This window comes from Streptomyces sp. NPDC051976 (genome assembly GCF_040680795.1).
Classification (GTDB): domain Bacteria; phylum Actinomycetota; class Actinomycetes; order Streptomycetales; family Streptomycetaceae; genus Actinacidiphila.
In genome coordinates this window covers 57672-170163 of the sequence record NZ_JBFAXL010000003.1, presented here as the reverse complement: position 1 = coordinate 170163, position 112492 = coordinate 57672, and the positions used below count along the sequence as shown (strand labels likewise).

General features: G+C 71.8%; 104 protein-coding genes and 2 pseudogenes (2 of these 106 only partly in view). 54 read left to right on the top strand and 52 right to left on the bottom strand.

Annotation, left to right across the window (positions count from 1 at the left end):
- A protein-coding gene (locus AB0M29_RS04970; RefSeq protein ID WP_365379018.1) for a zinc-binding dehydrogenase crosses the window boundary here: on the bottom strand, positions 1 to 241 show its start. Its footprint begins 761 nt before the window's first position; only the first 241 of its 1002 coding nucleotides appear in the window; its start codon is at positions 239 to 241; the stop codon falls past the left edge of the window.
- A 173-nt stretch (positions 242 to 414) separates the two neighbouring features.
- Here AB0M29_RS04970 and AB0M29_RS04965 point away from each other — a divergent pair, with 173 nt between their 5' ends.
- From AB0M29_RS04965 to AB0M29_RS04955, 3 genes are all read left to right on the top strand, one after another.
- Positions 415 to 1119 carry an SDR family oxidoreductase gene (locus AB0M29_RS04965; protein WP_365379015.1) on the top strand — a complete coding sequence of 235 codons (705 nt, stop codon included), beginning with the start codon at positions 415 to 417 and terminating at the stop codon, positions 1117 to 1119.
- A 242-nt stretch (positions 1120 to 1361) separates the two neighbouring features.
- Positions 1362 to 1787 (top strand): VOC family protein, encoded by a 426-nt coding sequence (locus AB0M29_RS04960; RefSeq protein ID WP_365379423.1) that lies wholly within the window; start codon positions 1362 to 1364, stop codon positions 1785 to 1787.
- A gap of 117 nt (positions 1788 to 1904) precedes the next feature.
- On the top strand, positions 1905 to 2345 hold the full coding sequence (locus AB0M29_RS04955) for a VOC family protein (RefSeq protein WP_365379012.1): 441 nt from the start codon (positions 1905 to 1907) through the stop codon (positions 2343 to 2345).
- Positions 2346 to 2376: 31 nt separating this feature from the next.
- Here AB0M29_RS04955 and AB0M29_RS04950 read toward each other — a convergent pair whose 3' ends face one another.
- Positions 2377 to 3981 (bottom strand): phospholipase D family protein, encoded by a 1605-nt coding sequence (locus AB0M29_RS04950; RefSeq protein WP_365379009.1) that lies wholly within the window; start codon positions 3979 to 3981, stop codon positions 2377 to 2379.
- Between the two features lie 240 nt (positions 3982 to 4221).
- Between AB0M29_RS04950 and AB0M29_RS04945 the strand changes: the two genes are divergently transcribed.
- From AB0M29_RS04945 to AB0M29_RS04935, 3 genes are read left to right on the top strand one after another with little or no spacing between them, the layout of a single operon-like run.
- Positions 4222 to 4725 (top strand): 2Fe-2S iron-sulfur cluster-binding protein, encoded by a 504-nt coding sequence (locus tag AB0M29_RS04945; protein ID WP_365379006.1) that lies wholly within the window; start codon positions 4222 to 4224, stop codon positions 4723 to 4725.
- On the top strand, positions 4722 to 5723 hold the full coding sequence (locus AB0M29_RS04940) for a xanthine dehydrogenase family protein subunit M (RefSeq protein ID WP_365379004.1): 1002 nt from the start codon (positions 4722 to 4724) through the stop codon (positions 5721 to 5723). Before AB0M29_RS04945 ends, AB0M29_RS04940 begins: the two co-directional genes overlap by 4 nt.
- The gene (locus tag AB0M29_RS04935) at positions 5720 to 7816 is read left to right on the top strand and encodes a xanthine dehydrogenase family protein molybdopterin-binding subunit (protein WP_365379001.1); all 2097 of its coding nucleotides are present in this window, start codon (positions 5720 to 5722) and stop codon (positions 7814 to 7816) included. Before AB0M29_RS04940 ends, AB0M29_RS04935 begins: the two co-directional genes overlap by 4 nt.
- Before the next feature lie 103 nt (positions 7817 to 7919).
- Here AB0M29_RS04935 and AB0M29_RS04930 read toward each other — a convergent pair whose 3' ends face one another.
- The 5 genes from AB0M29_RS04930 to AB0M29_RS04910 form a co-directional block, all read right to left on the bottom strand.
- Complete coding sequence (locus tag AB0M29_RS04930) at positions 7920 to 8750, bottom strand: alpha/beta hydrolase (protein WP_365378999.1); 831 nt, start codon at positions 8748 to 8750, stop codon at positions 7920 to 7922.
- Positions 8751 to 8810: 60 nt separating this feature from the next.
- Positions 8811 to 9215, bottom strand: coding sequence for a hypothetical protein (locus AB0M29_RS04925; RefSeq protein WP_365378996.1), 405 nt, complete (start codon positions 9213 to 9215; stop codon positions 8811 to 8813).
- A gap of 341 nt (positions 9216 to 9556) precedes the next feature.
- Positions 9557 to 11554 (bottom strand): hypothetical protein, encoded by a 1998-nt coding sequence (locus AB0M29_RS04920; RefSeq protein ID WP_365378993.1) that lies wholly within the window; start codon positions 11552 to 11554, stop codon positions 9557 to 9559.
- Positions 11555 to 11576: 22 nt separating this feature from the next.
- Complete coding sequence (locus AB0M29_RS04915; protein ID WP_365378991.1) at positions 11577 to 13202, bottom strand: hypothetical protein; 1626 nt, start codon at positions 13200 to 13202, stop codon at positions 11577 to 11579.
- A 170-nt stretch (positions 13203 to 13372) separates the two neighbouring features.
- The gene (locus tag AB0M29_RS04910; protein WP_365378989.1) at positions 13373 to 14113 is read right to left on the bottom strand and encodes a TioE family transcriptional regulator; all 741 of its coding nucleotides are present in this window, start codon (positions 14111 to 14113) and stop codon (positions 13373 to 13375) included.
- A 58-nt stretch (positions 14114 to 14171) separates the two neighbouring features.
- Here AB0M29_RS04910 and AB0M29_RS04905 point away from each other — a divergent pair, with 58 nt between their 5' ends.
- A complete protein-coding gene (locus tag AB0M29_RS04905; protein WP_365378986.1) occupies positions 14172 to 15386 on the top strand; it encodes an erythromycin esterase family protein in 1215 nt (404 codons plus the stop codon).
- Positions 15387 to 15581: 195 nt separating this feature from the next.
- Positions 15582 to 18182 (top strand): TIM-barrel domain-containing protein, encoded by a 2601-nt coding sequence (locus tag AB0M29_RS04900; RefSeq protein WP_365378983.1) that lies wholly within the window; start codon positions 15582 to 15584, stop codon positions 18180 to 18182.
- A 92-nt stretch (positions 18183 to 18274) separates the two neighbouring features.
- Here AB0M29_RS04900 and AB0M29_RS04895 read toward each other — a convergent pair whose 3' ends face one another.
- Positions 18275 to 19111 carry a hypothetical protein gene (locus tag AB0M29_RS04895; protein WP_365378980.1) on the bottom strand — a complete coding sequence of 279 codons (837 nt, stop codon included), beginning with the start codon at positions 19109 to 19111 and terminating at the stop codon, positions 18275 to 18277.
- A gap of 409 nt (positions 19112 to 19520) precedes the next feature.
- On the opposite strand from AB0M29_RS04895, the gene AB0M29_RS04890 reads away from it, so the two are divergent.
- On the top strand, positions 19521 to 20105 hold the full coding sequence (locus tag AB0M29_RS04890; RefSeq protein ID WP_365378978.1) for a hypothetical protein: 585 nt from the start codon (positions 19521 to 19523) through the stop codon (positions 20103 to 20105).
- Between the two features lie 21 nt (positions 20106 to 20126).
- On the opposite strand, the gene AB0M29_RS04885 is transcribed toward AB0M29_RS04890, so the two are convergent.
- Positions 20127 to 21242, bottom strand: coding sequence for an epoxide hydrolase family protein (locus tag AB0M29_RS04885; protein ID WP_365378975.1), 1116 nt, complete (start codon positions 21240 to 21242; stop codon positions 20127 to 20129).
- A 208-nt stretch (positions 21243 to 21450) separates the two neighbouring features.
- Here AB0M29_RS04885 and AB0M29_RS04880 point away from each other — a divergent pair, with 208 nt between their 5' ends.
- Positions 21451 to 22701 carry a SpoIIE family protein phosphatase gene (locus tag AB0M29_RS04880; RefSeq protein WP_365378973.1) on the top strand — a complete coding sequence of 417 codons (1251 nt, stop codon included), beginning with the start codon at positions 21451 to 21453 and terminating at the stop codon, positions 22699 to 22701.
- Here the strand turns inward: AB0M29_RS04880 and AB0M29_RS04875 are convergent.
- A complete protein-coding gene (locus tag AB0M29_RS04875) occupies positions 22688 to 25066 on the bottom strand; it encodes a beta-galactosidase (protein ID WP_365378969.1) in 2379 nt (792 codons plus the stop codon). The genes AB0M29_RS04880 and AB0M29_RS04875 overlap by 14 nt on opposite strands.
- A 152-nt stretch (positions 25067 to 25218) precedes the next feature.
- On the opposite strand from AB0M29_RS04875, the gene AB0M29_RS04870 reads away from it, so the two are divergent.
- A complete protein-coding gene (locus AB0M29_RS04870; RefSeq protein WP_365378966.1) occupies positions 25219 to 27825 on the top strand; it encodes an alpha-N-acetylglucosaminidase TIM-barrel domain-containing protein in 2607 nt (868 codons plus the stop codon).
- 74 nt (positions 27826 to 27899) lie between these two features.
- Positions 27900 to 28574, top strand: a pseudogene (locus AB0M29_RS04865) (alpha/beta fold hydrolase); the annotation flags it as partial.
- Here the strand turns inward: AB0M29_RS04865 and AB0M29_RS04860 are convergent.
- Positions 28557 to 29858, bottom strand: coding sequence for an MFS transporter (locus tag AB0M29_RS04860; RefSeq protein WP_365378964.1), 1302 nt, complete (start codon positions 29856 to 29858; stop codon positions 28557 to 28559). The pseudogene AB0M29_RS04865 and the gene AB0M29_RS04860 overlap by 18 nt on opposite strands.
- A gap of 74 nt (positions 29859 to 29932) precedes the next feature.
- On the opposite strand from AB0M29_RS04860, the gene AB0M29_RS04855 reads away from it, so the two are divergent.
- Complete coding sequence (locus tag AB0M29_RS04855; protein ID WP_365378961.1) at positions 29933 to 30496, top strand: CGNR zinc finger domain-containing protein; 564 nt, start codon at positions 29933 to 29935, stop codon at positions 30494 to 30496.
- A gap of 119 nt (positions 30497 to 30615) precedes the next feature.
- Here AB0M29_RS04855 and AB0M29_RS04850 read toward each other — a convergent pair whose 3' ends face one another.
- The 5 genes from AB0M29_RS04850 to AB0M29_RS04830 form a co-directional block, all read right to left on the bottom strand.
- Positions 30616 to 30969, bottom strand: coding sequence for an antibiotic biosynthesis monooxygenase (locus AB0M29_RS04850; protein ID WP_365378958.1), 354 nt, complete (start codon positions 30967 to 30969; stop codon positions 30616 to 30618).
- A gap of 86 nt (positions 30970 to 31055) precedes the next feature.
- Positions 31056 to 31544, bottom strand: coding sequence for a DUF6193 family natural product biosynthesis protein (locus AB0M29_RS04845; RefSeq protein WP_365378955.1), 489 nt, complete (start codon positions 31542 to 31544; stop codon positions 31056 to 31058).
- A 113-nt stretch (positions 31545 to 31657) separates the two neighbouring features.
- The gene (locus tag AB0M29_RS04840; protein ID WP_365378952.1) at positions 31658 to 32323 is read right to left on the bottom strand and encodes a hypothetical protein; all 666 of its coding nucleotides are present in this window, start codon (positions 32321 to 32323) and stop codon (positions 31658 to 31660) included.
- Positions 32320 to 32832: a SigE family RNA polymerase sigma factor gene (locus AB0M29_RS04835; protein WP_365378949.1), complete on the bottom strand. Its 513-nt coding sequence runs from the start codon at positions 32830 to 32832 to the stop codon at positions 32320 to 32322. The genes AB0M29_RS04840 and AB0M29_RS04835 overlap by 4 nt, the downstream gene beginning before the upstream one ends.
- Positions 32833 to 33139: 307 nt before the next feature.
- Complete coding sequence (locus AB0M29_RS04830) at positions 33140 to 33613, bottom strand: hypothetical protein (RefSeq protein ID WP_365378947.1); 474 nt, start codon at positions 33611 to 33613, stop codon at positions 33140 to 33142.
- A gap of 103 nt (positions 33614 to 33716) precedes the next feature.
- Here AB0M29_RS04830 and AB0M29_RS04825 point away from each other — a divergent pair, with 103 nt between their 5' ends.
- A complete protein-coding gene (locus tag AB0M29_RS04825; protein ID WP_365378944.1) occupies positions 33717 to 35600 on the top strand; it encodes a sigma-70 family RNA polymerase sigma factor in 1884 nt (627 codons plus the stop codon).
- Positions 35601 to 35614: 14 nt separating this feature from the next.
- Here the strand turns inward: AB0M29_RS04825 and AB0M29_RS04820 are convergent, their stop codons facing one another.
- Positions 35615 to 36637 carry an N-acetylmuramoyl-L-alanine amidase gene (locus AB0M29_RS04820; RefSeq protein ID WP_365379420.1) on the bottom strand — a complete coding sequence of 341 codons (1023 nt, stop codon included), beginning with the start codon at positions 36635 to 36637 and terminating at the stop codon, positions 35615 to 35617.
- 222 nt (positions 36638 to 36859) lie between these two features.
- Between AB0M29_RS04820 and AB0M29_RS04815 the strand changes: the two genes are divergently transcribed.
- Positions 36860 to 37210 carry an MmcQ/YjbR family DNA-binding protein gene (locus tag AB0M29_RS04815; protein ID WP_365378942.1) on the top strand — a complete coding sequence of 117 codons (351 nt, stop codon included), beginning with the start codon at positions 36860 to 36862 and terminating at the stop codon, positions 37208 to 37210.
- A gap of 98 nt (positions 37211 to 37308) precedes the next feature.
- A complete protein-coding gene (gene sulP, locus AB0M29_RS04810) occupies positions 37309 to 39039 on the top strand; it encodes a sulfate permease (RefSeq protein ID WP_365378940.1) in 1731 nt (576 codons plus the stop codon).
- A gap of 14 nt (positions 39040 to 39053) precedes the next feature.
- Here the strand turns inward: sulP and AB0M29_RS04805 are convergent, their stop codons facing one another.
- The 4 genes from AB0M29_RS04805 to AB0M29_RS04790 all read right to left on the bottom strand — a co-directional run bounded on the left by AB0M29_RS04805 (position 39054) and on the right by AB0M29_RS04790 (position 42612).
- A complete protein-coding gene (locus AB0M29_RS04805; protein ID WP_365378937.1) occupies positions 39054 to 40058 on the bottom strand; it encodes an IPT/TIG domain-containing protein in 1005 nt (334 codons plus the stop codon).
- Between the two features lie 140 nt (positions 40059 to 40198).
- Complete coding sequence (locus tag AB0M29_RS04800; protein WP_365378935.1) at positions 40199 to 40942, bottom strand: IPT/TIG domain-containing protein; 744 nt, start codon at positions 40940 to 40942, stop codon at positions 40199 to 40201.
- A gap of 419 nt (positions 40943 to 41361) precedes the next feature.
- The gene (locus tag AB0M29_RS04795) at positions 41362 to 42051 is read right to left on the bottom strand and encodes a DUF4232 domain-containing protein (protein ID WP_365378932.1); all 690 of its coding nucleotides are present in this window, start codon (positions 42049 to 42051) and stop codon (positions 41362 to 41364) included.
- A gap of 138 nt (positions 42052 to 42189) precedes the next feature.
- Positions 42190 to 42612, bottom strand: a complete 423-nt coding sequence (locus AB0M29_RS04790) for a MarR family transcriptional regulator (protein WP_365378929.1) — start codon at positions 42610 to 42612, stop codon at positions 42190 to 42192.
- Between the two features lie 74 nt (positions 42613 to 42686).
- Here AB0M29_RS04790 and AB0M29_RS04785 point away from each other — a divergent pair, with 74 nt between their 5' ends.
- Positions 42687 to 43463 (top strand): alpha/beta hydrolase, encoded by a 777-nt coding sequence (locus AB0M29_RS04785; RefSeq protein ID WP_365378927.1) that lies wholly within the window; start codon positions 42687 to 42689, stop codon positions 43461 to 43463.
- Here AB0M29_RS04785 and AB0M29_RS04780 read toward each other — a convergent pair.
- The 3 genes from AB0M29_RS04780 to AB0M29_RS04770 all read right to left on the bottom strand — a co-directional run bounded on the left by AB0M29_RS04780 (position 43457) and on the right by AB0M29_RS04770 (position 47083).
- Positions 43457 to 44518, bottom strand: a complete 1062-nt coding sequence (locus AB0M29_RS04780) for an SCO0930 family lipoprotein (protein WP_365378924.1) — start codon at positions 44516 to 44518, stop codon at positions 43457 to 43459. The two genes, AB0M29_RS04785 and AB0M29_RS04780, sit on opposite strands and share 7 nt — an antisense overlap.
- Before the next feature lie 163 nt (positions 44519 to 44681).
- Complete coding sequence (locus AB0M29_RS04775; protein ID WP_365378921.1) at positions 44682 to 46328, bottom strand: NADH-ubiquinone oxidoreductase-F iron-sulfur binding region domain-containing protein; 1647 nt, start codon at positions 46326 to 46328, stop codon at positions 44682 to 44684.
- A complete protein-coding gene (locus tag AB0M29_RS04770; protein WP_365378919.1) occupies positions 46325 to 47083 on the bottom strand; it encodes a hypothetical protein in 759 nt (252 codons plus the stop codon). Before AB0M29_RS04770 ends, AB0M29_RS04775 begins: the two co-directional genes overlap by 4 nt.
- 332 nt (positions 47084 to 47415) lie before the next feature.
- On the opposite strand from AB0M29_RS04770, the gene AB0M29_RS04765 reads away from it, so the two are divergent.
- The gene (locus tag AB0M29_RS04765) at positions 47416 to 48504 is read left to right on the top strand and encodes a helix-turn-helix domain-containing protein (RefSeq protein WP_365378916.1); all 1089 of its coding nucleotides are present in this window, start codon (positions 47416 to 47418) and stop codon (positions 48502 to 48504) included.
- Between the two features lie 450 nt (positions 48505 to 48954).
- Here the strand turns inward: AB0M29_RS04765 and AB0M29_RS04760 are convergent, their stop codons facing one another.
- The 8 genes from AB0M29_RS04760 to AB0M29_RS04725 all read right to left on the bottom strand — a co-directional run bounded on the left by AB0M29_RS04760 (position 48955) and on the right by AB0M29_RS04725 (position 56659).
- Positions 48955 to 50535 (bottom strand): DUF1996 domain-containing protein, encoded by a 1581-nt coding sequence (locus tag AB0M29_RS04760; RefSeq protein WP_365378914.1) that lies wholly within the window; start codon positions 50533 to 50535, stop codon positions 48955 to 48957.
- 57 nt (positions 50536 to 50592) lie between these two features.
- Positions 50593 to 51258 carry a DUF4142 domain-containing protein gene (locus tag AB0M29_RS04755; protein ID WP_365378912.1) on the bottom strand — a complete coding sequence of 222 codons (666 nt, stop codon included), beginning with the start codon at positions 51256 to 51258 and terminating at the stop codon, positions 50593 to 50595.
- Between the two features lie 170 nt (positions 51259 to 51428).
- A complete protein-coding gene (locus tag AB0M29_RS04750; protein ID WP_365378909.1) occupies positions 51429 to 52460 on the bottom strand; it encodes a branched-chain amino acid ABC transporter permease in 1032 nt (343 codons plus the stop codon).
- Complete coding sequence (locus AB0M29_RS04745; RefSeq protein WP_365378907.1) at positions 52457 to 53323, bottom strand: branched-chain amino acid ABC transporter permease; 867 nt, start codon at positions 53321 to 53323, stop codon at positions 52457 to 52459. The genes AB0M29_RS04750 and AB0M29_RS04745 overlap by 4 nt, the downstream gene beginning before the upstream one ends.
- A gap of 45 nt (positions 53324 to 53368) precedes the next feature.
- Entirely contained in the window at positions 53369 to 54616 is a 1248-nt protein-coding gene (locus AB0M29_RS04740; RefSeq protein ID WP_365378904.1) for an ABC transporter substrate-binding protein, read from the bottom strand.
- Between the two features lie 46 nt (positions 54617 to 54662).
- The gene (locus AB0M29_RS04735) at positions 54663 to 55361 is read right to left on the bottom strand and encodes an ABC transporter ATP-binding protein (RefSeq protein WP_365378901.1); all 699 of its coding nucleotides are present in this window, start codon (positions 55359 to 55361) and stop codon (positions 54663 to 54665) included.
- Entirely contained in the window at positions 55354 to 56112 is a 759-nt protein-coding gene (locus tag AB0M29_RS04730) for an ABC transporter ATP-binding protein (RefSeq protein WP_365378898.1), read from the bottom strand. The genes AB0M29_RS04735 and AB0M29_RS04730 overlap by 8 nt, the downstream gene beginning before the upstream one ends.
- Before the next feature lie 376 nt (positions 56113 to 56488).
- Entirely contained in the window at positions 56489 to 56659 is a 171-nt protein-coding gene (locus tag AB0M29_RS04725) for a hydrophobic protein (RefSeq protein WP_365378896.1), read from the bottom strand.
- A gap of 115 nt (positions 56660 to 56774) precedes the next feature.
- Here AB0M29_RS04725 and glgX point away from each other — a divergent pair, with 115 nt between their 5' ends.
- From glgX to AB0M29_RS04705, 4 genes are all read left to right on the top strand, one after another.
- A complete protein-coding gene (glgX, locus tag AB0M29_RS04720) occupies positions 56775 to 58895 on the top strand; it encodes a glycogen debranching protein GlgX (RefSeq protein WP_365378894.1) in 2121 nt (706 codons plus the stop codon).
- A 191-nt stretch (positions 58896 to 59086) separates the two neighbouring features.
- Positions 59087 to 59521, top strand: a complete 435-nt coding sequence (locus tag AB0M29_RS04715) for an ATP-binding protein (protein ID WP_365378891.1) — start codon at positions 59087 to 59089, stop codon at positions 59519 to 59521.
- Between the two features lie 10 nt (positions 59522 to 59531).
- Positions 59532 to 59888, top strand: coding sequence for an STAS domain-containing protein (locus tag AB0M29_RS04710; RefSeq protein ID WP_365378888.1), 357 nt, complete (start codon positions 59532 to 59534; stop codon positions 59886 to 59888).
- A gap of 106 nt (positions 59889 to 59994) precedes the next feature.
- On the top strand, positions 59995 to 61809 hold the full coding sequence (locus AB0M29_RS04705; protein WP_365378886.1) for a serine/threonine-protein kinase: 1815 nt from the start codon (positions 59995 to 59997) through the stop codon (positions 61807 to 61809).
- A 16-nt stretch (positions 61810 to 61825) separates the two neighbouring features.
- Here AB0M29_RS04705 and AB0M29_RS04700 read toward each other — a convergent pair whose 3' ends face one another.
- A complete protein-coding gene (locus AB0M29_RS04700; RefSeq protein ID WP_365378884.1) occupies positions 61826 to 64738 on the bottom strand; it encodes a BTAD domain-containing putative transcriptional regulator in 2913 nt (970 codons plus the stop codon).
- 383 nt (positions 64739 to 65121) lie between these two features.
- Here AB0M29_RS04700 and AB0M29_RS04695 point away from each other — a divergent pair, with 383 nt between their 5' ends.
- From AB0M29_RS04695 to AB0M29_RS04685, 3 genes are all read left to right on the top strand, one after another.
- Positions 65122 to 66063 carry a hypothetical protein gene (locus tag AB0M29_RS04695; RefSeq protein ID WP_365378882.1) on the top strand — a complete coding sequence of 314 codons (942 nt, stop codon included), beginning with the start codon at positions 65122 to 65124 and terminating at the stop codon, positions 66061 to 66063.
- Between the two features lie 76 nt (positions 66064 to 66139).
- Positions 66140 to 66577: a hypothetical protein gene (locus tag AB0M29_RS04690; RefSeq protein WP_365378879.1), complete on the top strand. Its 438-nt coding sequence runs from the start codon at positions 66140 to 66142 to the stop codon at positions 66575 to 66577.
- A gap of 101 nt (positions 66578 to 66678) precedes the next feature.
- Positions 66679 to 67008 carry a putative quinol monooxygenase gene (locus tag AB0M29_RS04685; protein WP_365378876.1) on the top strand — a complete coding sequence of 110 codons (330 nt, stop codon included), beginning with the start codon at positions 66679 to 66681 and terminating at the stop codon, positions 67006 to 67008.
- A 20-nt stretch (positions 67009 to 67028) separates the two neighbouring features.
- On the opposite strand, the gene AB0M29_RS04680 is transcribed toward AB0M29_RS04685, so the two are convergent.
- Both AB0M29_RS04680 and AB0M29_RS04675 read right to left on the bottom strand, forming a co-directional pair.
- Positions 67029 to 68639, bottom strand: coding sequence for a cation acetate symporter (locus AB0M29_RS04680; protein ID WP_365378874.1), 1611 nt, complete (start codon positions 68637 to 68639; stop codon positions 67029 to 67031).
- Positions 68636 to 69121 (bottom strand): DUF485 domain-containing protein, encoded by a 486-nt coding sequence (locus AB0M29_RS04675; protein ID WP_365378871.1) that lies wholly within the window; start codon positions 69119 to 69121, stop codon positions 68636 to 68638. The genes AB0M29_RS04680 and AB0M29_RS04675 overlap by 4 nt, the downstream gene beginning before the upstream one ends.
- 236 nt (positions 69122 to 69357) lie before the next feature.
- Between AB0M29_RS04675 and AB0M29_RS04670 the strand changes: the two genes are divergently transcribed.
- A complete protein-coding gene (locus AB0M29_RS04670; RefSeq protein WP_365378868.1) occupies positions 69358 to 70035 on the top strand; it encodes a GntR family transcriptional regulator in 678 nt (225 codons plus the stop codon).
- A 28-nt stretch (positions 70036 to 70063) separates the two neighbouring features.
- Here AB0M29_RS04670 and AB0M29_RS04665 read toward each other — a convergent pair whose 3' ends face one another.
- On the bottom strand, positions 70064 to 71056 hold the full coding sequence (locus AB0M29_RS04665; RefSeq protein ID WP_365378866.1) for a zinc-binding alcohol dehydrogenase family protein: 993 nt from the start codon (positions 71054 to 71056) through the stop codon (positions 70064 to 70066).
- 183 nt (positions 71057 to 71239) lie between these two features.
- On the opposite strand from AB0M29_RS04665, the gene AB0M29_RS04660 reads away from it, so the two are divergent.
- Positions 71240 to 73318, top strand: coding sequence for a SpoIIE family protein phosphatase (locus tag AB0M29_RS04660; protein WP_365378864.1), 2079 nt, complete (start codon positions 71240 to 71242; stop codon positions 73316 to 73318).
- Between the two features lie 16 nt (positions 73319 to 73334).
- Here the strand turns inward: AB0M29_RS04660 and AB0M29_RS04655 are convergent, their stop codons facing one another.
- A complete protein-coding gene (locus tag AB0M29_RS04655; protein ID WP_365378861.1) occupies positions 73335 to 73940 on the bottom strand; it encodes a TetR/AcrR family transcriptional regulator in 606 nt (201 codons plus the stop codon).
- Positions 73941 to 73988: 48 nt separating this feature from the next.
- On the opposite strand from AB0M29_RS04655, the gene AB0M29_RS04650 reads away from it, so the two are divergent.
- A complete protein-coding gene (locus AB0M29_RS04650) occupies positions 73989 to 74315 on the top strand; it encodes a hypothetical protein (RefSeq protein ID WP_365378858.1) in 327 nt (108 codons plus the stop codon).
- A gap of 103 nt (positions 74316 to 74418) precedes the next feature.
- On the opposite strand, the gene AB0M29_RS04645 is transcribed toward AB0M29_RS04650, so the two are convergent.
- The gene (locus AB0M29_RS04645; RefSeq protein ID WP_365378855.1) at positions 74419 to 75207 is read right to left on the bottom strand and encodes an SDR family oxidoreductase; all 789 of its coding nucleotides are present in this window, start codon (positions 75205 to 75207) and stop codon (positions 74419 to 74421) included.
- A 178-nt stretch (positions 75208 to 75385) separates the two neighbouring features.
- Between AB0M29_RS04645 and AB0M29_RS04640 the strand changes: the two genes are divergently transcribed.
- Positions 75386 to 76303, top strand: coding sequence for a helix-turn-helix transcriptional regulator (locus AB0M29_RS04640; protein ID WP_365378852.1), 918 nt, complete (start codon positions 75386 to 75388; stop codon positions 76301 to 76303).
- A gap of 104 nt (positions 76304 to 76407) precedes the next feature.
- Positions 76408 to 76770, top strand: coding sequence for an STAS domain-containing protein (locus AB0M29_RS04635; protein ID WP_365378849.1), 363 nt, complete (start codon positions 76408 to 76410; stop codon positions 76768 to 76770).
- A gap of 95 nt (positions 76771 to 76865) precedes the next feature.
- On the opposite strand, the pseudogene AB0M29_RS04630 reads toward AB0M29_RS04635, so the two are convergent.
- Positions 76866 to 77096, bottom strand: a pseudogene (locus AB0M29_RS04630) (ATP-binding protein); the annotation flags it as partial.
- 299 nt (positions 77097 to 77395) lie between these two features.
- On the opposite strand from AB0M29_RS04630, the gene AB0M29_RS04625 reads away from it, so the two are divergent.
- The 3 genes from AB0M29_RS04625 to AB0M29_RS04615 are packed head-to-tail and all read left to right on the top strand — an operon-like array spanning position 77396 to position 79659.
- Positions 77396 to 78208: an MEDS domain-containing protein gene (locus AB0M29_RS04625; RefSeq protein WP_365378846.1), complete on the top strand. Its 813-nt coding sequence runs from the start codon at positions 77396 to 77398 to the stop codon at positions 78206 to 78208.
- Positions 78205 to 79170, top strand: coding sequence for a sensor histidine kinase (locus tag AB0M29_RS04620; RefSeq protein ID WP_365378844.1), 966 nt, complete (start codon positions 78205 to 78207; stop codon positions 79168 to 79170). Before AB0M29_RS04625 ends, AB0M29_RS04620 begins: the two co-directional genes overlap by 4 nt.
- 57 nt (positions 79171 to 79227) lie before the next feature.
- Positions 79228 to 79659, top strand: a complete 432-nt coding sequence (locus AB0M29_RS04615; RefSeq protein WP_365378842.1) for an STAS domain-containing protein — start codon at positions 79228 to 79230, stop codon at positions 79657 to 79659.
- Positions 79660 to 79708: 49 nt separating this feature from the next.
- Here the strand turns inward: AB0M29_RS04615 and AB0M29_RS04610 are convergent, their stop codons facing one another.
- Positions 79709 to 80206, bottom strand: a complete 498-nt coding sequence (locus AB0M29_RS04610) for a pyridoxamine 5'-phosphate oxidase family protein (protein WP_365378839.1) — start codon at positions 80204 to 80206, stop codon at positions 79709 to 79711.
- 208 nt (positions 80207 to 80414) lie between these two features.
- Between AB0M29_RS04610 and AB0M29_RS04605 the strand changes: the two genes are divergently transcribed.
- Complete coding sequence (locus AB0M29_RS04605) at positions 80415 to 80732, top strand: hypothetical protein (RefSeq protein WP_365378836.1); 318 nt, start codon at positions 80415 to 80417, stop codon at positions 80730 to 80732.
- A 45-nt stretch (positions 80733 to 80777) separates the two neighbouring features.
- Here the strand turns inward: AB0M29_RS04605 and AB0M29_RS04600 are convergent, their stop codons facing one another.
- Complete coding sequence (locus AB0M29_RS04600; RefSeq protein WP_365378834.1) at positions 80778 to 81440, bottom strand: HNH endonuclease family protein; 663 nt, start codon at positions 81438 to 81440, stop codon at positions 80778 to 80780.
- Between the two features lie 355 nt (positions 81441 to 81795).
- Between AB0M29_RS04600 and AB0M29_RS04595 the strand changes: the two genes are divergently transcribed.
- A complete protein-coding gene (locus tag AB0M29_RS04595) occupies positions 81796 to 82515 on the top strand; it encodes an alpha/beta hydrolase (RefSeq protein ID WP_365378831.1) in 720 nt (239 codons plus the stop codon).
- 89 nt (positions 82516 to 82604) lie between these two features.
- Positions 82605 to 82952, top strand: coding sequence for a VOC family protein (locus tag AB0M29_RS04590; RefSeq protein WP_365378828.1), 348 nt, complete (start codon positions 82605 to 82607; stop codon positions 82950 to 82952).
- Between the two features lie 69 nt (positions 82953 to 83021).
- On the opposite strand, the gene AB0M29_RS04585 is transcribed toward AB0M29_RS04590, so the two are convergent.
- Together AB0M29_RS04585 and AB0M29_RS04580 are read right to left on the bottom strand one after the other, a co-directional pair.
- A complete protein-coding gene (locus AB0M29_RS04585; RefSeq protein ID WP_365378826.1) occupies positions 83022 to 85283 on the bottom strand; it encodes a putative Ig domain-containing protein in 2262 nt (753 codons plus the stop codon).
- Positions 85284 to 85494: 211 nt separating this feature from the next.
- On the bottom strand, positions 85495 to 85842 hold the full coding sequence (locus tag AB0M29_RS04580) for a hypothetical protein (RefSeq protein WP_365378823.1): 348 nt from the start codon (positions 85840 to 85842) through the stop codon (positions 85495 to 85497).
- 186 nt (positions 85843 to 86028) lie between these two features.
- On the opposite strand from AB0M29_RS04580, the gene AB0M29_RS04575 reads away from it, so the two are divergent.
- The 6 genes from AB0M29_RS04575 to AB0M29_RS04550 all read left to right on the top strand — a co-directional run bounded on the left by AB0M29_RS04575 (position 86029) and on the right by AB0M29_RS04550 (position 91092).
- On the top strand, positions 86029 to 86511 hold the full coding sequence (locus tag AB0M29_RS04575; protein WP_365378821.1) for a hypothetical protein: 483 nt from the start codon (positions 86029 to 86031) through the stop codon (positions 86509 to 86511).
- Positions 86454 to 88595: a hypothetical protein gene (locus AB0M29_RS04570; protein ID WP_365378818.1), complete on the top strand. Its 2142-nt coding sequence runs from the start codon at positions 86454 to 86456 to the stop codon at positions 88593 to 88595. The genes AB0M29_RS04575 and AB0M29_RS04570 overlap by 58 nt, the downstream gene beginning before the upstream one ends.
- Before the next feature lie 207 nt (positions 88596 to 88802).
- Positions 88803 to 89603, top strand: a complete 801-nt coding sequence (locus AB0M29_RS04565; RefSeq protein ID WP_365378816.1) for a GNAT family N-acetyltransferase — start codon at positions 88803 to 88805, stop codon at positions 89601 to 89603.
- On the top strand, positions 89600 to 89824 hold the full coding sequence (infA, locus tag AB0M29_RS04560; protein ID WP_365378813.1) for a translation initiation factor IF-1: 225 nt from the start codon (positions 89600 to 89602) through the stop codon (positions 89822 to 89824). Before AB0M29_RS04565 ends, infA begins: the two co-directional genes overlap by 4 nt.
- A gap of 181 nt (positions 89825 to 90005) precedes the next feature.
- A complete protein-coding gene (locus AB0M29_RS04555) occupies positions 90006 to 90659 on the top strand; it encodes a class I SAM-dependent methyltransferase (RefSeq protein WP_365378810.1) in 654 nt (217 codons plus the stop codon).
- The gene (locus AB0M29_RS04550) at positions 90592 to 91092 is read left to right on the top strand and encodes a hypothetical protein (protein ID WP_365378807.1); all 501 of its coding nucleotides are present in this window, start codon (positions 90592 to 90594) and stop codon (positions 91090 to 91092) included. Before AB0M29_RS04555 ends, AB0M29_RS04550 begins: the two co-directional genes overlap by 68 nt.
- A 73-nt stretch (positions 91093 to 91165) precedes the next feature.
- On the opposite strand, the gene pntB is transcribed toward AB0M29_RS04550, so the two are convergent.
- From pntB to AB0M29_RS04535, 3 genes are all read right to left on the bottom strand, one after another.
- Complete coding sequence (gene pntB, locus AB0M29_RS04545) at positions 91166 to 92632, bottom strand: Re/Si-specific NAD(P)(+) transhydrogenase subunit beta (protein WP_365378805.1); 1467 nt, start codon at positions 92630 to 92632, stop codon at positions 91166 to 91168.
- A gap of 6 nt (positions 92633 to 92638) precedes the next feature.
- Positions 92639 to 94195: a Re/Si-specific NAD(P)(+) transhydrogenase subunit alpha gene (locus AB0M29_RS04540; protein WP_365378802.1), complete on the bottom strand. Its 1557-nt coding sequence runs from the start codon at positions 94193 to 94195 to the stop codon at positions 92639 to 92641.
- A 297-nt stretch (positions 94196 to 94492) separates the two neighbouring features.
- Positions 94493 to 94750, bottom strand: coding sequence for a WhiB family transcriptional regulator (locus AB0M29_RS04535; RefSeq protein WP_365378800.1), 258 nt, complete (start codon positions 94748 to 94750; stop codon positions 94493 to 94495).
- A gap of 208 nt (positions 94751 to 94958) precedes the next feature.
- Here AB0M29_RS04535 and AB0M29_RS04530 point away from each other — a divergent pair, with 208 nt between their 5' ends.
- On the top strand, positions 94959 to 95684 hold the full coding sequence (locus AB0M29_RS04530; protein ID WP_365378797.1) for a carbon-nitrogen hydrolase family protein: 726 nt from the start codon (positions 94959 to 94961) through the stop codon (positions 95682 to 95684).
- Positions 95685 to 95717: 33 nt separating this feature from the next.
- Here the strand turns inward: AB0M29_RS04530 and AB0M29_RS04525 are convergent, their stop codons facing one another.
- Entirely contained in the window at positions 95718 to 96152 is a 435-nt protein-coding gene (locus AB0M29_RS04525) for a VOC family protein (RefSeq protein WP_365378794.1), read from the bottom strand.
- Between the two features lie 462 nt (positions 96153 to 96614).
- Here AB0M29_RS04525 and AB0M29_RS04520 point away from each other — a divergent pair, with 462 nt between their 5' ends.
- The 4 genes from AB0M29_RS04520 (at position 96615) to AB0M29_RS04505 (ending at position 102333) form a co-directional block, all read left to right on the top strand.
- Positions 96615 to 98270 (top strand): alpha-galactosidase, encoded by a 1656-nt coding sequence (locus AB0M29_RS04520; RefSeq protein ID WP_365379418.1) that lies wholly within the window; start codon positions 96615 to 96617, stop codon positions 98268 to 98270.
- A gap of 315 nt (positions 98271 to 98585) precedes the next feature.
- On the top strand, positions 98586 to 99539 hold the full coding sequence (locus tag AB0M29_RS04515; RefSeq protein WP_365378791.1) for a GNAT family N-acetyltransferase: 954 nt from the start codon (positions 98586 to 98588) through the stop codon (positions 99537 to 99539).
- Between the two features lie 122 nt (positions 99540 to 99661).
- Positions 99662 to 100258: a hypothetical protein gene (locus tag AB0M29_RS04510; RefSeq protein WP_365378789.1), complete on the top strand. Its 597-nt coding sequence runs from the start codon at positions 99662 to 99664 to the stop codon at positions 100256 to 100258.
- Positions 100259 to 100503: 245 nt separating this feature from the next.
- Entirely contained in the window at positions 100504 to 102333 is a 1830-nt protein-coding gene (locus AB0M29_RS04505) for a cholesterol oxidase substrate-binding domain-containing protein (RefSeq protein ID WP_365378786.1), read from the top strand.
- A gap of 40 nt (positions 102334 to 102373) precedes the next feature.
- On the opposite strand, the gene AB0M29_RS04500 is transcribed toward AB0M29_RS04505, so the two are convergent.
- Positions 102374 to 103645, bottom strand: coding sequence for a MalY/PatB family protein (locus AB0M29_RS04500; RefSeq protein WP_365378783.1), 1272 nt, complete (start codon positions 103643 to 103645; stop codon positions 102374 to 102376).
- 198 nt (positions 103646 to 103843) lie between these two features.
- Between AB0M29_RS04500 and AB0M29_RS04495 the strand changes: the two genes are divergently transcribed.
- Genes AB0M29_RS04495 through AB0M29_RS04480 form a run of 4 tightly spaced genes read left to right on the top strand, consistent with a single transcriptional unit; the run spans position 103844 to position 106025 of the window.
- On the top strand, positions 103844 to 104272 hold the full coding sequence (locus AB0M29_RS04495; RefSeq protein ID WP_365378781.1) for a hypothetical protein: 429 nt from the start codon (positions 103844 to 103846) through the stop codon (positions 104270 to 104272).
- Between the two features lie 28 nt (positions 104273 to 104300).
- Positions 104301 to 105143 carry a hypothetical protein gene (locus AB0M29_RS04490; protein WP_365378778.1) on the top strand — a complete coding sequence of 281 codons (843 nt, stop codon included), beginning with the start codon at positions 104301 to 104303 and terminating at the stop codon, positions 105141 to 105143.
- 41 nt (positions 105144 to 105184) lie between these two features.
- Positions 105185 to 105574: a hypothetical protein gene (locus tag AB0M29_RS04485; protein WP_365378775.1), complete on the top strand. Its 390-nt coding sequence runs from the start codon at positions 105185 to 105187 to the stop codon at positions 105572 to 105574.
- Positions 105575 to 105629: 55 nt separating this feature from the next.
- On the top strand, positions 105630 to 106025 hold the full coding sequence (locus AB0M29_RS04480) for a hypothetical protein (RefSeq protein WP_365378772.1): 396 nt from the start codon (positions 105630 to 105632) through the stop codon (positions 106023 to 106025).
- An 83-nt stretch (positions 106026 to 106108) separates the two neighbouring features.
- On the opposite strand, the gene AB0M29_RS04475 is transcribed toward AB0M29_RS04480, so the two are convergent.
- The 4 genes from AB0M29_RS04475 to AB0M29_RS04460 form a co-directional block, all read right to left on the bottom strand.
- The gene (locus AB0M29_RS04475) at positions 106109 to 106861 is read right to left on the bottom strand and encodes a glucose 1-dehydrogenase (protein ID WP_365378769.1); all 753 of its coding nucleotides are present in this window, start codon (positions 106859 to 106861) and stop codon (positions 106109 to 106111) included.
- 315 nt (positions 106862 to 107176) lie between these two features.
- Positions 107177 to 107983 (bottom strand): antibiotic biosynthesis monooxygenase, encoded by an 807-nt coding sequence (locus tag AB0M29_RS04470; protein WP_365378766.1) that lies wholly within the window; start codon positions 107981 to 107983, stop codon positions 107177 to 107179.
- A 67-nt stretch (positions 107984 to 108050) separates the two neighbouring features.
- The gene (locus AB0M29_RS04465; protein WP_365378764.1) at positions 108051 to 108809 is read right to left on the bottom strand and encodes an SDR family oxidoreductase; all 759 of its coding nucleotides are present in this window, start codon (positions 108807 to 108809) and stop codon (positions 108051 to 108053) included.
- 120 nt (positions 108810 to 108929) lie between these two features.
- Entirely contained in the window at positions 108930 to 110000 is a 1071-nt protein-coding gene (locus tag AB0M29_RS04460; protein ID WP_365378761.1) for an aldo/keto reductase, read from the bottom strand.
- A 271-nt stretch (positions 110001 to 110271) separates the two neighbouring features.
- Here AB0M29_RS04460 and AB0M29_RS04455 point away from each other — a divergent pair, with 271 nt between their 5' ends.
- From AB0M29_RS04455 to AB0M29_RS04445, 3 genes are all read left to right on the top strand, one after another.
- Entirely contained in the window at positions 110272 to 110592 is a 321-nt protein-coding gene (locus tag AB0M29_RS04455) for a putative quinol monooxygenase (RefSeq protein WP_365378759.1), read from the top strand.
- The gene (locus AB0M29_RS04450; RefSeq protein WP_365378756.1) at positions 110589 to 111500 is read left to right on the top strand and encodes an NAD(P)-dependent oxidoreductase; all 912 of its coding nucleotides are present in this window, start codon (positions 110589 to 110591) and stop codon (positions 111498 to 111500) included. Before AB0M29_RS04455 ends, AB0M29_RS04450 begins: the two co-directional genes overlap by 4 nt.
- Positions 111501 to 111588: 88 nt before the next feature.
- Positions 111589 to 112492, top strand: partial view of a zinc-binding dehydrogenase gene (locus tag AB0M29_RS04445; RefSeq protein WP_365378753.1) — the 5' portion only. The gene runs 5 nt beyond the window's last position; only the first 904 of its 909 coding nucleotides appear in the window; its start codon is at positions 111589 to 111591; the stop codon falls past the right edge of the window.

The following is a 112492-nucleotide window of genomic DNA, read 5'->3' as shown; positions in this document are numbered from 1 at the left end:
CGGCCGGGGCCGCGTCGACGGTGCCGGCGGCCTCGATCCCCGGCACCCGGGGAAAGCTGACGCCCACGCTCACCCCCAGCCGCAGCTTCAGCTCCGAGCGGTTGAGCCCGAACGCCTCGACGCGGATGCGCACCCAGCCGTCCCTCTCGGGCGGCAGCGGCAGCGTGCTCAGCCGCAGGTTCTCGACGGGGCCGGGTGCGGAGAGCCGCACGGCGCGCATCGTGGCCGGTGAGGACGTCATGGGCGTGCCTTCTTCCCGAGCTGGAGAGTCGATCACCGGTGATCAACAGGTGGGCACCGCCGCTTCATTCCCCGACGGCCGCCGAGCGCCGTGCTTCAGACGAGGTGGCCGGTGAGCGGAGTCAGGGTGCGCGTCCGGAGGCGTGTGTCAGTGGGAGGGGGAATGATGCCGTCATGGGAACCAGGGTCGCCGTGACGGGAGCTGCCGCGGGCCTCGGCTACGCCATCGCCGAGGAGCTGGTGGCCTGTGGCAGGACCGTCGTCCTGGTGGACCGTGATGAGGCGGCGCTGGGCGCGGGTGTCGCACGCCTGGGCGGCGGCAGCCGGGTCGCGGGACTCCTGGCCGATCTGTCGACCGTCGACGGCGTACGTTCCGCCGCGGGCGCTCTGCTGGCCCGTGGCGACATCGGAGCGCTGGTGAACAACGCGGGCGGGTGGCTGCCGGGCGAGCAGTATCCCGAGGCCGCGCCCGAGCGGTGGCTGGCGGCGCTGACGCTGAACCTCACCGCTCCGATGCTCCTCACGCAACTGTTGTGGCCGATGCTGTCCGCCGCGGCCGGCGCTGTGGTGAACATCGGTTCCAGCGGCGGCCTCGGCGACGCGGCCTACGGCTCGCCGGAGTACGGCGCCGCGAAGGCCGGACTTCGCCGCTTCACCACCAGCCTCGCCGGACGCGACGACGTGCGGGTGATGGCCGTCGTGCCCGGCTGGATCGGGCTGGAGCGCGGGCGCGGGCAGTGGGCCGCGCTGCCCCGGTCGGCACGGGACACGGCCGGTCCGCTCGTCCCGCCCGAACGGATCGCCGCCACTGTCCGCACGCTCCTCGAGTCGGGTCGCGCGGGAGACGTGGTCGAGATGCTGCACGGCGATCCGTCCTGAGCGGACGCGACGCGGAGAGGCCGCCAACCGGGGCGGTGTTCCGCCCGGGCGCGGCACCCGGGCACGAAAGCAGCCGCTTTCCGGCCGCCGGCCGACTCGGTCCGCGCGGCGCCGCGTCTCGGCCGCAGGTATTCGGCACTCCCGGATGTCGAGAACGCGGCAACGGCTCCGTCCCCGGGGTACCAGTAGCCGCAGAGCCGGCTGCGCGACGAGAAGGAGCACCCCCCGTGACGAATCCGAGGATGGACAACGTGGCCATCGTGGTCGACGACCTGGCGGCCGCCGTGGCGTTCTTCACCGAGCTGGGGCTGGAGAAGGAGGGCGAGGCGGAGATGGAGGGGATCGTGCCGGACCAGATGGTCGGCCTCGACGGGGTGCGCAGCGCGATCGTGATGATGCGGACGCCGGACGGCCACGGGAGGCTGGAGCTGACGAAGTTCCACGCGCCCGAGGCGGTCGCGGCGCAGCCGCCGCATCCGGCCCCCCACACGCTGGGCCTGCACCGGGTGATGTTCGCCGTCGACGACATCGACGACACGATCACCCGGCTGCGCCGCCACGGCGCCGAACTCCTGGGCCAGGTGGCGCAGTACGAGAACGTCTACCGGCTCTGCGACCTCCGCGGCCCCTCGGGAATCATCGTCGCGCTGGCCGAACGGATCGGTTAGGTCCCGCGTCCTCATGGTGTACCCCTCGCTCTCCCGCACCGATGTACAAAGTCGTCGACCGGCTCCGTCCCAGGGGCGGACAGAGCCACTGACACACCACGGGAAGGAAATTCGGGCATGGCGATCCAGCGGATGGACAACGTCCTCATCGTCGTCGACGACCTCGACGCGGTCATCGCGTTCTTCGTCGAACTCGGCATGGAACTGGAGGGCAAGGGGCCACTCGACTGGCCCGGGGCGGAGCGGGTCATCGGGCTCGAAGGCGTCCGGCAGGACGTGGCCATGCTGCGGGTGCCGGGCGGCCAGGGCCGGGTGGAGCTGGCGAGGTTCCACCGGCCCACCGCCATCAGCCCGGTGCCGAGCCCGGCACCGGCGAACACGCTGGGCATCCGGCGCGTGATGTTCGCCGTCGACGACATCGACGACGTGGTGACCCGGCTGCGTGCCCACGGCGGCGAACTCGTCGGCGAGATCGTGCGGTACGAGAACATCTACCGGCTCTGCTACGTCCGCGGCCCCGAGGACATCGTCGTCGGACTGGCCGAGGAACTCGGCTGAGGCCCGCGGTGCTGAGCCCCTCCACGAGCCGTCAGTACGCGTCGCGGCGCCGCAGCGAACGCGGGCGGCCGTCCGGGTCGGCGATGAGCCGGTAGAGCGGGTCGGCCAGCGCGGCCTGGCCGCGGGAGAGCCGGGGTGTGCGGTACGTCCGCAGGCGTCCCGGGGGACGCGGGCCGTGGCGGCCCGCGTCGTGCCACCGGTCCAGTGCCGCGGCCGACGCCGCGAAGGCGTGGAAGACGCGTTCGGGGTCGCACAGGGCGAGCGCGTCACCCGCCGGATCACCGTCGAGGTGTTCGAGGTTGAGGGCGAGACGCAGCTCGCGGGCGAAGGCCCGGGCGCCGTCGCCCAGGCCGCCCGGGTCGTCCGGCGTGCGGGGATCGCGGGTCTCGTCGACGACCGCGCAGCTGAGTTCGGAGTCGTGTGTCCAGGAGCGGCGGTTGACGTTGTCGGAGCCCACCGAGGCCCAGACGTCGTCGATGACGCAGACCTTGGCATGGACGTACACGGGAGTACCGGCGTGGTTCTCCAGGCTGTAGACGCCGACGCGGTCGCCGCCCGCGCGGCGCAGGAGGTCCAGCGCCTGGACGCGGCCGAGGAGGTTCATCGGCGTGCTGATCCGCCCCTCCTGGTCGGGTACCGCCGGGAGGACCGCGATCATCCGCAGCTGGGGGCTGTCGGCGAGGGCCCGGGCGAAGTGCGCGGCGACCGCCGTCGACCACAGGTACTGGTCCTCCAGGTAGATCAGCGCCCGTGCGCGCCGCAGGGCCTTGACGTAGCCGCGCGCGATGCTGCGCTCGCCCTCGGGGGCGAAGGGATACCCCTGGCGGCGCCAGGGGTACGTGCGCAGGACCTGGACGGTGTGCGGACCGCGCGGCGCGGGGTCGGGCGGCTGGTCCGGCAGCGGGTCGGCCCGGGTGTCCTCGTGGCGCAGCAGTGACCGCACGCGGCTGAACGGGCTGCGGCTAAGCGGCGCCGGGTCCTGCCAGCGCTCGCGGAACGTCGCCTCGATGTCGCCGACCGCGGGACCGCGGACGGCGAGCTGGAGGTCGTGCCAGGGCGGCCGCGGGCCGTAGGCGGGGGACATGGGCTGGGACAGGGGGTCGCCGCGGTGCGCGCCGTCGTCGTGGCGGCTGTGGCACAGGTCGATGCCGCCCGCGAAGGCGATGTCGTGCTCGGGGCGCCCGGGATGCCTGAGCACCACGAACTTCTGGTGGTGCGAGCCGCCGGGGCGTACCCGCATGTCGAGCAGGCACTCGCCGCCGGCCTCCTCGATCTCCTCGCCCAGGTGGTAGTTCTCCTCCTCGCTGAACTGGAAGCGGTCCAGGTGCGAGCGCCACACCAGGCCCTTGACGACCACACCGCGGCGCGCGGCGTCGCACAGGACCTCGCCGATCTCGCTGCCGGGGCCGGCCAGCGGTTCGTCCGGGTCGCCGCGCCAGTCGGTGAACAGCAGCAGGTCCCCGGCCCGCTGCGCCCGTATCGCGGTGAGCAGCCGCCCGAAGTAGACGGCTCCGTGGACGAGGGGCGTGACCTCGTTGCCGGTCGACCAGGCGGCGCCGCCGGGGTGACGGCGGTCGACCCGTGTCGCCGGGTTTCCCCGCTCACCGGGTGTGAGCAGCCAGTCGGCGAGCTCCATCCCTCGGCCCTCCGATCAGCGGCTGCGACGACTCGGCGGCGATCCCGAGGTCCGAGCGGCCCTTTTGGCGATGCGCCTGATGAGGGTCCGCTACCCCCTGGATCGCCGGACAAGCGCGGCCCGCGCACCGCCGGCTTCGGGTTAGGCCAGGGAGGCACCGTTCCCGCCGCCGCGGTACGCGGGGTGGCGGGGCGGGTAACGCACACGACCTCTCCCCGTGCGGTGAAGGAGTGGCGTGTCGTGGAAGTCGAGGTCGGTCTCCGGGTCAACGGCCAGGTGCGGCGGGTGACCGTCGACACCCGCACCAGCCTGCTGGACGCCCTGCGGGAACGGCTGGGGGTGACCGGTCCCAAGAAGGGCTGCGACCACGGGCAGTGCGGCGCCTGCACCGTCCTGCTCGACGGACGGCGGGTGAACAGTTGCCTGGCGCTGGCCGTCGCCCACGACGACACCGACATCACCACTGTCGAGGGCCTGGCCGACGGCGAGACGCCGCACCCGGTGCAGGAGTCCTTCCTGCGTCATGACGCCTTCCAGTGCGGGTACTGCACGCCAGGGCAGCTCTGCTCCGCGGTCGGCATGCTCGCCGAGGCGGCGGCCGGTTGGCCGAGCGCGGTGACCGCCGACCTGACGGCCCCGGTCGAACTGACCGCGGCGGAGATCCGGGAGCGGATGAGCGGCAACCTGTGCCGCTGCGGCGCGTACGCCGCCATTGTCCCGGCGATCGCGGAGGCCGCGGGGTGAGGCCGTTCGCGTACGAGCGCGCCGACGACGTGGCGGGCGCGGTCGCCCTGCTGGCCGGGAACCGCGACGCGGTGTTCCTGGGCGGCGGCACCAACCTCGTCGACCACCTGCGGCTGGGCGTCGCGGCACCGGATCTGCTGGTCGACATCGCCCGGCTGCCGCTGGATCGGATCGAGCCGCTGCCCGACGGCGGCGTGCGTATCGGCGCGACCGTCCGCAACGCGGACCTGGCCGCCGACCCGCTCGTCCGGGAGCGCTATCCGCTGCTGTCCCAGGCGCTGCTGTCCGGCGCCTCCGGCCAACTGCGCAACCTCGCCACGACGGGCGGCAATCTGCTGCAGCGCACCCGGTGCGTGTACTTCCAGGACATCACCACTGCCTGCAACAAGCGCGAACCGGGCTCGGGTTGCTCCGCGCTGCACGGATACCAGCGCTACCACGCGATCCTCGGCGCCTCGCCGGAATGCCTCGCGACCCACCCCTCGGACATGGCCGTCGCGATGGCCGCCCTCGACGCCGTCGTCCAGGTACAAGGGCCCGACGGTGAGCGGAGCATCCCGCTCACCGACCTCCACCGGCTGCCCGGAGACGAGCCGCAGCACGACACCGTGCTGCGGCACGCCGAACTGATCACCGCGGTGGACCTGCCGCCCCTGCCGGCCGCACTGCGCACGCGCTACCGCAAGGTACGCGACCGGGCCTCGTACGCCTTCGCGCTGGTGTCGGTCGCCGCCGCGCTCGACGTACGCGACGGGGTGGTGGCCGATGTCCGGCTGGCGCTCGGCGGAGTGGCGCACCGGCCGTGGCGTGCCGTCCGTGCCGAGCGGGAGCTGCGCGGCGCCCCGGCCACGAGGGACAGCTTCCGCCGCGCCGCGGAGGCCGAGCTCGCCGAGGCACGGCCGGTCGAGGGCAACGCGTTCAAGGTGCCGCTGGCCCGCAACACGCTGGTGGCGACGCTCAGGGCGCTGAGCGACGAGAGCGGGGAGGCGCCGCGATGACCGACGGGGACGCGTACGCCGCACCGCGCGCGATCGGCGCACCCCTCAGCCGGCTCGACGGGCACGCGAAGACCACCGGCACCGCGCGGTACGCCTACGAGCAGCCGCTGAGCGAGCCCGCGTATCTCCACGCCGTGCAGGCCACCGTGGCTGTCGGGCGGATCACCGCGATCGACACCGAGGCCGCCGAGGCCGTACCCGGCGTCCTCGCGGTGCTCACCCACCACAACGCGCCGCGGCTGTCCGACACCGATGACGCCGAGCTGGCAATCCTGCAGTCCGCCGAGGTCGGATTCCGCGGCCAGGTGATCGGCGGTGTCGTCGCCACCAGCTCGGAGACCGCCCGGTACGCCGCGAGCCTGGTACGGGCCACCTACGACGAACGCCCCCACGACGTGGAGCTGCGCGCCGACCGTCACGACCTGTTCGCCCCGGAGATCGTCAACGGAGGGTTCCTTACCGACACCGCGCAGGGGGACGTCGACAAGGCGCTGGCGTCCGCCGCGGTGACGGTGGACCAGTCGTACGCCACCGCGATGTACCACAACAACCCGATGGAGCCGCACTCCACGGTCGCGCTCTGGAGCGACGACCGGCTCACGCTGTACGACTCCACGCAGAGCGTGCACATGGTGCGCGACACGGTGGCACCGCTGTTCGGCCTCGCCCCGGAGCAGGTGCGGGTGATCTCCCCGCACGTCGGCGGCGGCTTCGGGTCGAAGGGGACGCCGCACGCGCAGGTCGTGCTCGCCACGATGGCCGCGCTGCGGGTTCCGGGCCGGGCGGTGAAGCTCGCGCTCACCCGGCAGCAGATGTTCTTCCTCGCCGGATACCGCACACCCACCCTCCAGCACGTCAGGCTGGGCGCCGACCGCGAGGGGCGGCTGTCCGCGATCAGCGTGGACGCGGTGTCGCAGACCTCGCGGATCAAGGAGTTCGCGGAGCAGACCGCCGTCCCGGCACGGTTCATGTACGCCGCTCGTCACCGCCGGACCACCCATCGCGTGGCGCGGCTCGACGTGCCGGTCCCGTCCTGGATGAGGGCGCCGGGGGAGTGTCCCGGGATGTTCGCCGGGGAGGTGGCCATGGACGAGCTGGCCGTCGCCTGCGGGCTCGACCCCGTCGAGCTGCGGATCCGCAACGAGCCCGAGCGGGACCCCGAGACGGGCAGGCCGTTCTCCAGCCGCAATCTCGTGGCCTGCCTGCGCGAGGGCGCCCGCAGGTTCGGCTGGGAGCGGCGGGCGCCGGAGCCGCGGGCGCGGCGCGAAGGGGACTGGCTGGTCGGGCTGGGCGTCGCGTCGTCGGTCTACCCGGTGCTGTGGCTGCCCGGGTCGCGCGCGACGATCCGGGTGGGGGCGACCGGCCGCTACACCGTGTCGATCGGCGCCGCCGACCTCGGCACCGGCACCTGGACCGCGCTCACCCAGATCGCCGCCGACGCACTGGAGGTGCCCGTCGAGCAGGTGGAACTGCGGATCGGGGACACCGACCTCCCCCGTGCCACCGTCGCCGGCGGGTCGTCGGGCATCACCTGCTGGGGCTCGGCGATCGTGCACACCGCCCGGCAGTTGCGCGACATCTACGGAGCCGCCCCGGCCTGGGGCGCGGAGGCCACCGGTGAGACGGGCGACAACCCGGCCACCGAGCGGTACGCGATGTACGCGTTCGGCGCGCAGTTCGCCGAGGTCCGGGTGCACGCGGACACCGGCGAGGTGCGGGTGCCGCGGCTGCTCGGGGTGTTCGCGGCGGGTCGTGTCATCAACCCGAGGACGGCCACCTCACAGCTCGTCGGCGGCATGACGATGGGGCTGTCCATGGCGCTGCATGAACAGAGCCACTTCGACACCCGCCTGGGCCAGGTCGCCAACCACGACCTCGCGGAGTACCACATCGCCACCCACGCCGACGTCGGGAGCATCGAGGCGTCATGGCTCGAGGAGGAGGACCCGCACGTCAACCCCATGGGGTCCAAGGGCATCGGCGAGATCGGGATCGTCGGCACCGCCGCCGCGGTCGCCAACGCCGCCTACCACGCCACGGGCGTGCGGATCCGTGAGCTCCCGATCACGCTGGACACGTTCCTCACCGACTGAGCGCGCCGCACGCGATACGCCCTGCGGTACTGGGCCCTGAGGCAGGGTCCTCGGGGGTTGACCCTGCCTCAGGGGGTCGGTGGTCGCCGCCGACGCGGGCGAACTACGCGAAGAACCTCAGCAGTTGCTCGTTGACCTCTTCCGCGTAGGTCCAGCACAGGCCGTGGTCGGCGCCTTCGATCGGCACATAGGTGCTGTCCTTGATCATCGCGTGGGCGGCCGGGCCGCACGCGTCGATGGGCAGGATGCGGTCCGCGGTGCCGTGCAGGATCAGCACGGGGATGTCGATCTTCGGCAGGTCGGCGCGGAAGTCGGTGTACCAGCTCGACACGCAGGCGATGGTGCCGATGGGTGAGGCGGACACCGCGGAGTTCCACGCGTCCTGGACGACCTCGGAGCTGATCCGGCTGCCGAGCGTCTCGTCGAGGTTGAAGAAGTTCTTGTTCCACTCGGTGAAGTAGGCGAAGCGGTCGGCGGTCAGCGCGGCGGCGATCTCGTCGAACACCTCCTGGGGCACCCCGTCGGGCGTCTCGGGGGTCTTGAGGAGATACGGCGGGACACCGGAGACGATCGCGGCCCGGCGGATCCGGCCCGAGCCGTACGTGCCGAGGTAGCGGGCGATCTCCCCGCCGCCCATGGAGTGGCCGGCCAGGTCGACGTCGTGCAGGTCGAGGGTGGTCAGCAGTTTGTCCAGGTCGGCGGCGAAGGTGTCGTAGTCGTAGCCTTCGCTCGGCTGGCTGGAGCGTCCGAAGCCGCGGCGGTCGTACGTGATCACGCGGCGTCCGGCGGCGAGCAGGGCGCGTTCCTGGCGCTCCCACGCGCGGCCGCTGAGCGGGAAGCCGTGGATCAGCACGACCGGTCGGCCGCTGCCGTGGTCCTCGTAGTGCAGCGTGATCGGCAGTGAGTTCTCTTCGCCGACGGTGATGCGGTGCATGCTCAGCTCCTTGGAGAGGTGTGCCGGGTCCGGCGGTCGCCGGACCCGGCTGCGGCTAGCTCACACGGGCAGGACGTAGGGAAAGTTCGGGACGCGCAGGGCCTCGGCGGTGCGGGGGCCCAGCCCGGAGGGCACGGCGGTGTTGAGCACGGGGGAGAGCATCGCCTCGGGGGCGTTGTCGGCCAGGGTGCGGCCGTTGTGACCCGAGAAGCCGTACGCGGCCGGGGTGCCGACGACGTAGGGGAGCACGTCGGGGAGGAGCAGGTCGGCCACGGCCTTCCCGTGGCCGTCTGGGTCCGCCGAGGTGCCCGCGGCGCGGACGCCGGGCTCGGCGTACTTGCCCGTGATGTCGGAGTTCACGTTCACGACGAACACGGTGCTGTCGTCGCCGGGGAACACGTACAGGTCATCGATGAACAGCTGGCCGCTTTGGGCCGCGAGCGGGGTGTCGAGGTGGTGGGACATGGAATCAGCCTCGCGGGATGTGAGTCGCCGATCGGCCGACGGGTGCCGACGTCATCGCTTCGATGGGTGAGTGGAACCAAGTGTCGCGATGCCGTCGGGGTGTCACCCGTCTCGCCGCTGTTGATGGACGCAAGATCCTTCGGTTGGCAGACAGCGGAAGGGGCCGGACCGGAGATCAGGCCGCCGCACGTGCCGCGGAAGGGGAGGACTCTCTGATACTGATGATTCAATCAATAACGATGAAAGTATTCAACCGGTGACGTGAGTCTGTGCCGTCGGCTGTACGGCCGAGGGTGGGTGGGACATCTGGCGTAGGCGCTCTCATGACACGCCGGAACGGCTCAGCGCTGGGTGAGCGGCAGGCGGAGCACTCCGCCGCCGTGCCCGACGACGACGTCCGCGCCCGCCGTGGCCAGGCAGGTGACCGCCACGTCCAGGGCGAGGTGCCGTACCGTGCCGGTCGCCGGCTCCCATATGCGCAGCCGGTGCCCGAGTCTGCTGCCGGTCACCAGGACCGTGCGGTCGCCGTTCAGGACGGAGGCGGTCAGAGCCTGAAGGCCCGCGGTGCCCGTCGCGAGGGGCAGACCGTCGCCGACCTGGGTCCCGGTGGCGGGGTCCCAGAGCGTGACGGTGCCGCGGTTGTCCGCGGTGCCCAGCAAGACGCGGTCGGGGGTGGGGACGGCCGCCACGGCCGCCATGGGGTGACGCCCCTCCTTGGGCGCGGACGCGCTCAGCTGTACGGCCGCGCCCCGGTCCCAGGGGTCTTCGACAGCGGGATCCCACACGTGCACGCCCCCGTTGGTGTCCGCTGCGGCGATCAGCGTATGGACCGGAGAGATCGGGATCGCGGCCATCGACCGGACCGGAACACCGTACGGATTGAGCCGCCCGACGGGCTCGGTCATGGCGGGATCCCACAACCGGACCGCGCCGCGGGCCGTGGCGGTGACCAGCAGCGTGCGGCCGTCAGGAACCCTCGCGGCGCACATCGCGGTCACCCCGTCGGTCCCGTTCCTGGCGGGCTCGCGGATCGGCCGCCCGGTGTCGGGATCCCACAGTACGAGGGTCCCGGTGTCGCCGCCGCTCGCCAGCAGGACGCGGCAGTCCGGCAGGGGCAGGGCCGTCATCGCGCGGACGCGGTCGGGTTGTCCTGGCAGCGGTCCGTGGACCAGCCGCCCGTCGGCCGTGTCCCACAGGCACACCGTGCCCTCGTCCCCGGCGGCGGCCACGAGAGGGGGATGCCCGGGGCGGGACACCACCGTCAACGCGTGGACGGCCCTCAGGGAGCCGGACGGAGGATCGGCGAACACCGCCGTACGGCCCCAGGAGGTGCCGTCGGCCGCGGCCAGCGCGTCTCCCTCCTGCCGGAACCGCGTCGCCGCCACATCCGTGCGGCCGGCGTGCGGGTGGGGCCGGGCACCGTATGGGTTCTCCGCCAGGCCGTCGGCGATCGTCCAGGTGTGCTCGCAGTCCCAGCAGCGGAAGTCGCCCGTGAGCGACAGCAGGGTGCGGGCCCGTTCGTCTCCGTGTCGCGGGGCGCCGTCGCTGACCGCGGCCGTGGCGGCGACCAGGCACAGGACCGCAGGACCGGGGGTTTCGGCGGGCACGCCCGCGACAGCGACCTCGCGTGCCACCCGCAGGAAGGGCTTCCACTCCTTGCCCAGCGCTCGCTCGTCCAGTGCCGCGGCGACCTCGCGCCACGGGTGCTCTCCTCGGCGGGCGTGGGCGGGGTCAGGCGCTCCCGGTGCCCCGGTGGTCGGACGCCCCGGATCCACGAAGAACCCGGGGAGCTCGGTGTCGGACCCGCAGCCCGGGCAGATCAGCCCGAGGTACTCCTCGCCGGGGTCCAGACACCACAGCGCCTCGGCGATGTGGTGACCGGCGAAGGCGACGCCGCACAGCGCGAGGCGGGCGCGGGCCTTCGGGGGAGTGCCGGGGGCGAGCAGGCTTCGTACGGCCGCCTGCTCGGCAAGCCGGAGTGCGGCGCTGAAGCCCGGTTGCAGATCGGCCGGGACGGGCGGTCTGTCCTCCGCGGTGACGAGGAATCCCAGGTCCACCCAGAAGTCCGCGGATGCCCGCGGGGGCAGGTCCGCCGCCGCCTCGACGAGATGCGGCAGGGCCGCGTAGGCGCTGGGGGCGACGGTGCCGTCGTCGATCAGCCCGCCGGCGAGGTCCGTCCAGGACTGCCGCCATGCGTCGCCGGTCCCGGTGGCGGTGGCGTCGCCGGTGGCGGCGGTGCGGGCGGAGGACATGTGCTCCAGGAGCGCCGTCACCTCCTCGGCCGTCACACCGTCGAGGTCGCCCCAACGGGGGCTGTGCAGGGGCAGCTTGGGAATCATGGAGGGAGTATCGCAATCGTCGTCAGCTCGGCGGGGTGGCGTATGTCGTGGCGGCTCCGCCGGTCATCCGGTCGACGACGAGGGCCGTTGAGCGGGGTGCGATCCGCTCCAGGGACGACTGGACGGGCGCGCTGCCGTCGAGCAGCACGACCTGTGCGGCGAGCCTGCGCGCGGAGGACGGTTCGGACACCTCCATGAGTGCGGCCAGTGCGCGGGTTCGCGTCGCGCGGTAGGCGATCGTGCGGGTGAGCGCCTCGGCCCGGTCGGTGTCGCCGAGTCGGCCCCACTCCCGTACGACCGGGACCAGTGCCGCGCCGCGGGCCCAGCGGTCGGTGATCGCGAGCGCCAACGCCTCGGCCCGGTCCGGATCGCCGTGCCGGGCGATCTCCTGGACCACCTCGATCAGGGTGCTGTCCTGGGTCCGGTGGTCGGTGATCGCGTAGGCGAGTGCCTCGGCCCGGTCCGTGTCGCCGTGGCGGGCCAGCTCTCGGGCGAGCGCCGCCTGCCACTCGCCGCGTTGATCGGGCTCGACGCTTTCCATGAGCTCCATGGCCTGCTCCACGTGTCCGCCGCGGGCCAGCATGAGTGTCAACGCGCGCAGCACAACGCCGTGTTCGCGGCCGTCCACGGTGTCGAGCAGCGCCCGCGCCCGGTCGGACAGTGCCTGAGCCACGGACGGGTCGGCGGTGGCGGGGACGGCGTTCAGCACATGGGCCATGTCCGAGGCGTCGAGGGAGGTCCTGGGGGAGAGCGGGCGGGCGTCGGCCTCGTTTCCTGCCTCGTCCCCCTCCAAGTCGGCGGTCTGGTCGAGCGCCCATCCGCACACCCAGGGTTCGACGGCGGGTTCGGCCGGGGTGCGCAGGAGGGTGTCGATCCTGCGCAGGTCTCCCGCGAGCGCTTCGCGGGCCAACATGGCGGCGAACGGCCGTGGTGGGGCCCAGATGTTCGTCCGTCCGCGCGGTCGGGTGGCCTGTTCCAGGCGGTCGGCGAGCGCGGAGGCCCGGTCGTGGTCGCCGGTGGCGACGGCCACCTCGACCAGGTCGGCGAGCACCTGCTCCGACCGCTCGGAGACGCCGTTCCCCAGCTCGCGTTCGGCGCGTGCGGCGAACCCGCGCGCCTGCTCGATGTCGCCGCCCTCCACCACGGCCTGCGCCAACAGGGCCCAGACCCTTGCCCAGTTGTGCGGGTAGCGGACCCTCTCCGCCAGGACGACGGCCTTCTCCCGCTCACCGGCCCGGGCCCACACCGGCACGAGCGTGACCATGGCGCCGTCGTGCAGCTGCCGTTGGGGAATCGACTCGGCCAGTGCCTGGGCGACGGCCGGATCTCCGGCGGCCACCGCGATGTTCACCAGCTCCAGCAGCCGCTCGCCCTGCCGGGTGTCGTCGCTGATCGTGTACGCCAGTTCCGCCGCGCGCACGAGATGGCCGGTGCGGGCGAGCGTCCGTAGCCACCATCCCTCGGTGACATCTGCGTCGTTGCCCCGGCGCGCCGACAGCCGCAACAGGGCCACCAGGCACGGCTCGTACCCCCGCCGCAGTACGTCCTTCCCCGCCTCGCCCTCCGGCGCGAGGCCGCGCTGCCGCTCCCACTCCCGCGAGGTGAGCAACTCCTGCCCCCACGCGGCCCAGTCCTCCGCCGAGCCCATCAATCCACCCCCTGTCGCACCCCCGCGAAGCCGCATGACACAGCATCCCAGCCGCCCGCCGCCCGGCCATCCGTGAACCTACGTATGGTCCGGGCGGCGCACGCCATGGACGTCCGGGCCGGGCACCACGGGCGGTGCCGCGCGGGGCGGGCAGTGTTCCGGCGGTCCGCTCAGTCCCCCCGCGCCCGCAGGTACGCGTCCAGTTCCGCGGCCGCGGTCAGCATCGCGCGGCCGCGGGTGGAGAGCCGGTTGTGCCAGTCGGTCAGGGTGGCTTCCAGCGGGGCGAGGCCGCCCGCGGAGCGGACCTGGGTGATGAGGGGGGCGATCTGGTCCAGGAGGTAGCCGCCGCGGCGGAGTTGGTGGGTCAGGTGGGCGTCGCGGACGTCGGGCTCGTCGTAGACGCGGTAGCCGGTGAGGGGGTCGCGGCGGGGGTGGATGAGGCCGGCGCCTTCCCACTTGCGCAAGGTCGCGGGGCGGACGCCGAGGGCTTCCGCCAGCGGTCCGATGAAGGTGGGGAAGCGGTCGGAGGCGCTGTCGGGGCGGGAGCGGGGGGCCGCGGCGGGCTCCAGGCCGCGCAGGGCGTGCTCCACGGCCTGGAGGGTGCGGCGGTCGTCGAGGAGTTGGGCGTGGCTGGTGTCGATGAGCCGGAACGCCTCGTCGGCCGCGCCCTGGTTGACCGCGCGCATGACGGAGGTGGCCGTCGGGTGTCCGTGGGCGGGCACCAGGGCGAGAAAGGCGCGGGTCGCCTGGGCGTGCAGCGGCGTGTAGGTGCGGTAGCCGTGGGGTGTGCGGGCGGCGGCCGGAAGGATGCCCGCTTCCTCGTAGTTCCTGATCGCCTGCGTGGACAGCCCGTGCTCGCGCGCCAGGTCGATCGGTCGGAGCCGTTCACCGGCTTGAAGGTTTCGTCGCACGTTTCCCCTGACAGCGCGGAAAAGTTTCCACCGAAGGTTCAACGATACCGTTGAAGGCATGGCGACTGACATCAAGGACTCCGCCCATCCCGTCGAGGCTGCCGCCGTCATGCGGCTGCTCCCGGCCCGGCCGCGACTGCTCGCCCTGGGCGAGCCCACGCACGGCGAGGACGCACTGCTCGAACTGCGCAACGAACTGTTCCGGCAACTCGTCGAGGAGCAGGGCTACCGGACGATCGCGATCGAGAGCGACTGCCTGAAGGGCCTGATCGTGGACGACTACGTGACGCACGGGACGGGCACTCTCGACGACGTCATGGAGCGCGGCTTCAGCCACACATGGTTCAACGCGTCCGCGCCCAACCGCGAGTTGGTGCGGTGGATGCGCGCCTACAACGACGACCGGCCCGCGCCCGAGCGGCTCCGCTTCGCCGGTTTCGACGGCCCGCTGGAGATGACCGGCGCCGCGAGCCCCCGCGAGGCACTCACCGCGCTGCACGACCACCTCTCGGCGCGAGTGGACGCCGACCTGCTCCCGTGCACCGCCGGGACACTCGACCGGCTGCTCGGCGCCGACGAGCGGTGGACGCAGCCGGCCGCGATGACGGACCCGAGCCGGTCCGTGGGGCGGTCGGCCGAGGCGGGCGAACTGCGGCTGTTCGCCGACGACTTGGTGGCCCTGCTCGACGAGCGGACCCCCGAGCTGATCGCGGTCGCCTCGCGGGACGCGTGGCACCGGGCGCGCCTGTACGGGCGTACGGCCGTCGGCCTGCTGCGCTACCACCACTGGATGGCGGACACCTCACCGGCCCGTATGACCCGGCTGGTGGGGCTGCGGGCCCAGATGATGGCCCGCAACCTCCTCGCCCTCACCGAGCGCGGTCCGGCGCTGGCCCACGCCCACAACGGCCATCTCCAGCGGCACCGCAGCACGATGCGGATGAGCGGAGTCCCGGTGCACTGGTGGAGCGCGGGCGCGATCGCAAGTGCCCATCTGGGGGAGCGCTACGCGTTCCTGGCCACGGCTCTCGGCACCCTCCCGCACCAGGGAGTGGGCACTCCGCCGCCAGACACCGTCGAAGGACTCCTGTACGCCCTCACCGACGACCGCGGTGTCGTCGACGCCCGCCGCCTGGCGACCGCCCTCGGTGCCACGCCCCCCGCACCCCGCGAATCGCCGTGGTTCGGCTACTCCCCGCTCGACCCGGCCCATCTCGCGGACAGCGACGGGATCGTCTTCGTCAAGGACGTGCCGCGCCCGGAACGCCCCTGACCCCACCCCCGGAGCACGGGCATCACGGCACGCCTGTGTCCGTGCCATTGACATGAACCTGCGCGTAGACGACCCTCGGTGCGTGAATCTGCTCGTTCAAGCCGAACTTCACGCAAGGTCAATCATTCGATGTCGGTTTGATGTTGATGGGAGCTCTGTAGCGTGCGACCCTTCCCGCGCCGTTCTCTAGGGTCGGTGGTGGCCACCGTAGGGGCGGCCACCATCCTGGCCCTCACGGTGATCAGTGCGCCCGCGCCACCGGCCCGTGCCGCCGACCCCGCCGGAGGTGTGCTGGACGCCGCCCACGGCAGCGTCACCTGGCAGAGCCCGGTGTACGCCAAGGGCACCGGCGGCGGACCCGAGACCTGCCCCGCGGCCGCCGACGACCCCGCGAACGCCGTCTGCGACCGGTTCGACCTCACGGTCTCGGTCCCCGACGGGTACTGGAACGACAACCCCGAGGGCGGCGTCCCGCTGTCCATCACCTGGCAGACGCCCACCGACGACTTCGACCTCTACATCTACGACGACGCGGGCAAGCAGGTGGCCTCCAGCGCCGGGACCGCCGACCCCGAGGCGACCGTCATCCCGCGCGCCTCCGGGACCTACCACGTCGTGGTCGTCCCCTACGACGTGCACGACAACTCCTTCACCGGCGCCGCCTATCTGCCGCAGACCACCGACGCGGGCGACCTGACGTCCTTCTCCGGCGCGAACGGCACCTACACCTTCAAGGCCGGGCAACTCCTCGCCCGGGCCGACTTCCTGACCGGCGGTCAACTCCGCCTGCAGGCCGACCCGTCCGGCTCGCTGAGCGACCCCGCGGGCACCGCCATCGTGCGCAGCGCGCCCGCGGCCGAGCGGCACACCTCGTCCTTCGACGCCGGTTCCTACTACGGGATCCGCTCACCGCAGGCAGTGCTGCGCGTGTACAAGAAGCCGCTGCGCTTCGGCCTGTACAAGCCGGACAACCGCACCCCCATCTGGCAGGAGGACAAGCCTCTGCGCTGGTCCACCGGCGGTATGCGGCAGAGCCTGCAACGCGGCGCCGACGAGCAGTTCTTCGGCGGCGGCGAGCAGAACGGCAGCTTCTCGCACCGCGACCAGACGATGTACGTCTCCAACAGCTTCGACTGGAACGAGGGCGGCTACAACAACTCCCAGCCGTTCTACCTCTCCAGCGCCGGATACGGTGTCTTCCGCAACACCTTCGCGCCGGGCGTGTACACCTTCGGCTCGCCGGTGACCACCGGCCAGCAGGAACGGCGGCTGGACGCCTACTACTTCATCGGTGACGCCAAGCAGGTCATCGGTGACTACACCGCGCTGGCGGGCCGCCCGTTCATGCCGCCCGTCTACGGCCTCGAACCGGGCGACTCCGACTGCTACCTGCACAACGCCAACCGCGGTGAACGCCACACCCTGGACGCACTGAAGGTCGCCGACGGCTACACCCAGCACGACATGCCGCTCGGCTGGATGCTCGTCAACGACGGCTACGGCTGCGGCTACGAGAACCTGCCGCAGACCGCCAAGGGGCTGCAGGACCACAACGCCCAGCTCGGGCTGTGGACCCAGGACGGCATCGACAAACTGGCCGACCAGGTCAAGGCGGGCCAGCGGGTGGCGAAACTGGACGTCGCCTGGGTCGGCAACGGCTACAAGTTCGCGCTGGACGCCTGCGACGCGGCCAAGGCCGGCATCGAGAACAACAGCGACGCCCGCGGCTTCGTCTGGCTGCCCGTCTCCTGGGCCGGCGCCCAGCGGTGCGGGGTGCTGTGGAGCGGTGACCAGCAGCTGTCGTGGGACTACATCCGCTGGCAGATCCCGACCTACGCCGGAGCCACCATGTCCGGCATCGCGTACGACACCGGTGACGTGGGCAGCATCTACCGCCACGACCCGAAGATGTACACCCGCGACCTGCAGTGGAAGTCGTTCCTCCCGGCCATCATGACGATGGACGGCTGGGCCACGGACATCGCGACCGGCAAGCCCGCCGACCAGCAGCCGTGGCTCGACGGCGACCCGTACACCGGCATCAACCGCAAGTACCTGCAGCTCAAGGAGCGGCTGCTGCCGTACATGTACACGCTGTCCGCCGACGCCGCCAGGACCGGGGTGGGCGCGGTGCGCCCGCTGTGGCTGGAGTACCCCGGCGACCCGGGCACGCTCACCCCGCAGGCGAAGTACGAGTTCCTGTCCGGGTCCGACTTCCTGGTCGCCCCGGTCTACCAGGACTCCGACACCCGCGACGGGATCTACCTGCCCAAGGGCACCTGGACCGACTACTGGACCGGGCGCACCTACCAGGGCCCGACCACCCTCAACGGCTACCACGCGCCGCTGGACACCCTGCCGCTGTTCGTCCGCGGTGGCGCGATCGTCCCCATGTGGCCGCAGGGCACGACCAGTTGGCAGACCCGCGACCGGCACGAGCTGGACTGGGACCTCTACCCGGTCAACGGCACCAGCGGCTACACCCTGTACGAGGACGACGGGGTCACCCGCGACTTCGCCAAGGGAGCCGCCGCCACCCAGCACGTGTCCGTGCACGCCGAGCCGAACATGACGACCGTCGACGTCGGCGCGAGCGTGGGCGGTTACCAGGGCAAGGTCGACGCCCGCTCCTATGTGTTCACCGTGCACGGCCGGTCCGCGCCGCGCCACGTCATGGTCGACGGACGCCAACTGCCCGCCGGATCCTGGTCGTACGACCCCGACACCCAGGTGACCCGGGTGCGGACGCCGAGTCTGCGTCTCGACCGGGCCTTCTCGGTGCGGCTGATCGGCTGATCGGCTGACGCGACGCGCGATGCCAGGTGGGGACGGTCGGTGCGACCGTCCCCACCTGGCAGGTGAGCGACCTCGGAGCGGAAGAGGCGGACTCAGGCCACGGCGGGCACCTCCGCGGGGAAGGGGCGGCCGGTGAGGGCGGTGTAGTCGGCCGCGAGCTGCTGCAGGTCGACGCCGTCGAGGAAGGTGGGATGCCGCAGGTGCTCGGGCCAGATGACGACCCATGCCTCCTCGACGTTGCGCCTCCAGAAGGCGTCCGTGAAGCTCGTCTCCTCGGCCCAGGTGATGAAGCGTTCGTCCCCGCCCAGGGAGCCGGGCCCTGCCGGACCGTAGCCGCCGGTGATGACGGAGTGCCCTCCCACATCGGGGGAGTTGTGGTGGTAGTCCCAGGGCTTGTCCTCCCCGAACTCCACCTCGTTCATCTTCTGCACGACGATGCCGGTCCACACGTACCCGAAGATCGCCACGGCGGCCTTGACCTCGTCGGGGCTCGTCGGGTCGACGCGGGCGAACGCGAGGGCCTTCACCCCGTCGGGTCCGCCGTTCTTGGCGATGTGGTCCAGCACGGTCTGGATGTCCATGCCGTTGTCGGACGACGACTCGGGCCCGTTGGTGGCGGCTGTGCCCTGCGGGTCGAAGTCCTGGTTCTGCGTCCTGTACAGCTCCCAGACCTCGTCCTGGCCCGGGTACTCCTCGTTCTTGTCGTGGCTCACCGCGGACGTGACGAGTCGCCGTACGTTCGCCCACGTCACCGCGACACAGTCACCGGCCTTGTCATTGCCGAGCATCTCCCAGCCGCCCTTGAGCGGGAGGAAGTAGTCCGCGGCTTCCGGATGCGCCGGGGTGATGCCGGTGAACATCCGGGAGAACGAGAGGGAGGGACGCCGGCTCGGCGCGCGGCGCCCGTACTTGCAGGCAGTTCTGGGCATGGTGATTCCCCACCGATGAGTTTGTGGCATCACCGCTCCGTCGGGAGTGGGCCCCTCTGGAACAGAGACCGCTCCCCGAGGCGGGTCACGGAAGCGCGGTGACGACCGCTGCGGCGGACCCGACGTCTTCGTACTCTCAGGGTCCGCCTCGACGCGGTCGCCCGCAACTGGAGGGAGAGCGCCCGGGATTGACGTGTGAAGAGGTTGAAGCGTTATCTACGGCCCGATCTTGAACCGGGACGCCGCCTAGTACGTGCCCGCTGTCCGGCTACGGCCGTACGGGGGCGATGAGTTCGGCCGGTGCCGCTGGTATGTACGGGGCCCGCACCGATCGAGAGGATAGCGCCGTGAGAGTTGTCGTCACCGAGTTCGCCCCGCTGGACGGGGTCGTGTCCGACCGGGTCGGCCGGTGAGCGCCGCGCCGGGGCAGCAGCCGCCACCCGGTGCGGCGCTGTCGCTGCCCGCGACGCGCCAGGCGTTACGGCGGTACGCCGCCAGGTCCGCGGGACTGGCTCTCGCCGGGCTCGCGGTCGTCGTGGCCGCCGCGCTGGGCCTGGCCTCGTCGCCCCACGCGGTGCGGCCGGTGCTGGTCTTTCTGCTCAGCAGCGGCCTCCTGCCGCTGGGCGGTGGACTGGTGAGCCTGGCCAACGTCCCGCGCATGCGCCGCCTCATGGCACGCCACCCGTGGCGCGTATGGGACGGCAGCTATCAGGTACTCCCGCTCGGCGGCGGGCAACCGGCTCTGCTGCCCGCCGGACCGGGCGGACGGCTGCTGGCGGTGGTCGCCTGGCGCTGGAACTGGCGCGTCCTCGGCATCCGGCAGCACCAGGTCTGGTACGCCGGCGATCCCCTGCACGGCCCCGCCGTGGCCGCCCCACCGGGCGGCTCCGTTCTGCTGTGGGCGCGCCCCGCGCGCAGGTTCCGCCGCCTGCGGCGGAGCCTCGCCGGCGATCAGCACATCCCCGGAGACCGGCCCACCCGCGACGACCGGTGAAGGGACCGCGGCGGCCCCGCGTCAGGGGGTGAAGAAGTCGGCGATGTCGCTGGCGAGCAGGTCAGGAACCTCGGCCGCCGCGAAGTGTCCGCCGCGGGGGAAGGGTGTCCAGCGGCGGACGTCGTAGAGGCGTTCGAACCAGGAGCGCGGTGGGTTCCCCTCCGGGACGAACTCATTGGCGAAGAGGGCGATCGCGGTCGGCACCCGCACCTTGTCGTCGGGGCCGATCGCGGTGCCGTGCCACCGGTTGTCGTAGTAGTCGCGCATCGACGAGGTGATCGATCCGGTCGCCCACCAGAGGGTGAGCATCGTCAGCAGGGTGTCGCGGTCGAAGGTGGCGTCGAGATCGCCGTCGCTGTCCGACCACGAGCGCCACTTGTCCAGCACCCACGCTGCCAGCCCCGCGGGGGAGTCGTTGAGGCCGTAACCCAGCGTCTGCGGGCGGGTGGACTGGACGGCGCTGTACCCGCGTTCGGTCGCGTCCCAGCGGGCGACATGGTCGACGTACGCCTGCTCCTGCGGCGTCAGCGGCGGGGAGCCGGGGCCGGTGTACGGCCACATCTCCGGCGTGCTCACATGGATGCCGAGCATCCGTTCGGGCTGGAGCAGCGCCATGTGGGTGGCCACCCCGGCACCGAAGTCACCGCCGTGCGCGCCGTAGCGCTCGTAGCCGAGCCCCTGCATGAGCCGGTGCCACAGGCCGGCGACGTACTGCCGGTCGACGCCGACGCGCGGCGGGCGCGGGGAGAAGGCATAGCCGGGCAGTGACGGTACGACCAGGTCGAAGGTGTCGCCGAGCCGGTCGACCAGGCCGAGCAGCTCGACGAACGTGCTGGGCCAGCCGTGCGTCAGGACCAGCGGGATCGCGCCGTCGGGGCCCCGGTGGTGCACGAAGTGGATGCGTACGCCGTCCACCTCGGCCGTCTTGTGCGCGTAGCGGTTGAGCGCCCTCTCCCGTGCGCGCCAGTCGAAGCCGTCCGCCCAACAGTCCAGCAGATCACGGAGATACGCCAGATCCGTGCCCTGGCTCCACGCCTGGCCCGGCGCCTCGTCCGGCCAGCGGGTGTGCCGGATCCGCGCGCGCAGGTCGTCCAGCACCGCATCGGGTACGGCGACGGTGTACGGCTCGACTCGCATCCGCCCATGCTAGTGACGGCGACCGCCGCGGCGGCCTCGATGACGACCCGGGCGGGTCTCGCGGCGCCGGGGCCTGGGCCGTCCGGGGGAGCGCCGGTCGTGCCTGCGGGCGGTTACGGAGCCGGTGGCGTTCACTGGCGGGGGGTGCCCGCGCGGGCCTGTGGCGGTGGGCGCGGGCCCATGACGAGGCTGCCGGCGCGGAGGCGGGATGACACAGCAGGGGAGCGGCGGACTCGACCACGCGGCGCTCTTCGCCGCGGTGCCGGCCGCCTGTGTGGTGCTCGACCGCGACCTGACGATCGTCACCGCCAACGACGCGTACACCGAGGTCACCGGCCGTTCGGTGGCCGACCTGGCGGGCCGTGACTTCTTCGAGGTCTACCCGCCGGAACCCACCGACGCGCTGTCGCACGGCGCGGACGCCCACCGCAGGTCGCTGCGGGCGGCGCTCACCTCGGGCCGTCCCAGCACGCTGCTGCTGCACCGCTTCGCGATCACCCGCCCCGGTGGCACCGGGCAGTTCGAGCCCCGCTGGTGGAACGTGGTGAACCAGCCGGTGAAGGGCGCGGACGGCTCGGTGGAGCTGATCATCCACCGTATCGACGACGTCACCGACTTCGTCCGGTCCCATCAGCACGGCGCGGGCGGTCCGGAGGACACCGAGAACCAGGCGCTGCGCGCCGGACTGTTCAGCCGGGCCAAGGAGTTGGAGCGCACCGTCGGCCTGCTGCAGGAGGCGGAGGTGCGCACCCGTGACGTGGCGCAGACGCTGCAGCGCGCGATGCTGTCCACTCCCGACCTGGAGGGCGGTCACCCCGACATCGCGGTGCGCTACCGGCCCGCGATGCGGGATCTGAACGCCTGCGGCGACTGGTACGACGTGGTGGACCTGTCCGACGGGCGGATGGCGCTGACCGTGGGCGACGTGGTGGGGCACGGCGTGGAGGCCGCCAGCATCATGGGCATGCTGCGCAGCGTCCTCAACGCCGCCGTCCGTGTCGCCGACAGCCCCAGCAGCGCGCTGGAGACCCTCGGCCTGTACGCGCGGGCGCACGACGCCGCCATGGGCACCACCACCTTCGCCTGCCTGCTCTTCCCGACCAGCAGCCTTCTGACCTACAGCAACGCCGGCCACCCGGCCCCCGTCCTCATGCACGCCGACGGCACCCACGAGCAGCTCGACCAGGCCCTGGACCCACCCCTGGGGGTACGGCTGGAACATGTGCCCCGCCCGCAGGCCACCGTCGACTACCGCACGGACGACACGCTGGTCCTCTACACCGACGGCCTGATCGAGCGCCGGGGCGAGGACATCGACGTGGGCGTCCAGCGGCTCGTCGACGCCCTCCGCGAAGCACGCACCCTGCCACCGGGACCGCTCGCCGACACCCTGCTGCAGGTCATGGCGGACCCGGCGGGCCAGCAGGACGACATCTCGTTGCTGGTCATCCGGCTGTGACGCCGGTGGCCGTCAGCTCTGCGGCGCTGGTCCAGGGGCCGCGGCCGCCCGCCTCGCTGAGGGCGCGCAGGCGGAGGTAGCGGCCGGGGACGGTGGGGAGGGGGACGGTCTTGCGGGTGGGGGTGTCGGGGAAGGTGCCGGTGGCGGCCGGGGTGCCCCAGGCGGTGGGGGAGTCGGAGACGTAGATCTCGTAGCGCCCGATGCGGCCGTTGGCGTTGCCGTCCTGGCGGGGGAGGTAGGAGAAGGAGTCGACGGCGTGACGGGCGCCCAGGTCGATCTGGATCTCGTGCGGCAGGGCGGGACTCGAGCCGTACCACTGGGTGTGCCAGAGGGTCGCGGGGTCGCCGTCGAAGGCGTGGGTGGCGGCGCCGTTCTCGCCTTGTGTCTCCTGGCTGTCGGCGTAGAGAAGCCGCCAGGCGGAGACGGGGATGGGCGGGGAGGTGACGGCCGGGCCCGCGAGGGTGGACTGCAGGGTGATCGGCAGCGGGGTGATCTGGTGCTGGTCGAGGATCAGGACGTCGTTGCTGCCCTGGCGCAGCCACGGCGCCGGGCAGTACAGCCGCCGCTGCGGGCCGATGGCCCAGTAACGGCCCAGATTACGGCCGTTCACCCAGACCACGCCCTTGGTCCAGTGCGACATGTCGAGATACGTGTCGCCGACGGTGTCGATCTCGACCCGGGCCCGGAAGAAGATCCCGGGGCGGGTGGGGTCGGTGACGGTGGGCCTGAGGTTGGCGACGAAGTGGTCGTCCAGCGGCAGCAGGGTGGTGGTCCAGCCGGTGAGGGCACCGGAGTTGCCGACGGCGACGCTCTCCAGGATGCCCTTGCGGTCGACCAGGGCGTGGCCGAAGTTGGTGCGGCCCAGGCCCTCCACCAGGATGTCGAGAGTGGGGGAGGCGCCGACAGCGCTCGAAGAGGGCAGCGTCAGCGGCGCGTTGGCGGTCGCGATGTCCAGGGCGGCGGCGACATCGGCGGGGAGGTTCTGGCGGTACAGCCCGCCGGCGTACCGCCCGTTGACGAACACCGTGGCGTAGTCGTGCACCCAACGCACGGTCAGGCCGCCGCCGTTGTAGCCGGTCAGATGCTTGCTGTAGAGGATGAGGCCGGTGTTCTGGCCGAAGTTCTCCATCGGCTGCGGGGTGGTGGTCTGCGCGGCGGGCAGCGGCGCGGGCAGGTTGTCCCACAGCGAGGCGTACGCCACGGGCTGCAGGTCGGTGCCGCCGGCGCGGCTGACGGTGGGGACGGGCGCGGGGACGGCGGGCGGTGGCGCGGGCAGATATCCGGCGATGAGGTCGCGGTAGGCGGTGTAGCGGGGGCCGGGCGCGCCCTGTTCGGTGATGGGCGCGCTGTAGTCGTAACTGGTGATGTCGGGCTGGTAGTTGCCCGAGGAGTCGTCGGCGTTGGCCCCGGCGCTGAAGCCGAAGTTGGTGCCCCCGTGGATCATGTAGATGTTGAAGGACAGCTGGGCGTCCATCAGGCCCTTGAGGGTGGCGGAGATGTCGCTTCCCTGCCCGGCGAAGGTGCTGTCACCCCAGTGGGTGAGCCAGCCGGGGTAGACCTCGCCGGCCATCGCGGGCACGGCGGGGAACGCCTTGCGGGCCTGGGCGATCTGGCCCGCGTCACCGCCGCTGAGCGCGACGGCGCCACCGGTCACCACGGTCTTGTTGCCGGTGGCCTGCCCGAGGCCGTCCTCGGTGTAGAACGGCCCGGAGACACCGCCGGTGAGCCACAACTGCCGTAGCTCCTCCAGATACGGGGCGCTGCTGCCGTAGGAGCCGTACTCGTTCTCGATCTGCACCATCAGGACCGGTCCGCCGTTGTCGATCATCAGCGGCTTCACCCGGGGGACGAGGGCCTGGTAGTAGCGGGTGACGGCGGCCATGTAGTGCGGGTCGTCCGCCGCGGCGACACGGAGCTTGATGTCGGGGTTCTTCAGCAGGTAGGGCGGGATGCCGCCGAGGTCCCACTCGCCGCAGCAGTAGGGGCCGGGGCGCAGCAGGACCCACATGCCCTCCTGCTGGCACAGCCGCACGAAGCGCGCGATGTCCCGGCGGTCGGTGGTGAAGTCGAAGACGCCGGGGCTCTCCTCGATGTAGTTCCACATCACGTACACCGAGACGGTGTTCATGCCCATCGCCTTGGCCATCCGGATACGGTGCTGCCAGTGCTCGACGGGGATACGGGCCGGGTGCATCTCGCCGCTGCGGATCTGGAACGGCGCGCCGTCGAGCAGGAACGCGCTGCCGTCCGCCGCGAAGCGGAACCGGGAGGACGCCGCGGAGGCGGGCGACGCGTTGCCGAGACCTGCCGCGGCCGCGCCGGCCGCCGTGATCAGGCTGAGGGAGAGAAAGCGGCGACGATCCATGGTCGGAGGCTCCTCGTTGAGCGGCCGTGATCGTATCTGTTTGGTGTGCTGGCTTTCTGTGCAGTCTTGCGCACATTGGCAGTGCGTTGCGAGCATGTCAAGAGCACGGGCGGCTGCCCGGGCGTCAACGGCCCCCCACGCCTGGAGGCGCGATGCGCACCCCGTCCCTGCGAAAAGCCGCGGCCGCGGTCCTCTCCCTGGCCGTCGGCGCGATCCTGCCGCTGACCGTGCCGCTGCAGACCGCCGCCCACGCGGCCTCCGGCTTCGACACCGCGCCGGCCGCAGCCGCCCTCCAACGCCTGCTGCCGGCCCAGGCGGGCCAGATCACCCTGGTGGCCGCGGACCGGAACACCCCTGGCACGGACGCCTTCTCGGTGTCCGGAGCGGCCGGAGCGATCCGGGTCCAGGGCACCTCGCCCGCCACGCTGCTGACCGGCGTCGGCTGGTATCTGCGGCATGTCGCCCACGCCGACATCGGGCTGCCCGGTGACAGTACGGCGAAGCTTCCGGCGACCCTGCCCGCGGTGCCCCAGCCGTTCACCGACGCGGCGGTGGTGCCGCACCGCTACGCCCTCAACGACACCGAGAACGGCTACGGCGGCACCGCGGGCGCCTACCGCACCTTCGCCGACTACCAGCACGAGGTCGACGTCCTGGCGCTGCACGGCTTCAACGAGGTCCTGGTCACCGTCGGCGCCGAACAGCCCTACTACCAACTCCTCCAGCAGTTCGGGTACTCGGCCGCCGAAGCCCGGTCGTGGATCCCGGCACCGGCCCACCAGCCGTGGTGGCTGCTGCAGAACATGTTCGGCTTCGGCGGACCGGTCACCGACCAACTCCTCACCGCCCGCGCCGCGTTGGGACGGCAGGTCTGCGACCAGTTGCGCGCGCTCGGCATGACGCCGGTCCTGCCCGGCTACTACGGCACCGTGCCCACCGACTTCGCCACCCGCAACCCGGGCGCCGCCGTCGTCGCCCAGGGCGGCTGGACCGGCTTCACCCGCGACTCCTGGCTCGACCCGACCGGCTCGCTGTTCGCCCGCGTCGCCGCCGCGTACTACACCGCGCAGACCGCCGCGTTCGGCGCCAGTGCGATGTACAAGATGGACCCGCTGCACGAGGGCGGCACCGCGGGCGGCGTCAACGTCCCCGCCGCGGCCGCCGCCATCCAGCACGCCCTGCTGACGGCCCACCCCGGGGCGATCTGGGCGATCCTCGGGTGGCAGAGCAACCCGTCCGCGGCCCTGCTGTCCGGCGTGGACAAGACGAAGATGCTCATCGTGGACGGCCTGTCCGACCGCTACGACAACCTCGACCGCGAGTCGTCCTGGGGCGGCACACCGTACGCCTTCGGCACCATCCCGAACTTCGGCGGCAAGACCACCCTGGGTGCCAACACCGCGGTGTGGACCACCCGTTTCCAGCAGTGGCTCACCAAGAGCGGCAGCGCGCTGAAGGGCATCGCCTACATGCCCGAGGGCTCCGGCCACGACCCGGCGGCCTTCACGCTCTTCGCGGACCTGGCCTGGGCCTCCGCGCCGATCGACCAGTCCGCCTGGTTCACCGACTACGCCACGGCACGCTACGGCGGCGCGGACACCCACGCCGCCGACGCCTGGAACCTGCTGCGCCAGGGCCCGTACAGCATGCCGTCCGGCTCGTGGAGCGAGGCCCAGGACGGCCTGTTCACCGCCCGCCCCTCACTGACCGCCGCCACCAGCGCCTCCTGGTCGCCCACGTCGACGCGCTACGACACCGCCACGGTCCAGCGGGCGCTGAACGCCCTGCTCGCGGTCGCGCCCGCGCTGCGGTCCGGTGACGCCTACCGGTACGACGTGGTCGACGTCGCCCGCCAGGCGCTGGCCAACCGCAGCCGCGTCCTGCTGCCCCAGATCGCCGCCGCCTACAACGCGAAGGACCTCACCACCTTCCGCTCCCTGGTCGGCGAGTGGAACACCGACGAGGCCACCCTGGACCGGCTGCTCGGCACCGACCCCCGCTTCATGGTCGGCACCTGGCTCGCCCGCGTCCCCGCCTGGGGCTCCTCCCCGAGCGAGCGCACCCAACTCGGCTACGACGCCCGCGCCTTGCTCACCACCTGGGGCGACACCCGAGGCGAGGCCGAGAGCGGGGGCCTGCGGGACTACGCCGCCCGCGAGTGGTCGGGCATGGTCTCCGACCTCTACGCCAAGCGCTGGGCCGCCTACTTCTCCTCCCTGGACACCGCGCTGGTGAACAGCACCGCCCCGGCCCCGGTGGACTTCTTCGCCATGGACGACGCCTGGGCCAGGGCGACCACCACCTACCCCACCACCGCGTCCGGCGACCCGGTCGCCGTCGCCGCCTCCGTCGCCACCTCCCTGCCGCCCGTCACTCCCACCGGCCCCGTGACCGGCATCGGCGGCAAGTGCGTCGACGTCACGAACGGCAACAGCGCCGACAGCACCCCGCTCCAACTCCACACCTGCAACGGAACCGCGGCCCAGACCTGGTCGCTGCCCGGCGACCGGACCGTCCGCGCCATGGGCAAGTGCATGGACGTACGCGGCGGCGCCACATCGGCCGGAACCGTGGTCCAGCTGTACACCTGCAACGGCACCCCCGCCCAGAGCTGGGTGCCCGGGACCGACCGCACACTGCGGAACACCAAGTCGGGCCTGTGCCTCGACGCCACCGGCGGTTCGAGCGCCGACGGCACCGCCCTGATCATCTGGACCTGCACCGCCAACGCCAACCAGCTCTGGACGCTGCCGAGTTGACCTGACCGGCGCTGCGATTCCCGGGTGGGCGGCCGACCGCCGCCCACCCGGGAATCGACCTAGACTGCGGTGCCATGGCAGGAGCAACGCTTCACCTTCAGACCTTCGGGGACGCGTCGGGGCCGCCGGTGGTCGCCGTCCACGGTGTGTACGGCTATGGAGGCCGCTGGCGGGAACTGGCCGCGGCACACCTGGCCGACCGGCGCGTGTACGCGCCCGATCTCCGCGGACAGGGCCGGTCCCTGTGGTCTCCGCCGTGGACACTGGAGCAGCACGCCGCCGACCTGCTGGCCACGATGGACGCCCACGGCGTGCCCCGTGCCGACCTGCTGGGATTCTCCTTCGGCGCCGCGGTCTGCCTGCACCTGGCCCGGCACGCCCCCGAACGGGTGCGCCGCCTCGTACTCCTGGACCCCGCCGTGGGGCTCGGCGGCGAGGCCACGGCCAGGAGCGCCGCCAAGGCGCTGAAGGCGCCGTCGTTCCTCGATCCCGCGGAGGCGCGGGCGGCCTTCGCGAAGTCCTGGCCGAAGGCCCCACGGGACGCGGCCGACGAGGAGATCAGCGACTACCTCATGCAGGACGAGGACGGCCGCTGGCGGTGGCGCTTCCACCCCGAGTCGATCGCCGCGTCCTACGGCGAAATGGCCCGCTCCCCGGCTCTCCCACCCTCCACCGTCCCCACCCTCCTCATCCGCGCCGCCCGATCCAACGTCGTGCCCCGGAAGTACGTGTCAGCCTGCCGCGACGCCGGTGTCGCGGTGGCCGACGTCGAGTCCGGTCACCAACTCCTGCTGGAGCGGCCGAAGGAGACGGGCGTCCTGATCCGCGAGTTCCTCGACGCCGGCGTCACCCGGGCGGGCAGTCCCGGGCTCTGACCGTGGCCTGGGACCGACCCGGAGGTGCAGCGCGGCGAGCAGGAGGCAGAGGGCGGCCATCGTGGACCACAGGGTGGTCGACCCCGCGCGGGCGAGGAGTTGGGTGCCGAGGACCGGGGCGAGTGTGGCCGCGACGCCCCAACTCGTGCCGAAGACGGCCAGATAGCGGCCGGTCGCGCCGGGTGGCGCGAGGTCCGTGACCAGCGCGTAGACGCGGCCCATGATCACCAGGTCGCCCAGACTCCAGACGACGGCTGAGGCGAGCATCGCGGGCAGGGTGCGGGCGAGGGCGTAACCGGTCAGGCCCGCTGCCAGCAGCAGGTGGGCGACGGCGAGCGCGACGGGCGTGGTGAGCCGGAGTGCCCGGGCCGACCGGATCAGCGGCTGGGCGAGCACAGTCGTGGCAGCGGTGGCGGTGAACAGCAACCCGGCGTCGGCGGCGGGCAGGCCCTGCCGGGCGAGCGCGAGCGGCAGGGCCATCACGGTCTGCTGGTTGATCAGGGCGTAGGCGGTTCCGGTGGCCAGGACGGTGAGCAGGGCCGGGTCCCGCAGCGGGCGTACGGCGGTGGCGCCGTGGCCGGGTCCGGGTGGCGCCGGGCGGTCGTGGGGCAGGGCCAGCCGGACCAGCAGGGCGCAGGCCAGGCAGCTGACGGCGTCGGCGACGAAGAGCCAGCGCAGATCCCAGCGCCCGAGGAGGGCGGCGAGCAGTCCCGCGCCCATGCCGCCGGCCGCGAGTGCGGCGCTGAGCAGGCTGAACGCCTGCACTCGTTGCCGCTCCGGCACGGACTCGCCGATGATCGCCTGGCTGGGCGGCTCGTAGAGCTCGAAGGCCAGTCCGAGCAGCACGGCCGCGCCGACCGTCCAGACGAGCGACGTCCCGGCCGCGATCGCGAGCTGCGCCACGGCGCACCCGCAGAGCCCGAGCAGGATCGTGGTCCGCCGGCCGATGCGGTCGGCCAGCCGTCCCCCGGCGAGGCGGGAGGGGATGGTCGCGAGCCCGAAAGTGGCGGCGACCAGGCCGGCGGTGGTCAGGCCCACGCCGTGGTCGGTGCTGATCAGCGCGGTGAGGAAGGGCAGCGAGAAGGCTCCGAGCTGGTTCACGACGCGGGCGAGCAGCAGCAGACGCACGGTACGGGGCAGTGGTGCGGAGCGCGGCACAGCACCTCCCGTCACTGGTCAATCGGATATGGTCAGTGACGAGTACCGTAGGCAAGTGAAGGATAACTGGTCAAGTGCTGTTCGACAGTCACATGCGGACCTTGCTCGACGCCTCGGTGGCGCTCGTCAACGCGCTGACCGACGGTGAGGCGCGCGGCCGCCGCTACGTCGCCCCCCAGGGCGCCGAGCGGGTGGAGGCGGTCCGCGCGGCGCTGTCCGCGGCGGCGGACCTGGGACGCGCCGAGGCCGACCGGCTGGCCGACACCGCCCAGGTCCTGCGCGTAGTCTTCGAGGCCGCGGCCGCCGACCGGCTCGACGACGCGGCTCCCGCGCTCAACGCCCTGCTGCGCGACAGCGGCGCCCGCCCCCAGCTCGACCGCGCTCCCGGCCAGCCGTGGCAGGTGCACTTCCACGGGGCCGACGACTCCTACGCCATCGGCTGGAGCGCCGGCTGCGCCACCGGCCTGGCCATGGCTCTCGGCGGCGACTACGCGGGGCGCCTCGGCGTCTGCGCGGCCCCGCGCTGCGACCGGGTCTACGTGGACACCTCCCGCAACGCGGGCCGCCAGTTCTGCTCGACCGCCTGCCAGAACCGGGTCAAGGCGGCGGTGTTCCGCGCGAGACGTGCGGGCGGCTAGGGCCTGTCCGGCGGGCGTGCGTGCCAGGCGCCGAAGGGGCCGTTCGTGATCCGCCGGACAGGCTGTAAGCATGGGCGCCGGGGCCGCGGCGGCCCTGCCGGCGGGCTGCCCGGGAGGACCTACGCCCGCGTGAAGCCGTGGCTGCGCTCCACCTTCGCCACGTGCAGTGTGTAGCTCTCGTACCACTCGGCCCGCCCGCGCTGCTGCGCCGCGCGGTGCTCGGCGTCGGTGCGCCACTGGGTGAGGGCGTCGGCGTCGCGGAAGTAGCCGACGGTGATACCCAGCCCGCCGGGGGTCTGCGCGTGGTCCATCCCCAGGTAGCCGGGGATGTCCTTCACCAGTTCCTCCATGCGGGCGTTGGTCTCGCGGTAGCCGCCCTGCTCCTGGGTCCGGACCGTGGCGAACACGGCGACGTAGTAGGGGGGTTCGAAGGCCTCGATGGGCGCGACAGGTGCTTCGGGGTGATCGCTCATGACGCCACCGTAGGGCGGGATGCGTCCGGTGATCCAACGTCTTTTCCGAACGGTCGACAAAAGGGATCCGACTCTTGCCCAAGCCGTCACCCGCGCTCGTCCGCGGAGGCCGTGATGACGGGCTCATGACCGGCGGGCAGGAGGGCGAGCACCAGGGCCACCGCCTCCTCCGCGGTGCCGACTTCGCCGATCACAGCGGAGGGATCGCGTCGGCGGACGGTGAACCGGCCGTTGTCCATGGGTTCGATCGAACCGCCTTGCACGGCCCAGGGATAGCTGGTGCTGCTGCTGAAGAGCAGGGCGAAGTGGCTGGTGAACGGGTACAGCCGCCGCAGCCGCGGCTGAGCGGCGGCGGCGTCCAGCAGCGCGACGACGGGCGGATAGGCACGGCCGGGCCGGCGGATCTCGTGGACGGCCTGCCGCCACAGCCAGGCGAGCCGTACGGACTGCCAATGGGCCTCGACGGCGGCGGCCGGCCCGCGCGCGTGCGCCGCGGCCATGTCGGGGAGAACGGGTCGGGGCGGCAGTGGTGGCCGGGACGGTTTCCCGCCGGAGGTCTCGGTGTGCGCGTCCACCGTCCCAGTGTCGCGGAGAGCGCGCGGGAGCGGCGTGCTGACGGCGACGAGCGTGGCCCGGCCGTACGGATCCCGTACGGCCGGGCCACGCGCCGCCCCCCTGGCCCGTGGGGTCAGTTGTAGTGGTGCTCGGGCGGCGGGGTGGTAGTGCAGGTCAGCGGACCGTGCGCCGGGACGATCCGCTCCACCGAGCCGGGGTTCATGTGGACCGAGGCCAGTTGGGCGGGGTTGAGGTAGCCGATGAAGAGCTGCTTCCCCGCGGGCATGGCGGCCGGGTCGAACGTGAACGTGACCTTGCCGTCGTCGGCCCGCTCGCCCTTCATCACCTCGGTGACCCCGGGCCCGGAACCGCTGGGCGTGAGCTTCCCGTCGTCGTGCGGGCCCTTGCAGAAGACGCCCTCCTTGATCAGGACCGGGAACCCGGCCCTGCGCAGCGCGTTCTCCAGCCCCGCGTGGTCGCTGAAGTACGCGGCCTTGTCCCAGGTGACGACGACGGTGCCGTTCTTCTTGGTGTCCACGGTGTACGCGACGGTGCGGACGTGCACCGAGCCCGCGCCGGTGCTGTCGTCGGCCGAGGCCGACGGTGGCGCCGTCGCGGGGTTGATCAGCGCGGGCACGCCGATCGCGAGCGCCGCGGCGGCCGCGACCCCGGCGGTGCCGACCAGGCGCCGACGGTTGCGGCGGCTGCGGCCCGCCGCCTCGATCCGCTCCACCGGCGTGGACATGGTGATGTCGTCGAGGGAGTCCCTCAGCGCGTTGAGCACCTCGTGCTCGTTCATGGTCCGACCTCCTGGTCGTTGGGGGTGCCGTCATCGACGGTGACGAGTTGCCCGCGCAACGCCGACACGGCCCGCGACAAGTGGGCGGTGACGGTGCCCTCCGCGATCCCCAGCGCCTTGGCCGTGGCCTTGGTGTCGAGGTCGAGGAAGACCCGTAGCGCGATCACTTCCCGCTGCCGCTGCGGCAGTTGACGCAAGCAAGCGAGCAGACCGGGGTCCAGGCCGGGGTCGGCTTCGCGCGGAGCCGGCACGTCGGGCGCGCCGTCCTCCAGCGCGACCTCCCTGCGCTTGCGCCTCCACCACGACACCCGGGTGTTCAGCGCCGTGCGCACGATCCACGCGCGCGGCGCCGGGTGCCGGCTGACCTTCGGCCAGGACACCCAGGCCCGGGTGAACGCCTCGGCGACCAGATCCTCGGCGAGCTGCCGATCGCCCACACTCGCCAGGACCGCCCGCAGGCAGGCGTCCCGGCTGGCTCCGTAGAACTCCTTGAACTCCAACTGCTTCACACCCCCTATACGCAGCGGCGCCCCCCCACACTTACCTCCCCGCCCGGTGAATCCGCACCGGTATCCGCACCGGTCGCCGCGCCGGTATCCGCCGCGGTATCAGCCGGCGGGCTCCCGCACGGCGACGTGGTGACGGGGTGTGTCTACGGCCGCGCGCAGGGTGTCGTACGCCATCGGCCGCGTCGCCGTGGACGAGAGGTATCAGGTCGTGCGTTGTCCCCTTCCGGGGCGACGTGTCGCGCCTAGGCTCGGTGCCGTCCCGGCGCGGCCCCCGTGGGCAGGTGGGCGGCGCCGGGACGATCACGAGTCAGCGGGACCGGCGGGGGACATCATCGGGTCGAGGGGACGAGCGGCGTGGCGGGCGGGGCACGCCGGTGGCGCTGTGCGCCCGGACATAGGCATCGACGACGGCCTGGTGGCGGGCGGCCAACCGCTGTGCGAGGTGGTCGGCTTCCTGCGCCGAGCCGGTGAGCCGCAGCAACTGGCGGAAGTCGCGGGCGCCTTGGCCGCGGGCCCGCCACCAGAACCACTCGCGTACGGCGGCCCGCGCCGCGGTGGCCAGGACGTGCCCGGCCACGGCGGCCAGAGCCACGGCGATGGCCGTGCCACCGGTGACTGCGTGTCCGAGGGCGAGTACGGGCCATGCGGCGGCCATCGCCGGGGTGTGCGGGGTCAAGCGGTGCCAGGACTGGCCGAGTCGCCGGTGCCGGCCGGGGCCGTCGGTCGCGGAAGCGGGGGGCGCTGCCTGCCCGCCGTGGGTGGGAATACCCGGTCCTTTCATGGTTCCTCCGTCGCTGTGATCGGGCGATACGGAGGGCCGGGTCGGGGGCGGCCGGTTTTTCCCATGGGCGGGGCGAACTTTTTCGGTGGATTCGAGGGACGCGATGACGGACAGCGGGACGCGGCAGGCGCCGTGGGAGAACGCCGAGTTGGGCGATGCCGACTTGGTGGCGGTGGTCCTCGGCGACGGCACGGGGCCGCAGGGGGCGGGAGCGCTGGAGGCGATCGCCTCCCGGCACTACCGGCCGGTGCTGCGGCAGTGCGCACGGCTGCTCGGGCAGGACGCACAGGACGGCGCGGACATCGCGCAGAAGGTGTTCGAGGACGCGGTCGCGAGCCTGCTGCGCGGCCGAGGACCTGCGAACCCCGAGAAACTGGGTGCCTGGCTCGCGGAGTTCGCCAAGCGCCGGGTACTGGCGTACTGGCGGGACAAGCGGCCCGGCGGGATGGCGGTCACCGGCTCCGACGACGGCTTCGACGCGTTCGCCGACGACGACGAGTCCCGGTCCGGCACCGCGGCGCGCCGCGCCCACGTCGAGCGGCTGCTGGAGATCGTGGTGGCCTCGCTGACCGCACACCAGCGGCAGGTCTACCGGTTACGGGTCCAGGAAGGGCTGCGCGGCCGGGAGATCGCCGAACGGATGGGCATGGCCGCCTCCACCGCGAGCAACGAGGCCACCGCGCTCCTGGGCCTGCTCGCCGACGGCTTCCACGCGCTCGTCCTGGCCCAGGAGGGCCGCCCGTACTGCCCGGAGCTGGCCCGGATCCTCGACGCGGCAGGCGTCACGGCGGTGACCCAGCAGAACTTCACCACCGAACTGCGCGAACGCATCGTCCGGCACTTCGGCACCTGCAAGATCTGTGACGAATGCGGGGTCTGCGGCGTCCAACGGCGTTTCCTCGCAGGGCCGTACAGCCCGGTGTTCTTTCCGATCGTGCAGGACACCGAGTTGCGCGAGCGGGTGCTCGACCACATCCGGCAGGCGGTCGGCGGTGCGGCCCCGCCGTCCTCCGGCCCGCCCGCCGGTGCCGGTACGGGCAGCGGCCCATTGTTCGTGGCGGCGAGCGCGGGACTCGCCACCGGGGACGCCGCCGCCCGGGTGGCCGGCCACAGCCGCGCGGCCGGGGTGCGGTCGGCGCTGCGCGGCCGCCGGGCCGCGGGGGTGGCCGCGGTCGCGGCGGTCGTGACCGTCGCACTGGTGGCGGCCCTCGTCATGGCGCTGACCCGTACGTCGCACCCCAAGGCCGCGGCCGCACCAACCCGTTCACCAGGCGCGACGACCGCGGCCCGCGGCGGGCCGCTGACCGTACGGCTGAACAAGACCGACGACTACTTCACGACCACCGGCGCGCCGGGCCGCACCTACGTGGGGCATGTCCAGGATCCGGTGCTGTCCGGTGCCGCCGATCCGGCGACGCTGCGCGGTCTCCAGACGCAGCTGCGCCGCCCGATCCTGGACTGGCAGGCCCTGGCCGCGGGCGGACCGGTAGCCCCCGCCGCGCCCGTCGCCACACCCGCGAACTCCTTCGACGAGGGGACGACCGTGCTCACGGCGGGCTCCCTGCTGACCGTCACCTACGGGTTCGCCGGCGGTGACGACTTCGGCGGCGGGGGCGGCCGGACCGTCGTCATCGACACCGCGACCGACACCGACCAGGCGCCGGGCGACCTGCTCACCCCGGCCGCCGCGACCCCGGCGGGCGCCCGCCGGATCGCCGATGCGCTCAACGGCTCCCCGTCGGGCCGCCACCTGACCTCGTTCGGCTGCCCGGCACTGACCGACGCCTTCGTACGGACCAACGTCCTGGCCAAGCCGTCCCCGTACAGCGAGCTGTCCTTCGGCGTCGCCCGCACGGGCATCGCCTTCATGGTCGCCCCCGGCAATCAGGACTGCGGCTGGCCCGATCTGGTGACCGTGCCCTTCTCCGCCCTGACCGGGCTGGTGAACCCCTCGGTTCCGGGCCGGGCGGCGGGCAGCGGGCACTGACCGCGCCACCCGGCTCAGGGCGCGCTGAGGAAGGTGTTGAGCGCGTCCGCGATTCCGGTGGCGATCGCGTGCTGGCCGGCGGGGCTGTCGGCGATGGAACCCTCGGTGGGATTGCTGATGAAGAGCGGTTCGACCAGCGCGCCGGGCATGACGGAGGGCTGGTCGTTGTAGCCCGCCTTGCCCGGCCCGAGGACGAGCAGGTGGCCGTACGCGGCGGCCTGTACGGTCAGCGTGCTGCCGCCGGTGCTGTTGCTGGTGGCGCCGCGGTCGGACACGTCCCACCCGTGGGTCGCCAGCGCCGCGACGATGGCATGCTGCAGCAGCCCGGCGAGAGTGCGGCTGCGGGCCGAGAACGACCGGTCGGCGTCGAAGAGGGTGATGGCGCCACCGGTGCTCACATGGCCGTCCAGGTTGAAGTGGACCGACACCAGCGCGGCGGCGCCGGCCAGATTCGCGCACCGCGCCCTGGCGAGCAGGTCCTTGTGATCGCCGCTGGGCGACATCACGCTGCCCGACAGGTCGCCGCCCGACAGCCGGGCGACGGCGCTGTCGCGGGTGCGGGAGACCACCACCCGGTAGCCGTCGGCCCGCAGGAGCTGGGTGGTGTCGAGCACGGTGGCCAGCGTCTCGGTCTTCTCCTCGATCCGCCGGCCCGAGGTGGTCCTGCCCTGACCGCCGGGATCGGGGCCTCCGTGCCCGGCGTCGAGGAACACGGTGCGGTGCCGGTCGCCCGACGTGGGTGTGAACGCCGCACACGCACCGGGGGCGAAGGAGGTGTCGTCCACCGCGGTACTCGCGGGCACCCGGGTCGTCGGCGACACATGACGGTGTCCGGGGTCGCGCCCGGGGCGGACCTCCAGCGCCGCGGTGGTCAGCGCGGCCGCGGCGGCCCCGACACCGAGGGCGGCGGCGCTCCATCGGAAGGCGCGAGTCGCGCGTTTTCGCGCCACACCCGCCGGGGGGCCGTGGCCGCCCCCGGGTATGCCCGAGGGCTCGTCGTGCCCCTCCTGCGGTGAACTGGGATCGCCGGTGACCATTGGCACTCTGCCCTGTCTCCCCGGGAACGAACAGCGACATGGCGCGAGGGGCGGTGCGCGGCAGCCGTGAGGCTGTCCCGCCGGCCCGACAGTGACAGTGAAGGCGGGCCCGCCGGGCGCTGCCATGCCACTGCGGCCATTCGGGGGACGGTGCCCGGCCCGGGTGTCGCCGTGTCCAGGCGCCACCCGGCACGTAGGGTTCGCTGTCTGGAGGTGGTCAGCGTGGAGTGGGCGGATGTACGGGCGTACTGCCTGTCCAAGCCGGGAGCCTGGCAGGACGAGCCGTGGGAGGGCGACGCCGTGGCCAAGGTCGGCGCCAAGATCTTCGCCTTCCTCGGGTCCGAACCGTCCCGCACCATCGGGCTCAAGTGCGGGGCCGACCGCGACGCGGCGGACGAGTGGCTGGCCCGGTACCCGGACGACGCCTCCGCGAGCGCCTACATCGGCCGCTACGGCTGGAACAGCCTGCGTATCGACGCGGCGATCCCCGACGACGAGCTGCTGGCGGCGGTCGACGAGTCCTACGAGGCGATCGTGGGCAAACTGCCGAAGCGGGACCGCCCCACGGGCTGACCGCTTCCCCTGCCGTGCGCGGACGGCGCGGGAGCGGCGTGCGCGGGCCATGCTGAGACTGCCCTCGCGGGGATCACGGAGAAAGGCGGCGTGCCCGTATGCGGAAACCCGGGCCGAGCACGGGTCGGCGGGTCGTGGCCGCCGGGGAGCGGCTGCTGCCCGGCGTCGCGGTCCTGGCGAGGTACCGCCGGGACTGGCTGCGGGGTGATCTGCTCGCCGGGGTGACGGTCGCGGCGTATCTCGTCCCGCAGGTGATGGCCTACGCGGGGCTGGCCGGACTTCCGCCGGTCACGGGGCTGTGGGCGATCCTGCCGCCCCTGGTGCTCTACGCGGTCCTCGGCTCGTCCCGGCAGTTGTCGATCGGGCCGGAGTCCACGACCGCGCTGATGACCGCCACGGCCGTGGGTCCGCTCGCCGGCGGTGACGCCGGGCGCTACGCCGCACTGGCCGCGGCACTCGCGATCACGGTCGGCCTGCTGAGCGTGGTCGCCTGGGCGGTGCGGCTGGGTTTCGTCGCGGATCTGCTGTCGCGGCCGGTGCTGGTCGGCTACATGACGGGCGTGGCGCTGATCATGATGGTCGACCAGTTGCCGAGGCTCACCGGAGTGACCGTGACCGGGCGTGAGTTCTTCCCGCAGTTGTTCTCCTTCCTGCGGGGGCTCGGCGGGATCCAGCCGGGAACCGTGGCCCTCTCCTCGTGCGCGCTCGTCTTCCTCCTCGCGGTGCAGCGGTTCCTCCCCAAGCTGCCGGGGCCGCTGCTGGTGGTCGTACTGGCCACGGCCGCCGTCGCGGCCTTCGGTCTGGACGAGCACGGCATCGCGGTCATCGGGTCCGTCCCCTCCGGGCTGCCGCGGCCGGTGCTGCCGCACTCGGGGGATCTCGCGCGCCTGCTGCTGCCCTCGGTGGGCGTCCTGCTCGTCGGCTACACCGATGTCGTGCTCACCGCGCGGGCGTTCGCCTCGGCCGGCGGTCCCCGGGTCGACCCCAACCAGGAACTGCTGGCACTGGGCGCGTCGAACGTGGGAGCCGGGCTGCTGCGGGGCTTCCCCGTGAGCAGCAGTGCCAGCCGCACCGCGCTGGGAGACTCGGCGGGCAGCCACACCCAGGCGTACTCCCTCGTCTCCTTCGTGCTCGTGCTGGCGGTGCTGCTGTTCCTCGGCCCGGTGCTCGGGCACGTCCCGGCGGCCGTGCTGGGGGCGATCGTCGTCTACGCCGCGCTTCGGCTGGTGGACCTGGCCGGTTTCCGGCGGCTCGCCGCCTTCCGCCGCCGGGAACTGCTGCTCGCGCTCGGCTGCCTCGTCGGCGTCCTGGCCCTGGACATCCTGTACGGCGTTCTGGTGGCCGTGGGGCTGTCCGTCGTCGAGATGCTGGCCCGGGTGGCGCGGCCGCACGACGCCATCGAGGGAGTGGTGCCGGGGATGGCGGGCATGCACGACGTCGACGACTACCCGCAGGCCCGCCTGATCCAAGGGCTGGTGGTCTACCGCTACGACTCACCGCTGTTCTTCGCCAACGCCGAGGACTTCCGGCGCCGGGCGCTCGCCGCGGTCGACGAGCACGACGGTCCCGTGGCCTGGTTCGTGCTCAACATGGAGGCCAACGTCGAGGTCGACATCACCGCGCTGGACGCGGTGGAGTCCGTGCGGCAGGAACTCGTGGGCCGCGGCATCGTGTTCGCCCTCGCCCGCGTCAAGCAGGATCTCCGCGAGGACCTGGACGCCTTCGGCCTCGGCGAGTCGGTGGGCCCCGAGCACATCTTTCCCACCCTGCCCACCGCCGTGACGGCCTATCACGCGTGGGTGGGGGCTCGGGGCCAGGAAACCGAGTGAGCCGGAAGCCCGCCCTAGATGGCGGGAGCCGCGACCCGAAGGTAGCTCAGCGAGTTGCTGGTGCCGCCCGATGTCGTGGCGGTCACCGGTACGGAGCCCGCCGGGCCCGCGGGGGCGATCGCGACCACGGTCGTGTCGGACACCACCGTGAAGGCCGCGGGGGCCGCGCCGAAGTGGACGGCGTGGGTGGTGGTGAGGGCGGTGCCGGTCAGGGTCACACTGGCGCCCGCGTCCGTCGGCCCCTGGGCGGGGGAGAGCGCGGTGAGGGCGGGGGCCGACAGATAGGTGTAGATGACGGTGTTGCTGGTGCCGCCGGGACCGGTGACGGTGACGGGCACCGCGCCGGTGCCCGCGGGGGAGACCGCGGTGATCTGGGTGGCGGAGTTGACGGTGAAGGAGGTCGCGGGGGTGCTGCCGAAGGTGACGGCGGTGGTCCCCGTGAGGCCGGAGCCGGTGAGGACCACGGTGGTCCCGCCGGACGCCGGGCCCTGGGAGGGCGCGACGGACGCCAGCGAGGGCGCGTTGAGGTAGTAGAAGAACACCGCTCCCGAGGTGCCGCCCACCGTGGTCGCGGTGACGGGCACCGCGCCGGTGCCCGCGGGGGTGACGGCGGTGATCTGGGTGGCGGAGTTGACGGTGAAGGAGGTCGCGGGGGTGCTGCCGAAGGTGACGGCGGTGGTCCCCGTCAGGCCCGTGCCGGTGAGGACCACGGTGGTCCCGCCGGCGGTCGGGCCCTGGCTCGGTGCGATCGAACTGAGGGTCGGCGTCGGCGCGTAGGTGTAGGAGACCGTGTTGCTGAGCCCGGCCGGTGTGCGCACGGTGACGTTGACCGTCCCGGTGCCGGGCGGGACCGTCGCGGTGATCGCCGACGGTGAGGTGACCGTGTACGACAGGGCGGCCGCGGATCCGAAGGTGACCGCGGTGGCGCCGGTGAACTGGGTGCCGTTCAGGGTCACGGGGTTGGTGCCCGCCGCCGGACCCGTGTTGGGTACGACCGAGGTGAGGGTGGGAGGGGCCACGGTGACTCCAAGAGATGGGGGTCGGCCCGGCTGGGCCGCGAGCTGGGGTAGCGGTCGGGGCCGCGCGAGCGCGCACCGCTTCCGCTCGGCACGGTGCCGGTGGGCCGGAGCGGTGCGCGGACGTACGTCCCGAGGTGCCGTCAGATGCCGGGACCGGACACGTAGGTGAAGCCGTCGACGACCGTGGCGCTACCGCCGCCGGTGGTCACGACGACGTCGACGGCACCCGCGCTGCCGGACGGCGTGACGGCGACCACCGTGGTGCTGTTCAGCACCGCGAAGGACGCGGGGGTGCCGCCGAAGGTGACGGCGGTGGTGGACGCCAGGCCGGTCCCGGTGATGGTCACCGAGGTGCCGCCGCTCGACGGCCCCGAACTGGGCGTGACCGAGGCGGCCGTCGGTGCGTCGACGTAGGAGTAGGCGAGCGGAGAGGTCGTGCCCCCGGCGGTGGTGACGGTGACCTCGACGCTGCCGCCGGCGGAGCCGGCCGGAACCACCACGTCCAGCCGGCTGTCCGAGACGACTGTCGGGGTCGCGCTGTTGGAGCCGAAGGAGACATCGGTGGCCGTGGAGAGGCCGTAACCGTTGACGGTGACGGTGTTGCCGCCCGCGGTCGGACCGGAGTCCGGGCTGAGGGACACCGCGATCGGCGGGCTGATGTAGAAGAAGGACAGCGAGTTGCTCGTCCCTCCCGCGGTCGTCACGTTGACGTCGACGACACCGGAGCCCGCGGGGTCGATGACGGTGACCGAGGTGGGCGTGTTCGCGGTGATCGTGGCCGTACGGGATCCGAAGTGGACGGCACTGGCAGCCGCCAGGTTCACGCCGGTGATCGTGACGGTCGTCCCGCCGCTGGTGGGGCCTTGGTTCGGACTGATGGGCATGGGATTCCTCCTTACTCGGAAGGTCTTCTCCGAGTAGCGACTGGGCGCTGCGATCCACGCCCGTCCCGAACCGGCCCGTGCCGACACGCGTCGGACCGCCGGCAGTTGAGGATGTGCGGAGAGGCCCGTCCGGACGGGATGCGCGCGGGCCCGGGGAGCGAGACTTGTCCGCGGGGACTTGATGGATCGTCGCCCGTTGATGCAGACAAGTGAATTAACCCATCCGAGTGATGCCGTAACCAAGGGAATTGACACGGTATCCACCATTTGGCCGAGCGCTCTGGGCGTGCGGCAGCGCGTGCCGGTGGTACGGGGTCCCCTGCCGGGGGCCTGCGGCGGGGGTGCTCGGCCTGCCCGTCCGCGTGCACCCCGGGTGCCTGACGACCTGGCGCCCGGGGACCGACCGGATCGCGGTGGGGTCAGCCGTTGTAGCCGATCGGGTCGACGTTGGGGTAGGCGGCGGCCTTGCCGGTGCCATTGGTGACCGGGAGGGTCTGGTACTCCCACGGCATGGAGTGGGAGTGGGTCTCGTTCGGGGGCGTGATCACCATCGTGGAGACCTTGACGCCGGTGCCGCCCGAGGAGTTGGGCATGTAGTTGAGGTCGAACAGGGTGCTGGCGCCCGGCTTGAGCGTGACCTGGTGGTGGGCCCGCTTGGTGCGCGGGACCGAGATGACACCGTAGTTGGTGTGCAGGTCGACGCCGGGGAAACCGTCCATGACGCAGGTGGAGGTGCCCTTGTTGGTGAGCTTGATGACGACGGCGCCGGGGGAGCCCACGGACTGCGCGCCGCTGTCCGGGCCGTAGCCGAAGCCGAGGTGGGCGGTCAGGCAGGTGTGGGACGCACCGGCGCTGCCCGTCGTGCCCGAACTGCTCTGCGTCCCCTTGGCGTCACTGCCGCTGCCACCGGTGGTGGTGCCGCCGCCGGTGCTCTTCGCACCGGTGTCCGCCGAGGCCGACGCGGAAGCCGAAGCCGTGGGAGCGGCCGTGCTGCTGGTCGTCGCGCTCGGGGTCCCGCTCGCGCCGGCCTTTCCGTCGCAAGCGGTCAGGGTCAGGGCGGCGGCCGCCGAAAGGCCCAGGGCGGCGACGTGGACGAAACCGATACGCATCAAAGACTCCTGCGGAAAGCTGAGGATGGGTAGGCGACCCGGGGTTGCGGATCCGCCCATGAAGACGGGTGATCGCGTCACACGGCCGCACCGGCGACGTCATAGACCTGTCACAGCCTCAGCTACGTCCCGGGACGTCTACGCCGGGTACGTGTCGCCGGTCGCCCTCACGAGCAACTCGTAGAGGGTGGTGCGTTCCTGTGCGGTCAGCCGCCCCAGCGTCGAGTCGAGCACGCCCTCGACCAGTTCCGCGCCGTCCGCGTACGCCTGCTCGCCCTCGGCGGTGAGGCCGTGGCGTACCGCGCGGCCCGGCCCGTCGACTCGTGCGATCAGGCCGCGGTCCACCATGCGCTTCGCCAGCTCGCCCATCGACTGGTCGGTCTGGAAGGTGAGCACGGCCAGGGCGTGCAGCGACGCGTCCGGCTCGCGCCGCAGATGGCGCAGCACGTCCCACTGGACCAGCGAGAGCCCGAGCGTGCCGAGCCGCTTGTTGAACTCGCGGTGGTGCTGCCACTGAAGGCGCTTCACGGCCAGCCCTACGTCCTGCATCGACTCCTTCATCCTCACAGGATATATCAGGTTCCTTGTATCAGGAACCTTGCACAAACTAAGGACCCTGATCTAAGGTTCCTTGTATGACCTCCCTTCCTTCCGCAACGCTCCGGCCGCCGCGGACCACCGTCGTCGAGACCGCCCCGGCCCCCTTCACGGTCGAGGACCGCGACCGCACCCGTCCCTTCCTTCTGCTGCACGGCGGCGGCGGTCCCGCGACCATGTCCGCCTTCGCCGCCCTGCTCGCCGAGCGCGGCCACTGCCGGGTACTGCTCCCGACCCATCCCGGGTTCGCGGGAACCCCGCGGCCCGAGCGGCTGACCTCGACCCGCGACCTTGCCGCCGCCTACGTGGCACTGCTCGACGAGCTCGACCTGTCCGACGTCACCTTGATCGGCAACTCCTTCGGGGGCTGGCTCGCCGCCGAGATCGCCCTGCTCGGCAGCCCGCGGGTGAGTGGCGCCGTCCTCGTCGACGCGGTCGGCCTGCAGGTCGACGGCCACGCCATCACTGACGTGCGCGGGCTCACGCCGCCCGAGCTGCGGCAGCTCTCCTTCCACGACCCGAGCAAGGCCCCGCAGCCGCCCGCGGGTGCCGGCGCCGGTCCGGGCCCGGATGTGCGGGCACTCCTGGCGTACACCGGACCGACGATGTCCGACCCGTCACTCGCGAAGCGCCTGGGCGAACTGCGCCTCCCGGTCCACGTCGTCTGGGGCGAGAGCGACGGCATCGTGGACGTCGAGTACGGCAGGGCCTTCGCCGACGCGATTGCGCAGTCCGTCTTCACCGTCCTGCCGCGCACCGGCCACCTTCCCCAGGTCGAGACCCCCGAGGAGCTCCTCGGGGCGCTCGGTCAGTAGCCGTAGCCGCCGGACGTGCCGTATCCGTCGGACGAGCCGGACGAGCCGGACGAGCCGGACGAGCTGGAGGAACCGGACGAGTCGGCGGAGGAGCTGCTCGGCACGAGCTTGGTGACCTTGGCGGCCTGGTCGTTCACCGCGAACCACAGGCCCATCTTGCCCTGGCCGTTGATGTCGCCGGGCTTGGTGTCACCCGTGAACCAGTAGACGGGCCAGCACTTGATGGCCAGCTGCTTGGTGCCGTCGGGGCGGGTCACGGTGCCGATGTGAATCGGGTCGATGCCCTTGACCTTGGTCTTGTCGACGGGCTTGGCGGGCTTCCAGGTGTCCAGGCAGGCGCCGACGCAGCCGAACTTCATCGGCCAGGCGCTGTCCTTGTTGAACCGGTAGAGGGTGCGCCACTTGCCGTCCACGAGGATCTTGCCCAGGTCGGGGTTGTTGACGACGGACACCGGCGCGCCGGTGGGCGCGGGTGCGGCGGCCTTCTCGTCGATCGCCTTCTTCCCGTCGGGCGCGATGGCGTTCCACGTGCCGCCCACGCCCTGGCCCTTGGTGTCGCCCGCCTTGGTGTCCTTGGCGTAGCGGTAGACGGGCCAGCCGGCGAGGGTGAGTTGGGTGGTGCCGTCGGCGCGGGTCACCGAGCCGAGGTCGGCGGCGTTGATGCCGGCGGCCGCGGCGGCGTCGTCGGCGGGTACGGGCGGCCAGGCGGTGGCGCAGGCGTCGTTGCAGTTCGAGGCCGGGGGCTTCGCGGTGTCCTTGTCGAACCGGTAGAGCGTGAAGCCCCTGCTGTCGGTCACCACGTTGCCGATCCCGGCCGCCTGGTGGACGGCGAGCGTCTTGGCGGACACGACGTTGGTGGTGCCGCCGTTGTCGCTGCTGTCGCCGCCGCTGTACCCGGAGCCGGGGCCGTTGCTCGATCCGATGGAGTAGCCGTTCGCGGCGTTCTGGGCGTTGTCGCTCTTGCCGTATCCGTTGGCGGCGCCGGAGCACGCGGCGGTCAGTGCCATCACGGTGAGGGCCGCGCCGGCGAGGGCGGTGGAGCGTCGCTTGTCCATGGTCTCTCCTCTGGTGGGGGGCGGCGGTGTCCGCCGTCGAGGGGGGTTACGAGTGCCGCGCGGGGCTTGCTCAGCGGGCGCGGAAACTTGTCATCTACCGCCAAAAAACGGTCTGTTCACGTGCGGGGGCCGTATGGCGGGGCGGCAGGAAGCGAGTTGGCGGCTAGCCGTTCGCGGTGACGCGCAGGGCGAGCGCGGGGCAGCGGCGTACCGCTCGCAGCGCCCGCTGCCGCATCCGGGCGGGTACGGGCATGGCGGCCCGTTCGGGGTAGCCGTCCTCACCGAGGCGCAGCAGACCGGGCAGCAGGTCGGCGCAGAGGCCGTGCCCGCGGCACAGCGTCCAGTCCACCAGCAACTGCTCGGCGGGTGCCTGGGCCGACGGAGCCCTGATGCCACGGCCGGGGTCCTGCGGGCGCTGGGGAGACTCGGCCGGCACCGGCAGGCACCCGAGCGTGGGACGGCCGCAGCCGTACCCGAAGGCGTGCGCGGTGAACTCCTCGGGAAACGCGGCCAGCGCCGAGGCCACGAAGCGCGACGTGCCGTCAGGGTGGCTGCACGCGCCGCGCCGCTCGACGGCCTTCATACCGGTGCGCAGGGCGTCCAGGGCCCGCTGGCCGCCGCCGTCCAGGACCTCGGCCAGCCGCCCGGCCAGCGACGGCAGGCCCAGTACGCAGGGGCCGCACTGCCCCGCGGACTCGCCGGCCATCCAGCGCAGCACCCGCAGTGTCTCACCGGCCGGGCAGGTGGCGTGCAGAAGCGGCAGCACCGCACCGGCGCCGAGCACCGCGTGGTGGCCCGCCAGTGAGGTGGCCGAGACCGTCACGGAGTAGGCGTCCCGGGCGGACAGCCAGGTGCCGTGGTAGCCGCCGACCAGCACTCCCTGGCCCGGGTCGGTGCCGCACAGCTGGAGCACGTACGCCAGGGGGACGCCGGTGGGGGTCTCCACGACGCGGGATCCGGCGACGGTCAGCAGCGCGGTGCCGGGCTCGGTGGGCAGGCCGCTCTCGCGGTAGCCGAGGGCGCCGAGCCGTGCGGCCAGGGCGAGTTGGGCGAATGTCTCGGTGTTGGACAGCAGGGTCGGCAGACCGCCCAGGCCGCTCTCGCTGGAGCGTACCCGGCGCCCGGAGGGCAGTGCGGGCCCACCGTCCAGCCCGCGGGTCAGTGCGGTGCCCTCGCCGGTGACGAAACGCTCGGGCAGCAGCACGACGCGCACCAGCGGTCCGCTCGGGCCGCGTTCGCCGATCGCCCGCCGTACCGAGCGTTCGACGTCGGGGTGGGTCACCCCGATGGTGACCGAGCGGGCGCCGAGCGCGGTGGCGGCGAGCACGGCTCCGTCGATCACCATGTGCGGCGTGTAGAGCAGCAGCGCGGTGTCCTTGAGGCAACTCGGCTCGCCCTCACTGCCGTTGACGACGACAGCTCCGCCGCCTCCGGTACGGGTCAGGGAGTCGGCGACCGCCTTGAGCTTGCGGGCGAAGGGGAACCCGGCTCCGCCCCGGCCGCGCAGGTCGATGTTCTCCGCCAGCTCGATCAGCTCGCCGACCGGCATCGACGGCAGGCTGCCGTGCTCGGCCAGATGCGACACGCGGTCCATCCAGTGCCGTTCGTCCAGGCCCGCCAGCAGCCGCGGGGGACCGACGGTGGCCAGGGTCGGAACGGGCCCGGTGGGCATCGAGCGGGTGGGCAGCAGGCGTGCGGGGCGGTCCCGGCCGGGGACCACGACGGGAGCGGGCGCGACGGGCACGGCGGGCAGCGTGGCCGTGTCCCCGTGCGGCAGCACCGGCCAGCCGCGTATCACCACATCGGTCATGACTTGCTCCCGCGCGCTCCGCGCAGCCGCAGCGCCAGCGCCCCGGCGACACCGGCCACGCACAGCGCGTACCCGGCGGTGACCCAGCCGTTGACGACCGGCCGGCCCGAGTGCAGGCCGTGGATCAGGGCGCCGCCCCAGGCCGGGTACGCGCCCATGTGCAGCGCCCGCCACCAGCGGGAACGCCGGACGCCGGTGAAGGCGCTGCGTACCGCTCCGGTCACGGCCACCGACACGAACAGATAGCCCGACAGGGTGCCAAGGCCGATGAGGTACGGGTGGTTGAAGTCGGTGAACGGCACGGCCGCGGCTGTCGCGGTGGTGTGTCCCTCGGTCACCTTCACCCAGATGTGCAGGGCGAGGAAGCAGAGCCCCGCCACGGCGAGCCCGCGGTGCACGGCCTGGGCGACCAGCCGGTGGGGTGAGCGCAGCAGGATCCGGTCCGTGGCGGCCAGGCCCCACAGCACCGTACAGGTGAGGCTGACCAGCGCGAGCACACCTGACCCGTAGTCGAGGAAGGACCAGAACTGGTCCACGACACCGGCGTTGGCGGCGACGGCGAGGAACAGCAGCAGCGACGCGGGGAGCGCGGGCCGGATCCGCGCACGCTCCTCCGCGATACTGAGCGCCGGTCCGCGCTGCCGGGCGTGTCCCGCCCGTGGTCGGCCACGGGGCTGGAACCGGGCGTACGGGTCGAGCGGCTGGTGCTGCCGGCGCTGGCCGGGACCGGGCAACTGCGTGTGTGACACGGGCATTCGAGCCTCCCGGACGGGCGGCCGGCGCAAGGCGCGGCGCGGCACCCGCCATCAATCGAAATGCGGAAATCCCTCACATCGGCGCAATTCGCCGGCGGGGAACAAGGGGTCACTTTTGGTGACCTACGACACACTCATACCGGGCGGTCGGTTGCCCAGCAGCATGAATGAACTCCGCATGCCCTTCGAGAGGTTTATCGTGCTGTGACAAATTCCCGCACTGGTATCCCCACGGCGGCGTATGGCTGTCGATGATGTCGACTCAGTCGTAGCGAGCGCGCCCCGAGCCTCTCTCGACCCCCCTGTCAGAGACAGGAGTTCGGAGGTAGAAGATGTGCGACATCCTGAACCAGATCTGGTCACGTCCACGTGCGGAGTGGACGCGCATGCTCAGGGAAGAGCTGCTGCCGGCGATCGCCGACCTGGTGGTCGAGGAACTCCTGCGTACTCTCCCGGCATTCTCGGAGGTGGTGGAGCGCATCGGGAGAAGTGAGGCGGAAATGGCCGTGGAGCATGGCCTGTTGTTGGCGCTCGGTTACCGGGACACCACTCCGCATGAGCGTAAACCAAAGCCCCTACCCGTGGTAACCCCCATGCCGAGTGCGCGTGCACGGCAAGCGTTGTTCGACGCGCTCACCGGGGACCGTCCCGTCTCGGAGATCGGACTGGCCGAACTCTCCCGCGACGCGGGCTGGCCGCTGCCCGACCGCATCCGTGCTGTCGTCCTGGCCACCCCCAACGAAGCGCCCCAACTGGCCGCCGCCCTCGGCCACTGCCTGCTGAGCGCGATCGGAGGTGACATCTGCCTGCTCATCCCGGAAGTGGGACCACAGGCGCGGCCCGCGCTCGAAGCCATCCTGCGCGGCCGCGCCGCCGTCGTGGGCCACGCCGTACCCCTCGGCGAATCGGCTTCCTCACTGCGCTGGGCCCGCCGGCTGCTGGGACTGGTGCCGGTACGCGGCGGCCCGGGCGCGCCGAGCGGACCCCAGGTGGAACGAGCCGTGTTCGTCGACGACCACCTCTCCGACATGCTCCTGCTGCAGGACGAGTCGTTGGCACGTGCTCTCGCGGCGCGCTGGCTGCGCCCGCTGGAGGAACTGACGCCCCGGCAGAGCGAGCGCCTGGAAGCGACGTTGCTCGTCTGGCTGGAGAGCGGCGGCGCCCCGGAGGCCGCCCGCACGCTCAAAGTCCATCCCCAGACGGTGCGTTACCGGCTGCGGCAGATCGAGAAGCTCTTCGGCCCGGCGCTGCGCGAGCCGCGCACCCGCTTCGAGCTGGAACTCGCCCTGCGCTGCCGCCGGTTGCTGACACAGGCGAGGGGTCTGCGACCACGGGCCCGCGCACGGGCCAGGGCGCTCGGCGCGGCATCGCCGGTGCGTCCTCTCGGCATAGCCAAGGAGGCACGCGTCAACGGGTTGTGAGACGTCCCCGGCGGACGGCCGGGACGATGGGCTGCGCCCCGTGTGCATGGCTACGGTCATGGGCCCGGGGCGCGGCCCTTTGGCGTGCCCGGGGACGGAAGGGCGGCCGGAGTGGCAGGCGCCGTCCCTGGCGGCCGTGGTGTGCGAGTGGCGGGTTCCCCGCGGTGGCGTGGCCCACGGACGCGTGATCCACGAACGCGTGGCCCACGGACGTCCCGGCCTCAGGCGCCTGGCCTCAGGCGGCTGGCCTCCGAGGTCCTCGCCCGGAACGAACCTCAGGCCCGTACCACGGGGTACGGGCCTGAGAGCTGGACGCGGCGGTGCTTGCGGCAGTGCTTGCGGCAGTGCGAAGCGGCGGCCCCGGAAGCCGTTACGGGGCCGCCGCGTTCCCGGCGCAGGGGTGTCAGGGCGGTAGGGGAGGGGCACACCCCCGGGTCGGGGTCCGGGGGGTCAGCGGCAGGCGCGGCCGCTGTTGATGCAGCGCACGGCCCGCGACATCAGGCTGTCGGTCATCACGTTGATGAAGTCGGCGTGATCCGTGACCGGCTTGTGCAACTGCTCGGGGAAGCTGTCCACCGCGAACGGGGTGCCGGAGGGCACGGCGTACGTGAGGCGTTCGGTCAGCTGGGGGATGGCCCTGAAACCAGCCGGGCAGGAGCCGTTCTTCTGGGCGAAGACCACGTGGGTGCGGTGGTTGGCGCTGTCGATGTTCTGGCCGTCCCAGCAGTTCGCGAAGGAGAACGTGCGCACCACGTCGGAGCCCCGGGGGCAGATCGGGTACTTGTCCTTGAGCTGCCGGTTCTCGAATCCGGTGCAGCTCCAGGAGGCGTTGGCGTTGGCCGGGCCGTTGGTCAGGGCCTTGGCGTCACCGGTGATGATGCGCAGGAACCGCGGCATCGACGTCACCTTCGACGCCGCGTTGCCACGGAACCGTATCGTCGCTGACTGGGGCTCCAGGATGGTGCCCTTGTTCATGTCCTGCCCGCCGCCGGGTGCGTTGGCGTCCGGGGCCTGCTTGCCGTCCAGGACGCGCACCACGGGCCAGTAGTACGTGGACTGGTCGCCGTTGGTGCAGGTGGTGTCGGACGCGGCGAGGCTGTCGTTGGTGGAGTTGGCGTCGGTCGTCTTGTTGCCCACGTAGTCGTGCATGTGGTGGGCGCCGTTGCTCACACCGGGGGTGACGATGACGTTGTCGGGGTTCTGGTGGGAGCCGTCGGCATTGGTTCCGCAGCGCGAGGTGAAGGTGCCCGTCGAGGCGTTCGGGCCCGGGCGGGGTGTGGACACCCGCTGGCCGGTCCTGATGTCGGCGAAGTCGGCGGCGACCGGTCCGCCGGCCTGGTTCTGGCCCTGGCTGCCGAGACTGCTGTCCACCGTCTGCTGCTCGGAGGAGCCCCCGGCCGGTGTCTGGGTGCGCACCGGCTGCATGTGGCAGGCGCTCATGGCGGTCAGATCGGTCGGCGGCGCGGTGTACTGGCCGATGGCGTTCACCATCTGGCCGATCGTGTTCTGGCGCTGCTGCTGCAGGTTGCTGAGGATCGCCCACGAACTGGCGGTGGAACCAGGGGAGTCGGTGCTGCTCGGCGTGTCGGTGCCGGACGTCGGGGAATCCGGCGCGGTGGACGAGCTGTCCCCGGTGGCCGCGCCCGGGTCGGTTGCCGGGTCGGTTGCCGTGTCGGTGCTGGTGCTGGTGTCGGTTCCGGTGTCAGAGCCGGTGCTGGAGCCCGAGCCGCTCATGTCCATGTTGTTCATGTTCATGCTTGTGCTCATGTCCATGGCCGTACCGGAGTTCAGGCTGCCGTAGGCCGCCATGACCTGGGCGTCCAGCTGGGAGAGGCCGCGCGAGACCTGGAGCTGCGCCTGGGACGGGACGTTCCGCAGGTTGTCGCCGACGTCCGGACAGGAGACCGTCATCGTGGTCGTCCAGGCCGCGTTGTTGCTGCCGCCGGCCGACTGCTGGTCGGTACCGGCGTGGGCGTTCGCGGCGACGATCGCCGTTCCGCCGCCGCCGATCAGCAGAGCTGCGGCGGCCACCACCGCCCTGGTCCTGGACCTCGAGCGTTTGTGGGGGGTGCGCATCATGGGATCACTTCATTTCGTCGTGGGCAGAGCGTGGAAGTCGACCAGCCCGGTGTTCTCCACGACCGTGATGTGGTCGAGCACCACGGCGTTCGCGCGGGTGGCGAGCGCCCGGACCACGGAGTTCTCGGTCCGGTCGCGTACCGCCGCGATGAGGGCGAAGACCTTGCCGTGCGCGAAACGCACCAACTGCGCGAAGGTCCGGTCGAACTGCGCGCCGTGCGCGCCCTGGATCTGGTGCAGCCAGCCCTGCTGCTGCACGGTGGGGGTCGTGGGCAGCGTGATGCCCAGCTGACGGGCGTCCGCGATGTCCAGCTGATTCAGTTCCGCGTGACCGTGGATGAGGTGCATGCCCGCGGTCCGGACCGCGGTGGTGGTGCCGCGTTCCACCGCCATCCGTCCCGCGGGCTGCTCCCACATGCCGGCCAGCCGCACCTTGCGGACGAAGTCCCGGTCGAGTGCGGAGAGCGGACCGGAGGGGGTGTTCACCGTCCCGCCGCCGTCGTTGTCCCACTTGGGTCCGGCGGCCGCGGCGGGGGTGCTCGCGCCGAACAGCTGCACGGGCAGCAGCAGCGCCGCGAGTGTGGCGACCAGCGCTCCGACCATGAGCGCGGTCCCCAGGACACGGCTGGAGACCTGAGGCCGGTTGAAGACGGACTGCATGAGGGGTCGTCGCACCGCGATCTCCTCGTTCCTCGCTCGTCGTGCTGGGCGTCGCCACGGACACTAGGTTCCGTCGGCGGGAGGAACGGAGGATTCGTCACGCCTGGACAAAGAAACGGGCGCCCGCCGACGACGCTGGTACGGTCGCGCGGCGGGCGCCTTCTGCGGGCGTCGTGGGGTCTGCCTTACGGCGAGACGCTCCGCGGCATGCCGTCGCGGTCGTGCTCCGGCAGGCTGCCCTCCTGCTCGGACGGGGCCGGGGGGCGGGGGCGGACCAGATGGGCGACGCTGCCCCAGACGCCGCGGCGGAACAGCAGGACGACGACGATGAAGACGCTTCCCGTGACCACGCCCACCTGCTCGAAACCGGATGTCGAGAGCCAGTCCTCCAGGCGTACGACGGCGGCGGCGCCGATGAGTGAGCCCCAAAGGGTGCCGATCCCGCCGAGCACGGTCATCACCACGACCTCGCCCGACGTCGTCCAGTGCACTTCCTGCAGTGAGGCGAAGCCGTGGTTGATCGCGAACAGGCCGCCCGCCAGACCGGACAGGAAGGCCGACGCGGTGAAGACGACGACCTTGTAGCGGTCGGCCGGGTAGCCGAGCGCGCGGGCGCGGGCGGGGTTGTCGCGCACGGCGGCGACGACCCGGCCGAAGGGGGAGTGGACGATCCGCCAGGCGACGAACAGGCCCAGCGCGACCGCGGGCAGGATGGCGTAGTAGCACCAGAATGGGTCGGTGAGGTCGACACCGGGCAGGTCGCGCGGGATGCCCTGGAGGCCGTTCTCGCCGCCCGTGACGCTGGACCACTGATTGGCCAGCGCGTACACCATCTGCGCGAACGCCAGCGTGACCATGGCGAAGTAGATGCCGCTGCGCCGTACCGCCAGCAGGCCGATGGGCAGGGCCAGCAGCGCGGCGCCCGCCGCGCCGCCGAGGACGGCGACGTAGAACGGCAGCCCGCTGTGCAGGGCGATCAGCCCGGTGACGTACGCCGAACTGCCCCAGAACGCGGCGTGGCCGAAGGAGAGCAGGCCCGCGTGGCCGAGCAGCAGGTCGAAGGCGACGGCGAACAGGCCCCAGCACAGGATGTCGGCTGCCACCGGCGGGTAGAGGAACCAGGGCAGGCCGAAGGCCACGACGACCGCCGCGGCCAGCAGTCCCCAGCGGAGCCAGGCGGGGCGCCCGTGCAGCCGGTCCGAAAGGGTGCGGATCACGCGTGCTCCTCCTTGCCGAAGAGTCCGGCCGGCCGGACCAGCAGGACGACGGCCATCAGCAGGTAGACAGAGGTCTGGGACAGTGCGGGGGTGTAGAGGTTGGCGAGGGCCTGCAGCATCCCGATGACGAACCCGGCGGCCACGGCCCCCGGGATCGAGCCGAGACCGCCGATGACGACGACGGCGAAGACCGTGATGATGAGATCGGATCCCATGTCGGAGTTGACCGCCCGCATCGGGGCCGCGAGCACCCCCGCGAGAGCGGCGAGGGCCACCCCGAAGCCGAAGACGGGAGTCACCCACCTGCCGGTGTCGATGCCGAACGCCTGTGTCAGCTCCGGCCGTTCGGTGGCGGCGCGGACCACGGTCCCGACCCGGGTACGGGTGAGCAGCACCCACACCGTGAGGCAGAGCACCGCCGAGGCGCCGAGCACGAACACCTGGTAGGCGGGATAGGTGAACAGGCCCAGATCGACCGAGCCGTTGAAGGGCGCGGCGGCGTAAGGCCGCGAGTGGGAGCCGTACTTCCAGCGCAGCAGGTCCTGGCAGACCAGCGCGATACCGAAGGTGAGCAGGAAGTTGTAGAGCGGATCGAGGCCCGCCAGGCGGTGGATCAGGAGCCGTTCGAGCACGATGCCGCAGACCGCCATTACGACGGGCACGATCAGCAGGGCCCACCAGAAGCCGAGCCCCAAGCTGTCGGACAGGGTCACCGCCCCGAACGCTCCCAGGGTGTAGAGCGCGCCGTGCGCGAAGTTCACCACCCGCAGCATGCCGAAGATGACCGCGAGACCGAGGGCGAGCAGAGCGTAGAAACCGCCGCTGACCAGGCCGTTGAAGGCTTGTTGGAGGAAGGAGGTCATGGGTGTTCCCGTCCTGTCTGTCAGCGGCGGTGACCGCTGGCTCAGCTAGCTCATCCGGCAGTCGGAGGAGGGCTGTTCGAACGCCTGGGCGGCGGGGATGGTCTTGACGAGCTGGTCGTAGTCCCCGTTCTCCTTGCTGGCGGACGGGTCCTTGACGGAGACCAGGTAGGCGTCGTGCACGACCCGGTGGTCGGCCGCGCGGATCTGCGCGTTGCGGGCGAAGAAGTCGCTGAACTTCATGCCGTCCAGCACCTTGGAGACGGCGTCGGGCTTGTCGGAGCCCGCCTTCTGCACCGCCTCCAGATAGTGGGTGGCGGCGGAGTAGTTGGCGGCCTGGTCGAAGGTCGGGTAGACGCCGGTCTTGGCCTTGAAGCGCTGCGCCCAGGACTGCGACTGGGCGTCGAGTCCCCAGAACCACGCCGAGGTGTACATGGTCCCGGCCAGGTTCCGCTGCCCGATCGAGGTGATGTCCGAGTCGAACATCAGGCCCACGGCGAGCTTGATGCCTTTGTCCTGGAGCTTGAACTGCTGGTACTGCTTGACCAGGTTGACCAGGTCCCCGCCCGCCTGGAGGGCGCCGAGCACCTGCGGCTTGGGATTGGCGGACGCGGCTTTGAGCAGGAAGGTCGAGAAGTTGTCGCTGGGGAAGGGCGTCGGGTCCTTGCCGACGACCTTGCCGCCCGCGCCCGCGATCGCCGCGGTGAACTTGGCCTGCATGTCCTGGCCGAAGGCGTAGTCCGGGTACAGCAGGTACCAGCCCTTGCCGCCCTGCCGGGTCACCTCGGTGCCGGTCCCGTTCGCCAGCATGTAGCTGTCGTAGGCCCATTCGTACGTGTACGGGTTGCAGCTCTTGCCGGACAGCTCCGTGGTGGCGGCGCCGACGTTGAAGTACAGCCGCTTGGACTGCTTGGCGACCGTGGCGACCGCCAGCGCGGCCGAGGAGGTGGGCACGTCGAAGATCGCGTCGACCCCCTTGCGGTCGTACATCTCCCGCGCCTGCGTGTTGGCGATCTCCGGCTTGTTCTGGTGGTCGGCGGAGACCACGTCGATGTTCTTGGCGACGGCCTTGTCGCCGTACTTCTGCTGGAAGTCGTCCACGGCCATCTGCACGGCGGCGACCGCGTGCGGTCCGGCGAGGTCGGCGTAGACACCGGACAGGTCGGTGAGCACGCCGAGGGAGATCTTGCCGCCGCTGATCCTGCCTCCGCCCGAGCCCGGTCCGCCGCCGCCGCATCCCGCGAGCAGTGCGGTCACCGCGACCAGGGCCGTGGCGGCCGGCCAAGTGCGTCTCATTGCGTCCTCCTGTGGGTAGCGGTGAAGTGCGGTGCTGCCGGGGCCGTCACAGGCCGAGGTACTCCAGGAGTTCGTGCTCGCGCTCCCGTACGTCCTCGTTTGCCAGGGCCTCGACGACGCGTCCGCGGTCGAGCAGGTAGTGGCGGTCGGCGACGGTCGTGGCGAAGCGCAGGTTCTGCTCCACCAGCAGGACGCCCACGCCGTGGCTCTTGGCCTCCCGCAGGATCTCGCCGATGCGCTGGACGACGATCGGCGCGAGACCCTCGGTCGGCTCGTCGCACAGCAGGACCCGTGCGCCGGTGCGCAGCACGCGGGCCAGGGCGAGCATCTGCTGTTCGCCGCCGGAGAGTTTCCCGCCGGGCGCGCGGCGGCGCGCGGCCAGGACGGGGAAGGCGTCGTAGACCCGGGTCAGCGGCCATGCGGCGGCGGCGCCCGCGGGGACCGGCGGCAGGGTGAGGTTCTCCTCGACGGTGAGGCCGGCGTAGATGCCCCGGTCGTCCGGGACGAAGCCGAGGCCCGCGCGGGCCCGCCGGTGCGGCGGGGCCGCGCTGACGTCCTGCCCGCCGACGACGACCGTGCCCGACATCCGGCGGTGCAGGCCCATCACGCAGTTGAGCAGCGTGGTCTTCCCCGCCCCGTTGCGGCCGACGAGGGTCACCACCTCGCCCGCCCCGACCCGCAGGCTCACCGAATCCAGCACCCGGGCCTCGCCGTAGTGCGCGCTGACGTCCCGTATCTCAAGCAACGTCGGCCCCCAGATACGCCTCGACGACCCGCGGATCGCCGCGGACGGTCTCGTACGGGCCCTGGACGAGCACCTGGCCGTGCTGGAGCACGGTCACGGTGTCCGCGAGGGAACCGACGACGCTCATGTTGTGCTCGACCATGACCACGGTGCGCCCGGCGCGGACGCGGTCGATGAGGGCGACCGTGCGGTCGACGTCCTCCAGGCCCATCCCGGCGGTCGGCTCGTCCAGCAGCAGCACCTTCGGGTCGAGCGCCAGGGCCAGGGCCAGCTCCAGGGCGCGCTTCCTGCCGTACGGAAGGCTCCCCGCGGGCTGCTCGGCGAGCGCGGCCAGGCCGACCTCGGCGAGCAGTTCCGCGGCGCGCGCGGAGAACCGCCGCAGCAGCCGCTCCGACCGCCAGAACCGGTGGCCGCCGCCGACGACGGCCTGCAGCGCGAGCTCGACGTGCTCGCGCGCCGTCAGTCCCTCGAAAAGACTGGTGACCTGGAAGGAACGGGCCACCCCCAGCTGTGCGATGTGCTCGGGCGGCCGCCCTCCGATGTCGCGTTCGCCGAGCGTGACCCGTCCGGACGTCGGCGCGAGGAACCCGGTGAGCAGGTTGAACAGGGTGGTCTTCCCGGCGCCGTTCGGGCCCACCAGCGCGTGCACGGTGCCCTCCACCACCTCCAGGCCGACGCCGTCGACGGCGCGAAAGCCCTGGAAGTCCTTCACCAGCTCGTGCGTGGCCAAGATGACCTGCGGTGATGTCATGCCGACCCCTGCCCCTGGGATACGCCGACGAGCGCCGGTGTGGGGCAGACGCTAGGGTTGGCCACCCGGGGCGGACCATGGATGCGAACACCACTAACGACGCCACCGCTATGTGGGCGCGTCATATGGCCGAGCGCGGCCATCGGTGGACGGGGCGGACGGTCCCGCTCGGCAAGGAGCCATGGGACGGAGCCACGGGATCCCGCTTTTCCGTACCCACGTGGGAAAGAATTGTTCTCGTCCGCCGATATTCGCGGACACGGAAAACGACCGGCATTCCCGTACCGTGAGCGCCACGAGGGGCGGAACCCGGTGAACGGGTTCCGCCCCTCGACTGACGACCGCCGGCCTCGGAGCGGAGTCCGAGGCCCGGCGTTCACCATCTGTACCAGCGACTCCTTCCGCCGCCGGCGCTGGTGCCGCGCGCCACGAATCCGACGAGCCACACCACCAGCACCACGACGGCGACCCACCAGAGAATTTTCAGGGCGAATCCCGCGCCGAAGAGAATCAGCGCGAGAAGAAGAACGAGAAGCAACGGTCCCATGGTTATCAACCTCCTGAGCGCCGCTTGCCCCTGCCGGCCCACGTCATGCCACTGAATCGGATGACGGTGAGTTCTGCTCCGGAGTGGGTGCCCGCCGCCGGGGAAGACCGTGAGCATGGATCTCCAAGGCGGTCGCGCCTACCCCCTCGGCGCCGAGTACGACGGCGCGGGCACCAACTTCGCGCTCTTCTCCGACGTCGCCGAGAACGTGGAACTGTGCCTGATCGATGACGACGGCCGGGAGCGGAGGGTGGCGCTTCCCGAGGTGGACGGCTCGGTGTGGCACGGCTATCTGCCCGGTGTCGGTCCCGGGCAGCGGTACGGCTACCGGGTGCACGGCCCGTTCGCACCGGCCGAGGGGCTGCGCTGCAACCCGGCGAAGCTGCTGCTGGACCCGTACGCCAAGGCCGTCGACGGCCAGATCGACGGCGACCCGTCGCTGAGCGGGCACCGGCTCGACGCCCCGGACCTGCCGGACGAGCGCGACAGCCTCGGCCACGCGATGCTGGGCGTGGTCACCGACCCCCGGTCCTTCGACTGGGGCGACGACCGGCCGCCGCGCCGCTCGTACCACGAGTCGGTGATCTACGAGGCGCACGTCAAGGGCATGACGCGGCTCCACCCCGAGGTGCCGGAGGAACTGCGCGGCACGTACTCGGGCATGGCCCATCCCGCAGTGGTGGCGCATCTGGCCGACCTCGGCGTCACCGCCGTGGAGTTGATGCCGGTCCACCAGTTCACCCAGGACGGCTTCCTGGCCGACCGCGGGCTGTCCAACTACTGGGGCTACAACACCATCGGCTACTTCGCCCCGCACAACGCGTACGCCGCCGCGGGCAGCAGGGGACAGCAGGTCGACGAGTTCAAGGCGATGGTCAAGGCCCTGCACGCGGCCGGCCTGGAGGTGATCCTCGACGTCGTCTACAACCACACCGCCGAGGGCAGCGACCAGGGGCCGACGCTCTCCTTCCGTGGCATCGACAACGCCTCGTACTACCGGCTGGTCGACGACGATCCCGGGCACTACTTCGACACCACCGGCACCGGCAACAGCCTGCTGATGCGCCACCCGAACGTCCTGCAGCTCATCATGGACTCGCTGCGCTACTGGGTCACCGAGATGCACGTCGACGGTTTCCGCTTCGACCTCGCCGCCACGCTGCTGCGCCAGTTCCACGAGGTCGACCGCCTGTCGGCGTTCCTCGACATCGTCCAGCAGGACCCGGTGATCGGCCGGGTGAAGCTGATCGCCGAGCCCTGGGACGTCGGCGACGACGGCTACCAGGTCGGCAACTTCCCCGCGCTGTGGAGCGAGTGGAACGGCAAGTACCGCGATGCCGTACGCGGCTTCTGGCGCGGCGACGAGGGCACGGTCGGTGAACTGGCGGCCCGTATCACCGGATCCGCCGACCTCTACCAGCACGACAGCCGCCGCCCGCGGGCGAGCGTCAACTTCGTCACCGCCCACGACGGCTTCACCCTGCGCGACCTCGTGTCCTACACCGAGCGGCGCAACGAGGCCAACGGCGAGGGCGGCGCCGACGGGGAGAGCGACAACCACTCCTTCAACTGCGGAGCGGAAGGACCGACCGAGGACCCGGCCGTACGGGCGCTGAGGCTGCGCCAGCAGCGCAACCTCCTGACCACCTTGCTGATCTCGCAGGGCGTGCCCATGATCGCGCACGGCGACGAGAGCGGGCGCACCCAGAACGGCAACAACAACGTGTACTGCCAGGACAACGAGACAGCCTGGATGCCCTGGGAACTGGACCGGGAACAGCGGCAGTTGCGGGCCTTCACCGCCCGCCTCCTCGAACTCCGCCGCGAGCACCCGGTGCTGCGCCGTCACCGCTTCCTCCAGGGCGTCACCGCCACCACACCGGCCGAGCGCGCCGACATCGCCTGGCTGCGCCCCGACGGGCGCCTGATGACCGAGGACGACTGGCGCCGCGGCGACGCCCATGCCCTGGCCGTCCACCTCAACGGCGACAGCGACACCGAACGCGCCCAGCGCGCCCCCGCACCCGACGACTCCTTCCTGATGCTCTTCAACGCCTTCCACGAGCCCGTGGAGTTCCGCCTCCCGTCCGCCGCGTTCGCGGAGAAGTGGACCGCCGCCGTGGACACGGCGAGGCCCGACGCCACGGATGCCGCCACCTTCCGCGCCGCGACCCCGCTTCCCGTCGCCGCCCACAGCCTGCGGATCCTGCGGGCGCCCCGCAGCGGCAGGGCCTGACACGCGCGGGCGGCGGGGCGCGGGTGGCCGGGTGCGGCGGGCGGGTTTGCGTGCGTGTACCGGGGCATACGGCCTTGTAGTAACGTCATGGCCGCCGCTCGTCGGTGGGCTGCCTCGCGTCGGTGAGACGCCGGCAGGCGGCCTCGGGGTCCGAGGGGAACAGCTCGGGCGGGGACGGAGAGGAAGGCGTCTTGCGGCTGGATCGTAGAGACGGCTTCGTGCTGCGTCACTCCTTCGACGCTCGGCCCGGCAGCGTGGCGCTGGCCCGGGACGCCGCCGCACTCTTCCTCGGCGCGCTGGCGGACTCCTCCCCGTCGAACGACGAACGGGTGGCGGGCGACATCCTGCTGGCGGTGTCGGAACTCGTCACCAATGTGGTGCGCCACACCGCGGGGACCGGCACGCTGGTCATGGCCTACCGGGAGGGCCAGGTCCAGATCGTGGTCCGCGACACCAGCACCGCGAGCGTGCCCCCGGCCGATCGGCCGCCGCGGCTGGACGGCCGGGGAGGACTGGGCTGGCCCCTGCTGCGGGCGCTGGCCGCCTCCTTGACCGTCGTACCCCTGTCCGACGGCAAGGAGATCCACGCCCACGTCACCTGGCCCACGGAGCCGGGAACGAGGTAGGGGTACCCGCATGGAGAGAGACGGCATGCCCGGGCTGGACGTACGGGTCGCCTACGCCGGCGGCACGCTGACGGTGACGCCGGTCGGCGAGATCGACCATGACTCAGTCACGCTGTTCCATCAGGCCGTGGAAGGGGCCGACGTCCCCTGGGGCACCCATGTGACCATCGACCTGTCCGCGGTCACCTTCATGGACTCCACCGGTGTCCACGCCCTGCTGGCCTGCCACCAGGACGCCCAGGACCGCGGGGGAGCGCTGAGCGTCACCGGCGCTCACGGCGTGGTCGCACGCGTCCTCCACCTCAGCGGCACCCTCTCCCTGCTGCGGCCCCCGCCCCCCGGCAGCACCCGCCCCGGCCTGAACTGACCGCAGGTCCCGGTGACCTCGGGTCCTGCCCCGTGCCAAGGGCCTCTATTCTCAACGGCGTTGCATCGTTGACCAGGCAGGACGAGTACGGGGGAGCCATACCGGCATGAGCGGTACGAACGGGGACGGGCACGGCGAGCGGGAGGACGGGGTCGACGGGGGCATCAAGCCGCTCACCGCGTTCGACCCGGCACGCATCGGGCCGTATCTGCTGCTGGGGCGGCTCGGCGCCGGCGGCATGGGGCGGGTGTTCCTCGCGAGGTCGGACAGCGGACGCACCGTCGCGGTGAAGGTCGTGCACGAGGAGCATGTGTCCGACGAGCGGTTCCGGGCGCGGTTCCGGCGGGAGATCGAGGCCGCGGGGCGGGTCGCCGAGCGGTACACCGCGCCGGTGCTCGACTCCGGACCCGACGAGGACCCCCCGTGGGTGGCCACCGGCTATGTGCCGGGCCTGTCCCTGGAGCAGGTCGTACGGCGGCACGGACCGCTGCCCGCCACGTCGCTGCACACGCTCGCCGACGGGCTGCTGCGCGCCCTCAAGGACATCCATGACGCGGGCATCGTGCACCGCGACCTGAAGCCGTCGAACGTCATGCTGACCGTGGACGGCACCAAGGTCATCGACTTCGGGATCGCGCGGGCCCTCGAGACCTCCGTCGAGTCGCTGCTCACCAGCACCGGGATGGTCATCGGGTCGCCCGGCTTCATGTCACCGGAGCAGATACGCGGGCAGAGCGCCGGGCCCGCGAGTGATGTGTTCACCCTCGGGTGCGTGCTCACCTACGCGGCGACCGGGCGGCTGCCCTTCGGGCGCGGGGCGAGCAACCAGCACACCGTCATGTACGAGATCGTGCAGGAGGAGCCGAACCTGGAGGGGGTCGAGGATCCCGCTGTCCGGTCCCTCATCGTGCGATGCCTGACGAAGGCCCCGGAGCAACGGCCCGGTGTGGACGCCCTGTTGGCAGACCCGGAGCGGCCCGGGCCGCCGACCGCCGGGCGGGCCTGGCTGCCCGCCGACGTGGTCACCCACCTCGCCCAGCAGGCCGCCCGGCTGCTCGACGCCGAGGTGCCGCCGCCGCACGACACGGCCGTGGACCGGGCTACCCTCGGCCTGCGCCCGCAGGCCGAGCCCACGGTCGTCGACAAGGCGGGCGGCGGCTCCGCGACGGCGAAGCCGCGCGAGGAGCGTCCCCGCCGGCGCCGGACGATCATCGCCCTGCCCGTGGTGCTCGTCCTCACGGCCGGCGGAGGCACCCTGGCGGTGCTCCAGCCCTGGAGCGGCGGGGCCGCCCCCGTACACGCCCAGCCGCCCGGCAGCAGTGCGAGCGTCACCCCAGGCGGCGGCAACTCCTCCGGCGGCACGGGCGGTTCACCGTCCACGACCAGGGAGGGGAAGGCGGCGGGCGCCGGGGACGGCAAGGGCAAGACCGGCAAGCAGGGCGACGACGGGAGTGCGGAATCACCCTCCCCCGACGGCCACTCCGCCGCCCCCGGCGCGTCCCGCCCCGCGGGCTCGGGCGCGGGGGGCTCCTCCGGCTCCGGCGGCTCCACCTCGGGCTCGTCCGGCACGCACACCGGAACGACGCCGCCCGGCTCCGGCGGCTCGTCCACCGGCTCGAAGCCACCCGCCATGAAGGCGTACAAGGTCGAGTACACCAACTCCTGCGTCGGCGCGTGCAACATGCCACTGCGGGTGAGCTGGCCGGCGATCTCCCGCGCCACCCGCTACGACATCCACTTCACCAACAAGGGCAGCAACTTCACCGCGAAGAACGTCGACACGGTCTACTCCACGAGCGGCACCAGCTACGTCATCCAGGGCCCGTACTCCGGTGACCAGATCTGCGTCGCGGTACGCGCGGCCAACAAGTACGGCGCCTCCGCCTGGGCGCAGACATGGTGCGGCACGGTCGACTACTAGCGGGTCGCGGGGCGGTTCACGGCGACGACGGGGGCACCGCATCCGTCGTCCGGTGCATGTCGCCCCACAGCAGCTGCGCGCGCTCGTGGTGCTCGCGGGCCAGGTCGGGGGCGCCGGCGGCGGCGTCCAGGTCGCCGATGAGCTGCCAGCACGAGGCTTCGTCGTGGCGGTCGCCGTGGCGGTGGAAGAGGGCCGCCGCGCGTTCCAGGGCCGGGGTGGCACGGTCCCGGTCGTGCCGGCCGCCGTAGACGCGGCCGACTTCCAGGAGGGTGTAGGCGGCGCAGCGCTCGTCGACCAGCTCCTCGAAGGTGGCCAGCGCCTGCCAGAGGCAGCGCAGTGCCTCGTCCTGATCGCCGCGCAGGTCGTGCAGGCGGCTGAAGCGGCGCAGGACGACGGCCACCCGGTGCCCGTCGTCGAGCGCTTCGGCCTGGCGCAGGGCATCGCCGAACCAGGACTCGGCCTCGTCGAGGTCGCCGTGCATGAGCCGCATCACGGCCATCGAGCAGGACAGTTGGGCTTCGAGATGCCGGTCGCCCTCGCTGACCGCGATGGCCAGCGCCTGCCCGACCCGGTCGGCGGCTTCGGTGAAGCGGCCCTGCACCCGGCTGACCGTGCCCAGCATCGCCACCGACAGGGCCTCGCCGCGCTTGTCCCCGAGGTCCTTGCACAGCCCGATGGAGGTCTCCAGGGTACGGTTCGCGTCGTCGAACTCGTCCTGGTAGATGTGCAGTTGGCCGAGCCCGCGGAGCAGCACCGAGGCGCCGCGGGTGTTGCCCTCGGCCTCGGCCGCGTCGAGCGCGAGCTGGTGCCCGTGCTCCCAGTCCTGGTACAGGCACCGGTGGTCGTAGTAGGTCACCGTGCCGGCCGCCAGCTCCCAGGCCAGCTCGTCCAGTCCCCAGTCCACGGCCAGCTTCACCGCGCCGAGCAGGGTGTCGCGCTCCGCGTCGAACCAGGCGGCCGGGTCGGCCAGCAGACGGTCCACGACCGCGTCGGGCAGGGGGCGGCGCGGCGCCGTGCCGGGCTCGCCGACCAGCAGCCCGGCGGGCAGCCGTTCGGTGCCGCGGCCCGCCATGTCGAGCCAGGTGGACAGCACCCGCACCATCGCGTCCCGCCGGTCGGGCAGGGGCAGTTGGGCGGCCATCTCCACGGCGCAGGTCCTGATCAGGTCGTGCAGCCGGTAGCGCGGCTGGCCGACGGCGTCGGTGGCGGTGAGCCGCACCAGGCTGGCGTCGACCAGGGCGTCCAGCACCTCCTCGGCGTCCGCGCGGTCCAGCAGCGGGCCGAACACCCAGCCGGGCAGGGTGTAGGGGCCGAGCAGCCCCAGCAGGCTCAGCGCGCGTACGGCGTCGTCCGGCAGCAGCCGCACGCTCAGTTCGACGCTGGCCCGCACGCTGAGATCCCCGATCCTCAGCTCGGCCAGCCGCCGGGACTCGTCCTCGATGCGTTCCCGCAGCACCCGCAGCGACCAGGCCGGGCGGCCGGTGAGCTTCGCGCTGGCGATCCGGATCGCCAGCGGCAGATTGCCGCAGCACTCGAGGATCGCGTCGGCCTCCTCCGGTTCCCGCTCGACCCGCCGCCGACCGACGATGCCGGTGAACAACTCCCGTGCCTCCGCCGGGCTCAGCACGTCCAGGTCGATGTGGCGGGCACCGGGCAGCTGCGTCAGCAGGGTGCGGCTGGTGATCAGTACGGCGCAGCCGTCGGCCCCCGGTAGCAGCGGCCGTACCTGATCGGCGTGACCGGCGTCGTCCAGCACCACCAGCATCCGGCGGTCCGCCAGCAACGACCGGTAGAGCGCGGCCCGTTCCGACAGGCCGATCGGGATCGCGCTACCGGCGATCGACAGCGCGCCCAGCGCCTCGGCCAGCATCAGCGCCGGATCCCGGGGCTCGTCCGACGTCCCGGCGAGGTTGAGGTAGAGCTGGCCGTCGGGGAAGGCGGCGGTCGACAGCCGTGCGGCGTGCGTCACCAGACAGGACTTGCCGACGCCGGGGCCGCCCACGATGACGGCCACCGGCGCCCGGTTGCGCGCGGACCCGTCGAGCAGTTCGGCGACCTCGGCCAGCGCGTCGGCGCGGCCGACGAAGTCGGGGACGTCGAGCGGCAGTTGGCGTACCGGCATCGCGATGACCAGCTCGGCGGCCGCCGCGCCGGAACCGTCCGCCGGGGTGTCCGGGGGACCGTCCGCCGGGACGGGGGCCGCCAGCGCGGGATCGGCGACCAGGATGCGGCGGTGCAGCGCCTGGATCGGCGGGGTGGGATCGACGCCGAGCTCGCCCGCCAGTGTCCGGCGCAGCCGCTCGTACACCTGCAGCGCCTCGCCCTGCCGACGGCACCGGTAGAGGGCGACCATCAGGTGTTCGGCGAGCTGCTCGTCGTAGGGGTGCTCGCGCAGCAGCGCGGTCAGCTCCTCGATGACCTCGCGATGACGGCCCAGGTCCAGCTCGATGCTCAGGCACCGCTTGTGGGTGGCCGCCCGCTTCTCGTTCAGCCGTGCCGCGTCGAGCTCCAGGACCCGGCTGGAGACGTCGACCAGGGCGCCACCGCGCCAGCAGGCCAGCGCGCGCCGCAGCGCGAGCGCCGTCTCCGACGGGGCCGTGTACCGCTCGGCGAGCCGCCGCTCGCGGTCGAACTCCAGGAGGTCCAGTTGATCCGGGTCCAGGTGGATCTCGTAGCCGCCACGCCGCGTGCTGATCAAGGACGCGGGTGCCCCGCAGGCCGCGAGATTGCGGCGCAGCCCGGACAGGGCGTCCTGGACCTGGCGGACCGCGGTGGTGGGTGCTTTCGCGTCCCACATCACCCCGACGAGCCGTTCGGTCGGGACCACGTTGTTGGCGTCGACCAGAAGCGCGGCCAGCATCTTGGCCTGCCGAGGTCCTTCGAGCCGGACCTCGCGCCCGGTGATCTGGGCGTGAAGCGGCCCCAGCACACCGAATTTCATGTTCCCCCCGGAACGTCACGATCAACGCCGATACCCCGGCTGACCTCGCATTAGGACGAATCTAGGACGGTTCACGGACTCGTGTCCATACCGTCCCCCGTGGCTATCCAGCCGTTCTCGCACAGGCGAAAGGACCAGAAATGAGACGTTCGGCCAAGCGGTTGTGGTGGCCGTGACGGTGGCGCCCGCCACTGTCACCGCTGTCCCGCCTGCCCCAGCCGTCTCCGCGACCGGGGCGGCCGCGGCGCCCCGCGGGTGCGGTGGGGCGGCTTCCGGACGCCGGACGTGTCCGGATCACGGTCAACCCTCAGGCCGTCCCTGAGCGTCCGCGTGCCGCATCGGCGCGCCGGCGGTACGACACAAGGAGTGCGATGTCCCTGCGCCGCGACCTTGCCGCGCCCGCCGTGGTCGCGTTGTCCCTGCTGGCCGCGGTGACCGGCTGCGCACGTGCCGCCGGGAGCCACGCGGCGGCCGGGGACCCGAAGCCGGTGGTGACACCACTTCCGGTGACCGCCACGGCGACCCCGTCCCGGCCGGCGGACATCGTCCTGCCCATCGCACCGTATCTCTTCAGTGACGCCCAGTCGTCACAACTGGTCGCCGCGCATTCGGAGTTGGTCGCCGCCTGCATGAGGCGCTACGGGTTCGGCTACAGCGTGGCGAGCGCCACGGCCCCGAACGGGGGGCTGCCGGTGAACGAGTCGCGCTACGGCGTGATGACGCCCGAACAGGCGCGGTACGGCTACCACTTCATGGCCGTGGAGATGAGGCGCCAGCGGGCGGGCGCCGCACCGGCCCAGAACCCGCCCAAGATCACGCCCGCGATGGCCGCGGTCCTCTCCGGCACACCAGGCGGTTCGGTCAACGGCCACAGCGTGCCCAGCGGCGGCTGCAACGCAGAGGCCACCGTCAAGCTGGGCGGGAGGAACGGGCGGTACGGCAACCCCGACATCGCCGAGAGCATCCAGGCCGACAGCTTCACCAGGTCGCAGTCGGACGCCCGGGTGCTGACGGTCTTCGCCGCTTGGTCGGCCTGCATGCGGACCGGCGGCTATCACTACAAGGACCCGAACGCGGCGACCAACGACCCCCGGTGGTCGGCGTCCCCCGATCCCACGGCCACCGAGATCGCCACCGCGACGGCGGATGTCGCCTGCAAGCGGCGGACAAACCTCGTCGGCGTCTGGTCCTCCGTCGAGTCCGGCTACCAGGGCGCGGCGATCAAGCTCAACGCCGAAGCGCTGCGCCAGGCACAGGCCACCATGCGGCGGGAGTTGAGCACCGCGGCGACCCTTCTCGGGCCGTCGAAGTAGCCGCCCGAGGGCGCGGGGGCCTCCAGCACGAGGACGCGTCGCGCTCACGACACCACTGAGGAAGCGGAGAGGAACAATGTTCAAGAAGACTGGGGCACTCGCCCTGACAGCGGCCGCGCTCGCCTCCGGGACGATGCTCGCCGAACCCGCGTCGGCGGCGCCGGGGACGGTGGCCGGTCCCTGCTCGTACGTCTGCTTCTACTACCACTCGGGTGGCCAGGGAGCGACGATGCTGTGGAATCCGGGGGCAGGATGGCAGGGCATTCGTGACCTGAAGTCCTCGACCTTCGGGAACTGCAACATCAACAACAACGCGTCCGCGTGCGACGGCGTCGGAGACTCCGTCAAGAACAACACCGCCACCGTTTACAACGGCGACTTCGGCGGCCACACCGTGGCGGTCTGGTACAACTCCGACTACGGCGGCAACCACTACACGATCCTCAACGGGGACACGCCGTACCAACTCGGCAACGGCCTCTACAACCAGGACGCCTCCGCCTCCGCCTGGTAGGAACCTGGGTCGGAACGCCCGCCGGCGCCCGCGACGGCCATGTCGTCGCACCGGGCGCCGGCGGCTTCGGTGTCGTCGAACCGGAAGAGAAGGGTGGCCTTGTGTCCAGTGGGACCATGTTCAGCGTCTACGGACGGATGACCGCGGTGCCTGGTCGGCGGGAGGAGCTGATCGCGCTGCTCCTCGAGGGTTTCCGTGCGGGCGGCGAGGACAGCGGTCTGATCGGCTACAGCATCAACACCGCCGTGGACGACCCGGACACGATCTGGCTGACGCAGTTGTGGACGGACAGGGAAGCCCACGACACGACCACCCGCTCGGAGCCGATGGCAGCGGTCAGCCGCAGGCTCCCGCCGCTCCTCGCCGGGCAGCCCGAAGGGTCCTACGGCCACGCCGTCCACGTCCACGGCCGGACCGCCCCGCCGTCCTAGCCAGGTGGGGCCCGCGGCGCTCAGCCGGTACGCCGCGCCACCCCCGCGAGAATCGTCGCTTCCACCGCCGCGTACTCCCGGCGCTGCTCGTCCGCCTGGCCGCGGCCGGAGAGCACCGTGCCCGCCCAGCCCAGGGCGAAGCCGAGCGGAACGGAGACCAGGCCCGTGGTGGTGAAGGGGAACCAGTTGAAGTCGGAGTGGGGGAAGGCCGCCATCGGGGAGCCCGAGACCAGGTTGGTGCCGGTCATCAGGACGAGGGTGGACAGGGTGCCGCCGATGAGGGTGCACAGCAGGCCGGTGCGCGTGTAGCGGCGCCAGAAGAAGCTGTAGACCATCGCCGGTGCCAGGGCGGAGGCGCCGATGGAGGTCCCCAGCAGGGCGAGCGGCTGGATGTTGCGGTTCTGGACGAGGGTGGCCAGGAAGATGGTGAGTGACCCCACCCCGAGCGCGGACAGGCGTGCGGCCGTCATCTCCTGACGCGGCGTCATCTTCGTTCTCAGGACCGCGAACAGGTCGTGCGCGAGGGTGTTGGCGCAGGCCAGGATCATCCCGGCGACGGACCCCAGCAGCGTGAGGAAGAGTGCCGTCGTGACCAGGGTGAAGAGCAGGGTCTCGCCGGTGGACACATGCACTCCGAACGCCGCCCGCGAGCCCAGCAGAAACGCCGTACGCCCCGTCGGATCCGCGCCGAGGATCGTGTCGCGTCCCAGCAGCGCCGTCGCGCCGACGGCGACGACCGTGATGATCAGCACGAAGAGCGCGACGCTGGACACCGCCCAGGTCATGGACCGGCGCACCTGCCGCGCACTGCTCGCGGTGAACATGCGCATGGTGACGTGCGGCAGGCAGGCGGCGCCGAGCACGACCGTCAACTGCGTGCTGATCATGTCGATCCGGGGGGCGCTGCCGCCGGAGAACTCCAGCCCCGAGTGCAGGAACGCGGGACCCACCCCGCTGCGCGCCGCTGCGGCGGCGAACAGCGCGCCCGGATCCCACGCGAACTGCCGCAGGATGAGCAGGGCGACGATCGCCCCGGAACCCAGCAGCATGACGATCTTGACGATCTGGATGAGGGCGGTGCCCTTCATGCCGCCCAGCGCGGTGTAGAGGATCATCAGCGCACCGATGCCGACGATGCACCCGGTCTTCAGCGCGTCGCTGGAGAAGCCGAGAATGAAGGCGAGCAGGTCACCGGTGCCCGCGAGTTGCAGCAGCACGAGCGGTATCAGCGCCATCAGGGTGGTGGCACACATGGCGATACGTACCGACGGCCCGGGCATCCGCTGCGCCAGCGCGTCGCCCATGGTGAACTTGCCTGCGTTCCGCAGCGGTTCGGCCAGCAGGAACATCAGCAGCATCAGGGACAGCGCCGTACTCACCGCCAGGACGACGCCGTCGTACCCGAAGAGCGCGATGATCCCGCAGGTCGAGCCGACCGTCACCGCGGAGATGTAGTCGCCGGCGATCGCGAGCCCGTTGCGTACGGGGGACAGCGAGCGGTACCCGGTGTAGAACTCCTGCAGGTCGTCGCCTTCGGGGCCCGCTATCACGCACAGCAGCAGGGTGATCGTGGCCACCGTCATGAACGCCAGCAGGGACATCGCCTGCGCGGAACTGCTGAATCCCGTCATCGCGCGGCCTCCGGTCCGGTGCGCTCGGCCTGCTCCTGGATGCGGTGTGCGATCGGGTCGATGCCGCGGCGGGCCGTGTACTCGTACAGCGCGACCGCTCCCCAGGTGACGGGCACCTGGAGCAGCCCGAGCGCCAGGCCGGTGGACAGCCCGCCCGACACGGTGCCCCCCATCAGCGACGGCGCGAAGGCGGAGAGGAAGAGGAAGAGCGTGAAGTACCCGAGCGCCGTGCCCGTCGCCACCCGCCGCAGAATCCGGTACGCGCCGCGCAGCCGCCGGAGGTCGCTCGCCTGCGCGGGCGCCGTGTGCCGCGGCCGCCCGGCCTGCGGGAACCGCGGCTGCGGCGGCCTGGGGGCGGCGGCGTAGGAGGGGTAGGCGGGGCGGGGAGCCGCGCTCCCGTACGGGTACGGCTGCGGTGGGCTGTCGTACCGCGGTGGCTGCTGGCGCGGCCAGTCCTCGAAGGGTGGCGACGGGTCGGACATCCCGGACTCCTTGCATGGCTGAGGGGCCCGAAGGGGCCGCAGCAGGGGGAGGCGACGCACGCTACCCCGCGGTAAGTCGGCTGCGGAACCCTTCGCGTACTAACCAGTCGGTATGTTTCCGAGTTGTGATGCTGACCCAACAGGGGTGATTCCACCCGAGAGTCGACACTTCCAGTGACTTCACTCACTTACGGAGATTGTGCGAAAGTCGGAACCAGAGTCGGTAGCCTTGGGGCATGGCTCGCACCGCGCAATCAGAGACGCTCTCCAGTCACGTCTACACGGAACTGCGGCGCGCGATTCTGAACGGGTCCTACGAGCCGGGCGCCCGCCTGAAGCCGTCCGAGCTGCGGCTGGAGTTCGGTGTGAGCGTGAGCGTCATCCGCGAGGCGCTGTCGCGGCTGGCCGAGCAGCGGCTGGTGAACGGCCGGCACAACCAGGGCTTTCGGGTGATCGACCTGACGGAGAAGGGCCTGCGTGAGCTGACCGACCTTCGCGTGCTCATCGAGGGGTACGCGCTGCGCCAGTCGATGGCACGGGGCGACGTCTCCTGGGAGTCGCGGGTCGTGGCGGCTCATCACCTGCTGGCGCGCACACCGACCCGGTCGGAGGACGACCCGCTGCACACCACCGAGCAGTGGGCCGCGGCGCACCGGGACTTCCACACGGCACTGATCTCGGCGTGCGACATGCCGATGCTCCTGGAGATGTGCAGCTCGCTGTTCGACGCCAGCGAGCTCTACCGGCGCCTGTCCGCGCCGCTGACCGCCCCGAGCAAGCGGGATGTCGCCTGTGAGCACCAGGCGATCTGCGACGCGGTGCTGGCCCGGGACGCCGATCTCGCGGTCGCGCGGCTGAGCGACCATTTCAACAAGACCACCGAACTGCTCATGAACGCCATGACGCAGAGCTGATCCCGGGCCTGGCCTGGCCTGGAGCGCGTCAGCGGTCGAAGGTCACCACGACCTTCACCCGGGGCGAGCGGTCCATCCGGTCCCATGCCTCGGTGACGTCATCGAGCCGGTAGATCTCCGTCGGAAGGCTCAGCGCCCCCTGGGAGGCGAGCTCGAACACACTCGTGCAGTGCGCGTTGAAGACCTCCGGGGCGTAGTAGACCGCGGTGTGACCGCGCACCTCGGCGGGCTTGGACCGCAGGGTCTCGCTGCGAAGGCTCAACTCCGCGCCGGCGCTCGACCCCACGTTCACCAGCCGGCCCCCGGCGCCCAGCGTGGACAGCGTGGCGTGGGCGGGCGTTCCCCAGAGCAGGTCGACGACCAGGTCGACGGGTGCGCCCGCCGCTTCGAGGATGCGCTGATGGAGACCGAGGCCGCTGTCATCGCCCGCCAGGGCCACGGGGACGACGCGGTCCGCCTCGGGCTCGGACAGCGCTGCGAAGTCCGCCGCGCCCGTACGGCTCACCGCCACGACGCGGCGCGCCCCGTGCCGGAGCGCGATCTGCACCGCGCAGCGTCCGACCGCGCCGGTCGAGCCCAGGACGACGACCGTCTCGGCCGGGGCCATCCCACCGCGTTCCAGAAGGGCCAAGGACGCGGTCGTGCCCGCGAATCCGACCGCCGCGGCCGCTGTCGACTCCAGGTCCGCCGGAACGCGGATGAGGCTCGGGAGAGCGGCGTTCACGGTCTGCGCCATGCTGCCCGGCTCCCACGCGGGGGTGCGGAAGTAGACGCGGTCACCGGCCTTCCACTCGCCGCGGTCCGCCTGGACGACGCCGACACCCTCCCGGCCCGGGATCGCGGGCAACTCCGGGTTCCCGCCGTACCAGCTGCCCGAGGTGATGAGTCTGTCGACGGGGTTGAAGCTCGCGGCGTGCACCTCGATGGGCACGGTGTCCGCGGTGGGGGCCGGTGCGGGTACGGCGAGGGGGCGGGGCGCCTCCCCGAATGCGTGGATGGCCGCGGCCCAGATCTCGCTCACGATGCAGATCCTCCGTCGTCGTCCGGTCGTGGGGGAGCCCACGACCGTGTGCGGTGTCCCGATGATAATTGATGAACTCATCAGAGATGAACTTAACGTCAATGTACTACGGCGTGCGCAGCCACGGACCAGGTGGGCGAACGGGAGGGATGGAGGGAAAATGGGCGAGAGGGAGGTCGGTAGATGGATCCTGGCCCAGACCCACCTGGACGGCTCCACCCGGACCACCGTGACTCCGCGGTGGGCGCCGACGCCCTCGCTACCGGAGTCGTGGTCCCCCCGGAGCTGTCACGCGCGGCCGGGGTGGTGCTCGATGCCCAGGGCATGGTGGTGGGCTGGTCGGCGGCGGCCGAGCGGTTGCTGGGGCTGCGGGCCGCCGACGTGGTCGGCCGCCCGGTCGCGTCCCTGCTGGTGGATCCGGTGCTGCCGACGCCGCTCCCGGCGCCGGAGGAGTGGTCGGGGCCGGTCACGGTCCGCCACGCCGACGGGGGACCGCGCAGCCTGATGGTCCGGGTATGGCCGATCGACGGCAGCGGCGCCACCAGGGGCCGTGTGATGGTGCTCGGTTACGACCTCTCGGCAGCCCGGCTCGCCCTCCTCAGTGAGGTCAGCGAGCGGATCGGCACCACCCTGGACGTATGGACCACGGCGCAGGAACTGGCCGATTTCGCCGTCCCCCGGCTGGCCGACATGACCGTGGTCGATCTGTTCGACGACGTCCTCACGGGCCAGGAACCCCCACCCGTACGGGAGGACCGCCCGCCCACCCTGCGCCGTGCTGCCCAGCAGTCCGTACGCCCCGGCGCTCCCGAAGCACTGATCCGGATCGGCCAGGTCGCCGACTACGCCCCCGGCTACCCCGTGCGTCTGTCGCTGGCCGACGGCGAGCCCCGTCTCGAAGCCGACACCGACGCCTCCGCGACGACCTGGCTGCCCGCGGACCCGGCCCGGGCCGAAAGGGCCAGAGCCTTCGGATTCCACTCCCTCATGACCGTGCCCATCCGCGCCCGCGACACCACCCTGGGAGTGGTCACCTTCCTGCGGCGCCGGCCCGCTGAGCCCTTCGGTGGGGATGATGTGGGGTTGGCGCGGGCGGTGGTCGATCGTGCCGCGCTGAGCCTGGACAACGCCCGCCGTTTCACCCGTGAACGCGCCACCGCTCTGGCGTTGCAGCGCAGCCTGCTGCCACGCCGGGTACGGGGCACACCGGTGCTGGATGTGGCCTCCCGCTACTTCCCCGCCGACGGGCACGTCGGGGTCGGCGGTGACTGGTTCGACGTGATCGCGCTGTCCAGCGCCCGGCACGCACTGGTCGTCGGTGACGTGGTCGGGCACGGCACGAACGCCGCCGCGACGATGGGACGCCTGCGCAGCGCGGTCCACGCGCTGGCCGACATGGAACTGCCCCCCGACGAGCTGCTGGCACACCTGGACGACCTGGTCCTGCGGTTCCTCGACGAGGAGACCTCCGGCGACCCGCTGACGGCCAGCGCACTGCTGGGCTCCACCTGCCTGATCGCCGTCCTCGACCCGGTCGCAGGCCAGTGCACCCTGGCCAGGGCCGGCCACCCGCCACCGATCCTCATCACCCCCGGCGGCCGCGGACAGGTCCTCGACGTCCCCGCCGGCCCGCCCCTGGGCCTGGGGGCACTGCCCTTCGAAGCCGCGCAGTACGACCTGCCCGCCGGCAGCGACCTCGTCCTCTACACCGACGGACTCCTGCCCGACAACAACCCCGACGACCTTCTGCCGCTCCTGCACCACCGCGACCCGGGCTCCGGCGTCAACGGGATCTGCGACGCGGTCGCCACCGGCCGCCACCGCACGACCGCCCGGGACGACGCAGCACTACTGGTGGCCCGCAGCAACGCCGTCCCGCCCGGCCACATCGCCGACTGGGACCTGCCCACCGACCCCGCTTCCGTGGCCACCATCCGCCAGGCCGTCAGCGACCAACTCGCCACCTGGAACCTGCAGGAACTCGACTTCACCACCGAACTCATCGTCAGCGAACTCGTCACCAACGCCCTGCGCTACGGCCAGCCACCCCTGCACCTCCGCCTCATCCTCCACACCGCCCTGACCTGCGAAGTCCACGACACCAGCAGCACCGCCCCCCGCCTGCGCCACGCCCGGACCACCGACGAAGGCGGCCGCGGCCTCTTCCTCATCGCCCAACTCACCACCCACTGGGGCACCCGCCACCACCCCACCGGCAAAACCATCTGGACCGAACAACAACTCCCCCCCACCCACCCATAACCCACACCCCGGTCGGTCACGCTTCGCGATCGTGGCCCCGGGCCGGTGACGCGGGACTGGCGGCTGCCGGCCAGACGGCGCCGAGCACGCGGTGCGGCCAGTCGTCGGGGATGCCGGCCAGGGTGACGTAGCGGCCGTAGAAGGATCCGATGAGCATGCTGGTGAGGGCGTCGAGGTCGGTGCCGTCCGGGAGGTCGCCGGCCGACAGCGCTTCCCGGAGCAGGGCTCGTCGTGGCTCGACGAGGCGGGTCTTGAAGAGGTGGAGCAGTTCGGGGTGGCGTTCTTCCTCGGCGAGCAGGGAGCCGAGGATGGCCAGCGCGGGGATGGCCCGCAGGTTGCTGTGGAAGTTCTCCAGGATCGCCAGGGCGTGGGCGCGGGGAGTCGCGGCGTCCGCGGGGGGTTCCTCGACCCGTAGTGAGCCGATGACCGCGGCCACCAACTCCGCCTTGTTCCGGTACCGGCGCCGCAGGCTGGGCACGGTGGTGCCCGCGTTGGCCGCCACGGATTCCAGCGACATGCGGGCGTAGCCGAGCTCGCCGAGCTGGCGGGCAGCAGCCGCAAGGATCGCCCGGTCCAGGTCCGGGTTCCTCGGTCGTCCGACCTTCGCCTGCGCATCGCTCATTGCATTACGATAGCCGATCGGAACATAATTCACCGAGGGGGAATCACCATGACCGAGTCACTGCCCGCGACCGCAGTCGTCCGCGCCTCGCGCGCCACGTTCGACCCGAGCCGGTTCGCCGAGGTCGACGCCATGAACACCAAGACCTCGCAGTACCTGATCCCTGCCGTCAAGCAGCTGTCGGGTCTCCTCCACTTCTACGCGGGCGTCTCGCCGGACGGCACGATGCTGCAGCTCAGCGTCTGGGACTCCGAGGAGCACTCCGCGCAGCTGAACCACCTCAAGGAAATGGTCGTCATCGCACGCGGAGAGATGGAGGCGGTCGGCGTGAGCTTCACCCCGGTCGCCACCTACCCCGTCAGCTGGACCATCTGACCTGACACGGCACTACGGCACCACTCCGCAGGCCGTCACGCGAGTTCCCCCCGGGACACTCGCGTGACGGCCTCGTTGACGACACCGAGTGACCGTGCGGGCGTCAGCTCGGCTGTCCGGTCGGCATGACCGTGATCTGCTGGAGGTTGACGCGCGGCGGCAGAGTGGCGAGGAAGGCGATGGTCTCGGCGATGTCCTGCGGGGTGAGCCACTCCATCGACTGCTTGGCACCCGCCAGCCAGTCCAGCGCTCCCTGGTCGGTGACGTGGCCCTGCAGTTCGGTGCCGACGATGCCGGGTTCCAGGGCCGCCACGCGGACGTTCTTGGCGCCCAACTCGGCGCGCAGGTGGCGCGAGAGGTGGGTGACGTATGCCTTGGTGGCCGAGTACACGGCGAAGTGGGGGAAGATGTTCTGCGCCGCGATGGACGAGGTGTTGATGAGGTCGGCGACGCCGCGTTCGCTGCCCGCGCGCACCAGTTGCGGGGTGAACGCGCCGATGACGTTCATCAGGCCGGTGACGTTCAGGTCGATCTGCTGCTGCCACTGGCCGGTGGCCACCTCCTCGACGGGGGCGGGCAGCATGACACCGGCGTTGTTGAGCAGCAGGTCGGCGCCGCCCAGTTCGGCCTCGACGCGGTCCGCCGCGGCCTGGACGGCCGCGGTGTCGGTGACATCGGCCGCGATGGCGACGGCGGTGCCGCCGTCCTTGGTGATCCGCTCGACCAGGTCGTGCAGGCGGTCCGCCCGGCGGGCCAGGACGACGACGCGGGCGCCGAGCGAGGCGAGCTTCTCGGCGGTCGCCTCACCGATGCCGCTGGAAGCGCCGGTGATGACGGCGACGCGGCCCCGCAGCGGGGCGGAAGGGGTGGCGGAGGAGGTAGGGGTGGACATGGTGGTGGAGCCTCCGTGAGGAAGTGAAGCGGGGGTGGCGCCGAGTGGTTCTCGGTACGTCTCCATCACAGCAACCCGGCGTGCCGCCGGCGGCGCCAAAGCTGGCCCCGCTCAGGCAGGTACTGACAGGGCCACCCCTGCGCGAGAGGGCAGGTCCGGGCGTGGCCACACTGGAGGTATGGACCGCAGCAAGGAGATCGCCGGTTTCCTCCGCACCCGCCGTTCCGCGATCAGCCCCGAGCAGGCCGGGCTCGACCCGGACGGCCGGATCCGGCGGGTTCCGGGGCTGCGCCGGGACGAGGTGGCGCGCCTGGCCGGGGTGAGCACCGAGTACTACACGCGCCTTGAGCAGGGACGCTCGGGAAACCCGTCGCCGGAGGTCGTCGAGGCGCTGTCGCGGGCACTGCGGCTGGACGCGTCCGAGACCGAGCACCTGCACGATCTGCTGCTCGCCCGCCCCGGCGCTGTGCGGCGCGGTCCGCAGCCGCCCCAACGGGTGCGGCCGGGGCTGTACTTGATGCTGGAGACACTCGGGCACGTACCCGCGTTCATCCTGGGGCGGCGTACCGACGTACTGGCGTCCAACCACCTGGCCCGCGCGGTGGTGACGGACTTCGAGGCGCTGCCCGCCCCGCGCCGGAACATGGCCCGCTACTACCTGCTGGACCCGGAGGCGCGCGAGCGGGTGGTGGACTGGGAGCGGATCGCCGCCGAGACGGTGGCGATGCTGCGCCTGGAGGCCGGACGCCACCCCAACGACCGCCAGCTGGCCGACCTGGTCGGCGAACTCACCCTGCTCTCGCCGGAGTTCTCCGGCTGGTGGAACGACCACAAGGTGCTGCGCCGCACCCACGGCGCCAAGCACTACGTACACCCGCTGGTCGGCGAGATGGAGTTCGCCTACGAGTCCTTCCAGGTCCCCGGCGACACCGAACAGACGCTCTGTGTCTACAACGTGGAGCCGCAGTCGCGTACCGCCGAGGCCGTACGCCTGCTGCGCAGCTGGACCGCCCCCGCCGCCCCTTCTGCCCCTTCCGTACCCGCCACGGCCCCCGACCCCACCGCGGAGCCCGCCGCTCCCGGCGATCCCGGCTAGCGGGAGACCGCTTGTGCGCGATCAACGTGCTTGCTGAAACGGTTCGGTGCGGACCCGGTGTGCAAGGATCAGGCGTTCGTGAAGATTCCAGAAGGGGAGCGGTCATGGAGAGCGCGCCTGTTCCGTCTCCTGACGGGAACGTCCGCTGCACGGTGCTCACCCGCCTCGGAGAGCCGAGCGTGATCACCGTCTCCGGAGACGCGGATCTGCACAGCATCGGGCCGGTGGCGGAGGCGGTGCGGACCGCTCTGGATCACCATCCCCATCTCGTCCTCGACCTCGGCGGGGTCGCCTTCGCGGACTCGTCCTTCCTCAACGTCCTTCTGCAGGCCCGCAACAGCTCCCTGGAGCGGGACGGGAGCGTGCGGCTGCTCAGGGTCAGCAGCCAGGTCCGGCGCCTGCTGGACCTCACCGGCGCCGAGGCGCTGTTCCCCCCGGCCACGGACGAGCAGCCGAAGCAGCCGTGAGCAGGGCCGCCGGTACGTTCCGGTACCGGTGGTGCGGGCTCGGCTGACGCCACCGGGCGGACGGGACCGGCGTCGGCGACATCGACCCATACGCGCTTGCCGTGCGCGGTCGGCTCCGCACCCCAGGTCTGGGTGAGGGCGGCGACGATACGCAAGCCGTGACCGCCGACCTGCGCGTGCGCGGTGGGCCGCAGGACCGGGACCGTACGGGAGTCGTCACTGACGACGATCCGCAGCCGGCGCGCACCGAAGACCAGCCACAGCCCGGTGGTACCCCCGACGTGCCGCAGCGCGTTGGTGACCAGCTCGGACACCACCAGCGCCACCGCCTCCGGGTCCGGGCGCCACCGGGTCGGCCAGGGGAACTCCGTCACCTGCCGTCTGGCCCACCCCCTCGCGAGGGAGATCTGCCGTCGTCGGTACCTACCGCCAAGAACCACTCCGCCATACCCGTTCCCCTGGTCGCCGGCACCGCCCACCGGCCGGGCCGCTGAGCGCCGTCTCCCTCGCGCCTTCCCCGTGGCGCCGCCCTCACCACCGTCCGCCGTGCCTCCCTGACCAGGCAGGAGGGGTGACGGATTGTAAGGTGGGCGGCAACAGGTGGTTCGGGACGAGGAGGACGGTGGTGAGGATCGCGCGCAGCGGGGCGAGCCTCTCTCCGATCGACGTCGGTGACCATGTGTGCTGGGCGGCGCCGCCGAAGGCGGAGTTCCAGCGCACGGCCCGGGCGTATCTGACCGACGGGACCCGGCTCGGCGACAAGATCATGGTCGTGGGCCCGCCGTCACCGGCCTGGCAGCTGGACCTTCCGGCCGCCCAGGGCCAGCTCGTGGACCCCGCCGCGTGCGACGTAGGCTGGAACGCGGACGCACTGGTGTCCCTGGTACGGCAGGAGGCCGAAGCGGCGGGCCGGCAGGGCTTCCGGGCGTTGCGGGTACTGGCGAACATGGACCGTATCTGGCCTGCCGGGATCACCCCGCGGCAGGTGGCCGATCACGAGCTGCGGCTGGACGCCGTCATCGGTGGCAGCGCGGCCATGGTGGTGTGCGCGTACGCCGGTACGCGTTTCCCGCCGGACCTACTGGGGCAGGCGGCGAGCGTGCATCCGCACTTCGTGGGAGATCGCGACGCGGAACCCTCATTCCGGGTGTTCAGCGGCGGAGAGGACTGCTGGAACGTGAGCGGTGTGGTCGACGCGGACGGCGCCGCCGCCTTTCACACCGCCGTGACCGAGCTGCTGCGGACCACCAGCACCCTGCGGCTGCGCTGCGCGGACCTGGAACTGATCGACGCCGCCGGCATGCGGACGCTGGCCGAGGCGGCGGCCGCCTTCCCCGGACGGACGATCACGGTCGAGAACGCCAACGCGCTCGTCCGCAAATGCTGGGAGCTGCTCAGCTACGACGACCCGACCGTCCCGGTGGAGCTGGTGCCATGACCCCGGCGACCACCGCGGCGGCATCCGGCGGCGCGCCCGCGCCCGCCTTCCGCCACGAGCTGTACCCCTACCAGGGCGAGAACGCCTTCCTGGCGGGTGCCACGTCGTTCATCGAGGACGCGCTGGGCGCCGACGAGACGGTGCTGGTCGCGGTCGGCCCCGACAAGCAGGTCATACTGCGCGACGCGCTCGACGCGACCCGGGCCGACGGGCAGGTGCGGTTCGTCGACACCGCGGCCCTCGGCCGCAACCCCGGACGGCTCATCCCGGCCTGGCAGGACTGGATCGCCAAGACCGTCAGCCAGGGCCAGCCGGTGCGCGGCATCAGCGAGTCCCCCTGGGCCACGGCCACCGCGGCCGAACGCGGTGAGCTGCGCTACCACGAGTGGCTGCTGAACCGCACCTTCGCCGAATCGCCCGCCTGGTGGCTGCTGTGCCCCTACGACACCAGCACGGTGGAGGCGGCCGTGCTCGACTCGGCGCGTCGCTGTCACCCCTTCCAGCTCGCCGAGGGTCTGCACGGCGACAACCCGGCCTTCGCCGACGAGCCGTTCCTCTTCGACGAGCTGACCGCGCCCTGCGACCCGCAGGAGACCCTGACGTACGGGGCGGGCGCGCTGGCGGCGGTACGCGGCAAGGTGACCGCTTGCGCCACCGTGCACGGGCTGAAGGGCGCGCGGCTGCAGGAACTGCTGGTGGCCGTCACGGAGGTGGCGTCCAACAGCATCCGGCACGGCGGTGGCCGGGGCACCCTGCAGACCTGGGTCGAGGGCGACGTCCTCATCTGCCAGTTCCACGACGCGGGCCACATCCGCGACCCCCTCGTGGGCCGCTCACGGCCGGAGCCCCACCAGTCCGGCGGCCGGGGACTGTGGCTGGTCCACCAGCTGTGCGACCTGGTGCAGATCCGCTCCACCGCCGAGCACGGCGCCACCGTACGGCTGAGCACGGCACTGCGCTAGGACCCGAGGGCGGGGGTCGGCCCGACTGGACGACCGACGGCGGGGCATAAGCCAGCCATGACCGCCCCCACGGAACGCCGACCCCAGGGCACGGACCTGCCCGGTCACCGCGACGACGCCCCGTACGGGGCCGCGCCACCGGACCGGGACGCGCTCCGCTGCCAGGCCACCACCAGCGGCTCCACGATGCGCCTGGCAGTGGTGGGGACGGTCGACTTCGAGAGCAAGGAGACCTTCCTCGACACGGTCGCCGTCCATCTGCACCAGGCCCGCCACCGCGTCAGCGCCCTCCACCTGGACATGGCTGGCCTCGCCCACTGCGACTCCTCCGCCCTGGCCGCCCTGATCACCGTCCACCGCTGGGTCACCGCCGCGGGCCTCCGCCTCCGCCTGGACAACCAGCCACCCTTCCTCCAGCAGATGCTCACCCTCACCGGCCTGGCCGGGTTCCTCGGCACCGCGGGCGCGAACAGCACGGTCACCGCCTGAGAAGACCCGGGAAGACCGGTTCGCGGGCGGCGCCGTACTCGCGGCGCTCTCAGGCGTCCTGGCGCTCCGCGCGTTGCCGGATCAGCTCCTCGACCGCGCTGGGCAGCGTCGTCTCGAAGTCGATGAGCTTCGCCCAGGTGGGCGTGACGACGATCCGGACCATGCCGTCGTAGAGCGAGCGGACCTCGGCCTCCCAGGTGACGCGCTGCTCGGGCGTCATCGTGTAGCTGCCGTTGATCTGCAGATATTCGTCCGGGATGCCGTCGACGACGTCCAGCTCGGCCCGTCCGCGGATGAGCAGGATCTTCGGTGGGTGGACCTCGGTGTCGATGGTCAGGGCGACCATCGGGTTCTCGCGCAGCGCGGGCAGCTTCGGGGCGTTCTTCGAGGTGCACAGGACGATCTGCGCGCCGTTCCAGGCGAACGCGATCGGGATGCTGCGCGGTGTGCCGTCCTGGGCGACGTAGGCCAGACGGGTGAGGTCCCGGGCGAGCAGTTCCTGGCTGATCGGCCGGTTGAGGATCTCGGTGATCTCGGTCGCTTCCATGGTGATAGCCCCTTCGTCGGCGTCTTCGAGCGGCCCGGTCCTGGCCTCTCGTGTCCCTGGGACGGAGCGGGCTCGACGTTCTCGACATCCGAGGCGCACGCATCCGGGATGCTTTTTTCGGCGGGCCGTCCCGGCGGACGGCTGATGGCCCGCGCGTCGCACCGTCCGGCTACTCCCCGGTGACGGTGAGCGGGGCTAGGGTGCCCCCATGGGCGATATCGAATACCCGTCCGAGCTGATCGAGGCGCAGCGGCGCTGCCACCGCGCCTGGGCGGCGGTGGAGGCCCACCGGCGCGAGGTCGACGCCCGGCGCCGCGCGGAGGCCGCGGACCAGCCCAAGGACGAGTCCAGGCCGTGGGCTCCGCGCACTCTGCGGCTGTGGACGGACACCGAGAGCGCCCGTCACGAGGAACTGATGGCGGAGGTGCACGCGGCGGCCGAGGCGCGGACCACCGCACTGGAGGCGTCGCGGCTCGGTTCCGGGGCGGACGTCGTCGAGGGCCTGCACGCCGCCGCGCGGACGTAGCCGCGGCGGGGAGTTCGGACCGCGCTCCCTCCGCGGATCAGGCGGTCAGGCCAGGGGGACGTCGAGCGCGTCGTCAGGGCACTGGTCCGCGAGGCGTTCGAGGGCGGCCTGTTCCATGGGGTCGACGGCGAGGTTCCAGCGGGTCTTCACCGCCACCCAGTCGTCCAGGTAGTGGCAGCGGGCGTCGGAGGCCGACGGCAGCCAGGTCGACGGGTCCTGGTCGCCCTTGGCCCGGTGGGACGCCGCGGTCACCGCCACCAGCGTGCGGGGGTAGTCCAGGTCGTTGGCGTACGCCTCGCGGCGGTCGGCGTCCCACTCCATGGCCCCGGAATCCCAGGCTTCCGCGAGCGGGACCGTGTGGTCGACCTCCAGTCCTGACGGCCCGTCGACGCTGGTGTCGTCGTAGTAGCTGAACCACCGCCCGCCGGTCAGCGTGCAGCCCGCGGACCGAACCGGCGCGACGACCGCTTCGTCCATGAGGACCTCCGCGCGGGTGTCGCACCCGTCGTGGTCGGCGTCCGCCCAGTGCCCGAACTGCGCCTCCGCGTACCCGTCGCGGGCCTCACCCGCCACCCGCAGCTCGGCGATCAGGTCCCACACACCGGTCGGACCCGCCGCGGACTCCTGGGCATGGCCTCCGACGGTCGTCCCCCCGAGCAGCGCCGCGGCGGCCAGCACAACGAGCAGCGTCCTCTTCACGTACGTCATCCCATCCTCGATCGGCAACCGATGAGGCATACCTACCGACCCGACCGCCCCCGCCGGGTGAGGCGCGACCCTGGGGTCACCCGCAGCGGGGAACGAAACGCCCAGCCGGAGCCGGAGCCGGAGCCGGAGCCGGAGCCGGAGCCGGAGCCGGAGCCGGAGCCGGAGTGCGCGGGGGCCTTCGCGAAAACCGGTTGGTGGAGCGCGGCGGCCGCTGCTAATCTCGCCGAGGCCGTGCGAAGGAACGAGGAGGTGGTACCCGTGAACACAACGTTGACATGGGTGCTCCCCTCCGGGGTCACGGTCGGGCGATAGGTCGTCCGGGAGCGCCGTTCGCGAGCTCCCGAAAGGCACGACCATGCAATTCACTTCCGAGCAGCGCCTCGACGACGGCGTCCTCGAACGCGAATTCACCCTCGGCGACATTCCCGGCACGCTGTGGACGCCGGCTTCGGCACCGGTCCCGCTGATCCTGATGGCCCACAACAACGGCCTGCCCAAGGCGGAACCGCGGCTGGTGGCCCGGGCCCGGTACACGGCCGCGTGCGGTTACGCGGTGGCCACCATCGATGCCGCCGGGTGCGGTGTCCGGCCCCGTAGCGCCGCCGACGAGCAGGCGCGTGGCCGTCTGCGGCGGGCGATGCAGGCCGGTGAGCCGGTCGACGACATCTTCGAGTCCTTCATCGGCCCGCTGGTCGAGAACGCGGTCCCCGAGTGGCGCACCACCCTGGACGCCCTCCTCGATCTGCCCGGGATCGACGGCCCCGTCGGGTACTCGGGGTGGACCGCCCTCGGCATCCGCCTCGCGGTGCTCGAACCGCGCATCGCCGCCGCCGGCCTCTTCGCCGGCGGCTATGTCCCGCTCGCCCAGCGCGAGGAGGCCCGCCAGGTGACCATCCCGCTGCTCGTCCTGCTGCAGTGGGACGACGAGGGCAACCCCCGGCAGCGCGCCCTGGACCTCTTCGACGCCTTCGGCAGCAAGGAGAAGACCCTGCACGCCAACCTGGGCGGCCACACCGGCACACCTTGGTTCGAGCGGGAGGACGGCGACCGCTTCTTCGGCCGGCACCTGAAGTGAGTCCCGGCCGCCGGGCCGGCGGCAGCCCGTAGGGTCGAACCTCGTGAGAGCCCTCACGAAAACGCGTCTGGATCTGCTGGGAGTTGCCGATGGCCGTTCGCCGTGTCGTACCCAATGTGCGGTCGCAGGCGGTGGGGGAGAGCCGGGAGTTCTACGGGCTGCTCGGGTTCGAGGAGGTCATGAACCACGGCTGGATCATGACGCTCGCTTCCCCGTCCGATCCGGGGGCGCAGGTCAGCTTCATGGCCGAGGACAGGACCGCGCCGGTCGTGCCGGACATGAGCGTCGAGGTGAGCGATGTGGACGCCGCCTACGCGGCCATGCGGGAGCGCGGTGCGGAGATCGTGCACCCCTTGCAGGACGAGGAGTGGGGGGTGCGCCGGTTCTTCGTGCGTGACCCCAACGGACGGGTGGTGAACGTGCTGGGCCACCGGTGACACCGAAGCCGCGCCCTGGCCGTTCCGTACGGCTCAGGGCGCGGTTTCGTGTGCTGCTCGGACCATGGCTCAGGACAGCGTCAGCGCCGTGTCGTCGGTGACGAAGGACGTCTGCAGGGAGGAGTCCTCGGTGCCGGTGAAGGCGAAGGTCACGGTCTGGCCGGCCAGGGAGGAGACGTCGAACGTCTTCTGGGTGTAGCCGCCTGCCTTGTCGAGGTTGGAGTAGGTGGCCAGGGTGGTGCTGCCGGCCTTGACGGTGAGCTTGTCGTAGGCCGTGGACGTGGTGGTCTCGGCCGTGTCGATGTGCAGGTAGAAGGTGAAGGCGGCCTTGCAGCCCGCCGGGATGGTGACGGACTGGGACAGGGTGTCGGTGTGGGTGGACCCGTAGCCGTCGAGCCACGCGTCCCAGGTGCCGCCGTGGGTGGGCTGGCCCTGGGAGCCGTACTGGCCGATGACGCCGGAGCTGCCGGTCCACACGGTGCTGCCGGACTCGAAGCCGGGGTTGCCGAGCTTCTGGCCGGGGGCTGAACAGGTGCCGCCGCCCGCGGGGTTGACGGTCCAGGTGAAGCTCGCGCTGCCGTGCGCACCGGTGTTGTCGGTCGCGGTGACGACGGTGTTGTAGGTCGCCGCGGTCGTCGGGGTGCCGGAGATCAGCCCGGTGCCGGAGTTGATCGCCAGGCCGGCCGGCAGGCCCGTCGCGCTGTAGGTCAGCGTCGCGCCGGAGGCGGAGTCGGTGGCCTGGATCTGCAGGCTCGCCGCCGTGCCGACGGTGCCGGTCTGGTTGCCCGGCCCGGTGACGGTGACGGTGTTGCCGGGCGGCTGGCCGCCGCCGATCGGCAGGCCGCCGCTGGGCGCGTACATCCCGACGTCGAACGTGCTCCCGTTCGGCGCGTGGGCGATCGGCACGACCGGGTACGCGTTGCCGCCGGGCAGCACCGAGGTGGAGATGTAGTCGCCGAACATCCGGCCCTGCGAGGTGTCGGGCAGCCACGCGAGCGTCATCGGCCCGGCGAGCTGCGTCGGCGCGGTCCACGTCGTGCCGCCGTCGCCGGAGGAGACGAACCCGGCGTCGAGCTGGCACGTGGTGTCGGTGCAGGCCGCGCTCGGGTAGTAGTAGTACGTCAGCCCGAGGCGGGCGGTGCTGCCGGAGCCGGCGGGGTCGACACCGATGCCGGGCACGAAGTGGTCGGCGCCGCTGCCCACCGCGTCGATCGGTATCCGGGCCGGGGCGGACCAGGTGGTGCCGTTGGCGGACGTCGACATGATGATGTCGTTGCTGGTGCAGTTGGAGCGGAAGCGGCAGTCCGACCAGACGGCGTAGACCTTCCCCGAGGAGTCGATCTCGGCGGAGGGCAGCGGGCCCTCACGCAGCGAGTCGAGCCGCGACATGTCGGCCGCGTCGTCCTCCAGGCCGGAGACCGGGTGGTGGGAGACGGTCGCGATCTGCACGCTGGAGCCCCAGCTGGTGCCGCCGTTGGTCGACACGAAGGCGCGTTCGGCGTCCTCGCTGGCCGAGGAGAACGGCACGACGACGGTCCCGTTGGGCTGTACGACCGGCTGGCCGCCGAGACCGCTCGGGCTGTCGCCGGGGCTGCGCTGGGTGCCCCATGTCAGGCCGCCGTCGGTCGAGGTCTTCATGTGCTCGGCGTCGCCGGCGTTGGCGTCGTCGTACTCGGTGTAGCAGTGGCCGTAGTAGGGACTGGCCGAGTGGTCGTCGCACACCGTCCAGTTCTTGTCGTCGAAGGTGCCGGTGGAGATGGTGACGGGATTGCCCCAGGTGTGGCCGCCGTCGGTGGAGCGGCTCAGCTCGACGTCCACGACACTGCCGGAGGTGACGCCCAGCCAGGAGACCATCCACACGCCGTCCTTGGCGTCGTACGCCACCGAGGCGTCGCTCGCGGCGGCGTAGGGGCCGCCGGTGTTGGTCGTGGAGTTCGGCATGAACCCGTGGGTCCAGGTCTGGCCGCCGTCGGTCGACGTGGTCCAGCCGATGTTCGAGGCGCCGCCGCCGTAGACCCGGCCGACCTGGAACGCCGAGACGATGGTGCCGCCGTACGAGAAGGTGTCCGGCTCGACCTCGGTGGCGTGCTGGGCCTGGCTGTCGGAGTACGGGTCGCTGCTGATCTGGTTCATCTGGGGTAACAACGCGGAGGCCGAGTGGGCGGCGGGCGCTCCCGGGGCCGCCGGAGCGTTCTCGGAGACTCCGGTGGCGGCCGCGGTGGCGGTCGGCGCGAAGGCCAGTGCGGCGGCCAGGGTCGTACCTGCGGCAGCGACTGCGGCGGCGCTCCTGACTGCGCCTGCGCTGCGCAGGCGTGGGGACAGTCTGGGCATGGCTCTCCTGACTCGGATGCGGGGCCGCGGTGCGCGGTCCCCTGCGCCGGCGCCACGGTGGGGTGGTGAGCGGACGGCGCTGACCGATAGGTGGACAGCCGGATGGTCGTGGTGTGACGGGCCGCACGACAGCCCTGGAGAGTGGCGCGTACATGCCATGTCGCTTTCGCGCGGCTACGCTACGGCGCCGCGCGTACCGGTTCGGCGGGAGTCAGCGGGGCGGCGGTGCCGGAGGGGCGGCGCTCGTGCTGACGTGGCGGCAGGGGGCGGTCCACCGGTTTCCGGAGGGGGTCCAGTCGCCGTCGCGGGCGAAGCCGCACTGGTCGAGGGTGCGGTCGAGGTCCGCCGCGGGGAGGTCGTGGCCCGATGTCCGCGGCGTGACGGTGACGACGAGGGCGTCGACCTCGCCGCGATCGGGGTGGTCGGCCAGGCTCTGGACGGTCAGGTGCCACTGCCCGTCGGCGGGGACGGCCTCCGCCCGGTAGGGGGGATCGGTGCGGGTGCCCGCCTCGCCGCCCTGCGCCGATCCGCCCGTCCCGGACACGTCGGTCTCCGGCATGGATACCTCCTCAGATTCGCTCGGGAGCCGTCTGCCCGCATTCCGCCGAGCCCAACGCACGGGCAGGCGGCGGACCGACGGGGTGGGGCGGATCGTCTGTGAACGTCACGAAAAGGCGTCAACTGAGTATTGTGCGGTTCCAGCCGATACGGTCGTCCTCATTCCGTACAGCCGGGGGGAGTTGGCATGGGGCGTACGCGTCGCGGTCTGCTGGTGGGGGCGGTCGTCGTGGCGGCGGGCCTGCTCGCTCTGCTCGCGGTGATGCTGACGCGGCACGGGGGCGATTCCGCCGCCGGTGCGGAGCAGAAGGGGGACGGCCCTACGCCGAGCGCCGATGCCCACCAGCAGGCGCGGCAGGTCGCCACCGCGCTGACGAAGCTCGCCACCGATCCCTCCTCGCTGGTCGCGGCCGGTGCCCGCACCGAGGTCAAGGACCGTGCCGCCCAGGGCGTCCCGAAGGGGTCGAAGGTGACGCCGGAACCGGCGACCTGGGCGCCGGACGGCGCGGGCGGCGGGGTGATGACGGTGACCGTGGCCTCTCCGGGGCGGCCGGCGGTGAGCTACGCGGCGGTGATGGTGCACGAGAGCGGCGGCTGGAAGGTCCTGGCCACATGGAAGCTGCCCGACGTGCGGTCCACGACGGCCACCACGACGGGGGCGGCGTCATGAGGTACCCGCGGACCGGGCGGCGGGCGGTGGTCGCCGCCGTCGCCCTCGCCCTCTTGGCAGGCGGCCAACTCGCCGTGGAACAACCGGCGTCCGCCGTTCCCGCCAAGAGTCCCGCGAAGACCACTCCCGCCGAGTGGGGCGCTCACTGCGGGTCGGGCGCGCTCGGGCTGGACAAGGACACCGTCCAGCTCGCCCCCACTCTGTCCAGGGACCGGAACCCCGACGGGTCACCGGTCGCGTACACCCCCGACACCCGGGGCACCTACACCCCGATCGTCATGGTGCACGGCTGGACCGGAAGCGACACCCATGACGACGCGGGCAAGGGCGCCTTCTCGCACCGTATCGACCTCACGGCCAACCGTCTGAGCACGGTGACCACCACCAGGTCGCTGATCGGGCAGTTCCAGTCGCTGCCCGGCGCGGCGGTCTTCACCTTCGACTACCACCCGTACTCGGCACGGTGGGTCGACGACGCCCACCTCGGGCCCGCGCTGGGCAAGGTCATCGACTGCCTCTACCAGGCCAGCGGCCAGAAAGTGATCGTCGTCGGCCACTCGATGGGCGGCCTCATCACGCGGTACGCGGCGACCCACCACGGGGTGTCCGGCGCCGACCGGTCGGCCGAGATCAGCACCGTGGTGACCTTCGGGACCCCGGAGACAGGATCGGTCGCGGCGCTGCTGACGGAGGCGGGAGCGGACGTCGGAGCGGAGACGAACGATGTGCTCGCCGTCGTCCGCACGATCCTCGCCGTCTGCGGTCGGCTCACCACCGGCGACATCGAGACCGGCACGCTCTGCGACCGGCTCCCCCCACCGGTCAGGGCCTTCGAGTCGCAGGCCGGGCAGGCGCTGCGGACCGGCTCCGCGGAGCTGCGGGCGCTCAAGCCGTGGCCGAGATCGATCTTCGTGGACGCGCTGGGCGGGCACACCCGCTTCGAGGTCCGGGACAGGGGATGGTTCGCGCTGCCGTGGAGCACGACGTCCGTGGACACCGGGGATCTGGTCGTCACGGCCGGCTCCGCCTTCCAGGGCGCGGACTCGACGCGGGCGATCTCCTGCGCGTACCAGCTCAGTGCGGTCCGCGGGGCGACGGACGCGCTGGGCCTCACCTTCAAGCAGGTCAGCAAGGCCGATGTCGCCGAGGTGCCGCTGAAATTGCTCTTCAGCGCCTGCATCCACCCCGACCTCATGCGGAGCATCGAACTCACCAACGAGGCACTGGGCGCGGTGTCGGACGACATCGCGTCCCGCCAGCCGGTGACGGCGGCGAGTCTGCTGTCCGCGCCCGTACCGGCGGCCTGCGGCCACCGGGCGGGGAAGCTCGTCGACGGCAAGCAGCCGGGCATCCCGGAAACGCAGGGGATGATGCAGCTCAGCTGGGTGGACAGCGCCCGGTCCCGGTCGGACCTGCTGACCTTCGGGGACCTGAACGCAGACGGCAGGGGCGACGCCGCCACCGCGCTCTTCTGCACCGCCGGAGGCGTGTCCTGGCCGGAGATCATCGCCTTCTACGGGCACGGACCCACGCTGATCGGGTCCGTGAGCCTGAGCAGCATCAACCTGCCCGGCCGCGAGCCCGGGGAGAACGCGGTGGTGCATCGCCTGCGGTACGCCGACGGTGGTGTCCTCGCCCAGTGGTCGACCCAGCAGGACGGCGACCCGGGCGCGAGCGCGACCCTCGACTACACCGCCACGCTCCGCTGGGACGGGCACGCCGTGGTCGCCTCCGGTCTCACCGCCACCACCGAGCGCGGCACCGTGGACCGCTTCCTGAACGCCCTGCGCGCGCACGACACCGCCGTGGCCTCCGCGCTGGCCGCGCCCGGTGTCGGCGCGGAGGCCGCGGACCGGTTCCGCACCTCTGCCGACGCCCTCGCCGCCGAACCGACGTGTTACGGCCCGAACGGCGACTTCCCGCCGAGCGCCCAGGGCCTCGCCGACATCGGAGGACCGCAGTACGTGGAGGCCCAGCGCTACTGCCTGCTGCCCACGTCAGCCGAGGGCGGCACCTATGTGGTGCTGGGCATCACGAAGACCGGATTCCAGCGCTGGCGGGTGTCCTCGGTCACCGTGGTGTGAGCCGCGGGTTCCGCCCCAGCGGAAAAGGATTTGAGCGGGGCGGCGCCCGGCCGCTACCGTCGTGGCGGATCGTGAAGTCGTCGTAGGAGGTGAGACCCGTGAACACAGTTACCCATGGGTGCTCCCTCATCCCGTCACGGTCCGGCGGCTGACCTTCGGTGTCGCCAGGAGCGCCTGATATCGAGGCACTCCTGGAAGGAAACGCCGATGAATACCAAGCCTTCACCCTCTGGATCCGGCCTGGGCGAGCACGCGGTGACGATCACGCGTGTCGCTGACGGGCAGTGGCACGCACTCGACGACGACCTCGTGGTCGGCCGCGGGCATGCGGGACGGCGGCCTGACGGACGTCTGTTCGTCAGTATCGACGCCTGGCACGGCGCCACCTTCGACCGGCTCGCCGGGGCGATGCTCGCCGAACTGCCGGGGCCGCTGCACACCGTGGTCGACGAAGCCGACACCGAACTGACGGAGGGCTGGCGCCGGGCCGGCTTCACCGTCCGGCGCCGCGAGTGGGAGTACATGGTGCCGACCGACCCGCGGGTCACCGGGCTCGCGGACGTCCTGCCGCCTCCGGGCGTGACGATCGTGCCCGCCGGCCAGGCCGACGAGACCCTGCTGCGGGCGGTGGACCGCGCCATCCGTGACGAGGTCGAGGCCACCGTCGGGTGGGCGCGGTCGATGCCCGCGGAGGTCGTTCCCCGCGCCGAAGGCGACACCATCGTCGACCCGGCGAAGTACGCGGTCGCCGCGGGGCCGGACAGCTACCTGGGCCTGATCCGGGTGGTGAGAGTGATCCGGCCGCGCATCGGGCTGCTCGCCGTCCGGGCCGGCGAGCAGCGCCGCGGCATCGCACGGGCGCTGCTGGCCCACGCACTCGGGACACTGCACGACTCCGGTTCCACCGCTGCCTGGACCGAGGTCCACGAGTCCCACCACGCCGCCTCCGCGCTGTTCGAGGGCATCGGTGCCCAACGGGTCAGCAGCAACCTGGAGTTGGTGCGATGACCAAGCACAAGAACGTCATCGAGGTCGAGGGCAGGATCGTCGAGTGCCTGCGCAGCGCCATGTTCACCGTGGAGCTCGACAACGGCCACCAGGTGCTCGCGCACATCAGCGGGAAGATCCGCAAGAACTACATCAAGATCGTCCTCGAGGACCGAGTGCTGGTAGAACTCCCGCCGTACGACCTGACCCGCGGCCGCATCGTGTTCCGATACCGGAACTAACGGCGGCCGCCGCCTCCCGCGAAACCTGAATCCGGGGCCCCGGTCACGCCGTCGCCGTGACCGGGCCACCCGGCCGGACGACGGAGTCAACCGCCGTCGACCGCGCCGTGGACGTCGGGGAGGATCCTGGCGGCCCCACCCGTGCCCGCCGCCGGGCGCGAGCCCCGTAGGGTTCTGCGTCGTGCAGCAGCTAGAGATTTCCGACCTGATCACGGCGGTCGATCCACACAGCGGCCACCGGCTTCCGGTCCGGCGTGCCGAGGTGATCCAGCAGCTCCGTGCGTGCGGGGACGAGCGCGCGGCCGGGGTCGTCGCCGGGCTGCCGGCCGACGCGGACGGCGTGCTCGACCCCCACGCCGTGGACCGCCTCCTCATCAGCGTGCACACCGAACTTCAGCGTCTGAGCGAGGAGTTGCGGATCGGCGACCGCCTTATCCATGTGCTCGGCCCCCTCTTCACCGCGATCCGGGCGACCACCGGGCACCCGGGGCCGTACCGCCTGGTCGACGTCGGCTGCGGCCTGGGCTATCTGATCCGCTGGCTGGCGGCGACGCAGGCGCTCGGCGCGGACGTGGAGTTGGTCGGGGTCGACCTCGACGCCGCGCTCGTCGGCGAGGCGGACCGCCTCGCCCGCGAGGAAGGGCTCAACTGCCGCTTCGTGCACGGGAATGCCTTCGCCCTGCCGGAGGCGGCCACCGTCTCGGACGGGCCGCACGTCGGCTCGTCGGCCCGGAACACCTCGCCGAGGCCACGCGATGACCCCTGCCGTGCCCCTCCTCCTGCTCGGTCTGGTCGACGCGGCGTTCAGCGGCTTCCGCGCCTACGCCGGCCGTGACGCACACATACGCAAGCACCGGGCCACTGCCCGAGCCGCGCTGCGGGGACTGGCCGTCGGGGCCGTCCTGCTGCTCGCCCCCGTGCTGACCGCCGCCCTCCTGCTGCTGACGGCGTCGGACCGGGCCGGGACGTACGACCTCCTGACCGCCGGCGGTACCGGCTATGTGCTGCCGCTCACCGGCTACGCCGTCGTCGTACTCCTCTCGCTCGCCGCCTACTTCGTCCTGCCGTTCCGTGCCAGCACGCTCGCGATGGTCGTCGGTCTCGGCCCGCTGACCCTGCTGCGCCCGTTCGCGGTCGCCGCCGCCTGCGTCGGTGCGGTCGTCAACGGCGGTGGCGGGTCCGGCCTGCTGGTCGGCACGGTCGCGGGCGCCGCCGTGCTGGGCGTCGAGCCCTTGGTGCACCGGCGCTGGTACCGCCACGTGCTCTAGGGACGGTCCCTGCCGGGTGGCCGCCGTCCGTCCCGACGCCGCGTGGCGTCGGGACGGCGGATCGTACCGGCGTTCAGCGGCTGGCCACTGTCGCCTGGCGGGTGTCCGGGGTCGCCGGGCGGTGGCTGTCGGTGCTGAGGGCGTTGAGGATGGCTTCCACGCTCTGTTTGGCGTCGCCGAAGAGCATGCCGCTGTTCTCGCGGAAGAAGAGGGGGTTCTGGACGCCCGCGTAGCCGGAGGCCATGGAGCGCTTGAAGACGACGACATGCTCGGCTTCCCAGACGCGAAGTACCGGCATGCCGGCGATCGGGCTGGTCGGGTCGTCGGTCGCGGCGGGGTTGACGGTGTCGTTGGCGCCGATGACGAGGACGACCGAGGTGGTGGCGAAGTCGTCGTTGATCTCGTCCATCTCCAGGACGATGTCGTAGGGCACCTTGGCCTCGGCCAGGAGCACGTTCATATGGCCGGGCAGGCGTCCGGCGACGGGGTGCACGCCGAAGAGAACCTCGATGCCGCGCTCGCGCAACTGCCGGGTCAGCTCCGCGACGGGGTGCTGGGCCTGGGCCACGGCCATGCCGTAGCCGGGGGTGATGATGACCGAACGGGCCTGCGCGAGCATGTCGGCCACCTCGGCGGCGCGTACCTCGCGGTGCTCGCCGTGGTCCTCCTCGCCGCCCGACGGGGCCTCGATGCCGAAACCGCCCGCGATGACGGACAGGAAGGACCGGTTCATCGCCTTGCACATGATGTAGGACAGATAGGCACCGGAGGAGCCGACCAGCGCGCCCGTGACGATGAGCAGATTGTTGTCCAGCAGGAAGCCCGCCGCGGCGGCGGCCCATCCGGAGTAGCTGTTCAGCATGGAGACGACGACCGGCATGTCGCCGCCGCCGATCGAGGCGACCAGGTGCCAGCCGAGCGCCAGCGCCAGCGCGGTCACCGCGATCATCACCGGCAGGTTCGGGCTGACGGTGAACCAGATGGTCAGGGCGACGAAGGCGGCGAGTGAGCCGATGTTGAGCGCGTTCTTGCCCGGCAGCATCAGGGGGCTGGACTTGATGCGCGCCGAGAGCTTCAGGAATGCGACGATCGAGCCGGTGAACGTCACCGCGCCGATGAAGACCCCGATGAGCACCTCGGAATGGTGGATGCCCAGCAGGTCGGCGCCGATGCGGGTCTGCGCCGAGCCGTGGGACTCCACCTCCAGGTAGCTGTTCCAGCCCACCAGCACCGCGGCGAGGCCGACGAAGCTGTGCAGGACGGCGATCAGCTCGGGCATCTGCGTCATCTCGACGCGGCGGGCCCGCCACAGGCCCATCGCCGCGCCGAGCGCCATCGCCAGCACGATCAGCGCGACCGCCCCGGCGTTGATGCTCTGCGCGGCCACGACGATGGTGGCGACCAGGGCCAGGGCCATGCCGGCGATGCCGTAGACGACGCCCGCGCGGGAGGTGCGGTGCTGGGACAGGCCCGCCAGGCTGAGGATGAACAGCAGGGCGGCGACCAGGTCGGCAGCGTGTGAAGCCGTCAAAGATGTCATCTCGGCTCAGCCTTTCGAGAACATGGACAGCATGCGGCGGGTGACGGCGAACCCGCCGAACACGTTGACGCTCGTCAGCAGGATCGCCACGAAGGACAGCGTGGTGACGATCCAGCTCTCGTGCCCGAACTGCAGCAGGGCCCCGATGACGACGATCCCGGAGATCGCGTTGGTCACCGACATCAGCGGGGTGTGCAGCGCGTGGTGCACCTTGCCGATGACGTAGTAGCCGATGACCACCGCCAGTGCGAACACGGTGAAGTTGCCCGCGAGTTGGGCCGGTGCGAAGGCCACCAGCAGGAACAGCGCGAGCATCCCGGCCCCGATCAGGCCGAAGCGGACGGCGGGCGTCAGCTTCGACTGCTGCGGCCCGGGCGCCTCGGGTGCGGCCGCGGGCTGTACGGCGGGCGTGGCCGAGACCGCGACGGGCGGCGGCGGCCAGGTGATGTCACCGTCGCGCACGACGGTCACCGCCCGCTGTACGACGTCGTCGAAGTCGAGCGTCAGCTGCCCGTCCTTGGCCGGTGTGAGCAGCTTGATCAGGTTCACCAGGTTGGTGCCGAACAGCTGCGACGCCTGGGCCGGGAGCCGGGAGGCCAGGTCGGTGTAGCCGATGATGGTGACGCCGTTGTCGGTCACCACGGTGCGGCCCGGCACGGTGCCCTCGACGTTGCCGCCCATCGCGGCGGCCATGTCGACGATGACGCTGCCCGGCTTCATCACGGCCACGTCCTCGGCCGTCAGCAGCCGCGGTGCCGGGCGCCCCGGGATCAGCGCCGTGGTGATGACGATGTCCACGTCCTCGGCCTGCTCGTGGTAGAGCGCGGCGGCGGCGCGGTCGTAGTCGGCGGACGTCGCCTTGGCGTAGCCGTCCGTGCTCGCCTCCTGCGCGACCTCCACCGGCAGGTACTCGCCGCCCAGCGACTTGACCTGGTCCGTGACCTCCGGCCGCGGGTCGGTGGCCCGTACGATCGCGCCGAGGCTGGAGGCGGCGCCGATCGCCGCGAGCCCGGCCACACCCGCCCCCGCCACCAGCACCTTCGCCGGCGGCACCTTGCCCGCCGCGGTGACCTGGCCGGTGAAGAACCGTCCGAAGACGTGCGCGGCCTCGATCACCGCGCGGTATCCGGCGATGTTCGCCATCGAGGACAGCACGTCCATCGACTGCGCCCGCGAGATGCGCGGCACCGCGTCCAGCGCCAGGGCGGTCACCCCGGCGTCCGCGAGGGCCGCCAGCAGCTCGGGCTTCTGCGCCGGAGCCAGCAGCGCGACCACGGTCGCCCCTCTGCGCAGCCTGCGGATCTCCGCGTCGGAGGGCGCGTTCACCTTCAGGACGACATCGGCGTCCCAGGCGTCGCCGGTCACTGCCCCCGCGTCGGTGTACGCCTGGTCGTCGAAGGCGGATGCCTCACCGGCCCCGGACTCGATGACCACCTTGTAGCCGAGGCCCAGCAGCAGACGTACCGTCGCCGGGGTCGCCGCGACCCGCGTTTCCCCCGAGGCGGACTCGGCCACGACGCCGATGCTGCGAGGGGGATGGTGTGAGGTTTCTTGAGCGGACATGTCCTGTATCTCTCTCGTCAGAGGAGGGTGCGGAAAGGCGTGATCTGCGCTCTGAGGGTTACGACGTCCTGCCCCGTGATCGCAGGAACGTAACCCGTCCGACGGGTACGGGCCAACGAGATGGGACGGTGACGTGCTTCACCTTGCGTTGTCGACCGAAAAGCACGGGGGAACGGGCGCCTCGTCGGGCGCGTCGTGCGGTGCGCGCGCGGGCGGTCCGCGCCGCCCCCCACAGACGACCGCCGCCCACTCGGGTGGGCGGCGGTCACGGTCGTTCCTGGGCCGAGCGGCCAGGCGTCAGGAGCGGACCTCACGGCTCCGCCGGCGGGCGGCACGGCGCTTCATCGCGCGGCGCTCGTCCTCGCTGAGCCCGCCGCACACACCGTGCTCCTGGCCGCTCTCCAGCGCCCACCGCAGACACTGCTCCACGACGGGGCAGCGCCGGCACACCGCCTTGGCCTGCTGGATCTGCAGCAGCGCGGGCCCACTGGTGCCGATCGGAAAGAACAGTTCGGGGTCGTCTTCGCGGCAGATCGCGCGGTGACGCCAGTCCATGTCTACTCCTCGGTTCCTGGATTCCTGGGTTCCTCGGCTTCCGGCCCCACTCACGCGTCCGATCCGAGCGCTGCGGAGCATCCCTTGGCTGCTCCTGCCCCTTCCGTGCCGCCTCAATGTCCCGAATCCACTGCCGCACCGTCCTTGGCCAGGGCTCGGGGCCCCGGGGGCTCGGGGCCCCGGTCCGGGCGTCCGGGGGACGGATAGGGTGAGTCGTGCGATCCGCCGAGAGGGGAACAGCGTGGCGAAGTCGTTGAGCATCGCGGTGGCACAACCGAGGTGCGCGGCACACGACGTGACGGCGAATGCGGTGGCGCACGCGGAGGCGATTCGCGCGGCCGACGCGCGGGTCGTGGTGTTCCCCGAGATGTCGTTGACGGGGTACGAGCTGGACGCGGCGCCGGTCTCGCCGGACGATGTGCGGCTGGCTCCGATCGTCGCCGCGTGCGCCGGGACCGGCACGCTCGCTCTGGTCGGGGCGCCGGTGCCGGGGCCGCGTATCGGCATCCTGGCGGTGGACGGGGACGGGGCGCGCGTCGCCTACGGGAAGGTCCATCTCCACGGCAGCGAGGCGATGCGTTTCGTGCCCGGTGAGCCCGCCGTCATCGAGGTGGACGGGTGGCGGCTGGGGCTCGCCGTCTGCCGTGACACCGGTGTCCCCGAGCACGCCGCGAAGACGGCCGCGCTCGGCATCGACGGCTACGTGGCGGGGGTCGTGCACGCCGACCACGAGGCCGAGGTCCACGGCGAGCGCGCCCGTAGGGTCGCCGCCGACCACGGGGTGTGGGTCGCCACGGCGGCGTTCGCCGGTCCGACCGGCGGTGGCTTCGACCGTACGTCCGGCCGTTCGGGCATCTGGTCCGCCGACGGGCAGCTGATCGCCGAGGCGAGCGCCGGCCCGGACGACTTCGCGCGGGCGCTCTTCCTCAAGTGAGGCGGGCAGGCCCGCCCCGGCGAGCCAGCACCCTCAGTCGACGCAGAACTCGTTGCCCTCGATGTCCAGCATCGGGATGCACGACTCGTTCTCCTCGTCGGCGTACAGCGTCTGCACATGGGTCGCACCCAGCGCCACCAGCCGCGCGCACTCGGCTTCGAGCGCGGCGAGGCGCTCGTCCCCCACGAGGCCGGTGCCGACCCGCACGTCGAGATGGACCCGGTTCTTGACGACCTTGCCCTCGGGGACGCGCTGGAAGTAGAGCCGCGGGCCCACCCCTGAGGGATCACTGCACGCGAACCACGAGTCCCGCTTCTCGGGCGGCTGCGCGTCGTTGAAGTCGTCCCACGTGGCGAACCCCTCCGGCGGCGGCGGTGCGACGTACCCCAGCACCTCGCACCAGAAGCGAGCGGCGCGCTCCGGCTCCGCGCAGTCAAAAGTGACCTGGAACTTCTTGATCGCTGACATCGGCGCACCATACCAAGGGGCGCGGGTACGACGAGCCCCGCCCCGGGGACTGTTGCCCGTGTCAACGCATTCCAACACGAAGGGCCAGGCCGGAGGAGCCGTCGCGTCGCGAGCGAGCCGCGACGATCGGGGCGCCGCCCGGCCCGCCGGGTTGCCGAAAAGTTTGCATACTTGATGGTTTGGCTGCGCGTTGATGCCTGGTTCGAGGTCCCGTGCAAGCACGGGCAAGCGAACTCCGGGTGCTGTCAAAACTCTTGACGGGTCAACAGGCCGGTGCCACCGTGTGCTGGCAACCAAACAGAAACACAGATTTTCCCGCCTTATCCACCATGCTTCACCGCACTCCTCTTCGCCTGCGTCCCTGACCTGACGCAGTGTCACCACGCCTGCTCCCGGCCCCTGTGCACCCGTCGGGCGGGCAATCCCTCCACCTGGAAGTAGGAACCCGTGCGCCTCCACCTCATGCGCAGACCGCGCGCGAACCGCGACGCGGTCGGCAGCAACACCGGCACCTCCCGCCGTAGGGCGGCCGGTACGTCCGTCGGCACCGTCCTGGCCCTGCTCACCGCGTCGGCGGCCTGGGCTCTGGGCGCCGCCCCGCAGGCCAGTGCGCTCTCCAACGGTCTGGCGCTGACGCCGCCGATGGGCTGGAACAGTTGGAACAAGTTCGGCTGCAACGTCACCGAGCAGAAGGTCGAGTCCGTCGCGGACTACATGGTCTCCTCGGGCCTGGCGGCGGCCGGGTACACGTATGTCGACATCGACGACTGCTGGATGGCGGGAAGCCGCGACAGCGGCGGCCACCTCGTACCGGACCCCGTCAAGTTCCCCGACGGGATCAGCGGCACCGCCGCGTACGTGCACAGCAAGGGCCTGAAGCTGGGCATCTACGAGAGCGCGGGCACCAAGACCTGCGCCGGCTACCCCGGCAGCCTCGGCCACGAGCAGACCGACGCCAACAGCTTCGCCTCCTGGGGTGTCGACCTGCTCAAGTACGACAACTGCAACGACGACGGCACCTCCGCGCAGCAGCGCGACACCACCATGCGCGACGCGCTCGCCAACAGCGGCCGCAAGATCCTCTACAGCCTCTGCGAGTGGGGCGTGGACAGCGTCTGGACGTGGGGTTCGGGCGTCGGCAACATGTGGCGCACCACCGGCGACATCAACGACAGCTACGGGTCGATGCTGTCGATCTTCCACTCCAACGTGAAGCTCGCGCAGTACGCCGGGCCCGGTGGCTGGAACGACCCCGACATGCTGGAGGTCGGCAACGGCGGGATGTCCTTCACCGAGGACCGCAGCGAGTTCAGTCTCTGGTCGGAGATGGCCGCGCCGCTGATCACCGGCAACGACCTGCCCAACTCCAGTGCCGCGACCGCGTCGATCCTCGGCAACCGGGACGTCATCGCCGTCGACCAGGACTCGCTCGGGAAGCAGGGCGTGCAGGTGTCGTCCTCCGGCGGCCTTGACGTACTGGCCAAGCCGCTGGCGAACGGCGACGTGTCGGTGGTGCTGTTCAACGAGAACTCCGGCGCGGCCACCATCTCCACCACCGCCGCGGCGGTCGGCATGCCCGGCTCGTCCAGCGGCTACACCCTCAACAACCTCTGGTCGCACGTGAAGACGTCCACCTCGGGCGCGATCTCGGCCACCGTGCCCGGGCACGGGACCGTGATGTACCGGGTGTCCGCCGGCAGCGCCACCAGCACCGGCACCACCCACACGCTGGCCGGCGCCTCCTCCAACCGCTGCCTGGACGCGTTCAACAACCAGACCACCCCCGGCACCAAGATCGAGATCTGGGACTGCAACGGCGGCGCCAACCAGCAGGTCACCCTCACCGCGGCCGGTGAACTGCGGCTCTACAACAGCACCCAGTGCCTCGACGCCACCGGAGGTGGCACCACCGCCGGCACCAAGGCCGAGCTGTGGACGTGCAACGGCGGCACCAACCAGCAGTGGCGCCTGAACCCCGACGGCACGGTCACCGGAGTCCAGTCCGGCCTCTGCCTCGACGTCACCGGCGGCGACCAACCCGCAGGCAACGTCAACGGCACCCAGCTCGAGCTCTGGGGCTGCAACGGCGGCGCCAACCAGCAGTGGCGCCTGGCCTGACCCCCACCCACCCGGCGGCGCGAGCAGCTCCAACGCTCGCGCCGCCTTCCCATGGGCCCTGACGGTGAGCAGCCCTCCCATCCGGGTCCGGCAAAGGGCTGCTGACCGCCGACCAGAGGCCGCGATGTGTGAGTGCGGCCGGGGCGACAGCGGGCGACCGTCACACTCGTGGCACGGACAAGGTCGGCGACAGCTGACCGTCAACCACCGTGCTCCAGGCCCCTGGAGCGGAGGGCGGCCCGGTGCAAGGTGGCCTCGTCAGATGCCCCGGAAATCGATCGACGGCCGGGCGGAGTCCTGGCACAGTGGCCCACCATGACGGACTTCGAGCGCATGACCGCCGCGGACGTACCGCTCATGCAGGGGCTGGCGCAGCGCGTCACCGCCCTCCGCCCGGACATGATCAGCGCCGGGGCGTCGTACGGGGAGCTGGCCTGGATCTGGGGCCAGGGATGTTCCCTCTACAGGGAGACCTGGCGGCGTCGGCTGTGGTTCGCCGGAGACGAACTGGTGGCGTGGGGCTGGGTCTCTCTTCCGCGCCGGGTGAGGCGTGATGACGGGTCGGTCAAGGACGTCACCGGTGCCTTCCTGAGCTATCAGGTCCATCCCGGTCACACCGAACTGGTCGATGAAGTCATCGAGTGGTACGACGGCGTGGCGGCCGGACTGGAGCGCACGGTGCTTCCCACGGACGCCGAGGAGTTCGCCCTGAAGCGCTGGGCGGCGCACGGCTATGTGAGCGACGTGGCGGAACTCGGTGACACCGGTGGCTGGACCCAGCTCAACCAGCGCGACCTCACCGACGTGGAGCAGCCGGCACTGGCGGCCGGCTTCCGGTTCCGCACCGCCGAGGAGGCGGGGCCCGAGGCCGTGCTCCAGGCCCACCTGAGCGCCTGGTCCCCCTCGTCGTACACGGCAAGGAGCTACGAGGACGTCCGGCGGACTGACGCCTACCGCGGCGACCTGCACGTCCTGGTGGAGGCGCCGGACGGGACCATGGCAGCATCGACGATCATGTGGTTCGACGAAGCGAACAGGACCGTCGAGTTCGAGCCCGTCGGAACCCATCCCGACTACCGCAGGCTCGGCCTGGCACGCGCGATGATTCTCCACGGAATGCGTCTGGCACGCTCCGCCGGGGCCGTCCACGCGACGGTCGTCTGCCTGGGCGCCCCGGGCCACCGCGCGGCACGCGCCCTCTACCACGGCCTCGGGTTCCGGGAACTCTCGCGGGACACGCCGCTGATCAAGACCACGACCGCGGGCTGACGACCCGCCGCGACCACCCGGAGCCCGGCGCCCTACCGCTCGCATGGCCTCTGACCTGCCGTGTCGCAGGCAGCAGGCCCTTCGGGGGCCTCCCCGGAGCGGGCGAACCTATGCTGGCGGGCGTGCGGATTCTCGGTGAGAGCAGCGAGGACGAGATGGTCGCCTGCTTTCTGCGCGGCGAGCTGTCCAGCCGCAGGTTCGGCGGGAATCTGCGCTCCCGTCTGGTGGCGGCAGGGCACACCGAGCGGCTGCTGACGCATCCCGACCTCGGCGACGCCGCAGCGAACCTCGCGCGTCGCGCTCTGCTCGCCGCGACGCGCGGGTACGGCGAGGACCGCGACCTGTTCGCGGGCTTTCCCGGTGACGTCGCATGGACCCGGGCACTGCTGTCCCGCGACGAGGCGGCCCGAGTGCGCTACGTCGAGTATTCCTACTGGGTCGCACTGTCCGGCGGCAGCCGCAGGCCGAGCGACGCGGCCAGGCGGATCGAGGCGGGACAGCGGGCCTTCGACGTGCCCAACGAACCGTTCGTCGACGCCGCTCACGCGTTCGCCGGCGGCGAGCGCTTCCCGCCGCTGATCCTCGTCGGGGAGAGCCCGGACACGCTGGTCTGCCTCGAAGGCCATGTGCGCCTGACCGCCTACGCCCTGCTGGACTTCCCCGCCGACCTCGCATGCCTGGTCGGTACCGCGCCGGCCATGGGGCGCTGGGCGCGGTAGCGCCGGTGGCACTCCGCCAGGAGAGCCTGGGATCCCGGCGGTTGCCGTCCACGCCGCTGGGCCGGGTGGTCCCCGACCGCCTGGCCCTTGGCGCGTCGTGCGACGCGCGGACGGGCGGGTTCACTCGATCTCGTGAATCGAGCGCACGTACGACGGTGGTGGTCTCGTCCCTGGGTAAGGTGCGAGTGGGACCGGACGTACGGGGTGGTTCGGTGGGGATGGGGCATGGGGGAGGGGTGGCGGGGATGACGGACGATCTTTCACAACAGGGCGGTGTGTCGCGGCGCAGGCTGCTCGCGTCGTCGGCGGCCGCGGGCGGTGCGGTGTGGCTGCTGCGCGGGCTGGTCCGGCCGGGCAGCGCCTACGCGGCCTCGGCCCCGCCGCCGGGACTGCCGGCCGGGCTCGACGTCTATCAGCGCGTCTACGAGAACTGGGCCGGCGAGATCAGCACCGACCAGCTGTGGACCTGCGCGCCGCGCAGCCCCCAGGAGGTGCTCGCCGTCGTCAACTGGGCATTCGGCGCCGGGTGGACGGTACGGGCGCAAGGGCAGCGGCACGGCTGGGCGCCCCTCACCGTGGCCGACGGGACACCCGCCACCGCCCAGGTGATCCTGGTGGACACCACCGCACACCTCGTCGCGATGTCGCTGGAGCAGCGGGCAGCCGACGGGTCGGCCCGCGTCCGGGTTCAGGCGGGCGCCTCGTTGGAGGCGCTGCTCGCCTTCGCCGGCTCCGGCGGATACGGCGTCACCTCCGCACCGGCGCCGGGTGATCTCTCGGTCGGCGGCGCGCTCGCCATCGGCGCGCACGGTACGGCCACCCGCGCCGTCGGTGAGAGCCCGTCACCCGGCCACGGCTACGGCTCGCTGAGCAACCTGGTCACGGAACTGACGGCCGTGGTCTGGGACGAGTCCGCGGGCAGATACGCGCTGCGCACCGTCGGCCGGGCCGAGCCCGACTGCGACGCGCTCCTCACCCACCTCGGCCGGTCGTTCGTCACCGAGGCCGTCCTGCGGGTGGGCGCGGACGGCAACCTGCGCTGCACGTCCACGCTGGACATCCCCGCCACGGAGCTGTTCGCCGCCCCGGGTGCCCCGGCCGGCACGCGGACCCTGGCGAGCTTCGTGGACAGCACCGGCCGGGTGGAGGCGATCTGGTTCGCTTTCACCAACAATCCCTGGCTCAAGACCTGGAAGGTCACCCCGAACCGGCCGCTCACCGCCCGCGCGGTGACCGCACCGTACAACTACCCCTTCTCCGACTCCATCCCCGAGCCCGTGGCCCGGCTGGCCGGGGACCTGGTCTCGGGGGCCTGGGCGAGTGCGCCGCTGTTCGGACAGGTCCAGTACCTGCTGGCCAAGGTCGCGTTGACCGGCGACATCACCGACGTCCTGCTGTCCGGCTCGGCCGTCCGGGACGTGCTGACCGACAACGTACTCGCCCACCTGCTGGCGGACGGACTGCGCTCGGACCTGTGGGGCGCCTCCCGCAACCTGCTGGAGTATGTGCGGCCCACCACCTTGCGGGAGACCGCCAACGGCTACGCCGTCCTCACCCGCCGCGCCGATCTGCAGTGGGTGGTCAGCCAGTTCGCGGACTTCTACCGCACCCTGCTCGCGCAGTACGCGGCCCGCGGCGAGTACCCGGTCAACGGCCAGGTGGAGATCCGGGTGACCGGCCTGGAGGACCCGGCTGTGTGCGGCGTCCCGGGCGCGCGGCCCCCGCTGCTGTCCGCGCTGCGGCCGCGTCCCGACCGGCCGGACGTCGACACCGCCGTGTGGATCGACATCCTCTCCCTGCCGACCACCCCCGCCCTGCACCGTTTCTACCGCGACATCGAGCAGTTCCTCCTCGCCCTGGACGGGGACCGGGCGACGGTGCGGGTGGAGTGGTCCAAGGGCTGGGCCTACACCGACACCGCCGCGTGGTCCGACCCGGACGTCCTCACCGGCGCGATACCCGCCAGCCAGCGCGCCGGGGGCGGTCCGGGCTGGGACGAGGCGGTCGCGACGCTCGACCGGCTGGACCCCCACCATGTGCTGTCCAGCCCGTTCCTGGACACGCTGCTGCGCTGAGGGCGCGAGCGGCCGGACTGCCCTCGGACGCGGGAGGCACCTACCTTCGGTGGAGGGCGGCGGTGCGTCCCATACGGGTGACCGCTTCGGTGAGGACGGACCGGGACGTGGCGAAGTTCAGCCGGACATGCCCCGCTCCACCGGTGCCGAAGATGTGGCCCGAGGAGAGCGCCACCTTGGCCTGTTCCAGGAACACCTTCGCGGGACCGGCGATATCGCTGACGACGGCGAGGTCGGCGGAGCCGTCCTCGGCGGCGAGGCCGAGGGGACGGCAGTCGAGCCAGGCGAGATAGGTTCCCTCCGGCCGGAAGTACCCGACGCCGGGGAGGTGTTCGGCGATGAGCTCGCCCAGCAGGGTGCGGTTGGCGTCGAGCCCGGCCAGCAGCGCGTCGAGCCACCGGTCCCCGTCGCGGTAGGCCGCCGTGTGGGCGATGGCGCCCAGGTGACTGGCGCCGTGGTGCACCTCCTCCGGCATCCGGCGCAGATCCGCGGCCGCCTCCGGTCCCGCGACGGCCAGTGCCGCCTTGATTCCGGCGAGGTTCCAGCCCTTGGTCGCCGACATCAGCGAGAAGGCGTCCTCGGCGCCGTCGACGCTCAGATACGGGGTGAACGTGGCGCCCGGCAGCACCAGCGGGGCGTGCACCTCGTCCGCGACGACCCGGACCCCGTATCGGCGGGCCAGTGCGGCCACCGCGGTGAGTTCCTCGCGGGTGTGCACAGTGCCGGTCGGGTTGTGCGGGTTGCTGAGGAGGTAGGCGACCTTGCCCTTGCCACTCCGCTCCCGGGCACTCCGGAACGTCTCCTCCAGCGTCTCCAGGCTGATGCGCAGATCCGGGCCGAGGGGAGCTTCCAGGATCCGGCGGTCGTCATGGGTGACGAAGGCGTAGAACGGGGCGTAGACCGGCGCGTTGACGACGACAGGGTCGCCGGGGCCGGTGACCAGCCGTAGCACCTGGACGGCACCCATCATCACGTCCGGGATCATGGCCACGCGGTCGACCGCCACCCCGTCCCACTGCCAGCGCCGTGCGGCGAAGGCGGCCAGGGACTCGGCGAATTCGGTTCCCGCCGGATATCCGGTGTCGCCGGTCTCCACGGCCTCGCACAGTGCCCGGGCGATGGCAGGCGCGAGCGGGACATCCATCTCCGCCACCCACAACGGAAGCACGTCCGAGGGATGGGCGCGCCACTTCATGCTCTTGCGCAGACGGAGCTGGTCGAGTGACAGCTCCTCAAGAGGGTTCGCCACTTCTCCGGCCTCGGTGTCGGGCTCTTCGGGGTCGCGCCCATCAGCAGCAGTCACGTCCAGCATTGGACCGTCATCTCGATCTCCACGCAAGCTCCGTGAGCCTTCCGCAGGGGCCCGGCAGCGGACCGCCAGAGCGCCTGACCTCGCACAAGGACGGATCTAGGACAGCCAACGGACATGTGTTCGTAGCGTCTGCGCGTGCGTTCAGCCGGTTCGGCGCTGACGCGCACCGCAGGACCACCCACTCCCGAGAGGACCAGCATGAAGATCACAAGAAAGAGAGCGTTGCTCGCTGCGGCGCTGGGCGCTTCGCTCGCCGTGGCGGGCACGACGACCACCGCCAGCGCGTACTCACCCGTGGCCGGGGACGCGCTCATCTACTCCACGTTCGCCGGGGCGCACTGCGGGGTGAACGGCGAGTCCGACTTCACCCTGGGCGACGGCAACCTGCAGTCGCTGGTGACCAACATGGGGTGGACCCAGCGCTGCGACTCCACCTGGTGGGGCGGTTACGGCCCCGGGATCCAGGACCTGGCCCTGTGCATGCGCCGTGACGGCGGCGAGCAGTGGTACGAGTCGACGATCATCGCCTACCCCCGTGACGGTCACACCTCGCACTACGACTGCGCCAACAACGGCACGTACGACCGTGGTCTCGTCGGCGTCGGAGTCCACTACGACGGCCCCTGACGGCGCGAGAACGGGACGGAGGTCTCGGATGAGAGTCCGCATCATCGCCGTCGGCATCGCGGCGGCGGTCACGGCCGGCGCGGGCTGGCTCGCACTCCCCGCCCGGGGATCGCACGACCCCGCGGAATCCGCACGGGCGCGGCAGTTGACGCTGATCCTCGCCGGAGCGGCTCCGGTCAGCGAGGCCATCCAGTTCGATCTGGATATGGCAGCCCGGGAGGAATCGCTGATCGCCCAGTGCATGCGGCAGGCGGGGCTGAGCTACACGCCCAAGGATCCGCACGCCCTCGTCGACACCTCCACCCGTACGGACTTCACGAGCCTGGCCTACGCACGGCAGCGGGGATTCGGCATCTCCTCGTGGCCCGCGTTCGCCAAGGACCAGGCGGGCAGCGCGGGCAACGCCGGCGGCGCCGGCACGAACGACAACTCCAACAGCGCGTACCGCGGCAGGCAGGCATCCTGTTCGGATCGGGCGGACACGACCGCGGAGGCCGAGTTCGGGATCAAGCCCGGCAACGACCGCTACACGGAAGTCGACGACCGGATACACCAACAGGCCGCGTACCGCACCGCGGCGCAGAAGTGGAAGTCCTGCGCCGCCGCGCACGGCGTCGACGCGTCCAGCCGCCTCGGGCTGATCACCTCGCTGCGCGCGCGGTACGCCGGTGTCCTGGCCTCTCTCAAGAGCAGCGCGGGAGGGACCGGTTCGATCGCCGACCTGGCAGCGGCGTCCGCGAAGGACCCGGCCTACCAGAAGTTCAAGACCGACGAGATCCGCGTCGCGACCGCGACGTTCGCGTGCTCGCAAGGCTTCGACGCCACCTACGTCCACCTCTTTCTGCAAGTCGACCAGCCCGCCGCGACATGACCCGAGACGCGGAGGGCGGCACCACGGAGAGGACCACCACCATGCCCCGAGCAACCAAGGGCACCGTTTCGGCCGTGCTGTCCGGCACGCTACTGGCCGCGGGAATGGCAGTGGCGTTCGCCCCGACCGCCAGTGCGGAGGTCGGAGGCTACTGCCCCATCACCACGGCCACCTACACCCCGGGCAACCAGTCCGGGACCGTCAACTTCACCGCGAACCCCTGCAACCGTCCGGTGCGCGCGCACATCGGCTGCGCGCAGCTGGGGCAGACCGGCGTCGCGTACTGGCGCAACGGAAACATCGTCGCCGGCACCGGAAGCAGCAAGGGCGTCTGCGACCCGCCGTTCGACTCTCCCATCGTGGGCGACTACCAGTACCTGGTGAACGGCACCTGGTACGAGATGCGCGCCGGTGGCACCACGTGGACCTGACCCCCGGACAAGGTGTCCGGGCTCTCATCCCTACCCGAGGAAGAAGGGAACCGACATGCTGAGGGCACTACGAAGAACCGCGACTCTCGGAGCGACCGGCATCCTGCTGGCCGCCGGCCTGAGCGCGACACTGGCACCCGCGGCCCACGCGGAGGTCGGCAGCCATTGCCCCATCACCTACCACGCGAACGCCGGGGTCGTCGGCGGGACGGTGTACGTCACCGGCAACGTCTGCAACCGGCCGTTCCGTTCGCACACCCACTGCAGCGTGTACTCCCCCTCCGGCAGCGCCTACTACTGGCGCGACGGAAACATCGTCGCCGGCACCGGCCAGAGCACGGCGAACTGCGACTGGCTGGACCTGCCCGAAGCGATCACGATGCAATACCTGGTGAACGGCACCTGGTACCAGGCGAGCGCCGGCACCTCCACCCAGACCATCTACACCTGACGGTCACCGTGACAGCGTGGACCGCCCCGGATGCCATGCGTCCGGGGCGGCTCCCCCTGTTCCGCCCGCCCCCGCGGAACCCGCTACTTGCGGATCGTGTACCCCCCGTCCACCGGAAGCGTCGCGCCCGTGACGAAAGAGGCGCGGTCGCTGAGGAGCCAGGCGGCGGCCTCGGCGATCTCCTCGGGCGCGGCGGTGCGGGGTTGGGGGGTCGCGGCGTGGAGGACCTGTTCGATGTCGGGGCGCAGGGAGAGCCAGGTGTCGATCATCTCGGTCCTGGTGGTGCCAGGGGCGAGGGCGTTGACACGGATGCCCTGGTCGCCGTATTCGTTGGCCGCCGCTCTGGTCAGGCCCAGGACGGCGTGCTTGGAGGCCACGTAGGGGGCCGCGACCGGTGTGGCCATGAGGCCGCCGACGCTGCTGGTGTTGACGATGGCGCCGCCGCCGGTGGCGAGCATCGCGGTGATCTCGTGGCGGAGGCAGTTCCAGACACCGCGTACGTTGACGTCCATGACGGCGTCGTAGATGTCGTCGTCCATGAGGTGCAGCGGGCGCTGTTCGACGCCGAAGCCCGCGTTGTTGAAGGCGCCGTCGAGCCGTCCGTGGCGTGCGACGGCCGCTTCGACCGCGCGGGCGACGTCGCCGGAGTCGGTGACGTCGGTGACCTGGTGGATGGCGTCATGGCCCTTGTCCGTGATCTCCTCGACCAGGTCGGCGAGTTGGCGTTCCCTGCGGGCGGCGAGGACGACGCGAGCGCCCTCGGCCGCGAAGACCCGCGCGGCCGCGGCGCCGATGCCGCTGCTGGCGCCGGTGATCAGGATGACCTTGTCCTGCAACAACCCGTGGTCACGCCGCCGTTGCCCGTCGGCGGGCCGTTCTCCCGGTAAGTGATCGCGCTCAACGGACATGTGTCTGACCCCCGGCGTGATGACCGCACCCGGCCGGGACGGTCGCTGAATGCGGTCGCGCGGGGCGGTGCCGCCGCGCGAGCCGATGCTACAGCGAACGCGCATTCGGACGGTCAAATTCATCGAGATCGGGAGCAGTGCCACATCTGCGGGACAAAGGAGCGGGGCGGCCCCTGACCGACCGGGCCGCCCCGCCGAGTGCCCGCCGCCCCTTAGGAAGAGGCGGACCCGACAAGTCCGGTGCTACGACCGCTGGTTGGGGACCGAGTAGCCGCCCGGCTGGTCGAAGCCGGTGTCGGAACCGGTGACGAAGAACTTGGGCCCGACGATGCCCGCGCGCGCCACCAGGTCGAGATAGGCCTGCGCCGGGGTGTCGAGCTTGTGGGCGACGAAGGCGTCCAGGCTGGTGAACGTCTCCAGGAAGACGAACCTGGTCGGGTCGGCGGGGTCCGGGACGAAGAAGAAGCCGAGGGTGCCGGGCTCACCGGTGAGCGAGCCGTAGCCGTCGGCCTGGGCGATGGCGATGAAGTCGTCGCGCCACTGCGGCTGGACGTTGTCGAACTCGGCGACGACGGTGAAGACCGAGCCGCCCTCGTCGACGCCCTCGTGGGCCTCCTTCCCGCCGGTGGCGGCGGTGAGAGAGGTGCCCGCGATGGTGGTGACCGGGCGGCTTGCGCCCTTGAGCGCGGCCACGGCGCGGAACCCGCGCTCGAACCAGCCGTGTTCGTGCACCTCGAAGGCGTGCTTGTCCTTGAAGGTGGCGGCGACCACCAGGCGGCTGGTGGTCACGGGGTCGGGGACCACGTGCACGCTGAGCGTCCCGGGCTCGTGCTTGAGCGACTCGTACGCGTCGTTCTGCGCGGCGGTGATGACGGCGTTCACCGCCGCGGCAGGAATGTGCTCGTACGCGGCGACGACGGTGTACTCCGAGGAGTCCACGGCCTTGTTCGGCGCGATCGGGCCGGCGCCGCCCGCGGCCATGGCGGCGGGGGCCGAGAGCAGGATCGTGGTGGCCAGGGCGAGCGGGGCGAGGGATCTGCTGAATCTCATGTGGTGCTCCTTTGTCGGTGTGCTGGGTGGGTCGGCGGCGAACGGCATGAGGAGGTGCCGTTCGCGGTCACGCCTGCTGAGTGGGCAGGACGGTGATCTGTGAGAGGTTCACGTGCGGTGGTTGCGCGGCGGCGAACGCCACCAGTTCGGCGATGTCGTCAGCGGTGAGGACGTCGATGGTCTTGATCAGCCCCTGCAGCCAGTCGCTCGCCGCGGGGTCGTCCAGGTGCTCCATCAACTCGGTGTCGACGACGCCGGGTTCGAGGGTGGTGATCCGGATGCCCAGCGGACCGAACTCGGTGCGCAGATTCCGGCCCAGATGGCTGACGGCCGCCTTGGTCGCGCAGTAGAGCGCGAAGTTGGGGGCGATGGCGGTGGACGCGATGGACGAGAGGGTGACCACGTCGGCGACCCGGCCCGCCGCTGCGGCTTCCGTCAGCTGGGGGGTGAAGGCGTGGACGGTGCCGACCAGCCCGGTCAGGTTGGTGTCGATCATCCGCTGCCACTCGTGTGTGCGGCCGGTGGTGAAGGGCGCGGTGAGCATGCTGCCCGCCGCCGCGACGACCAGGTCGGCGGTGCCGATCCGCTCGCGTACCGCGGCCGCCGCACGGGCCAGCGCGTCGGGGTCGGTGACGTCGACGGGGAGGGCGATGGCCTCGCCCCCCGCCGCGGAGACGGCGTCGGCCAGCTCGTCGAGCCGTGCCTGGCGCCTGGCCAGCAGGGCGACCTTGGCACCGCGTTCGGCCAGCAGCCGGGCGGTGGCCGCACCGATGCCGCTGGCGGCACCGGTGACGACCGCGACCCGGCCGGAGAGGGGTAAGGGCATGGGAGGTGGTCCTTCTCGGTTCGGGGGAGCGTGAAGGGCGAGCGTGGGCCCGGCCCCAGGCGGTGGGGTCCGCGCGGTGGGGTCCGGGCGGCGGGGGAGAGGCGGCTCCGGAGCGGGCGCCTACGCGGGGTAGACGTCTCCCGGCAGCTTGCGGTCGGCGCCGACGGTGGCGATGTGCCAGTACGGGTAGGGCACCCGGGTCTCGCTGACCTTGTCCAGACTGAGCACCTCGTCCTCGGTGAGCGACCACGTCATCGCCTGGAGGTTGTCCTCCAGTTGGTGCACCTTGGTCGCGCCGATCACCGCGGAGGTGATGCCTGGCTTGGCGAGGACCCAGTTGATGGCGACCTGGGCGATGGTCACCCCGCGGCCGTCGGCGATCCGCCGCATCTCGTCGACGATGTCGTACGCGCGCTCCTCGTCGGTGAGCGGTGCGGACTCCGCCGGGGTCACCTCGGAGAGCCGGCTGCCGGCCGGACGGCCCTTGCCGCGGGCGTACTTGCCGGTGAGGAATCCGCCGGCCAGCGGGCTCCAGGCGGTGATGGCGACCTTCTGGTCCACCGCCAGCGGGACGATCTCCCACTCCAGGTCCCGCGCGGCCAGGTTGTAGTAGCCCTGGTAGCAGACGAACCGGCTCAGATTGCGCCGTTCGGAGACCGACAGGGACTTCATGAGCTGCCAGGCCGCGAAGTTGGAGACTCCGATGTAGCGGATCTTGCCCGCGCGGATCAGGTTGTCCAGCACCCGCAGCGTCTCGTCCAGCGAGGTACGCGGGTCGAAACCGTGGATGTGGTAGAGGTCGATGTAGTCCGTCTGCAGACGGCGCAGGCTCGACTCCACGGCCTCGTACAGGTGGTGGCGGGTGGCGCCGAAGTCGTTGGGGCCGTCGCCGCTGACGCGCCACCTGCCCTTGGTGCCGATGACCACCTGGTCGCGGACCTTCTTGAGGGTCTGGCCGAAGAACTCCTCGCCCATGCCGTTCTTGTAGACGTCCGCGGTGTCGAAGAAGTTGATGCCGCTGTCCAGGGCGGTCGACATCAGCCGGTACACGTGTTGGTCGTCCACGGTCCCGAACTCGGACCAGTTGCGGTCCGGGGCGCCCAGGAACGAGGCCCCGCCACCGAAGGTCATGGCGCCGAAGCAGAGCTCTGAGACGGCGAGGCCGGTGTCGCCGAGATAGCGGTAGCGCATGACGGGCTTCTCCTTGTCGGGTCGTCAGGATCAGGCGCCGCCCGAACGGGCCGCAGCTCAGGGACCGTTGAGTCCCGCCACGGAAGCCGACGCCTGTGCGATATGCGAGGACCATAAGATGTCGTATGCTTAGGCGTCAAGGATTTTCCGATCAGCGGTCTCGTAGCACCATAAGAGATCAGATGGTGCTACGATCGGCGCGCATCGGTAGGAGCGTGACAGTCCGGTGCGGAGGCACTTGGCTGCTGGACCAGTAAGGGAGAGACGGGCCGTGAACCCCATCACTGTTGTCGGCCGGGCGACTGCCAAGCCCGGTAGGCGGGACGAGCTGGAACGGCTGCTGCGCGCCGTCATCGTCCCCACCCACGCCGAGGACGAGTGCCTGCACTACTCGATCCACCAGAGCACCACCGACCCGGACACCTTCGTCGCGGTCGAGCGGTGGCCCGGACAGGAGTCGCTGGAGCGGCACCTGGGCACGCCGCACCTGAAGCAACTCGCCGACGTCATCGGCGAGGTGCTCGTATCGCCGCTGGACATCCAGACCTTCGTCCAGCTGCACGAGGGTGATTCCGCCAAGGGTGTGCTGTGAGCGCCGTGGGCGCCGCCGGCGCGCCCGCCGCGTCCACGGTCGCCGTCCTCGGCACGGGGATCATGGGCGCCGGAATGGCCCGCAGCCTGCGCCGCGCGGGCCTGCACGTACGCGTGTGGAACCGCACCCCCGAGCGGGCCGAACCGCTCGCGGAATCCGGCGCGTTCGTGGCCACGGACGCCGCGCAGGCGGTACGCGGCGCCGACGTGGTGATCACCATGCTGAGCGACGGCGCCGCGGTCCAGGCGGCCATGGACGCCGCGGTACCCGGCCTGACGGACGGTCAGGTGTGGCTGCAGACCTCGACCGTGGGCGTCGCCGCCGCGGAAGGGCTGGCCGAGTTCGCCGTACGGCACGGCCTGGACCTGGTCGACGCGCCCGTCCTGGGCACCCGGCTGCCCGCGGAGAACGGCCAGTTGCTGGTCTTCGCCGCCGGTTCGGCCCAGGCGCGCGACAAGGCCGCCCGCGCTCTGGAGGCGGTCGCCGCACGGGTGATGTGGATCGGGCAGGACCCGGCCGCCGCCGAGGCCACCCGTCTGAAGCTGGTCGTCAACAGCTGGGTGCTGACCACGGTCACCGCCGCGGCCGAGGCGATCACCCTCGCCGAGGGCCTCGGCCTGGACGGGAAGATCTTCACCGAGACCATCGCCGGCGGCGGCCTGGACAGCGCGTACCTCCAGGGCAAGGCGGCCGCCATGCTCTCCGGTGACTTCACGGCCAACTTCGGCCTGGCCACCGCCGCCAAGGACGCCCGGCTGATCCTGGACGGCGCTGCCGACAGCGGTGTGCGCCTCGATGTGACGGCCGCGGTCGCCGCCCGCTTCCAGCGCGCGGTCGAGCAGGGCCACGGCGACAAGGACCTGTCCGCCACGTATCTGGTGGGCGCGGTCGACGAGCGACCGAACTGACCGCCGCACTTCCGGCCGGGGACCTCCCGGCCGCGCACCCCCATGCCTGACCGATTCCCCCTGTGTTACCTCACCTAAGGACATCACCATGCGAGCAGTTGTCAGCACACCCGGCACAGGCGGTGTGGCGTTCTCGGAGGTGCCCGCCCCGCAGGCGGCCGCCAACGAGGTGCTCATCGATGTGAAGGCCATATCGATCAACCGTGGCGAGATCCTCAACCTGCCGGGCAGCGCCGAGGGTTGGCGTCCTGGCTGGGACGTCGCCGGCGTCGTCGCCGCCGACTCCAACGGCTTCTCGGCGGGCGACCGTGTGGTCGCGCTCTCGCTGGCCGACGGCAGTTGGGCCGAGCAGATCGCCGTCCCGGCCGACTGCGTCGCCGTGCTTCCCGACGAGGTCGACTTCGCCCAGGCGGCCACCCTGCCGGTAGCGGCGCTCACCGCATTACGGCTGGTGCGCGAGTCCGGCACGTTGCTCGGACGGCGCGTCCTGGTCACCGGTGCGGCCGGCGGCGTCGGCCGCACCCTCGTCCAGCTCGCGTCCGCCGCCGGCGCCGAGGTCACGGCGGTCGCGCGCAACGCCGAGCGGGCCAAGGGCCTGGACGTCCTGGGCGCGCACACCGTGGTGGACGCCATCGAGGCCGCGCAGGGCGCTTTCGACGTGATCTACGAGTCGGCGGGCGGCACGTCGCTCGCCGCGGCGCTGGGCCTCATCGGCCCGGGCGGCACGGTCTACAGCTACGGCAACTCCTCCGGGGAGACCACGCCCGTGTCGTTCTTCCAGTTCTTCGGCGGCCACGAGCAGGCGGTGCTGCGGCACTTCGTGTTCGTCACCGGCGCCCCGGTCGGCCCCGACCTGGCGACGCTGGCCCGCTCGGTCGCCGCGGGCACACTGCGGACCGAGATCTCCCTCCAGGACGACTGGGAGAACATCAACGCGGCGCTGAACGCGGTCCGCGAGCGCCACGTGGCGGGCAAGGCCGTACTCACCCTGG

Excerpts from the sequence above, each read along its gene's own strand:
- glgX (WP_365378894.1), top strand. The coding sequence starts at position 56,775 with ATGGATCTCCAAGGCGGTCGCGCCTACCCCCTCGGCGCCGAGTACGAC.
- AB0M29_RS04640 (WP_365378852.1), top strand. The coding sequence starts at position 75,386 with ATGGACCGCAGCAAGGAGATCGCCGGTTTCCTCCGCACCCGCCGTTCC.
- AB0M29_RS04920 (WP_365378993.1), bottom strand. The coding sequence starts at position 11,554 with ATGATTCCCAAGCTGCCCCTGCACAGCCCCCGTTGGGGCGACCTCGAC.
- AB0M29_RS04905 (WP_365378986.1), top strand. The coding sequence starts at position 14,172 with ATGGCGACTGACATCAAGGACTCCGCCCATCCCGTCGAGGCTGCCGCC.
- AB0M29_RS04520 (WP_365379418.1), top strand. The coding sequence starts at position 96,615 with ATGCGCAGACCGCGCGCGAACCGCGACGCGGTCGGCAGCAACACCGGC.
- AB0M29_RS04730 (WP_365378898.1), bottom strand. The coding sequence starts at position 56,112 with ATGACATCACCGCAGGTCATCTTGGCCACGCACGAGCTGGTGAAGGAC.
- AB0M29_RS04580 (WP_365378823.1), bottom strand. The coding sequence starts at position 85,842 with ATGCCGGAGACCGACGTGTCCGGGACGGGCGGATCGGCGCAGGGCGGC.
- AB0M29_RS04820 (WP_365379420.1), bottom strand. The coding sequence starts at position 36,637 with ATGGTCACCGGCGATCCCAGTTCACCGCAGGAGGGGCACGACGAGCCC.
- AB0M29_RS04795 (WP_365378932.1), bottom strand. The coding sequence starts at position 42,051 with ATGCGTATCGGTTTCGTCCACGTCGCCGCCCTGGGCCTTTCGGCGGCC.
- AB0M29_RS04800 (WP_365378935.1), bottom strand. The coding sequence starts at position 40,942 with ATGCCCATCAGTCCGAACCAAGGCCCCACCAGCGGCGGGACGACCGTC.
- AB0M29_RS04585 (WP_365378826.1), bottom strand. The coding sequence starts at position 85,283 with ATGCCCAGACTGTCCCCACGCCTGCGCAGCGCAGGCGCAGTCAGGAGC.
- AB0M29_RS04870 (WP_365378966.1), top strand. The coding sequence starts at position 25,219 with ATGCGCACCCCGTCCCTGCGAAAAGCCGCGGCCGCGGTCCTCTCCCTG.
- AB0M29_RS04830 (WP_365378947.1), bottom strand. The coding sequence starts at position 33,613 with ATGAAAGGACCGGGTATTCCCACCCACGGCGGGCAGGCAGCGCCCCCC.
- sulP (WP_365378940.1), top strand. The coding sequence starts at position 37,309 with ATGCGGAAACCCGGGCCGAGCACGGGTCGGCGGGTCGTGGCCGCCGGG.
- AB0M29_RS04785 (WP_365378927.1), top strand. The coding sequence starts at position 42,687 with ATGACCTCCCTTCCTTCCGCAACGCTCCGGCCGCCGCGGACCACCGTC.
- AB0M29_RS04775 (WP_365378921.1), bottom strand. The coding sequence starts at position 46,328 with ATGACCGATGTGGTGATACGCGGCTGGCCGGTGCTGCCGCACGGGGAC.
- AB0M29_RS04695 (WP_365378882.1), top strand. The coding sequence starts at position 65,122 with ATGTCCCTGCGCCGCGACCTTGCCGCGCCCGCCGTGGTCGCGTTGTCC.
- AB0M29_RS04765 (WP_365378916.1), top strand. The coding sequence starts at position 47,416 with ATGTGCGACATCCTGAACCAGATCTGGTCACGTCCACGTGCGGAGTGG.
- AB0M29_RS04710 (WP_365378888.1), top strand. The coding sequence starts at position 59,532 with ATGGAGAGAGACGGCATGCCCGGGCTGGACGTACGGGTCGCCTACGCC.
- AB0M29_RS04850 (WP_365378958.1), bottom strand. The coding sequence starts at position 30,969 with ATGAGCGATCACCCCGAAGCACCTGTCGCGCCCATCGAGGCCTTCGAA.
- AB0M29_RS04655 (WP_365378861.1), bottom strand. The coding sequence starts at position 73,940 with ATGAGCGATGCGCAGGCGAAGGTCGGACGACCGAGGAACCCGGACCTG.
- AB0M29_RS04645 (WP_365378855.1), bottom strand. The coding sequence starts at position 75,207 with ATGTCCACCCCTACCTCCTCCGCCACCCCTTCCGCCCCGCTGCGGGGC.
- AB0M29_RS04885 (WP_365378975.1), bottom strand. The coding sequence starts at position 21,242 with ATGCGAGTCGAGCCGTACACCGTCGCCGTACCCGATGCGGTGCTGGAC.
- AB0M29_RS04880 (WP_365378973.1), top strand. The coding sequence starts at position 21,451 with ATGACACAGCAGGGGAGCGGCGGACTCGACCACGCGGCGCTCTTCGCC.
- AB0M29_RS04955 (WP_365379012.1), top strand. The coding sequence starts at position 1,905 with ATGGCGATCCAGCGGATGGACAACGTCCTCATCGTCGTCGACGACCTC.
- AB0M29_RS04660 (WP_365378864.1), top strand. The coding sequence starts at position 71,240 with ATGGATCCTGGCCCAGACCCACCTGGACGGCTCCACCCGGACCACCGT.
- AB0M29_RS04610 (WP_365378839.1), bottom strand. The coding sequence starts at position 80,206 with ATGGAAGCGACCGAGATCACCGAGATCCTCAACCGGCCGATCAGCCAG.
- AB0M29_RS04840 (WP_365378952.1), bottom strand. The coding sequence starts at position 32,323 with ATGAACGAGCACGAGGTGCTCAACGCGCTGAGGGACTCCCTCGACGAC.
- AB0M29_RS04505 (WP_365378786.1), top strand. The coding sequence starts at position 100,504 with ATGACGGACGATCTTTCACAACAGGGCGGTGTGTCGCGGCGCAGGCTG.
- infA (WP_365378813.1), top strand. The coding sequence starts at position 89,600 with ATGACCAAGCACAAGAACGTCATCGAGGTCGAGGGCAGGATCGTCGAG.
- AB0M29_RS04935 (WP_365379001.1), top strand. The coding sequence starts at position 5,720 with ATGACCGACGGGGACGCGTACGCCGCACCGCGCGCGATCGGCGCACCC.
- AB0M29_RS04825 (WP_365378944.1), top strand. The coding sequence starts at position 33,717 with ATGACGGACAGCGGGACGCGGCAGGCGCCGTGGGAGAACGCCGAGTTG.
- AB0M29_RS04650 (WP_365378858.1), top strand. The coding sequence starts at position 73,989 with ATGACCGAGTCACTGCCCGCGACCGCAGTCGTCCGCGCCTCGCGCGCC.
- AB0M29_RS04950 (WP_365379009.1), bottom strand. The coding sequence starts at position 3,981 with ATGGAGCTCGCCGACTGGCTGCTCACACCCGGTGAGCGGGGAAACCCG.
- AB0M29_RS04515 (WP_365378791.1), top strand. The coding sequence starts at position 98,586 with ATGACGGACTTCGAGCGCATGACCGCCGCGGACGTACCGCTCATGCAG.
- AB0M29_RS04465 (WP_365378764.1), bottom strand. The coding sequence starts at position 108,809 with ATGCCCTTACCCCTCTCCGGCCGGGTCGCGGTCGTCACCGGTGCCGCC.
- AB0M29_RS04565 (WP_365378816.1), top strand. The coding sequence starts at position 88,803 with ATGAATACCAAGCCTTCACCCTCTGGATCCGGCCTGGGCGAGCACGCG.
- AB0M29_RS04540 (WP_365378802.1), bottom strand. The coding sequence starts at position 94,195 with ATGTCCGCTCAAGAAACCTCACACCATCCCCCTCGCAGCATCGGCGTC.
- AB0M29_RS04470 (WP_365378766.1), bottom strand. The coding sequence starts at position 107,983 with ATGAGATTCAGCAGATCCCTCGCCCCGCTCGCCCTGGCCACCACGATC.
- AB0M29_RS04930 (WP_365378999.1), bottom strand. The coding sequence starts at position 8,750 with ATGCACCGCATCACCGTCGGCGAAGAGAACTCACTGCCGATCACGCTG.
- AB0M29_RS04725 (WP_365378896.1), bottom strand. The coding sequence starts at position 56,659 with ATGGGACCGTTGCTTCTCGTTCTTCTTCTCGCGCTGATTCTCTTCGGC.
- AB0M29_RS04495 (WP_365378781.1), top strand. The coding sequence starts at position 103,844 with ATGAAGATCACAAGAAAGAGAGCGTTGCTCGCTGCGGCGCTGGGCGCT.
- AB0M29_RS04600 (WP_365378834.1), bottom strand. The coding sequence starts at position 81,440 with ATGACGTACGTGAAGAGGACGCTGCTCGTTGTGCTGGCCGCCGCGGCG.
- AB0M29_RS04745 (WP_365378907.1), bottom strand. The coding sequence starts at position 53,323 with ATGACCTCCTTCCTCCAACAAGCCTTCAACGGCCTGGTCAGCGGCGGT.
- AB0M29_RS04705 (WP_365378886.1), top strand. The coding sequence starts at position 59,995 with ATGAGCGGTACGAACGGGGACGGGCACGGCGAGCGGGAGGACGGGGTC.
- AB0M29_RS04575 (WP_365378821.1), top strand. The coding sequence starts at position 86,029 with ATGGGGCGTACGCGTCGCGGTCTGCTGGTGGGGGCGGTCGTCGTGGCG.
- AB0M29_RS04615 (WP_365378842.1), top strand. The coding sequence starts at position 79,228 with ATGACCGCCCCCACGGAACGCCGACCCCAGGGCACGGACCTGCCCGGT.
- AB0M29_RS04790 (WP_365378929.1), bottom strand. The coding sequence starts at position 42,612 with ATGAAGGAGTCGATGCAGGACGTAGGGCTGGCCGTGAAGCGCCTTCAG.
- AB0M29_RS04690 (WP_365378879.1), top strand. The coding sequence starts at position 66,140 with ATGTTCAAGAAGACTGGGGCACTCGCCCTGACAGCGGCCGCGCTCGCC.
- AB0M29_RS04500 (WP_365378783.1), bottom strand. The coding sequence starts at position 103,645 with ATGCTGGACGTGACTGCTGCTGATGGGCGCGACCCCGAAGAGCCCGAC.
- AB0M29_RS04680 (WP_365378874.1), bottom strand. The coding sequence starts at position 68,639 with ATGACGGGATTCAGCAGTTCCGCGCAGGCGATGTCCCTGCTGGCGTTC.
- AB0M29_RS04915 (WP_365378991.1), bottom strand. The coding sequence starts at position 13,202 with ATGGGCTCGGCGGAGGACTGGGCCGCGTGGGGGCAGGAGTTGCTCACC.
- AB0M29_RS04960 (WP_365379423.1), top strand. The coding sequence starts at position 1,362 with ATGGACAACGTGGCCATCGTGGTCGACGACCTGGCGGCCGCCGTGGCG.
- AB0M29_RS04875 (WP_365378969.1), bottom strand. The coding sequence starts at position 25,066 with ATGGATCGTCGCCGCTTTCTCTCCCTCAGCCTGATCACGGCGGCCGGC.
- AB0M29_RS04490 (WP_365378778.1), top strand. The coding sequence starts at position 104,301 with ATGAGAGTCCGCATCATCGCCGTCGGCATCGCGGCGGCGGTCACGGCC.
- AB0M29_RS04590 (WP_365378828.1), top strand. The coding sequence starts at position 82,605 with ATGGCCGTTCGCCGTGTCGTACCCAATGTGCGGTCGCAGGCGGTGGGG.
- AB0M29_RS04780 (WP_365378924.1), bottom strand. The coding sequence starts at position 44,518 with ATGGACAAGCGACGCTCCACCGCCCTCGCCGGCGCGGCCCTCACCGTG.
- AB0M29_RS04570 (WP_365378818.1), top strand. The coding sequence starts at position 86,454 with ATGGAAGCTGCCCGACGTGCGGTCCACGACGGCCACCACGACGGGGGC.
- AB0M29_RS04480 (WP_365378772.1), top strand. The coding sequence starts at position 105,630 with ATGCTGAGGGCACTACGAAGAACCGCGACTCTCGGAGCGACCGGCATC.
- AB0M29_RS04895 (WP_365378980.1), bottom strand. The coding sequence starts at position 19,111 with ATGCCCAGAACTGCCTGCAAGTACGGGCGCCGCGCGCCGAGCCGGCGT.
- AB0M29_RS04485 (WP_365378775.1), top strand. The coding sequence starts at position 105,185 with ATGCCCCGAGCAACCAAGGGCACCGTTTCGGCCGTGCTGTCCGGCACG.
- AB0M29_RS04460 (WP_365378761.1), bottom strand. The coding sequence starts at position 110,000 with ATGCGCTACCGCTATCTCGGCGACACCGGCCTCGCCGTCTCAGAGCTC.
- AB0M29_RS04535 (WP_365378800.1), bottom strand. The coding sequence starts at position 94,750 with ATGGACTGGCGTCACCGCGCGATCTGCCGCGAAGACGACCCCGAACTG.
- AB0M29_RS04635 (WP_365378849.1), top strand. The coding sequence starts at position 76,408 with ATGGAGAGCGCGCCTGTTCCGTCTCCTGACGGGAACGTCCGCTGCACG.
- AB0M29_RS04740 (WP_365378904.1), bottom strand. The coding sequence starts at position 54,616 with ATGAGACGCACTTGGCCGGCCGCCACGGCCCTGGTCGCGGTGACCGCA.
- AB0M29_RS04605 (WP_365378836.1), top strand. The coding sequence starts at position 80,415 with ATGGGCGATATCGAATACCCGTCCGAGCTGATCGAGGCGCAGCGGCGC.
- AB0M29_RS04525 (WP_365378794.1), bottom strand. The coding sequence starts at position 96,152 with ATGTCAGCGATCAAGAAGTTCCAGGTCACTTTTGACTGCGCGGAGCCG.
- AB0M29_RS04670 (WP_365378868.1), top strand. The coding sequence starts at position 69,358 with ATGGCTCGCACCGCGCAATCAGAGACGCTCTCCAGTCACGTCTACACG.
- AB0M29_RS04965 (WP_365379015.1), top strand. The coding sequence starts at position 415 with ATGGGAACCAGGGTCGCCGTGACGGGAGCTGCCGCGGGCCTCGGCTAC.
- AB0M29_RS04770 (WP_365378919.1), bottom strand. The coding sequence starts at position 47,083 with ATGCCCGTGTCACACACGCAGTTGCCCGGTCCCGGCCAGCGCCGGCAG.
- AB0M29_RS04675 (WP_365378871.1), bottom strand. The coding sequence starts at position 69,121 with ATGTCCGACCCGTCGCCACCCTTCGAGGACTGGCCGCGCCAGCAGCCA.
- AB0M29_RS04620 (WP_365378844.1), top strand. The coding sequence starts at position 78,205 with ATGACCCCGGCGACCACCGCGGCGGCATCCGGCGGCGCGCCCGCGCCC.
- pntB (WP_365378805.1), bottom strand. The coding sequence starts at position 92,632 with ATGACATCTTTGACGGCTTCACACGCTGCCGACCTGGTCGCCGCCCTG.
- AB0M29_RS04595 (WP_365378831.1), top strand. The coding sequence starts at position 81,796 with ATGCAATTCACTTCCGAGCAGCGCCTCGACGACGGCGTCCTCGAACGC.
- AB0M29_RS04925 (WP_365378996.1), bottom strand. The coding sequence starts at position 9,215 with ATGTCCCACCACCTCGACACCCCGCTCGCGGCCCAAAGCGGCCAGCTG.